This is a genomic window from Mesorhizobium sp. M2A.F.Ca.ET.046.03.2.1, from assembly GCF_003952425.1.
Lineage (GTDB): Bacteria > Pseudomonadota > Alphaproteobacteria > Rhizobiales > Rhizobiaceae > Mesorhizobium.
The window spans coordinates 6,597,315-6,708,251 of the sequence record NZ_CP034449.1 but is presented as its reverse complement, the minus strand read 5'-3'; the positions used below and the strand labels follow the sequence as shown (position 1 = coordinate 6,708,251).

The window sequence follows — 110,937 nt, the reverse complement described above, 5'->3', positions numbered from 1 at the left end:
TGCGGACGTTCTCCCACAGCCGCATCAGATACTCGTAGTCGCGCTTGATCTCGGCCTTGGTGCGGCTTTCGCCGGCGGTGCGCAGGATGACACCCATGCCCTGCGGCACGTCGAGGTCGGTCACGACCTCCTTCAGCCGCTTGCGGTCCTGGGCGTTGGTGATCTTGCGCGAGATGCCGCCGCCGCGCGCTGTGTTCGGCATCAGCACCGAATAGCGGCCGGCAAGCGAAAGATAGGTGGTGAGCGCGGCGCCCTTGTTGCCGCGCTCTTCCTTGACCACCTGCACCAGAAGGATCTGGCGGCGCTTGATGACTTCCTGAATCTTGTACTGGCGGCGGACCGGCTTGCGGCGGCTGCGGATTTCCTCGAGCGCGTCCTCGGCGCCGACCGATTCGACCTCGTGCTCGTCCGAATGCGAGGCCGAGACGTCCTCCAGCATGCCGCGATCATTGTCGCTGGCGGCTTCGCCGCTCTGCTCGGGCTGATCCGCCTGTGGCACCGCCTCGGAAATCACGTCGGCTTCGACGCTCGCTGCAATCGAGGTGGGGCCACCTTCGGACGGCTTGCCGTCCTCGTTGTCCGCTGCTTCGCCGCCGCCGGTCTCGGCGGCGGACTCTTCAGCCGTTTCCTGGTCGGTTTCGACTTCGACGGCTTCGGCGACGATGGATGCATCCGATACGTCCGATGCGTCTTCTGGCGAGGCATCGGCGGTCACGCCGCCGGCTTCCTCGCTCCCGGCAGCCTCTGCCGCGGGCTCTTCGAGGGCTGCGGGCTCAGCCGGGCTTTCCTCGTTTTCCGAGGAAGCGTGTCTGTGCTCGCCGCGGTCACGGTTCTTGCCGCCGCGCCTGCGGTTGCGCCGGCCGCCGCGATCGCGCGCCTGCTGCTCTTCGCCGTTCTCCGCTTCCTCGTCGTCTTCGTCCTCGGCCTCCTGCGCTTCGGCGCGCAGCAGAGCCTGACGGTCGGCGACCGGGATCTGATAATAGTCGGGATGGATTTCACTGAAGGCGAGAAAACCGTGACGGTTGCCGCCATACTCGACAAAGGCTGCCTGGAGGGAAGGTTCGACGCGGGTTACGCGGGCGAGGTAGATGTTTCCTTTGAGCTGCTTCTTGTCCTGGGATTCAAAGTCGAATTCTTCGATGCGGTTACCGCGAACGACGACAACGCGTGTTTCCTCCGGGTGGGAGGCGTCTATCAGCATCTTGTTGGGCATTATCTTGTTTCCTGCCGGCAGCCGACGGCCGCAGCTGGCGTGGCAATGCCCGCCGCTGTGCGCCTGTATCTGTGTGCATGCCGGATAATTGAATGTCCGCTAGCCGCCGCTTGAGCGCGATGGCGGTGCCGCCCGCAGCCAAGATGGCGCGGTTTGATGCGGACCTTTCCATGATTGCGCTTGAAGCCATCGGCACCCAGCAGAACCTTTTGAACCAAAGCCCGGGCTGAGCCGGACCAGCTTGTTTGCTCACGAAGAGCCGGCGCGGGGCGAACCCGGCCGTTTTCCTCACGCAAGCGATTCCCCCGCCACGGGAGCACGCCTGCGAAAATCGTCGCGACCACATGAGCCTGGAAGGATAAAGGAGCCGCCTTTGCATCCGACCTTTGGCAGGAAACTGCTGAGGCGAGCGGTTCCAGGATTGCAGTGATCCAATGTCGCTTTTATGATTTGGCGGGATGGAAGGCAACCCCGATTTCGGATGCCGGCAAAAAGCGCTTCCGTTGGGGAAGGTGCCATTTGTCCCACCTCATGAAAGGCTTGGTTAACCTTCTCTGAATACCAATCGTTAATCGAATTGGCGGCCTGACGGGCACTCGGCGAGAAGACCGGGCGCAATGCGTCAAACCGGGAGCGACGGACAAGAGATGGGATTGGCGGGCAGCGCGGACAAGAGGGGCAGGGCCGCGGCGCATGCCACGCGCGTGGCCTGGGCCGCTTTGCTGCTGGCGCTGCTGCTTTGTTTCGCGGCCGCCGCGCGCGCCGACGGCCTGCTTGGCGCGACCGGCTACAAGATGGCCGGCGACGCCACCAAGATGCGCATCGTCGTGAATTTCGACAGCGAGCCGAACGTCAAGTGGTTCTTGTTGCGCGGCCCCGATCGCCTGGTCGTCGACCTGCCGCGCACGCGATTCGCCCTTGAGACCAAGGATGTGAAGCCGCGTGGCCTTGTGCGGGCCGTCCGTTACGGCGATCAGGGACATGGCTCGCGACTGATCCTCACCGGCAAGGGTCCTTTCGCCGTCGACAAGCTCGACGTGCTCAAGAATGACGACGGCACCGGCTATCGCATCGCCATCGACATGTCGGCCGCCTCCGAACGGGAGTTCGACGAGGCGCTGGCCAACCAGTCGCTGACCACCGGTTCGACGGTCTCCACCGAGAAAGGCGAGAGGGTCGGCACCGGGCCGGTCTCGGCGCCCGGTCATCGCTTCACCGTGGTGATCGATCCTGGCCATGGCGGCGTCGATGGCGGCGCCGAAAGCTCAGCCGGCACGGTCGAGAAGGACGTCACACTCGCTTTTGCTAAGGAATTGCGCGACAAGCTGGCCGCGGTCGGCAAATACGATGTCTTCATGACCCGCGATGACGACGTCTACCTGGCGCTTGACGAGCGCGTGCGCATCGCGCGCCAGCACGAGGCCGATCTCCTGATCTCGATCCATGCCGATACGATCGCGGTCAAAGGTCTTCGCGGCGCCACGGTCTACACACTTTCGGACAAGGCCTCCGACCCGGAAGCCCAGGCGCTCGCCGATCGCGAGAACCTGTCCGACCAGTTTGCGGGAATGAAGATCGAGGACGACAACAAGGAAGTCACCGACATCCTCATCGACCTGATCCGCCGGGAAACGCATGGCTTCTCGATGAGCTTCGCCCACACGCTGGTCGGCCAATTGTCGACCAGCGTCGGCCTCATCAACAATCCGCAACGCTCGGCCGGCTTCAAGGTGCTCAAGGCTCCGGACGTGCCGTCCGTTCTGGTCGAGCTTGGCTACCTCTCCAACAGCAAGGACGAGGCGCAATTGCTCAGCGCCGACTGGCGCGGCAAGGCCGCGCAAAGCATAACCAACGCGGTCGCCCTGTTTGCCGCTGCCAAGGCCGGAACGGCGACGGGCGGTTGATCCGCCCACGCCCCCACAACCGCTTGGGGTCTGCAACCATAAGCGGCGTTGCATGACGACAACACCCGGCGTTATTATTCGGCGACCGAGTCCTCAAATCTCGCGCTGCCGTATTTTGTCCACATGGTCGCGACATGGGTCTTTTGATTGCGGATTGGGACCGCCCCGGGAAGCTTGCGCGACTGCCGGCTTCGTTTAGGAAATTCCCGAACCTCGGACTGGAGCGGGCATGATTCGTCTCATCGGCTATTTCTTTGGCATCGGCACGACGCTGGCGTTGCTGGTGGCGGCCGGCCTTGCCATCTATATCAGCCATGTCGCGAAGGACCTGCCCGACTACGAGGTTCTGGCCAAATACGAACCGCCGGTGACGACGCGCATTCATGCCTCCGACGGCTCGCTGATGGCGGAATATGCGCGCGAGCGGCGCCTCTATCTGCCGATCCAGGCCATCCCGGACCGCGTCAAGGCCGCTTTCATGTCGGCCGAGGACAAGAACTTCTACAACCACCCCGGCATTGACGTAACCGGCCTCGGCCGCGCCATCATCGTCAACCTGCAGAATCTCGGCTCGGGCCGGCGCCAGGTCGGCGCTTCGACCATCACCCAGCAGGTGGCGAAGAACTTCCTGCTCACCTCGGACCAGACCTACGAGCGCAAGATCAAGGAGATGATCCTGGCCTTCCGCATCGAGCAGGCCTATTCCAAGGACCGCATCCTCGAACTCTACCTCAACGAAATCTTCTTCGGCTTCGGCGCTTATGGCGTCGCGGGTGCCGCGCTCACCTATTTCGACAAGTCGGTCAACGAGCTGACGGTCGCGGAAGCCGCCTATCTCGCCTCGCTGCCCAAGGGCCCGAACAATTATCACCCCTTCAAGCATGCTGACCGCGCGATCGAGCGCCGCAACTGGGTCATCGACCAGATGGTCGAGAATGGCTACGTCACCCGCGAGGAGGGCGCCAAGGCCAAGGGCGAGCCGCTTGGCGTGACGCCGCGCCGCAATGGCTCCTATCTGTTTGCCGGCGAGTATTTCACCGAGGAAGTCCGCCGCCAGATCATCGCCCGCTACGGCGAGAACGCGCTCTATGAGGGCGGCCTGTCGGTGCGCACCACGCTCGATCCGAACATCCAGCTTATCGCCCGCAAGTCGCTGCAGAACGGCCTGCTCAAATACGACATGCTGCGCGGTTACCGCGGTCCGGTCACGCATATCGACATTTCCGGCGACTGGGGCGTGCCGCTCGGTAACGCGAAGGGCCTAGAGGACGTGCCGGAATGGAAGCTTGCCGTTGTGCTCGATAGTTCGGCGGACGGCCTGACCATCGGCATCCAGCCGACGCGCCAGGTCTCCGGCGAGCTGGTCAAGGACCGCGTCCAGGGCACCGTCAGCAAGGACGACATGGGCTTTGCCATGCGCCATTTCGTCAACGGCAAGTCCGTCAGGGCGAAGTCTCCGGCGGAAGTGCTGGAGCCCGGCGACGTCGTCTTCGTGCAGAAGAACGAAGGTTCCGACAACACCTATATGCTGCGCCAGGTGCCCGAGGTTGAGGGCGGTCTCGTCGCCATGGATCCGCATACCGGCCGCGTGCTCGCCATGGTCGGCGGATTCTCCTACGCGCAGTCCGAGTTCAACCGCGCGACCCAGGCGATGCGCCAGCCCGGCTCCTCGTTCAAGCCGATTGTCTATTCGGCCGCGCTCGACAATGGCTATACGCCGGCCTCGGTGATCATGGACGGCCCGATCACCATCCAGAGCGGCAACACCACCTGGACCCCGAAGAACTATGACGGCACGGTCGCTGGCCCGGCCACGTTGCGCTCCGGCATCGAGAAGTCGCGCAACCTGATGACGGTGCGGCTCGCCAACGACATGGGCATGAAGCTGGTCGTGGAATATGCCGAGCGCTTCGGTGTCTACGATCATCTGGCGCCCTATCTGCCGATGGCGCTGGGCTCCGGCGAGACGACCGTCATGCGCATGGTCTCGGCCTATTCGATCATGGCCAACGGCGGCAAATCGATCAAACCCTCGCTGATCGACCGCATCCAGGACCGCTACGGCAAGACGGTGTTCAAGCAGGATGAGCGCGGCTGCGAAGGCTGCAACGCCGCCGAATGGAAGAACCAACCCGAGCCGGAGCTGGTCGACAATTCCGAGCAGGTGCTCGACCCGATGACGGCCTACCAGATCACCTCGATGATGGAAGGCGTGGTCCAGCGCGGCACCGGCGCCACCATCGGCGAGCTCGGCCGCCACATCGCCGGCAAGACCGGCACCACCAATGACGAGAAGGACGCCTGGTTCATCGGCTTCACGCCGAACCTCGTCGTCGGTCTCTACATGGGCTACGACACGCCGCGCGGCCTCGGCAAGGGCGCCACGGGCGGCGGTCTCGCCGCGCCGATCTTCAAGGATTTCATGCGTGTGGCGCTGGACGGCAAGCCGAACACCGACTTCCAGGTTCCGGACGGCATGAAGCTCATTGCCATCAACCGCAAGACCGGCATGCGCGCCGCCGAAGGCGATCCCAACACCATCGTCGAGGCGTTCAAGCCCGGCACCGGTCCGGCCGACAGCTACTGGGTGATCGGCATGGGCGCGGATGGCTCCAACGGCTCGGGCGGCGCGCTGTCGCCGCAGGCCAACCAGGCCATCCAGGACGGCGGCGGCGGGCTCTACTGATCTCCTGCAATCCGGAATGGGCCGGCGCGAAACCGTCGGCCCATTTCGCTTTACAGGCGGCGATGCCGTGCCTATGTATCGCGCCTATTCCGAAAAGACCGAAAAGACAGGACCGAACGAAGAGCCATGCGCGCGGAAACGCTCAACATTGTCGACGAAATCAGGCAGGCGATAACCCTGCTGAGGAGGCATCTTTGACTGGGATCAGGCTGTAAAGCGGCTTGAGTACCTGAATTCGCGCGCCGAGGATTCCAGCCTCTGGAATGATCCGATCGAAGCGCAGAAGCTGATGCGGGAGCGCCAGGAGCTCGAGGACGGTATCGCCGCCGTCAAGGGGCTGACCCAGGCGCTGGAAGACAATATCGGCCTGATCGAGCTCGGCGAGGAAGAGGGCGACGACGGCATCATCGCGGAAGCGGAGGCTGCGCTGCGCTCGATGCAGGGCGAGGCGAAGGCTCGGCAGGTCGAGACGCTGCTCTCCGGCGAAGCCGACGCCAACGACACCTATCTCGAAATCCATGCCGGCGCGGGCGGCACCGAAAGCCAGGACTGGGCCTCGATGCTTCTGCGCATGTACACGCGCTGGGCCGAGCGCCGCCGCTTCAAGGTCGAGGTGCTGGAAGTCCATGACGGCGAGGAGGCGGGCATCAAGTCCGCCACCGTGCTGATCAAGGGCCACAACGCCTATGGCTGGCTGAAAACGGAATCCGGCGTCCACCGCCTGGTGCGCATCTCGCCGTACGACAGCAATGCGCGGCGCCACACCTCCTTCGCCAGCGTCTGGGTTTATCCGGTCATCGACGACTCGATCGAGATCAATGTTTCCGAATCCGACGTGCGCATCGACACCTATCGTTCCTCGGGCTCGGGCGGCCAGCACGTCAACACCACCGACTCGGCGGTCCGCATCACCCATCTCGCGACCGGCATAGCGGTCGCCTGCCAGGCCGAGCGCTCGCAGCACAAGAACCGCGCCAAGGCCTGGGAAATGCTGCGCTCGCGCCTCTACGAGGAAGAGCTGAAGAAGCGCGAGGCGGTCGCCAACGCCACGGAGGCGTCGAAGAGCGACATCGGCTGGGGCCACCAGATCCGCTCTTACGTGCTGCAGCCCTATCAGCTCGTGAAGGATCTGCGCACCGGCGTCGAAAGCACCTCGCCGTCGAGCGTGCTCGACGGCGACCTCGACGAGTTCATGGAAGCTTCGCTCTCGCATCGCATCGAGGGTGGTGCAGGCGAAGCGGTGGCGGACCTGGATTAGGATATGCCCATATTCAGGTGAGGCCGGCCTGCGAACGGCGATTTCCTGCGCTTCCGGTGCTCACGTACCTTATGTACGCTCCGCTCCGGTTCTTGAAAACCGCTATTCTCGGCTCAGCCTAACCTGAATCTGGGCATATGCTGCCGTTGCGCAAAGGAAGAAAAGCCGGTGACGCGCAAACTTACCGGAAAATGCTTCTGCGGCACCGTCCACTATGAAGTGGCGGACGAATTCGTCTATGCCGCGAACTGTCACTGCTCCAACTGCCGGCGCACGACGGGGGCGGCGTTCAAGCCCTTCGCCGGCATCGAGCGCGGCAAGTTCCGTCTCACCGCGGGCGACGACAGGCTGCTGATTTTCGGCGACGAGAGCGGCCATGACGCGCATTGCGGCCGCTGCGGCTCGCTCGTCTATTCATTGGTCCGCGAAGGCGCCTATGTCCATGTCGCCATGGGGACGCTGATGGACGATCCAGGCATTCGCCCGAGCGCACATATCTTCGTCGGTTCAAAGGCGCCGTGGTTCACGGTTACAGACGATCTGCCGCAATATCGTGAACACGCCGACGGCTGAAGGTCGGAACTTCCTTTGGAGGAACTTCGTTCTTAGGCACCCTGGGCGCAGGCCGTTGTCTGGAGTTGCCACCCAGGTCTGCGCATCCTTTCCGTCGCCGAAGCTTGAAACCGGCGCGTCGCCATGGCGCGCCCACTTCTTGCGCTGGCTATGGAATCAGCTCAGCATCCGAGCTGTGGGATAGAAGCATTTATGGCCGGACGCGGCATAAACTGCGACCGACGATCCGGCCACTGGGAAGACACGTTCCGGGAACGGGCAAGCTGAAACGCTTGATGCTCGAAAGGAACGTTTCGATGTCTGCTGCCACATCAAGATCGGCCCAAGCCGCTCGACCGGCTGGCCGACTGTTGTTCTCCCTCTTCGCTGTTGGAGCTGTCTCGGTGCTGACGCCGCCGGCCATCGCGCACGACGCCCAGCCTACGGCGGCCGTGCCACAAGGCTGGAAATACCCCTTTGCCTGCTGTGCCAACTTCGATTGCAAGGAAGTGCCGCAGTCATCGATCAGCGAGCGGCCCGAAGGCTATGTCATAAAAGGCACGGGCGAGGTGGTGGCCTACAGCGACAAGCGGATCAAGAATTCGCCCGACGGCGAATATCACTGGTGCGCGCATCAGGCTGGGCTCGACGCCGGCAAGACCATCTGCCTGTTCGTCCCGCCGCCCTCTTACTAGCCTTCGAGCACGCCAACATCTCTGCTGAAGCTGCTGCCAGACAGTTGTCAGGACGGCTTCTTTATGTTGCCTTGCCACGAAGCAATTCCCAGGAAAAGTGCGAAGCGGTTTTCCGTTCGGAATTGCGTGCAATGCGGGCGGCGGACAACGGAGAGGTGAGTTCATGACCATCAAAGGCAGCTGCCATTGCAAGGCGACAACCTTCGAGGTTGCCGAGGCGCCGCAGACGGTGACGCAATGCACATGCTCGTTCTGCTCGAAGCGCGGGTCGCTGTGGGCCTACTATGTCCCGTCGCAATTCAAGCTCACGAGCCCGCCGGAGAACGTCTCCTTCTATCGCTGGGGCTCGAAGACCGTGAAGCATGGTTTCTGCGCCATTTGCGGTTGCGGCACCTTCACTGAGACGCCTGACTGGTCGACCGGGAAGCCGGATTTCGACAACCCGAAGATCAGCGTCAATTCGCGCCTGTTCGACGATTTCGACCTGGACAAGGTCGAGGTGGTGGTCATCGACGGCAAGAATCTGTGGTAGAGGCGAAGCGGGAACGGCTAGCGGGTTTTGCGGCCGCATTCCCGTTCCGTTTTTCGCCGCATTTCATGCTACAAGGCTGCGGAAGGGCTGATTTGGCGCGGTCGCAAGGGCCGCGAACTGGAGAGGGACCAATCTCATGAAGAAGACCGTGCTCGTCGTCGTGGCGACGGCTGTGCTGGTGAGCGCCTGCACCACCACCGATCCGTATACCGGCGACCAGAAGATTTCCAACACGGCGGCCGGCGCCGGCCTTGGCGCGCTGGCAGGCGCCAGCCTTGGTCTGCTCGCGGGCGGCAATGACCGCCGCAATGCGTTGATCGGCGCCGGCATCGGCGCGCTCGCCGGCGGCGCGATCGGCGCGACCATGGACCAGAACGAGGCCGAGCTTCGCCGTCAGTTGCAGGGCACCGGCGTCAGCGTCACCCGCAGCGGCGACCAGATCATCCTCAACATGCCGTCCGACATCACCTTCAACGTCGACCAGGACGCGGTGAAGCCGGGCTTCTATCCGGTGCTGAATTCGGTCGCGCTGGTGCTGAAGAAGTTCCGCCAGACCACGGTGGACGTGTTCGGCCACACCGATTCGACCGGCGGCGACGAACACAATTTCGACCTGTCGCAGCGCCGCGCGCTCGCCGTCGCCAATTATCTCGCCGGCCAGGGCGTCGATCAGCGCCGCTTCGCCGTCACCGGCTTCGGCAAGACGCGCCCGATCGCATCCAATGCCACGGCCGCCGGCCGCGAGCAGAACCGGCGCGTCGAAATCCAGCTGTCGCCGCTCACCTGAAAGAGCCGCGCCCAACTGCGCACCGCCATCGAAGCAAAACGGTCCCGTAAGGGGCCGTTTTTTGTTGGCGTGTCCAAGGATGGGTCAAAGGTCGTAGGACATTAGCTTGTTCTAATTGATACTTTCCAAATCCAGGGAAAGGACTACCATCCAACTGTTCCAGAGGGGATGGGGCGGTCAAACCGGCCGCGCAATCGCATCTGCCGCCCCGGTCTTGCACGGCCAGATCAAGGATCTGGGAGGAATGCATGACAAGAACAGCTCGCCTCGGGCGCTGCGGCGTCCTCGTTTTGACTGGCCTTTTGGGCGCATGGCTCGGAGCCGCCACAGCCCGGGCAGAGGATGCCAGCAAGGCCGATATCGAAGCCCTGAAGAAATCGCTGGCCAAATATGAAGATTACACCGCCGCCATCCGCGACCTCTATCTGTCGACCGAAGGCTGCGTCTACTATGGCGGCGAGAAGATTGACGGCGCGATGTACTATCCTAAGGGCGCCATGGGTGTCCATTTCGTCAATGTCCCGAGCATCGGCAAGCCGCTCGACCCGATGAAGCCCAACGTCCTGATCTACGAGCCGACGAAGAAGGGTTTGAAGTTGGTCGCCGTGGAATGGCTGGTTCCATTGACGCCGGACGTGAAGGCGGTTCCGACGCTGTTCGGCCAGAAGTTCATGGGACCGATGGAAGGGCACTACCCGCTCATCCCGCGGGAGTTCGTCCACTACGACCTGCATGCCTGGCTGTTCAGGGACAATCCGAACGGCATGTTCACCCCGACGAACCCGAACGTGAAATGCACCAAGGCCGAGTTCCCGATGCTGGAAAAGCCGACCAAGATGATGCCTGGACCGATGTAGGGCAGGGCGTGCCAGCCAGCGCAAAAAAGGAAACGGCCCAAACCGGGCCGTTTTCATGTCTGCTTCTACAGGTGGAGCTTCAGACTTTCGCGACAATTCGCATGAAGGCCGGCACGTCGTCGCCGAAACCGACGGTCGCGTCGTCTTCCTCGCGATGGCGGCCGGGGCGGTCGCGCTGTGGGCGGGCGTCGCCGCGGTGCTCGTGACGGTTGCCCGAACCCTTGCGCTCGTTCTCGGAACGGATCGCGTCCTTGCGGGCGCGGCGTTCGGCGATATCGGCCACTTCAGCGACGGGCTGCTCTTCGCGCACGGGCTCGGGCGTCTCGTCCCGCTTGGCGTGGCGGTCCTTCCGGCGCTCGCCGCGATCCTTGCGGTCCTCGTCCTTGCGGCCGGCGCGACGCGGCGCGCCGCGGCCGCGGCGCGGCTGCTCCTCGCCTTCGCTTTCGGTCACGGTCGACAAGTCGCCGTCATGCCATTCGATCTTGGTGCCGATCAGCCTCTCGATCGCGTCGACATATTTGGTGTCGGAGCGGGTGGCGATGGTGAAGGACTTGCCGGCGCGCCCGGCGCGTCCAGTGCGGCCGATGCGGTGGACATAGTCCTCGGCATGGATCGGCACGTCGTAGTTGAAGACGTGGCTGACATCGGGAATGTCGAGGCCGCGCGCGGCGACGTCAGAGGCGACGAGATAGCGCAGCTTGCCGTCGCGGAAATTGTTGAGCATCTGCATGCGCGCCCGCTGGTCCATGTCGCCATGTAGCGCGCCGGCATCGAAATCATGCTTCAACAGCGACCGGAACAGTTCCGACACCTCGACCTTGCGGTTGCAGAAGATGATGGCGTTCTTCAGGTCGGCGTCTTCGGCCTTGATCAGATTGCGCAGCGTCTCGCGCTTCTCCCAAGGCTTGTTGCCGGACTTCACCAGCCGCTGCGTGATGCTGGTCGCGGTGGAGGCGGCCTTGGAAACCTCGACGCGCACCGGCGCGTGCAGGAACTTCTCGGTGAGCTTGGTGATTTCCGGCGGCATCGTCGCCGAGAAGAACAGCGTTTGGCGCGTGAACGGGATCATCTCGCAGATGCGCTCGATGTCGGGAATGAAGCCCATGTCGAGCATGCGGTCGGCCTCGTCGATGACGAGGATCTCGACGCCGTTGAGCAGGAGCTTGCCGCGCTCGCGATGGTCGAGCAGACGGCCAGGTGTCGCGATCAGCACGTCGGCGCCGCGCTCGAGCTTCTTGTCCTGCTCGTCGAAGGAGACGCCGCCGATCAGAAGCGCGATGTTGAGCTTGTGGTTCTTGCCGTATTTGATGAAGTTTTCCTCGACCTGCGCGGCGAGCTCACGGGTCGGTTCGAGGATCAGCGTGCGTGGCATGCGCGCGCGAGCGCGACCCTTTTCCAATCGCGTCAGCATAGGCAGCACGAAGGAAGCGGTCTTGCCGGTGCCGGTCTGGGCGATGCCCAACACATCCTTGCCGAGCAGCGCATGCGGGATGGCGCCGGCCTGGATCGGAGTCGGCTTGGTGTAGCCGGCATCTGAGACTGCGGAGAGGACCTTGGGCGAAAGGCCAAGGTCCGAAAAGGTCAACGCTTCTTGAACGGTCTGGGTGTCTGAGGACAAGTGTTTGTTGTCTTTGGCTGGTTCGGGAAATCGCAACGCGTGTTGCGGCAGGCGCCGCGCGCCTGCAAGATCGCGGTTGCAGTTAGGCGCAAGTCCGCGATTTGTCAACACAAACAGCCGGAAATCCCGGTGATTGTGAAGACGTAACCTTAATCGCGATGCTTAATCGAACAGGTATCGTTGCGCCGGCTCAGTAGCGGAACTGCTCGGCAAGGATGCGTTCGTTCCAGGAATGGTTCGGATCGAACAGCAAAGTTGCCGTCGCCGTCGGCGATTCCCGCACGGTGACGGAAGCCACCGCCTTGACCTCGGTATGGTCCGCGGCGGCATTCACCGGGCGCTTTTCGGCTTCCAATATGTCGAAACGCACCGTCGCCTTGTTGGACAGCAGCGCCCCGCGCCAGCGGCGCGGCCGGAAAGGGCTGACCGGCGTCAATGCCAGGAGCGGCGCATCGAGCGGCAGGATCGGCCCGTGCGCCGACAGATTGTAGGCCGTCGAGCCGGCGGGAGTGGCGATCATGACGCCGTCGCAGTTCAACTCCTCCAACCGCACTTGGCCGTCGACAGTGATGCGGATCTTCGCGGTCTGGTAGGACTGGCGCCACAGCGCCACCTCGTTGATGGCCGGCGCGGATACGGATTCGCCGTCATGCGTCACGGCGACCATTTCCAGCGGCCGGATCGTCTCGGCAACGGCGTTGGCGATGCGCTCCTCGAGACCGCCTGCGCGATATTCATTCATCAGGAAGCCGATGGTGCCACGGTTCATGCCGTAGACCTTCTTGCCCGTGCTCATCGTCTCGCGCAGCGTCTGCAGTAGAAAACCGTCGCCGCCGAGCGCGATGATGATCTCCGCGTCAGCGACAGGCACCTGCCCATAGCGCGCCGACAGGCTTTCCCGCGCGGCGAGGGCGTCGTCGGTGTCGGAAGAGACGAAGGCGAAACGGCTGGCGGCTTTGCTCATGGCTCCCGGAGGGCGACCGTCTGCGGGGCCGCGCCGGCGACGGCGTAGCATGCGCCGCCCATATCTGTGAAGGGCGGCGTGCCGGCTGGCGGGTCACCAGTCGCGCTTCGTGACAGGCGCGACATGAATGTGATGGCCGCAATGGTTAAGAGGAGGCTTAAACACTCGTAAAGGCGGATCGATCATGTTAGCCGACAGTGGATGGGTTGGCGGGGGCTGGCCAGTCGAGAGACCTGTCTATTGCCGGTAACGCGTCTGATCATAGTCTTCCTGATGATGGGAAGTTTCGCGCTTATGTTCGCCGAACTCGTGCGTCATTCGGAAGAGACGAGCCAGCGGCCGCAGCCGACAGCTTCCCGTTGCGGCGATGCCACGGGTACACCTTGCCCGCAACGGGCGCTGTAGGCTTCGCTTCCCTTATCGCTCGCTCAGCCGCCCTGCAGGTGGCAGCCCGCCTTGCGCTTGCCGGCGACATACTCGTCGATGAGTTGCCGGTAGCGCACCTTGCCGAAGCTTGGGAAATGGCCGCCATGCACGACCGAGACATCGAGCCCGCGCATGGCAAGCAGCGTCCCGACATAGTCCTCGACATTTGAGTGGTAGACGTCGTCGATCAGCGGCCCGTCATAGACGATGTCGCCGGACAAAAGGATGCCGGTCTTCTTCTCGTAAAGCGCGATGCCGCCCGGCGAGTGACCCGGCGTGTGGATGACCTCGAAGGCGCGATCGCCGAGATCGACGATGTCGCCGTGTTCAAGCAACCGGCCGGCCGGCGCGGGCAGGATGCGATAGCGCGCCGTATCCCAGCCTTCCGGTGCGCCGTCGAACATCTCCTCATTGGCGTAGCGATCGGCGACCGTCCATTCGTTGCGCGGATCGGCAAGGATTGCCGCTTCGGCCGAATGCACGCAGCGGTCCGGGAACTCGTGGTGGCAGCCGATATGGTCGAAATGCGTGTGGCTGGCCACGCAGGTGAGCTTGCGCTCGCTGACAAGCGGCACGTGGCTTCTCAGGCTGAAATGGCCAAGCCCGGTGTCGAACAACAGGTCTCGGTCTCGCCCGCGCACATGCCAGATGTTGCAGCGGAAGAACGGCTTGATCCATGGCTCATGGATGAGCGTGATGTCGTCGCCCGTGCGGATGGTTTCGTACCAGTCCGGAGCCTCGATGACCGGAAGCGTGCTCATGGATCAGTCCGCCAGCAGGATGATATCTTGAGCGTTGCACGAAATCGCTATCGTGTCGCGCGCCTGAACGGTGGCGGAAGCGGAAGCCTTGGCGATGAACTGCAGTGCCGGATCCAGCGTCGACGTGGCCAGCACGCGCTTGAAGCTGCCCTGGAAGACGATATCGCCGACCTTGCCGGCGCCGAGCGCGACATTGCCTTTCGCGTCGCCGAGAACCAGGTGCTCCGGCCGGATGGCGAGCGCGACCGTGGTGCCGGCAGTCGATGCGCCGGGCAGCGAGACCGGCCCGGCCGCCGTCGAGACGGTGACGATCCCGTTCTCCGCTTCGGTCACGGTGCCGGCAAGAATGGTGCTTTCGCCCATGAAGGTCGCCGAGAAGCGTGTCTTCGGCCGCGCATAGACGCGCTCGGGCGGGCCTTCGTCCTCGATGCGCCCGTCATTCATCACCACGCAGTGGTCTGCCAGCGCCATCGCTTCTTCCTGATCGTGCGTGACATGGACGAAGGCGGTGCCGACGCGCTTCTGGATCGCCTTCAGCTCATCCTGCATCTGCCGCCGCAGCTTGAGATCGAGCGCGCCGAGCGGCTCGTCTAGCAAAAGCACCGCCGGTTCGATGACCAGCGCACGGGCCAGCGCGACGCGCTGGCGCTGGCCACCGGAGAGCTGGTGCGGCTTCTTGTCGAAGGCGGCCGCCAGCCCGACAAGGGCAAGCGCATCGCGCGCCTTCGCCGCCCGGGTCGCGCCGTCGACGCCCTGCATGCGCAAGCCGAAACCGACATTGCCGCCGACGCTCATATGCGGAAACAGCGCATAATCCTGGAACACGGTGGTCGTCGGGCGCTTGGCCGGCGGCACGGCGGTGCAGTCCGCGCCGCGGATGAACACCTTGCCTTCGCTGGGCGTGACGAAGCCGCCAAGGATCGACAGCAGCGTCGTCTTGCCGGAACCCGACGGCCCAAGCAGGATCGTGTAGCTGCCGGGGTCGATCGCCAGCGAGACGTTCTTCAGCACCGGCAACTGGCCGAAGCGGTGCGAGACGTTGCGGATGTCGACAAGGGGCGCGCTCATGCCGGCTTTCTCCGCAACAGCGTCAGTTCGAAAAACACCACCAGCACGATGGAGACGGCAAAGACCAGCGAGCCGACGGCATTGGTCTTGGGATTGAGGCCGGAACGCAGCAGGTTCCAGATTTCCACCGGCAGCGTCGTCTCGAAGCGGGTGAGCAGGAAGGAGATGACGAACTCGTCCCAGGAAAATGTCATCGACAGGAAGAAGCCGGCGAAGATCGCCGGCGCCATCACCGGCACGGTGATCAGGAGCAGCACCTTCCATTCGGCGGCGCCGAGGTCGCGCGCGGCGCGCTCGATGTTGATCTGGTGGTCGCCCATCTGGCTGTAGATGATGGCGAAGCAGAGCGGCAGGTTGATCACCACATGGCCGATGCCGGCCGCAAGCAGCGATTTCGGCACACCGGCCCAGTTGAACAGCACCAGCAGGCCCATGCCGATGATGAGATAGCTGACGGTGAGCGGCAGCGTGATCAGCCCGCGCAGCAAGGCCGAGCCCGGCAGGACGAAGCGCGCGAAACCCCAGGCGGACAGAAATCCGAGCGTGACCGATGCGAGCGAGGACAGCACCGCCACCAGCAGTGAATTGACCAGCGCTGAGGTGAGCCTCGCGTCTGAAAGCACCGCCTGGTACCAGCGCAGCGACGGGCCGGTGAAAGGCGGTATAGGGAAGGAGGTGGCCTGCAGCGAGAACAGCACCAGCACCACCACCGGCAGGAAGATGAAGCCATAGACGGCGACGGCGTAGAGCCAGGCGGCGAAGCGGACGGCGGCGCGCATCGTCAGGCCCGCTCGATCTTCAGCCAGCGCGCGCAGGCGAGATAGGCGATGGTGACGACAGCCATCAGGATGATCGACAGCGCGGAGGCCAGCGGGAAATCGCCGCGCCGGCCGATCTGCATCATGACCAGCTGCGGCATGACCAGCTCGTTGTTGCCGCCAAGAATCTGCGGCGTGATGTAGTCGCCGATGCAGAGCACGAAGGTAAGGAAGGCGCCGACCATGATGCCGGGCAGGGTCAGCGGCAGCACGACATGCAGGAAGGTCCGCACCGGCCCGGCGCCGAGATCGGCGGCCGCCCTGCGGTAGCTCGGGCTGAGCTGCTTCAGATTGGCGAAGATCGTCAGCGTCAACAGCATGACGAAGAAATGCACGAAGCCGGTGACGGTGGCGAAACGCGTGTTGGCGAGCTGCAGCGGCTCGGCGATGAGGCCCATGCCGGTCAGCGCCCGGTTGATGACGCCGTTCTGCGCCAGCACCAGCAGCCAGGAATAGGAGCGCACGACATAGGAGGTCCAGAACGGCAGCACGGCAAGCATCAGCGCCAGCCGTTGCCAGCGTTGCGGGACCATTTCGGCGAGGATCCAGGCGAAGGGATAGGCGAGCAGGATCGAGATCACGGTGACGATAGCCGTGACCTCCAGTGAGTTCACCATCGACCGCCAATAGGACGGATCGGTGAAGAACTGGCTGTAATTGGCCAAGGTGAAGCCGCCGCCTTCATGCGCGGTGAGGCTGGAAAACCCCATGGCGATGAAGGGCAGCACGAAGAACAGCAGCGTCCACGCCAGCGCCGGCGTGACCAGCGCCCAGGGCAGGGCACGCGAGTTGCTTCCAGAAACACTCATCGGCCGATTTACTGCGCCTGCAGCATCTCGGTCCACATGTCCTGCATCTTCTTGTCGAGGTCGGCGTTCGGCGCCGGATAGGCCTGGGCGCGGGCGAGGAAGCCAGGTTGCTCGTCGAAGCGCAGGATCTTCTTCTGCTCGTCGGTCAGCGCCGCCTTGGTGTTCGCCGGCATGCCCCAGTAGCAGGACGAGGTGGCAAGCCGCGCCTGGCCCTCAGGGCTCATGATGTACTGGATGAATTTCAGCGCCATGTCCTTGTTCTTGGAATCCTTGAACATGGCGAGCGACTGCGACCAGAGCACAGCACCTTCCTTCGGGATCGAGAAGTCGAGCGCCGGATTTTCCTTGGCAAGGCCGGCCGTGACCCACTCGCCGCCGCCGACAAGAACGTCCACCTCGCCGGTGGCCAATGCGGTCTGGCTGGCGGTGACCTCGCCGACCAGCTTGGCATTGGCCTTCATCTTGAGGAGCTCGGCCTTCAGCGCTGGCAGGTCGGCCTCGGTGAGATCGGCGGTCTTCTTGCCGATCGCCAAAGCCGCCATGCCGATCACCGGCAGGTAGTAATCGTAGATCGCGACCTTGCCCTTGTATTTGTCGCTGGTGAGCGAGGCCAGCGACTGCATGTCGGCCGGGTCGACCTTGGTCTTGTTGAAGCCGATCGTGTTGTAGCCGAACTTTTCGGTGATGCCGTAGCGCTTGCCGTCGACGATGGTCGACTTGTCCATCTTCACTTCCGGGAAGAGGTCGGCGAAGGGCAATTTATCCTCGGGCAGCGGCTCGAACAGGCCTTTTTCGACGCCGCGCGGCACGTCGATGGAATCGATCACCATCACGTCCCAGTCGCCGGGTTGCGACTGGTCGACGATGGCCAGCCCCGCTCCGGTGCCTTCGAACTCCTTTACGTTGACCTTGACGTCGTTTGCCTTCTCGAAGGGCTCGAGCAGCGCCGGATCGGAATGGTCGCACCAGATCAGCGCATTGAGATCGGCGGCCTCAGCGCCACCGGCTGCAAGAAGCAGCGCGGCGACCGCGCAAGCGGCTGCGAGATGGGACTTGAGGGTGGAAAGCGGATTGCGGGCGTTGACGGTCATCGAGTGTTCTCCCTGCCTTGCTGGCTTGTTGGAAGAAAAGTTGAACCAATTCTAAAATTGAGTCAATTATGATTTTGTGGCAAAGAGGCCGATATGAGCGGATTGCGCGAACGGCAGAAGGCGGACAGGCACCGCCGCATCATCGATGCGGCCACCGCGCTGTTTCGCGAGGCCGGCTATGAAGGCGCCAAGATCGAGGCGATCGCCGCACAAGCCGAGGTCTCGATCGGCACGATCTATAATTACTACCAGAACAAGGGGGACATCCTCGGCGCCATCGTTTCCATGGAGGTCAACGAGGTGCTGAATGCCGGGCGAGGCGTGGTCGCCAGCCCGCCCGCCAATGTCGGCGACGCGCTCGACACGCTGATCGGCATCTATATCGAGCACTCGCTGAATTACCTCAGCAAGGAGATGTGGCGCCAGGCGATGGCGATTTCGACGCAACTGCCCGACAGCCTCTTCGGCCAGACCTACACCGCGCTCGACCGCGAGCTGACCCGGCAGATCAGCGCGCTGATCGCCCGCCTGCAGCAGATCGGCCTTGTGCGCGCCGACATCGACGGCTCGGCGGTGGGCGAGCTGATCTTCAACAACATGAACATGATGTTCATCGAGTTCGTGAAGCGCGACGAGGCGAGGATACCGGAGCTGAGGGCGGCGATACGAAGGCAGAACCGGGTGCTGGTGGCGGCGATTGGGGTGTGAGCTCGCCGTACGACTATGCTGCGAAGGGCCTGGAGATCCCCATTCGAATGGAAATTTTGGCTTAGCTGTGATGCCGTCAATGTCATTCTTTTATCTTACCCCACATTCCACCTGTGAAGCTATCGGTGTCCGCGATCTGTGAAGCTATCGGTGTCCGCGATCCTCAAAATCTGAACGGGGTCTTTGTTATACCGCAACCCGAACCATCCTTCGTATTCCAACCGGACAGAAAATTCTGCCATCGGTCTCCAGAAGCGCGCCAAAAATATCTCAATTGGATTGGCTAATCTCCGGGTACGTGTCCACTTCCAGAGGCTTACTGGCGGTAAATGCAAGCTAGCAATGCTGCTTAAACGCGCTATGAACGTGGCATGAGTGCGGGCGGAGACGGGGTGATAGATGTTACGCCGCTGGTCGAGGTCGCTCGACCAGCGGGTGAGAACCTGCCATTTATACCCCGCCGTTTCCAGGCTGGCGGTCGGCTTGAGATTGCTGACAGCGCAGGCATCCAAAACACATTTATTACGACTTGTGTCCTTTGCGGTGGGGTGATCGCGGGGGAAGAAGCGTCGCTGGAGCATCCACTTCCGCAATGGCTGCACAAATATGCTGGCGATGTGGGCGAAAGGAAAGCTTCAGCTTTCCGAGTGTCTGAGACCATTCAACCGACTTGGCGTCAGCTTAGCTTAAATTCCCACAAAGAATGCAACAGGTTGTTTGCGCGGAAGATAGAGGACCCATCGATCACGGCTGTGAAAGCCATGGTTGATGGCGGGAGATTGACGTGGACCCAACTTGACGCGGCCTTCGATTGGCTGGACAAGATAAAATCCGCTTCTGCACATATGGCGACCGCGTTGCGTGGTCACAATATTCGACTTGGCTATGGCGATATATCGTTTCCCAACAAACGTGTGGGAGCATTTGATCGACTAGCAATAATTTACAGGATATCAGATGGTAGGCCTCCACTTGACCTGTGGGATTGTCTCAACGATGGTTTTCTGACAACGCCGTCAGCAATCACGCTCCGTGTGAAAGACCTAGTTATCGTGTATTCCAGCAGTACCTTTTTGTTATCAACAGCTTTCGGACTCGGGAAAAGCATGAATCAGAACGGTTCGGCCACGTACATTCCCGGTGCGGGAATTTTCGCCCCGGGCTTTGGAACCCGTTTTTGTCGCATTCCTTCTGCCAAGATTCTAGCCCAACCGATGCGTCGGCAATATCAGAAAGAGGGTTGATTAGATCATAGTCCTGCTCTTCAGAAAAATGGCGATGGCAGGGTTTACGAGCTAATTGGAAGCAGGTGGATTAGGGTAAGAAGTTGCGACTTCTCAGTTCTGCCAAAACTTAACAGTCGGCTGGGATACGCGTTGGCCGCCCTCGAAACTGTCGAATGGATCATCCTTTCTAAAGAGCAAGACGAAGCGCGGTATGGGACGCCTGAAAGTTTCTTCCTAAAGAGCCTTCCTGCGCTGCATGACGAAAAACGACAGCTGATAAAGTATGTAACCGACCTGCGAGGCGGCTTGCCTATATCTGAAAGCGACCGCACAACGGGTCCGTAAAGTGGGTCCGGCCTTCATCATCGGGAGAGATGCGAGAGATCGGCCCCGTTAAGCACGTGCGCGTCAGGGGGCGAGGTATCAAGAAGTCAGGCTGAGTTGTGAAACTTCTGGTGCCCCCGGCAGGGATCGAACCCGCGACCTTCGGTTTACAAAACCGCTGCTCTACCAGCTGAGCTACAAGGGCACGGCGCTCCGGTAGCACATTTCGTGCGCCAGTAAAGACAAAACTCAGTTTTGGCTTGCTGGTGGAGGCTGTGGCTTTGCCGACCTGCTGAAAAGTGGCGCACCGCTTCCTACATCCTGTTCAGGCGCAATCGCATCGAACGGGGTGCCGCATGATCAGATTCGTCATCATCCTGCCGCTCATAGTCGTGACCTGGCTTCTCCTGGTGAAGGTCGTCAGCGATCTGAAGAAGGCCAATATCGACTGGACCGGCGTCGCCACTTTCGTCGGCTTCATCGTGCTCGCCTTCTGGCTGAGGCATGTCACGGGGATGGGATGAGGTGAGCGAATAGCGAATAGCGAATAGAGGACCTCAGTTCTGGTCGCTATTCGCTATTGCCTACGCGCTATTCGCTACTCCCTTGGAAAAAATCTCAAAAAATCTTCGAACCTTTCTCGATGCCACGGCGACAGACGATCAAGAGGCGGATGGTTCGCCTCTCCAACGAAACCAGGAGATCGTCATGTTCAAGCGCACCATCGTTTCCGGCCTCATCGCCACCACCGTCGCCGCCGGCTCGCTCGTCGGCACCGTCCAGCCTTCGGCCGCCCACGGCCATCATCACCGCCGCGAGCTCGGCATCGGCATCGCCGCCGGCGTCGGCGGCTTCGTGCTCGGCAGCCTGCTCGCCCAGCAGCAGCCCCGCACCGTCTATGTCGAGGAAGGCGGCTATGAAGGTTCCTGGCATGTTCGCCGCTGCATGGCCCGCTACGGCAGCTATGACCCGGATACGAACACCTATATCGGCTACGACGGTTACCCGCACTATTGCCATCTGTAAGAGAAGGCGGGCCAGGAAAGAGGGGCTGCACGCGGCCCCTTTTCTTGCGTTCGAGCGTTAGACACCAGTTCCCAGCACAGGGATTTTGACTGGTCGGCTATGTTTATGTTGCGCATGCCTTGGAGATTGGCCGAAACGCCACTCAGTCGTCATCCACGGGCGGAGCAAGGAGCGAAGCGACGCGCGCAGACCCGAGGATCCATTCCGTGATGCATGAGCGCTGCCGCGGTGCAGAATTCTGCTCCGCTGCACTCTTAACCACGGTCACGGAATGGATTCCAGGGTCTCCGCGACGCCGCTTCGCGGCTGCTCCGCCCAGGGATGACGAGGTTGGAAGGCTTCGGCCAATCCTTGGCGTTTGCGCTGATTTCCCGGAAAGGAACGGTGAAAATCGTGCCCGTCGACAAACGGCAGCTTTCAAAATCCCTGTGCAGTGCCACCAGCCTAACTGGCTTGGTTAAGCGAACAGCTTTCCCGCCCCGACCGATTTAGGAATTGGGCTTCAGCTCCGGCATCGCCAGTCCGGCCGCCTTGCAGGCGCCGCTGACTGAGGCGTCATTTATCGCGACGAGTTCGAAACTGTTTCCGGCATCGGGATAGATCTTGCCGATGAAAGGCTCGTTGCCGCCCGAAGAACCCTTGTCGTCGACATAGCCGCACACCACGATTTCGTGGCGGCCGTTCAAACTGCGTTCTCCGGCGAGCATCGTTCGGAACTTGGCGGCGAGCGGGTTCTTCAGGTGCTGGCGGACGCCGGCGGTGACGATCTCCTCCATCGCCAGCGAGATCGGAACAGGATCGACCAGCGGGTTGCCGCTGGGATTGCCGATGGGTTCGACCGGCGCCGGTGCCGCCGCCACGCATCCGCAAAGCGAAGCGGCGGATAGAAGGACGACTGTTTTCCGCATGCGTGCCCTTTCGCACGCATCCCGACGCCCCGGCAAGATGGTCAAGCCGGTGGTCCGGCCTATGCCCGGTCGGATCCTGCCAGGCATCCAGCGATGTACAGCGATTTTGCAAGCGTTTAGTCTGGCTTTGGCGCCAATCGAGGGGAGGGTGGCATGGACCAGCAGGATCCCAAGGAAGAACGGGTCGAACCAGTTTTCCGCAACGGCACCATCACCATCGTCGGCATCCTGCTTGCGTTCTCGCTAGGCTTCATCACGCATTGGGCGGCCAACCCGATCCCATGGCAGACCTACCACCTGGTCGCCGTCCTGCCGATCCTGGTCGGCATTGCGCTGCAGATCCGGGCGCTCGCCATCCTGCTCGACATCAAATCCCTGCAGCGAAGCGTTCATGACCGCGCCAGTCGGATATTTATCGCCGGCCTTATCCTGGCGGCCTGCGGCGTCGGGTTGGCCATCCTGCTCGATTTCTTCGACATATCGGCCAAGAGCGCCTTGCCGGGCGTGTCCTAATACGCTTTCACGCCCCCGATCATCTTCGTCACCTCGACCGCGGCGTCGTGCACCAGCGGGCCGATTTCGGCCAGCCGCTCGGGCGTGACCCGCACCGTCGGGCCGGACACCGAAATGCCGCCGATCGGCTCGCCATATTCGTTGAAGATGGCCGCGGCCACGCAGCGCATGCCCGGGTGGCGTTCCTCGTCGTCCACGGACCAGCCGCGATGCTTGATGGTGGCGAGATCGTGGGCGAGGGCCGAGATGTCGGAAAGCGTCTTGTCGGTGTAGCGCTGCAGGCCTGCCTTGCGCAGGATCGCGGCTACCCGTTCCGGCTCGAGATGCGCCAGCACTGCCTTCCCGATGCCGGAAGCATGGAAGGGGCTGCGTGTGCCCGGCCGGAAGAAGGCGCGGATCGCCTGATGCGTCTCGACCTGGCTGACGAAGACGACGCAATCATCCTCGGCGACCCCCAGATTGGCGGTCTCGCCGGTCTTCTCCATCAGCTCCTGCATGACGATGCGGGCGCGGTCGACCAGCTTGCGCCGCCGCAGGAAGGCGGCCCCCATGCGATAGGTCTCGACGCCGACCGACCAGAGCTGGTCGGTCGTATCGAACTCGACCATGCCGTGGTTTTCCAGGGTCGTCAGCATACGATAGGCGGTGGAGGCGGCAATGCCGCTTTGCGCGGCGATTTCGCTGAGCGACAGGCCGCTGGCCTCGGCGACGATAGCGAGGATGCGCAGCGCCCGGTCGAGCGACTGCACCGACGCCGCTTCGGATGGACCATTGAAGGCGCGCGGCCGGCCGCGCTGGCGTTTTTCCGTCGTTTCCATAGGCGGCATTCTCGCTGAATTCGCGCGAGGTGCAATGAAAAAGTTTTTCATCGTTCTGGCAGGGTGAATTTCTGGAAAACCGAAAATGACGTGAATTCAACGGGTAAACGCCGTTTGCTAGAAATGAAAAAATATTCTGAAAAAATTGAAAAATCGAACGCGCGCTGTCACTATCAAGCCAACCAACGAAATGGAGGCTTGCAATGGCCAGGATGCGCGCTGTCGACGCGGCGGTTCTCGTTCTCGAAAAGGAAGGCATCACCAATGCCTTCGGCGTGCCGGGCGCGGCGATCAACCCGCTCTATTTGGCGCTGAAGGCGCGCGGCACCATCCGCCATGTGCTTGCCCGCCATGTCGAGGGCGCCTCGCATATGGCCGAAGGCTATACGCGCGCTAAGCCCGGCAATATCGGCCTCTGCATCGGCACGTCCGGTCCGGCCGGCACCGACATGATCACCGGCCTCTACTCGGCCTCGGCGGACTCCATCCCGATCCTCTGCATCACTGGGCAGGCGCCGCGCGCCCGGCTGAACAAGGAGGATTTCCAGGCCGTCGACATTGCTTCGATCGCCGCGCCCGTCGCCAAATGGGCGGTCACCGTCATGGAACCTTACCTGGTGCCGATGGCGCTGCAGAAGGCGTTCCACCTGATGCGCTCCTCGCGCCCCGGGCCGGTGCTGGTCGACCTGCCGCTCGACGTCCAGCTTGCCGAGATCGAGTTCGACATCGACGCCCATGAGCCGCTCGCGCCCTTCAAGCCGGCGATGACACGCGCCCAGGCCGAGAAGGCGCTTTCGATGCTCAACGAAGCGGAAAAGCCGCTGATCGTCGCCGGCGGCGGCATCATCAATGCCGATGCATCCGACCTCTTGATCGAGTTCGCCGAAGTCACCGGCGTGCCGGTCATCCCGACGCTGATGGGCTGGGGCGCGATCCCCGACGACCATCGGCTGATGGCCGGCATGTGCGGCCTGCAGACGTCGCACCGCTACGGTAACGCGACGATGCTGGCGTCAGACTTCGTCTTCGGCATCGGCAACCGCTGGGCCAACCGTCACACCGGCTCGGTCGACGTCTACACCAAGGGCAAGAAATTCATCCATGTCGACATCGAGCCGACGCAGATCGGCCGCGTCTTCGCGCCGGATCTCGGCCTCGTCGCGGATGCAGGTGCCGCGCTGAAGATCCTGCTCGACGTCGCCACCGAATGGCGCACGGCCGGCAGGCTGCGGGACTGGTCGGGCTGGGCCAAGGAATGCCAGCAGCGCAAGAAGACGATGAAGCGCAAGACGCATTTCGAGCAGGTGCCGCTGAAGCCGCAGCGCGTCTATGAGGAGATGAACAAGGCCTTTGGCCGCGACACGACCTATGTCACCACCATCGGCCTGTCGCAGATCGCCGGCGCGCAGTTCCTGCATGTCTACAAGCCGCGCAACTGGATCAATTGCGGCCAGGCCGGACCGCTCGGCTGGACGCTGCCGGCAGCCCTCGGCGTGCGCGCCGCCGATCCGGATCGCGCCATCGTCGCGCTCTCGGGCGACTACGACTTCCAGTTCATGATCGAGGAACTGGCGGTCGGCGCCCAGCACAAGCTGCCTTACATCCATGTCGTCGTGAACAACGCCTATCTCGGCCTGATCCGCCAGGCGCAGCGCGGCTTTTCGATGGATTACGAGGTGAGCCTCGCCTTCGAGAACGTCAACCGCGCAGGCGATCCGGAGGCGGGCTACGGCGTCGATCATGTCGCCGTCGCCGAGGCGATGGGCTGCAAGGCGGTCCGCGTGAAGAAGCCCGAGGAATTCGCCGGCGCCTTCAAGGAAGCGCAGCGGCTGATGAAGGAGCATCAGGTTCCGGTGGTGCTGGAATTCATCCTCGAGCGCGTCACCAACATTTCGATGGGCACCGAAATCGACAAGATCACGGAATTTGAGGAACTTGCCGAGAGCCATGAGGATGCGCCGACGGCCATCGTCATGTTGGATTGAGTTCAGGCGGAACGAAGGAGAAAAGAATGCCGCGTTTTTCAGCCAACCTGTCCATGCTCTTCGGCGAGCATGAATTCCTCGATCGCTTTGATGCCGCCGCCCGCGCGGGCTTCAAGGGCGTCGAATATATCGGCCCCTATGATCACGCGCCGGACGTCGTCGCGGCGCGCCTGAAGAAGAACGGCCTGAGCCAGGTTCTTTTCAACCTGCCGGCCGGCGACTGGGGCAAGGGCGAGCGCGGCATTGCCGTGCTGCCGGACCGGGTGCCGGAATTCCGCCAGGGCGTCGCCAAGGCGATTACCTATGCGCATGCGCTGGGCTGCGAGCAAGTCAACTGCCTCGCCGGCATCGCGCCCCAGGGCGTCGATCGCGCTGTGCTGGAAAACGTCTTTGCCGAAAACCTGGCCTTCGCGGCCGAGAAGCTGGAACAAGCCGGCATCAGGCTGCTGATCGAGCCGATCAACACCCGCGACATTCCGGGCTTCTTCCTGAATTACTCCGACCAGGCCTTGGCGCTGATCGACCGCATCGGCTCGAAGAACCTCTATTTGCAATACGACATCTATCACATGCAGATCATGGAGGGGGATCTCGGCCGTACCATCGAGGCGAACCTTAGCCGCATCGCGCATATCCAGCTTGCGGACAATCCCGGCCGTCACGAGCCGGGGACGGGCGAGATCAACTATCCCTTCCTTTACGACCACATCGACCGCATCGGCTATTCCGGCTGGATCGGCGCCGAATACAAGCCGAAGGCGGGCACAGAGGCCGGACTCGGCTGGTTCAGCGAATTCGCCGGGCAGGGGAGCGCGGCGGCTTAGAGCCGACGCCGAAACTGCCAATCTCCCCCAAGTGGGGGAGATGTCCGGCAGGACAGAGGGGGCGCCGTAGAACGCGGCTTGCCAAAAGACGGAGACACAAATGGAAACCATCGGCTTCATCGGCCTCGGCATCATGGGCGCGCCGATAGCGGGGCATCTCCTCGACGCCGGCCATACGGTCGTTGCCAGCGACCACCGCTCCAAGCCGCCGGCTGATCTCGTCGCCAAGGGGCTGAAGTCAGTCACCGGCCACAATGCGGTGGCCAAGGTCGCCGACATCATCATCACCATGGTGCCAGACACCCCGCAGGTCGCAGATGTTCTCTTCGGCGAGAGCGGCGTCGCCGCTGGCTTGTCTAAGGGCAAGCTCGTCATCGACATGAGCTCGATCTCGCCCATCGCCACCAAGGAATTCGCCAGGAAGATCAACGATCTCGGCTGCGATTATCTCGACGCGCCGGTGTCGGGCGGCGAGGTCGGCGCCAAGGCCGCCTCGCTCACCATCATGGTCGGCGGCGGGGAAAAGGCCTTCGAACGCGCCAGGCCGGTCTTCGAGAAGATGGGCAAGAACATCACCCTCGTCGGCCCGAACGGCGTTGGCCAGACCACCAAGGTGGCCAACCAGATCGTGGTGGCGCTCACCATCGAAGCCGTCGGCGAAGCCCTCGTCTTTGCCTCGAAGGCCGGCGCCGACCCTGCAAAAGTCAGGCAGGCGCTGATGGGCGGGCTCGCCGCCTCGCGCATCCTCGAAGTGCATGGCGAGCGCATGATCAAGCGCACCTTCGCGCCTGGCTTCCGCATCGAGTTGCACCAGAAGGACCTCAACCTCGCGCTGGAAGGCGCGAAAGCGCTTGGCGTCTCGCTACCTAACACCTCGACCACGCAGCAGCTCTTCAATTCCTGCGCCGCCAATGGCGGCGCCAAGGAGGACCACTCGGCGCTGGTGAGAGCGCTGGAGCGGATGGCGGCCCACGAAGTGGGCTAGCCAGTAGCGAATAGGGAGTAGCAAGTAGGGATTGCAGGCCGGCACCTCGCGGTGTTCCGCCTATTCGCTATTCGCTATTCGCTATTCGCTATTCGCTAGGAATTTCCTTGCCGCATAAAGGCTCACCGCCGCCGCATTCGACACGTTGAGCGAATGGATGGCGCCCGGCATGTCGAGGCGGGCGAGCGCGGCCACCGTCTCGCGGGTTTTTTGCCGCAGGCCCTTGCCTTCCGCGCCCAGCACCAACGCGATCTTTTGGCCGTCGAATGTCTTTTCGAGCTCGGCCGGTCCTTCGGAATCAAGTCCGATCGTCTGGAAACCGGCCTCGTGCAGCTGCCCCAGCGCATCGGCGAGGTTCTTCACCTCGATCTGGTCGATATGCTCCAGGGCCCCGGACGCGGATTTCGCCAGAACGCCGGATTCCTGCGGGCTGTGGCGTGCAGTCGTGATCAGCGCGCCGGCGCCGAAAGCGACGGCGGAGCGCAGGATCGCGCCGACATTGTGCGGGTCCGTCACCTGGTCGAGCACAAGCACCAGCCTTGTGTCGCCGAGCGCGTCGAGGCGCTTGGGCTTCAGCGGCTCGGCCTCGATCAGCACGCCCTGATGCACGGCGTCCGACCCGGTGATCCTGTCGATCTCCTTCGGCTCGACCAACTCGGCCTTGAAGGGTAGGGCGGCAAGCTCGCCGATCGAAAGCCGCTCCGCCGCGTTGCGGGTCACCAGCATCTTTTTGATCTTGCGGCGCGGATTGTCGAGGGCGGCCCGCACCGTGTGCAGGCCGTAAAGCCGCACCAGCCCGTCGCCAGGCCCTTCCCCGGCGGCACCGGCTGGCGCGGCCGGAATGCCGGCGCACCGCCCGCCTTCTGGTCTCGATGCGCGCGCCTCAGCTTGGCGTAGTGGGTGTCCTTGCGCGTGCCGGGCTTGGTGCTTTTATCGTCGTTCATGCGGGCTTCTATAGCCGTCCCGCCCGGCTAAGGATATGGGCTCAAGAAATGAATGCCGGACATCCTCGAAAAACCCTGGCCGCGCCGGTTGACACCCACCGGCCTTGCCGCCATAAGGCGCATCGCTGATTTCGGAGAAGATCTTACTCGGGCTCCGGATCGGCGCGAATGCCTCGTTGCATGGCTCCGGCGGCAGACTGGAGAGGTGCCCGAGTGGTTAAAGGGGACGGACTGTAAATCCGTTGGCTTAGCCTACGTTGGTTCGAATCCAACCCTCTCCACCACTGCCGGCCCGGAAGCCCTGAAACGAAAAGTCTCGGACCGAAAAGTGCATGGCGCTTTTCGGGTGAATCCGGTACCTCAGTGCAAGGCGCGGGTATAGCTCAGTGGTAGAGCAGCAGCCTTCCAAGCTGAATATGCGGGTTCGATTCCCGCTACCCGCTCCAGATTGCTTCTCTGCTGTCTGACAAAGAAACGCCGCCCACCATGGCGCGCGGCGCGTTCTCATCTGTTCAGCTCTCAGCTGTTGAAGGCCGAGGCGACCTGATGGTTCTGCGGGATCTGGCCGTTCGGCGTCAGCTTGTCGACGATGCCGGGCAGCGCCGTGGAGAGCTGCTGCAGCAGTTCCTGCTCGTTCATGCCTGTGCGCTGGGCGATCTCGCGGATCACCGCCGGCCCGAGCGCCGAGCCTAGATCGCCCGGATTGATCGGCTGGTTCTGGCCGGTCCCGACCCAGGAGTCGGCGACATTGCCGTGGCCGGCATCCTTGAGCTTGTCGAGCAGGCCACCTAGCCCGCCGAGCAAGCCGCCATCGGCGGACGCGCCGGTTCCGGCAGGCGCGGGCGCCGGCGCTTGCGGCGCGGCCGGTTCCTCGCTTCTGCCGCTCAGCATCCTGCCGACCAAAAGCGCGCCGAGCGCGATCATCAGAGGTTTGGTGATATTCCCGCCGGGAACGGCATTGTCGAACAGGCCCATCGTGGATCTCCTTGTCCAGCCAAGTCCGCCCGTCCCCAGAATGGCGCAAACAGGCGGAATTTCAAGCTGTCTTGAGCTTTTGACAATCATATGACCATGATGGGGGGCGGGGGTATTTGGAGGGAATTATGGGCATCATCAGCTGGATCATTCTGGGCCTTATCGCCGGCTTCATCGGCAGCAAGATCGTCAACAAGACCGGCCAGGGCATGATCATGGACATTGTGCTCGGCATCGTCGGCGCCATCGTCGGCGGGCTGATCTTCAGCGCTTTCGGCTCGGCCGGTGTCACCGGCCTAAACATCTGGAGCCTGATCGTGGCCGTCATCGGCTCGATCGTCGTGCTCTGGGCCTATCACCAGATTTCGGGCAAGCGCACGCTGTAGGCCAAGAAAGTCGCAGCCGGCCGGGCTGCTGGGAGTCGATCCTGTCGGATCGGCCCAGATTGATGCGCGTCGTCAGGCGACCATGGCCAATCGGCGCTTCCTCTCGTCGAGAGAGACGATCACAAGGCCGCTGACCATGACCAGCAGGATGCCGCAGACGGCGAGCGCGTTGGGAAACTGCCCGAACACCAGCAGCCCCGAAATGACTGCCCAGACGGTGAAGCAGTAATAGAAGGGCGCCACCGCGCTTGTCGGCCCGACGCGGTAGGCCATGAAGATGAAGAAATGGCCGAAGATCAGGAACAGGCCGGCACCCGCGATCAGCAGCAGATGGCGTCCTTCGGGCATCATCCATTGCTCGGAGACCAGATGCGCCGCGCCTGAGCCGACCAGCACCACCAGGACGGCGGAGATGGCGACGATCATGCCGGGCACCTCGGCGCTCACCTTGCGGCCGGCTATGTCGCGCACCGCCGCAAAGGCGGCGTTGCCGAGCGCCAGCAGCGCATAGACCGAAATGCCCTGCATGGTCGGCTGCGCCACCATGAGCGCTCCGACAAAGCCAAGGCCGATCAGCGCCATGCGCGTTGCGCCGATCCTTTCGCCGAACAGCATTGAGGAGCCGACCAGCACGAGGAGCGGCGTGATCTGGCCGAGCGCGGTGGAATCCGCGATCTGCATGTTCGCCAGGGCGACGACGTAGCAGAGGATCGCCAGGAGCTCGAACAGGTTGCGGCGCAGCACCTTGCGTTCGAAGAGCAGCGGGATCTGCCTGGCATAACCCAGCATCAGAAGCAGCGGTACACCCCACGCTGTGGCCGCCGCGCCGCGCAGCAGCAGCACCTCATAGGGCGGCAGCCCGGCGGTCGCGAGCTTCATCATCGTGTCGTTGACGAGGTAGGACCCCGTCGAGACGACCATGAACAGCGGGCCGCGGATATTGGATGGAATGACCTGCATGCCGCCGACAAGATCAGAGCGGCGCGGCGGCGGCAATGGGCCAGCCTGGAGCCTTTGATTTTACGCGCGGCAGCCCTATATCCGCCCACATCCCCTGAAATCGACCGTCGGTTCGGGTCGAGCGGGAATCCGCTCAGCCACAAGGTACTTGTGTTTTTCGGCCGTTGTCGCTAATCGCCCCGCATTCGACTGAACTGAAGGTCAAGGCCGTCCAAGGAAAGAGACTATGGCAAAAGGTAAATTCGAGCGCACCAAGCCGCATGTGAACATTGGCACGATCGGTCACGTCGATCATGGCAAGACGTCGCTGACGGCGGCGATCACGAAGTATTTTGGCGAATACAAGCGCTATGACCAGATCGACGCAGCACCCGAAGAGAAGGCGCGCGGCATCACGATTTCGACGGCTCACGTCGAGTATGAGACGGCCAACCGTCACTATGCCCACGTCGACTGCCCCGGCCACGCCGACTATGTGAAGAACATGATCACCGGTGCCGCCCAGATGGACGGCGCGATCCTGGTCGTGTCGGCCGCTGACGGCCCGATGCCGCAGACCCGCGAGCACATCCTGCTTGCCCGTCAGGTCGGTGTGCCTTCGATCGTGGTGTTCCTCAACAAGGTCGATCAGGTCGACGACGCCGAGCTGCTCGAGCTGGTCGAGCTCGAGGTTCGCGAGCTTCTGTCGAAGAATGAGTTCCCCGGCGACGACATTCCGATCGTCAAGGGCTCGGCGCTGGCCGCTCTCGAGGATTCGAACAAGACCATCGGCGAGGACGCCATCCGCGAGCTGATGGCTCAGGTCGACGCCTACATCCCGACGCCGGTGCGTCCGCTGGACAAGCCGTTCCTGATGCCGATCGAGGACGTGTTCTCGATCTCGGGCCGCGGCACGGTCGTCACCGGCCGCGTCGAGCGCGGCGTGGTCAAGGTCGGCGAGGAACTGGAGATCGTCGGCATCCGTCCGACCACCAAGACGACCTGCACGGGCGTGGAGATGTTCCGCAAGCTGCTCGACCAGGGCCAGGCCGGCGACAACATCGGCGCGCTGCTGCGCGGCATCGACCGCGAGGGCGTCGAGCGCGGCCAGGTTCTGGCCAAGCCGGGCTCGGTGAAGCCGCACAAGAAGTTCGTGGCCGAAGCCTACATCCTGACCAAGGACGAAGGCGGCCGTCACACGCCGTTCTTCACCAACTACCGTCCGCAGTTCTACTTCCGCACGACGGACGTGACGGGCATCGTGACGCTGCCGGCCGGCACCGAGATGGTGATGCCCGGCGACAACATCACCGTCGACGTCGAGCTGATCGTGCCGATCGCGATGGAAGAGAAGCTGCGCTTCGCCATCCGTGAAGGCGGCCGCACCGTCGGTGCAGGCATCGTCGTCACCATCAAGGAGTAATCGATCCGGCCGTTGCCGGTTCGACAAGGGAAAGGGCGGTCTTCGGGCCGCCCTTTTCGTTTGGAAGCAGTATCGGGCCGGCAAGCTCAATTCTGTTGCAAGCATCGCCTTTGGCGCCGCCGCAAAGGAGGATCCGCCCGATCTCGGTCCGACGATGCGCTTCGTGGTGGTGAGGAGCAGCGCGACGGGCTGCGAGCCGAATTGCCCGGAATGGATTTCCGCCGAAGGCACGATCGAGGCCGGCACGCCGGCGCTGTTCAGGCGCTTGCTGAAGACGCTCGATGGGAGGCAACTGCCGATCGTCGTCAATTCTCCCGGCGGCAATGTCGATGCCGCGCTCCAGCTTGGCCGCATGATCCGCAAGAACAAGCTCGATATCGCGGTCGGCATCACGGAGTTTTCCGGCTGCTCGCCGGGGATGAAGAACTGCCGGGGCGACGACGCCAGGCAGCAGCCCTATTCCGGCGTCGCTTACGACAGCGGCGCGATGTGCAATTCGGCCTGTCCGCTGATGTTTGCCGGCGGCATCCGCCGCGTCGTTGGCGAATGGGCCTATCTCGGTGTCCACCAGATCACCACGACCTTCCGGCGTGAAAAACTGCTCTACCGCACCACCTATCGGATCGTGAACGGCAAGAAGAAGATCATCGGCACCAGGGTCGTCAGCCGCAAGAATGCCGGCAGCTACAAGACCTATGAGACGTTTCGTTCAAAAATCATTTTGCGGCGGCTTATCCGGCTCGGGCTGGCTATCGCCATGGGATTGGCCGTCGCTGGAACTAGTATGAGTTGTACCCGAGGGGCTAGCCAGGCGTGGTTTCGGCAGCAAGGCGGTCGAGAAACGCCTGTCGGCCTATCTGAAGGAGATGGGCGTCGAGCAGGGCGTGCTGGATGTGATGAAGACGACGCCCGCCAGCGACATCCGGCAGATCGAGCCCGACGATATGCTGGAGATGAAGCTCGTCACCAGCCTCGATTCGCTCGATCTGTTGACCGAAAAGAGCATGTGCCTGCGCAATCCCGTGCCGGCGAATTGCCGCGAGATGCCGTCGAACGCCAAGCCGGCCGAGGTCGCGAAGGTCGAAGCCGCGCCTTTGCTCGCTGCTCCGGGCACGGCGCCCCGGCCGCGGGTCCAGGAACAGGACATGCGCTTCGTTGTCGTTCGCGGCAGCAACCCGCTCTGCAATCCCGATTGTCCGGAATGGATTTCGGCGGAAGGCACGATCGCCGCAGGCACGGCCGGCAAGCTTCGCCAGCTGCTGGATACGCTCGGCGGGCGCAGATTGCCGGTGGTCGTCAACTCGCCAGGTGGCGATGTGCAGGCAGCGCTTGCCGCGGGTCGCCTGATCCGTGAGCGCGGGTTGGATGTCGCGGTCGCCCGAACCGCCTTTCTCGATTGCGATCCGGGCGAGGCGGGGTGCGAACCAGCCGAAGGCCTCTACAGCGGTCTCACCATCGATGCAGGCGCCCAATGCGACGCCGCCTGCGCGATGATGATCGCCGGCGGCATCAGGCGCCTCGTCGGCGCCGATGCGCATTTCCTGGTGCATTCCATGGGCATGGAAGAGAAGGTCAGGGCGTATCTCGACGAGATGGCGATCGGCGCGGGCTTTTTTGCCGCCATGCAGTCGGCGCGGTTTGCCAAGCACAGGGAACTCAGCCAGGGCGAACTTCGCGAATTCGGGCTCACGACCGGATCGCAATCGGTGGATGCGCTGACTGGGGCAACCATCTGCAACTCATCGCCGAAACGGGACAATTGCCGAGTGCTGCCGGCCGCCAATGCCGAGGCCGAGGCGCCAGCGAAACTTTAGAGCAATTCCAGGAAAGTGTTCACGGTTCTCCGTCCGGAATTGCATAGACAAGGAGAGAGCCCGGCACTGGCCATCGAGGCAGGTTGAGGCGGGCAGGGCGGCGCCGCTATCCTCCTCGCGCGATTTGCGGAACGGAGGATCGGCGATGAGCGCGGAAATCCCGACTTTGTACGAATGGGCCGGCGGCAGCGAGGCGCTCAACAGGCTGACACGCGCCTTCTACGACAAGGTGGCATTTGATCCGATCGTCGGCCCCGTGTTCAAGACCATGTCGTCGGACCACCCGGCGCATGTCGCCGCCTTCATCGGCGAGGTCTTCGGCGGGCCGAAGACTTATAGCGAAGAGTTTGGCGGCCATCGCGAGATGGTGATGCATCATCTCGGCAAGCACCTGACCGAGGAGCAGCGGCGGCGCTGGATCAATCTTCTGGCCGACGCGGCCGACGAAGTCGGCCTGCCGGACGACCCCGAGTTCCGCTCCGCCTTCATGGGCTATGTCGAATGGGGATCGCGGCTGGCGAAGATGAACTCGAATCTGGGCGAGACCTGCGATCCCGCGACCGAGCCGATGCCGGCCTGGGGCTGGGGTGTGCCAGGCGGGCCATACAAGCCGCCGGCCGGAAAATCGTAGGCCCAGGCGCGTTTTCCGGGAACGCAATCCGTCGCCGACGGAAATGCGATGGAGAAATCCGGCAAAGCTTCGAAAACGGCAGGTTAGTGCTCTTTACAGAGGGCCCGGAAGCTTTTAGGAAGCGCCTGCGCCGAACAAGCGCATGCACGGGCATAGCTCAGTTGGTAGAGCGGCGGTCTCCAAAACCGCAGGTCGTAGGTTCGAGCCCTGCTGCCCGTGCCATTTCCTCAAAAGGAATCGTCTCGCTTTCGTTTAGGTTCCGGACGGAACCGCCTCATACTTTTGCTTGAGTTGTATCGGCGGCCAGCTTGTCGAGGGTGATAGGCAGGTCGCGTACGCGAATACCGGTGGCGTTGAACACGGCGTTGGCAACGGCCGCGGCCACTCCGGTCGTACCGATCTCGCCGATGCCACGCGCCCCCATGGGCGTGCGCGGGTCGGGGACATCCGTCCACAGCACATCGATCTCCGGCACGTCCAGATGCACCGGCACATGATAATCGGCCAGCGACGTGCTCATGATCCGGCCGCTCCGCTCGTCCAGCAGCGTTTCTTCCGTCAGCGCCATTCCCAGTCCCATGATCATGCCGCCCTTGAACTGGCTGGTGGCGGTTTTCGCGTTGAGGATGCGCCCGCAATCGAAGGCGCCGACCAGGCGATCGATCCGGATTTCCCCGGTAACCTCGCTCACGCGCAGCTGACAGAAGATGGCCGACGTGCTGTGCATCGAGAATTTGAGCATCTCCAGCGGCGCGCCGCTTTCGCCCGTGACGCTGATCTCGTCGCGCCCGGAGCGGCGAAAGATCGAAGCGAAGCTCTCGTACCGCGAAGGGTCGTCGACGCTGCGCAGCCCGCTGTCGGCGAATTCGACCTCGCCCACCCTGAGCCCCGCCAGCGGTGTGTCGTTGCCCGCGTGGCGCAACAGCTCGGCTGCAAGCTTGCCGCTCGCTGCACTGATAGCCGCGCCGAGCGAGGCTGTCTGGGACGATCCGCCGGCGAAGCTGGCGAAGGGCAGGCTGGAGTCGCCGATAGTCACCGACACACTGTCGAGCGGCAGCCCGAGCCGGTCCGCGGCGTGCTGGCGCTGCACGGTCGCGGTCCCCATTCCCATCTCTTGCGCGGCACTTGCGACATGCGCGCGACCGCCAGCGTCGAGGGTGATGCGCGCGGACGTGCCGGGCATGCGGGCGAAAGGGAAGGTTCCGCCCGCGCAGCCCATGCCGATCAGCCATTCCCCTTGGCGCCGTGCACGAGGCGCGGAGGCGCGCACCACCCAACCAATACGCTCGGCACCCATGTCGTACGCGGTCATCACGGCGCTCTGCGAATGGGGAGCGCCGCTGATCGGATCACAGGAAGCGACGTTGCGACGCCGCAACTCGATCGGGTCCATCCCGAGCTCATGAGCGAGTTCGTCCATCGCGCATTCGATCGCGAAAGTTCCCGGAGCCTCTCCGGGAGCACGCATGAAAGAGTTGGCCACGAGGTCGAGATCGACATGGTGCTGAACGATGTCGAAGCTTCCGGACGCATAGAGCGATCGCCCGGTGAGGCTGAAGCCTTCGTCGCATATGCTGTGCTTCGGCTTGGTGGCATAGCCATGGTGCAACAGGGCGGTGAGTTTTCCATCGGCACCGGCCCCCAGCGCGACGCGCTGCTCGGTCTGGGTGCGGCCGCCGACAAGACGGTGCATGCTCGCCCGCGAAAGCCTGACTCGCACCGGTCGCCCGGCGAGCTTCGCCGCGGCGGCGCCGAGGATCTGATGATCCCACATTCCCTTTGCGCCGAAGCCACCTCCGACGAAGGGTGAACTGACGAAGACATCCGCCTCTTTCAGCCCGAACACCTTCGCCAGGGACCCCGCCGTTGCGTGGATCATCTGCGTCGTGTCGTGAACGATCAGCCTTCCGTCCTGCCAGGCGATCGTAGCGGCGTGCGGTTCGATCGGATTGTGGCTCTGCCACGGCGTCCTGTAGACCGCATCGACCTTGTACGCCGCTTCGGCCAGCTTCTTTGAAGCGTTTCCCTTGTCGACCCGGTTGCGTTCGATCAGGATCGAGTCCGGCGTGCTTGCAACTTTCTTGCCGTCCTCGAACCGCGTGCGTGACGGCTGGGCTTCGTAACGAATCCGGACCAGCGTGGCGGCATGTTCGGCCTGTTCCCGGGTTTCGGCCAGAATGACGGCCACCGCCTGTCCGTTCCACCGGATTTCGGCGTCCTGCATCACCGGAAGCGTGTGGTTGCCTGCCGCCTTCAGATTGGTGATGCCGATCGCGGGAGGCACCGACATTTTCGGCGCATTGCGGTAGGTCATCACCAGCTCGACCCCCGGCGCGGCTTCAGCGACGGAAACATCGAGCTCGATGATCTTGCCGCGCGCTATGGTGGAATGGACAAAGGCGGCATGGAGCAGGTTCTCCATCGGCACCTCGGCTGCGAAGCGCGCCGCGCCGCGCACCTTGTCGGGACCGTCGACGCGTGGCTGCTGGGTTCCCAGCGTCGCGCGCTTCTCAATGATCGGATCCGGCGTGCCGCCGGGCAGCCAGCTTGCGGGAACGCGGCCCAGCACCGTGCGGACTCCGCCGACGAGGGCATTCTGCAGCTTGCTCATGCGGGATCTCCTGCCAGCGATTCAAGGACGGCTGCGATCGTGCGCTGCGCCAGCCCGATCTTGAAAGCATTGCCTTCGAGCGGCCGCGCCTCGGCCAATTCCTCCTCCGCGGCGGAAAGGAAATTCGCGCGGGTCGCCGGCAATCCGCGAAGCGCCGCCTCCGCATGCGTGGCGCGCCATGGCTTTGCGGCCACGCCGCCAAGCGCGATCCGAACCTCGGCGACCTTGCCCTCGACGACGTCCAGGCCAGCCGCCACGGAAACCAGTGCGAATGCATAGCTCGAACGGTCGCGCAGCTTGCGATACTCGGAATTCACCATTGCGGGGGTCGCGGGCGGAAGCTCTACCGCGGTGATCATCTCCCCGGGCTGCAGGACACTCTCGATTTGTGGACTGGCGCCTGGCAAGGCGTGGAACTCGGCGAGCGGCACCGTTCTCTCACCTGCGGGGCCGGCGAGATGCACCACCGCCGAGAGCGCGGCAAGCGCGACGCACATGTCCGAGGGATGGGTTGCCACGCAGTTATTCGACGCACCCAATATTGCGTGATAGCGGTTGAAGCCGCCGATGGCGTCACAGCCGCCGCCAGGCTGCCGCTTGTTACATCGCGCCCCGTCCACATCGTAGAAATAGGCGCAGCGTGTCCGCTGCATAATGTTGCCGCCGACCGTCGCCATGTTGCGGATCTGCGCCGAGGCCCCGGCCAGCAAGGCGCGCGACAGCATCGGATAGCGTTCGCGGATCAGCGGTTGCGCGGCTAGAGCGCTGTTCTTCATCGATGCGCCGATGAGCAGCGCGCCGCCATCAGCTTCCTGGATGTCGGAGGTGAGGCGGCTGACATCGACCAGTTGCGAAGCGGAGTCGACATTCTGCCTGAGCAGATCGACAAGGTTCGTGCCCCCGCCGACGAACCGTGCGCCGTCGGCAGCAAGCGCCAGGGCTTCCGCACGGTCATTCGCGATGTGAAATGCAAAGGGCGTCATGCCGGCTCTCCAGCAAGCATTTCCTCGATCGCTTCGACAATGCCGTTATGCGCACCGCAGCGGCACAGATTGCCGCTCATGCGTTCGCGGATTTCCTCGCGGGTCGGCCGGACCGGGCCTGCGAGATCGGCAGTGACGTGACTTGGATCGCCGCGCCGCAACTCCCGCGCCATGGCGATCGCCGAGCAGATCTGGCCCGGGGTGCAGTAGCCACACTGGAGGCCATCATGTTCGATGAAAGCCTCTTGCAGGGGGTGGAGGCCGCCGTCTGGCCCTTGCAGTCCTTCGATCGTGCGAACATCGCGCCCCTTTGCCTGTGCCGCCAGCGTGAGGCAGGACAGCACCCGCTCGTCGTCCAGCAACACTGTGCAGGCGCCGCAGGCACCCTGGTTGCAACCGAGCTTCGTGCCGGTTAGCCCAAGGCGTTCGCGCAACATGTCGAGCAGCGACACGCGCGCATCGTCTGGAACGGGATAGTCGGATCCGTTGATCATGATGGTCACAGGCGTCTCCATTCAGGGACCGGCAGCGGAACGCCGCCGAGCCACCATCATGATAGTACGAAAATCGTATTATTCAACTTTCGTATCTGCGATTTTCTCGGTAAGGCGGATCAACTCCTGTCGTTCGCTGGCGTTTAGCGACCTGAGCATTGCCATGCAGGCGTTGCGATAGCCGGCTTTTTGATCGCCGACCACCTGCACGCCCTTTGCCGTGGCGGTAAGGGCTACCGTCCGGCGGTTCTCTTCCGGCCTGCGGCGCTCGACCAGTCCCTTGCGCACAAGCCTGTCGATGGCCGAGGACATGGTCGTCGGCGCGACATCGAGATAGCGGGCGACGTCCGCCGCCCCGCATCCGGCATTGTCGCAGATGAAGACCAGCGTCTGAGCGTCGAGCGCGTTAAGTGCGTTCTCCGCCGCCGCAACGGCTTCGGCTACCTTGAACCGGCGCGTGAAGCGTTCGAAGGCAATGGTAAGCTGCTCAACCTGTTCTTGCGTCGGCTCAGTCATCGCTCCAAGAAAGCATGCCACAGGCATGGATGCCAAGCGATGCGCGGCGATACCGCCTGGCCGCGTCCACATAACGCAAAACCCAGCCCGGTATTTGAAAATGGCCGGGTAGCTTGCCATATAGGGAAAATTCGGGCATAAGCCCCGCATAGCCGGGACGGGACGACTGGATGGTTCCGAGGCGGCGCTAGGACATAAAGCGGACCCTTGCCACTTGCGTGGATTAAGAATCGGTTTTATGTAGACAAGACAGACACGCGACGCGTGGAGCTGGGAAGCCGGCTTTACGCGTCTGATTTGCGTGGGTGAAATAGCGGCGCTGATTCGCACCGCATGGAGCCCAGGCGGCACGTCCCGGCCAGCGGGATCATCCAGGAGGCCCGGCCAACGGGTCTTGAAAAACAGGCGGCACATGGCTTCGAAAACCACTAATCCCTTCACCTTTCTCCAGCAGGTTCGCGCGGAGACGGCCAAGGTGACATGGCCTTCGCGGCGCGAAACCATGATCTCGACCGTGATGGTCCTGGTGTTCGCGGTGATCGCGATGCTCTTCTTCTTCGCAGCCGACATTCTGATGGGCTATGCGATCGAGTGGATCCTGGGTCTCGGGCATTAATTCGGCGGTTTACGGAGAGGTCGGGAAATGACTGCGCGCTGGTATATCGTCCACGCCTATTCGAACTTCGAGAAGAAGGTCGCCGAGGACATTGAGAACAAGGCCAAGCAGAAGGGCCTGGCCGGCGAGATCGAGCAGATCGTGGTGCCGACCGAGAAGGTCGTCGAGATCCGCCGTGGCCGCAAGGTCGATGCAGAGCGCAAGTTCTTCCCGGGCTATGTGCTCCTGAAGGCCAACCTGACGGACGCCGTGTTCTCGCTGGTCAAGAACACGCCGAAGGTCACCGGCTTCCTGGGCGATTCCAAGCCGGTGCCGATCACCGAGACCGAGGCGCAGCGCATCCTGAACCAGGTCCAGGAAGGCGTCGAGCGGCCGAAGCCCTCGGTCACCTTCGAGATCGGCGAGGCGATCCGCGTCTCGGATGGTCCATTCGCGTCGTTCAACGGCGTCGTCCAGGAAGTGGACGAGGAGCGGGCCCGCCTCAAGGTGGAAGTTTCGATCTTCGGGCGCGCCGTGCCCGTCGATCTGGAATTCGGACAGGTCGAAAAGGGCTGATCCGGTTAGCCGCGCCGCAAGGCGTCGGCACAACCCGCGCCGCAAGGCGTCGGGATCCGCGCCGTAAGGCGTCGGGGCGGTCGCTTAAGGCGCCGCATGAACGGGTGGGAGGCGAAGACGGCATAGCCGGCCGTCGGAACCGCACCACCAGACTGCAACCGCCGGTGTCCCGCTAATGGGCCGGCATGAGAAAAGGCAGGAATAGAGATGGCTAAGAAAGTTGCAGGCCAGCTCAAGCTCCAGGTTGCCGCGGGCTCGGCCACGCCGTCGCCCCCGATCGGCCCGGCGCTTGGTCAGCGCGGCATCAACATCATGGAATTCTGCAAGGCGTTCAACGCGCAGACGCAGGAGCTCGAGAAGGGGTCGCCGATCCCGGTCGTCATCACCTACTACCAGGACAAGTCGTTCACCTTCGTCATGAAGACGCCGCCGGTGAGCTACTTCCTGAAGAAGGCCGCCAACCTGAAGTCGGGCTCCAAGGAGCCGGGCAAGACCAAGGTCGGCACGATCAGCCGCGACAAGGTGCGCGCGATCGCCGAGCAGAAGATGAAGGACCTGAACGCAAACGACGTCGAGGCGGCCATGCGCATGGTCGAGGGCTCCGCCCGCTCGATGGGCCTGGAAGTGGTGGGCTAAGATCATGGCAAAGATTGCAAAGCGTGTTGCTGCGAGTCGCGAAGGCATCGATCCGAACAAGGCTTATGCGCTCTCCGAGGCGCTGCAGCTGCTCAAGGACCGGTCCAAGGTGAAGTTCGACGAGACCGTCGAGGTCTCGATGAATCTCGGTGTCGATCCGCGCCATGCCGACCAGATGGTCCGCGGCGTGGTCAACCTGCCGAACGGCACCGGCCGTTCCGTGCGTGTCGCCGTGTTCGCCCGTGGCGACAAGGCTGAGGAAGCAAAGGCCGCCGGTGCTGATATCGTTGGCGCCGAGGATCTGGTCGACATCGTCCAGAAGGGCACGATCGATTTCGATCGCTGCATCGCCACGCCGGACATGATGCCGCTGGTCGGCCGTCTGGGTAAGGTGCTCGGCCCGCGTGGCATGATGCCGAACCCGAAGGTCGGCACCGTGACCACCGACGTGGCTGCGGCCGTCAAGGCTTCGAAGGGCGGCGCCGTCGAGTTCCGCGTCGAGAAGGCCGGCATCGTCCAGGCCGGCGTCGGCAAGGTTTCGTTCGACGTCAAGGCGCTGGAAGAGAATGTCCGCGCCTTCGCCGATGCGGTGAACAGGGCCAAGCCGGCCGGCGCCAAGGGCAACTACGTCAAGAAGGTGTCGGTCACCTCGACGATGGGCCCGGGCCTGAAGCTCGACATCGCGACGCTCGCCGCGTCGTAAGTGTCGTCGGGTCGGCCCTGAGTCGACCCATGGAGAATTCCGGACCGCCGATCCGTCGGCGGCCCGGTAACCCGGGAGCCGAAAGGTTTCCGGATATCCTGTCCGAGATTGCAGGCGGCCCAACAGCCTTAATTCATGTGGGCCTGCATGAGACGGGTGAAGACCCGACAAAGGAGCGAAAGCTCCAATGAAAGGTTCGAACCGTGTTTGCCTTTTGTCAGCGCATCGCCGGCTTGCCGTCGGTGTGGCGAAAGGGGGCAGGATCCTCGAGCGTCGTTCGGGAGATCCGTTTTTGGATGGCCCGGCCGGCAAAAGGCAACCCGACTTCTGACCTCGAAAATGAGGCAGTGGTCAACTGGAGATAGGCAGTGGACAGAGCGGAAAAGCGCGAACTCGTCACGGGCCTGAATGATGCGTTCTCGAACGCGGGTTCAGTCGTCGTGGCCCACTACGCCGGTATCACCGTGGCGCAAATGAACGACCTTCGGTCGAAGATGCGCGCCGCCGGCGGCACCGTCAAAGTCGCGAAGAACCGTCTCGCCAAGATCGCTCTTCAGGGCACGGACTCCGCATCGATCATCGATCTGTTCAAGGGACAGACGCTGGTCGCTTATTCGGAGGATCCGATTGCGGCGCCGAAGGTCGCGTCCGAATTCGCCAAAGGGAATGACAAGCTGATCATTCTCGGCGGCGCGATGGGCTCGACCTCGCTCAACGCCGATGGTGTCAAGGCACTCGCCACGATGCCGTCGCTCGACGAGCTGCGCGCCAAGCTGGTTGGCATGATCGCTACGCCGGCAACCCGGATCGCCCAGATCGTCAATGCGCCCGCGGCTTCGGTCGCGCGTGTCATCGGCGCTTACGCCCGGAAGGACGAGGCGGCATGAGGCCGTTCCTCGCTGTCAACAACACACGTTCGAACCAATTGAAGGAATATCAAAATGGCTGATCTCGCGAAGATCGTAGACGACCTTTCGAGCCTGACCGTCCTCGAGGCGGCTGAGCTTTCGAAGCTCCTGGAAGAGAAGTGGGGCGTTTCGGCCGCCGCTCCGGTGGCTGTTGCCGCCGCTGCTGGTGGTGCTGCCGCTGCCGCTGCTCCGGCTGAAGAGAAGACGGAATTCGACGTCGTTCTCGCCGACGCCGGCGCCCAGAAGATCAACGTCATCAAGGAAGTCCGCGCCATCACCGGCCTTGGCCTCAAGGAAGCCAAGGACCTGGTCGAAGCGGCTCCGAAGCCGGTCAAGGAAGGCGTTTCCAAGGCCGACGCCGACAAGTTCAAGGCTCAGCTGGAAGCAGCTGGCGCCAAGGTCGAGCTGAAGTAATTAGGCGTGGGCGGACGGTCTCGCGCCGTCCGCCCCTCCCTTGGACTGAGGGAGACTTTGTTGCGCGAGGCGTTTGAAAACCTCTTTCCTGAGGGCCGAAAAGCGGCCTTCCGGAAACGGGTTTTCTCCCGTTTTAGCCGGTACCCGCCAAGCTGTTGGCAGTGCAGGCCGGAAAACAGATAGGGGCAGCCGTCGAGGCGGCCCGTTGGTGCAAGGCGAGCCGCGGCGAGGTTCGTCCCGAGTTTAGAGCTAAGGAGCGACGATGGCCCAGACCCAGACTTTCAATGGCCGCAGACGCGTACGCAAGTTCTTCGGAAAGATCCCGGAAGTTGCGGAGATGCCGAACCTGATCGAGGTTCAGAAGGCATCCTATGACCAGTTCCTGATGGTGGACGAGCCCAAGGGCGGCCGTCCGGACGAGGGACTGCAGGCCGTTTTCAAGTCGGTCTTCCCGATCTCCGACTTTTCCGGCTCCTCCATGCTGGAGTTCGTGAAGTATGAGTTCGAGGCACCGAAATTCGACGTTGACGAGTGCCGTCAGCGCGACCTGACCTATGCTGCGCCGCTCAAGGTGACGCTGCGCCTCATCGTGTTCGATATCGACGAGGATACCGGCGCGAAGTCGATCAAGGACATCAAGGAGCAGGACGTCTACATGGGCGACATGCCGCTCATGACGTCGAACGGCACCTTCATCGTCAACGGCACCGAGCGCGTCATCGTCTCGCAGATGCACCGCTCGCCGGGCGTCTTCTTCGACCATGACAAGGGCAAGTCGCACTCGTCGGGCAAGCTTCTGTTTGCTGCGCGCGTCATTCCCTATCGCGGCTCGTGGCTCGACATCGAGTTCGATAGCAAGGACGTCGTGCACGCCCGCATCGACCGCCGCCGCAAGATCCCGGTGACGTCGCTGCTGATGGCGCTCGGCATGGACGGCGAAGAGATCCTGTCGACCTTCTACAACAAGATCACCTACAAGCGCGCCGGCGACCATTGGCGCATTCCGTTCAACGTCGAGCGCTTCCGCGGCCTCAAGGCCGTCGGCGATCTGGTTGATGCCGACACCGGTGAAATCGTCGTCGAGCAAGGCAAGAAGATCACCGCCCGCCAGGCCCGCCAGCTTGGCGAGAAGGGTCTCAAGGCCATCAAGGCGACCGACGAGGATCTGCTCGGGAACTACCTCGCCGAGGACATCGTCAACTACGCCACCGGCGAGATCTTCCTCGAGGCCGGCGACGAGATCGACGACAAGACGCTGAAGGTGCTGCTCGGCACCGGCGAGGAAGAGATCCAGATTCTGGACATCGACCACGTCAATGTCGGCGCCTATATCCGCAACACGCTCAACGTCGACAAGAACGAGAGCCGCCAGGACGCGCTGTTCGACATCTACCGCGTCATGCGCCCGGGCGAGCCGCCGACCCTCGAGACCGCCGAAGCCATGTTCAACTCGCTGTTCTTCGATAGCGAGCGCTATGACCTGTCGGCCGTCGGCCGCGTCAAGATGAACATGCGCCTCGAGCTCAAGGCCGAGGACACCGTGCGCGTGCTGCGCAAGGAAGACATCCTGGCCGTGGTCAAGACGCTGGTCGAGCTGCGCGACGGCAAGGGCGAGATCGACGACATCGACAATCTCGGCAACCGCCGCGTGCGTTCGGTCGGCGAGCTCATGGAGAACCAGTACCGCGTCGGCCTGCTGCGCATGGAGCGCGCGATCAAGGAACGCATGTCCTCGATCGAGATCGACACGGTCATGCCGCAGGATCTGATCAACGCCAAGCCGGCGGCCGCCGCCGTGCGCGAGTTCTTCGGCTCCTCGCAGCTGTCGCAGTTCATGGACCAGACCAACCCGCTGTCGGAGATCACCCACAAGCGTCGCCTCTCGGCGCTTGGACCGGGCGGTCTGACCCGCGAGCGCGCCGGCTTCGAGGTGCGCGACGTGCACCCGACGCATTACGGCCGCATCTGCCCGATCGAGACGCCGGAAGGCCCGAATATCGGTCTTATCAACTCGCTGGCCACCTTCGCGCGCGTCAACAAGTACGGCTTCATCGAAAGCCCGTACCGCAAGATCGTGGGCGGCAAGTTGACCAACGAAGTTGTCTACCTGTCGGCGATGGAAGAGGCCAAGCACTATGTCGCGCAGGCCAACGCCGAGCTCGACAAGAACGGCAGCTTCGTCGACGAGTTCGTCATTTGCCGTAACGCCGGCGAAGTGATGATGGCGCCGCGCGAGAACGTCGACCTGATGGACGTCTCGCCGAAGCAGATGGTGTCGGTCGCGGCGGCGCTCATCCCGTTCCTCGAGAACGACGACGCCAACCGCGCGCTGATGGGCTCGAACATGCAGCGTCAGGCCGTGCCGCTGGTGCGCGCCGAGGCGCCGTTCGTCGGCACCGGCATGGAGCCGGTCGTCGCCCGTGACTCGGGCGCGGCCATCGGCGCTCGCCGCGGCGGCGTGGTCGATCAGGTGGACGCCACCCGTATCGTTATCCGCGCCACGGAAGACCTCGATCCCGGCAAGTCGGGCGTCGACATCTACCGGCTGATGAAGTTCCAGCGTTCGAACCAGAACACCTGCATCAACCAGCGGCCGCTGGTGCGCATGGGCGACCGCGTCAACAAGGGCGACATCATCGCCGACGGTCCGTCGACCGAGCTCGGCGATCTGGCGCTCGGCCGTAACGTGCTGGTCGCGTTCATGCCGTGGAACGGCTACAACTACGAGGACTCGATCCTGCTCTCCGAGCGCATCGTGGCCGATGACGTCTTCACCTCGATCCACATCGAGGAGTTCGAGGTCATGGCGCGCGACACCAAGCTCGGGCCGGAGGAAATCACGCGCGACATTCCGAACGTTTCGGAGGAGGCGCTGAAGAACCTCGACGAGGCCGGCATCGTCTATATCGGCGCCGAGGTGCAGCCGGGTGACATCCTGGTCGGCAAGATCACCCCGAAGGGCGAAAGCCCGATGACGCCGGAAGAAAAGCTTCTGCGCGCCATCTTTGGCGAAAAGGCCTCGGACGTCCGCGACACTTCCATGCGCATGCCTCCGGGCACCTTCGGCACGGTCGTCGAAGTGCGCGTCTTCAACCGCCACGGCGTGGAGAAGGACGAGCGCGCGATGGCGATCGAGCGCGAGGAGATCGAGCGTCTGGCCAAGGACCGCGACGACGAACAGGCGATCCTCGACCGCAACGTCTACGCGCGTCTTTCCGACATGCTGGTCGGCAAGGAAGCGATTGCCGGGCCGAAGGGCTTCAAGAAGGGCTCGAAGCTATCGAAGGACACGCTCGACGAGTATCCGCGTTCGCAGTGGTGGCAGTTCGCCGTGGAGAACGAGAAGCTCCAGAGCGAGCTCGAGGCTCTGCGTGGCCAGTACGACGAGTCCAAGAAGGCGCTCGAGCAGCGCTTCATGGACAAGGTCGAGAAGGTGCAGCGCGGCGACGAAATGCCTCCGGGCGTCATGAAGATGGTCAAGGTCTTCGTGGCGGTGAAGCGCAAGATGCAGCCGGGCGACAAGATGGCCGGCCGTCACGGCAACAAGGGTGTCGTGTCGCGCATCGTTCCGGTCGAGGACATGCCTTTCCTCGAGGACGGCACGCATGCCGATATCGTGCTCAACCCGCTGGGTGTGCCGAGCCGCATGAATGTCGGCCAGATCCTGGAAACGCATCTTGGCTGGGCTTGCGCCGGCATGGGCAGGAAGATCGGCGAGCTGATCGACGCGTATAAGGGTGGTGGCGACATCAAGCCGCTGCGCAAGACGCTGGAAAGCTTCATGCCGGCCAACGACCGCAACGAGCCGATCCGCGAATATGACGACGAGAGCATCGTTCGCCTGAGCGAGCAGATGCGCCGCGGCGTCTCCATCGCGACACCGGTGTTCGACGGCGCGCATGAGGTCGACATCAACACCATGCTGGAGCAGGCAGGCCTGCACACCAGCGGTCAGTCGCAGCTCTATGACGGTCGCACCGGCGAGCCGTTCGATCGCAAGGTGACGATGGGCTATATCTATATGCTCAAGCTGCACCACCTGGTGGACGACAAGATCCACGCGCGTTCGATCGGTCCGTACTCGCTCGTCACCCAGCAGCCGCTGGGCGGCAAGGCGCAGTTCGGCGGCCAGCGCTTCGGCGAAATGGAGGTCTGGGCGCTCGAAGCCTACGGCGCCGCCTACACGCTGCAGGAAATGCTGACGGTGAAGTCGGACGACGTGGCCGGCCGCACCAAGGTCTACGAGGCGATCGTGCGCGGCGACGACACGTTCGAGGCGGGCATTCCGGAGAGCTTCAACGTTCTCGTCAAGGAAATGCGCTCGCTCGGCCTCAATGTGGAGCTGGAAAACACCCAGGTCGAAGAGGCTCCGACGCGTCTGCCCGACGCAGCCGAATGAAGCTTATGGCGCGCCGCTCCAGGAAGCGGCGCGCCCCGAGCATGACCCCGAAAAGTGGCCACCGGTTTTCGGACAAGGTCATGCTCAACCAAGAAGTCTTCGGCCGGTTTGACCGGCCAGTCTGCGGACATTTCGTCCGCGATCGATTGAAGGGGTTATCGAGGACCCCGAAAAGGAGAACGGCATGAACCAAGAGGTCATGAATCTCTTCAACCCGCAGGCGCCTGCGCAGGTGTTCGATTCCATCCGGATCTCGCTTGCCAGCCCAGAGAAGATTCTGTCCTGGTCGTTCGGCGAGATCAAGAAGCCGGAGACCATCAACTACCGCACCTTCAAGCCGGAGCGTGACGGCCTGTTCTGCGCGCGCATTTTTGGTCCGATCAAGGACTATGAGTGCCTTTGCGGCAAGTACAAGCGCATGAAGTACAAGGGCGTCATCTGCGAAAAATGCGGCGTCGAAGTCACGCTGTCGCGCGTTCGCCGCGAGCGCATGGGCCATATCGAGCTCGCCGCGCCCGTCGCCCATATCTGGTTCCTGAAGTCGCTGCCTTCGCGCATCGGCACGTTGCTCGACATGACCCTCAAGGACATCGAGCGTGTGCTCTACTTCGAGAACTACATCGTCACCGAGCCGGGCCTCACCGCGCTGAAGGAGAACCAGCTCCTCAGCGAGGAGGAGTACATGCTCGCCGTCGACGAGTACGGCGAGGATTCTTTCACCGCCATGATCGGCGCCGAGGCCATCCATGACCTGCTTGCCGGCATGGACCTGGAGAAGATCGCCGGCGACCTGCGTTCGGAGCTGGCTTCGACCACCTCCGAGCTGAAGCAGAAGAAGTATCTGAAGCGGCTCAAGGTCGTCGAGAACTTCATGGAATCCGGCAACCGTCCGGAATGGATGATCATGAAGGTGGTTCCGGTGATCCCGCCGGATCTGCGCCCGCTGGTTCCGCTGGACGGCGGCCGCTTTGCGACGTCGGATCTGAATGACCTCTATCGCCGCGTCATCAACCGCAACAACCGCCTGAAGCGGCTGATCGAGTTGCGCGCGCCCGGCATCATCGTGCGTAACGAGAAGCGCATGCTGCAGGAAGCCGTCGACGCGCTGTTCGACAACGGCCGTCGCGGCCGCGTCATCACCGGCGCCAACAAGCGTCCGCTGAAGTCGCTGTCCGACATGCTCAAGGGCAAGCAGGGCCGGTTCCGTCAGAACCTGCTCGGCAAGCGCGTCGACTATTCCGGTCGCTCGGTCATCGTGACCGGTCCGGAGCTGAAGCTGCATCAGTGTGGCCTGCCGAAGAAGATGGCGCTCGAGCTGTTCAAGCCCTTCATCTACGCCCGCCTCGACGCCAAGGGTTTCTCCTCGACCGTCAAGCAGGCGAAGAAGCTGGTCGAGAAGGAGCGTCCGGAGGTTTGGGATATCCTCGACGAGGTTATCCGCGAGCATCCGGTGCTGCTCAACCGCGCGCCGACGCTGCACCGCCTCGGCATCCAGGCGTTCGAGCCGACCCTGATCGAAGGCAAGGCGATCCAGCTGCATCCGCTGGTCTGCACCGCCTTCAACGCCGACTTCGACGGTGACCAGATGGCGGTCCACGTGCCGCTGTCGCTGGAAGCGCAGCTCGAAGCCCGCGTGCTGATGATGTCGACCAACAACATCCTGCACCCGGCCTCCGGCGCGCCGATCATCGTGCCGTCGCAGGACATGGTTCTCGGTCTCTACTATCTCTCGATCGTCAACCAGAACGAGCCGGGCGAAGGCATGGTGTTTGCCGACATGGGCGAGCTCCAGCATGCGCTGGAGACCAAGGCCGTGACGCTGCACGCCAAGATCAAGGGCCGCTTCCGCACGGTCGACGCCGAAGGCAATGTCGTGTCGAAGATCTACGACACCACGCCCGGCCGCATGATCATCGGCGAGCTTCTGCCGAAGAACGTCAACGTGCCGTATGAGACCGCCAACCAGGAGATGACCAAGAAGAACATCTCCAAGATGATCGACACCGTCTACCGCCACTGCGGTCAGAAAGAGACGGTCATCTTCTGCGACCGCATCATGGCGCTCGGCTTCGCCCATGCCTGCCGTGCCGGCATTTCGTTCGGCAAGGACGACATGCTGATCCCGGATACCAAGCTGAAGCTGGTCTCCGAGACCGAGGCTTTGGCCAAGGAGTACGAACAGCAGTACAATGACGGCCTGATCACGCAGGGCGAGAAGTACAACAAGGTCGTCGACGCCTGGGCCAAGTGCTCGGAAAAGGTCGCCGACGAGATGATGGCCCGCATCAAGGCGGTGGAGTTCGAGGACAACGGCCGCCAGAAGCCGATGAACTCGATCTACATGATGTCGCATTCGGGTGCGCGCGGTTCGCCCACCCAGATGCGTCAGCTCGCCGGCATGCGTGGCCTGATGGCCAAGCCGTCGGGTGAAATCATCGAGACGCCGATCATCTCGAACTTCAAGGAAGGCCTCACCGTGCTCGAGTACTTCAACTCGACCCACGGCGCCCGCAAGGGTCTGGCCGACACCGCCTTGAAGACGGCGAACTCGGGCTACCTCACCCGCCGTCTCGTCGACGTGGCGCAGGACTGCATCGTCAACTCCGTGGATTGCGGCACCGACAAGGGCCTCACCATGCAGCCGATCGTCGATGCCGGCCAGATTGTTGCTTCGGTCGGCCAGCGCGTGCTGGGCCGCACCGCGCTCGACGACATCAACCACCCGGTCACCGGCGATCTGCTGGTCAAGGCCGGCAAGCTGATGGACGAGCGCGATGTGGAGCAGATCGAAAAGGCCGGCGTGCAGTCGGTCCGCATCCGCTCGGCGCTGACCTGCGAGGTCAGGACCGGCGTGTGCGCCGTCTGCTACGGTCGCGACCTGGCCCGCGGTACCCCCGTCAACCAGGGCGAGGCCGTCGGCGTCATCGCGGCGCAGTCGATCGGCGAGCCGGGCACCCAGCTCACCATGCGTACCTTCCACATGGGCGGCACGGCGCAGGTGGTGGACTCTTCGTTCCTTGAAGCCTCCTATGAGGGCAAGGTGCAGATCCGCAACCGCAACGTGGTGCGCAACTCGGAAGGCCAGCAGATGGTCATGGGCCGCAACATGGCGGTGCTCATCCTCGATGAGACCGGCAAGGAGCGCGCCACGCACCGCGTCGCCTATGGTTCGCGCATCTTCGTGGACGATGGCGACAAGGTGAAGCGCGGCCAGCGTATCGCCGAGTGGGATCCCTATACCCGCCCGATCCTCACCGAAATCGAGGGTCGCGTGGCGTTCGAGGACCTGGTCGACGGCATCTCCGTTCAGGAAACGGCCGACGAGTCGACCGGCATCACCAAGCGTGAGGTCATCGACTGGCGTTCGACGCCGCGCGGCAGCGACCTGAAGCCGGCGATCGTCATCCAGGACGCCAAGGGCAAGGTCGGTAAGCTGTCGAAGGGCGGCGATGCGCGCTTCCTGCTCTCGGTCGAGGCCATCCTCTCGGTCGAGCCGGGCGCCCATGTGAAGCCTGGCGACGTGCTGGCGCGTATCCCGATGGAAAGCGCCAAGACCAAGGACATCACCGGTGGTCTGCCGCGCGTGGCCGAACTGTTCGAGGCTCGCCGTCCGAAGGATCACGCCATCATCGCCGAGATCGATGGCACGATCCGCTTCGGCCGCGACTACAAGAACAAGCGCCGCATCATCATCGAGCCGCATGACTCGACGCTCGAGCCGGTGGAGTACCTGATCCCGAAGGGCAAGCCGTTCCATCTCCAGGACGGCGACGTCATCGAGAAGGGCGACTACATCCTCGACGGCAACCCGGCGCCGCACGACATCCTGGCGATCAAGGGCGTGGAGGCGCTTGCCTCCTACCTCGTGAACGAAATCCAGGAGGTCTACCGCCTGCAGGGCGTGTCGATCAACGACAAGCACATTGAGGTGATCGTTCGCCAGATGCTGCAGAAGGTCGAGATCACCACGCAGGGCGACTCGACCTACATCCCGGGCGACCACGTCGACGTGATCGAGCTGGAAGAGGTCAACGAGCGCCTGATCGAGGACGGCAAGAAGCCGGCCGAAGGTCAGCCGGTGCTGCTCGGCATCACCAAGGCCTCGCTGCAGACGCCGTCCTTCATCTCAGCCGCCTCCTTCCAGGAGACGACCAGGGTGCTCACCGAGGCTGCGGTTGCCGGCAAGACCGACATGCTGCAGGGCCTGAAGGAAAACGTCATCGTCGGCCGTCTGATCCCGGCCGGCACTGGCGGCACGATGAGCCAGATCAGGCGCATCGCCACCTCGCGCGACGAGCTCATCATCGACGAGCGCCGCAAGGCCTCCGGTGTCGAGGTCGCCGACCCGATGCTGACCGACATGGTCAACGCCGCGCAGTAAGCGGCATGATATGAGAAACGACGAGAAGGGGCCTACGCGGGCCCCTTTTTGCATTCAGAGCATGATCCCGAAAAGTGGGTACCGGTTTTCGAGAAAGATCATGCTCCAACAAAGAAGCCGGATCGGGATGATGGCTCTTAGCCGTGATCCTGATCTGGCTTCATGCAACGAGGAAGAGCTATGAGCAGCAAGACCTGGACGGCAGTCGACGACTATATCGTTTCCTCGCTTTTCGAAGCGGACCGCGTGCTGGACGCCGTGCTTGCGGCCAACCGCGACCAGGGCCTTCCGGCCATCGATGTCTCGGCCGCGCAAGGCAAATTGCTGTCGCTGCTGGTGCGCATCCGCGGCGCGAAGACCGTGCTGGAGGTCGGCACGCTCGGCGGCTACTCGACCATCTGGATGGCGAGGGGACTGCCGGCGGACGGCAAGGTGGTGACGCTGGAACTCGATCCCCACCACGCCAGGGTCGCGCGCTCGAATTTCGAGCGGGCAGGGGTTTCCGGCAAGGTCGACCTGCGGGTCGGCCCGGCGCTCCAGTCGCTCGCCGCGCTGGTCGACCAAAGTGCCGGGCCATTCGACCTGATCTTCATCGACGCCGACAAGCCCAACAACCCGAATTATCTTGACTGGGCGATGAAGCTGTCGCGCCCTGGCACGGTCATCGTCTGCGACAACGTCATCCGCGACGGTGCGGTGCTCAATAAAGATGGCCTCGACGTCAATGTCGAAGGCGCCCGTGCGGCGTTCTCGTTCATCGGCGGCGACAAGCGGCTGGACGGCACCGCCATCCAGACGGTTGGCGCCAAAGGCTATGACGGCTTTGCGATTGCGATCGTCGAGTGATGCAGTCTCGCCGACTCAGTCGAAGAACGCCTCGACCAGATTGCGCTTGCCGAGCATGAACGCGTCGGCCACGTGCTGAAGTGGCGCGAGGTCGACATCGGAAGCGCCCGCTCGAATGATCTCGGCGAAGCGCTCGTAGAGCATCGGATATTCGGCTTCCGGCTCATCGTGGATGACTTTGCCGTCGACGGCGAGCTTCGCGCCGCCGCCCGACAGCGCCATCTTGCCCTTGTCGGTCTCGGCCAGGATGTCCCAGCTCTGCGGGCCGGTCTGTAGCCAGTCGAGCTCCATCGCCACCGGCAGGCCATTCGACGTGCGGAAGGCGACATGCGCCGCGACCGGCGCCGCGCGGTTTTCGGGAAAGTCGAGCACGGCCGAGGTGATGAACATCGGCGGCAGGATATGCGTGGCGATCGACAGGGCGTTAATGCCCGGATCGAACACGCCAAAACCGCCTGGTTCCCAGATCCATTCCTGGTTCGGATGCCAGCGCCGCACGTCTTCCTTCCAGTTGATGGCGGCCGAGGTCAGCTTGACCGAGGCGAGGAAGGCGCGCGCGGCCTCTACCGCCGGCGCGTAGCGCGAATGCCAGCTGGCAAAGAGTGAGACGCCGTTCTTTTCGGCCAGCGCCTTGAGGTGCTCGACCTCGCTCACCGTCGCGCCCGGCGGCTTTTCGAGAAACACATGCTTCTTCGCTTCCAGCGCGGTGCGCGCGGCGTCGTAGCGGAACTGCGGCGGCATGCAGAGCGAGACCGCCTCGAGATCGGGCTCGGCGGCAATCATCGCTTCAATTGTCGGGTAGTTCGGAATGCCGTCGACCTTGCCATGGCGGCTCGCCGCGGCGACGAGCCGGTAGTCGCCGTCCTTGGCGACCGCCGGCAAATGCTGGTCGCGCACGATCTTCCCCACGCCGACGATGCCGAGCTTGATGGGATTGCTGGTCATGGGAACTCCGGAAAAGAAGAATGGCTGGCTAGGTTGTTGGAGAGGATCGGGAGGACGTTGTGCCGCCGGCTATATCAGAACGGTTCGTCAAAGGTGACGATCGAGACCTCGCCTTCCAGCGCGCCCTGGTAGGCCGACAGATGCGGCTCCTCGTCGGGCTCGCCTTCCATGTCGCCGATCTGATCGAGCTCGGCCTCCGCGAATCCCTCGGCGGCGAGCGATTCGAGCGCGCGGCGCACGGCAGAATCATCGTCAGGCGCCACCAGCATCACATGCACGCCCTCGGGCTTGCCGCCCTTCTTGCGCCAGACTCGTCCGGTGATGATGGTGACCGGCCGTTCTTCATTGTCGTTCACGGGCTGATTCCTCGTTTTCCGGCCCAAAGTCCGGCTCAGCCGCCTTTTGGCACGAAGCCGGTGCGGAAGACAGCCGCAAGCCGGTCACTTTCTTCCTCGCTCTTGAAAAAAGGCGCAATAAAATTACATGCCTTTTGCGCATGGCTGCCAAGCCTCGAATTGACCGCAATATTTGCCGTTGCGGGGTTGACGGGCAATGGCCTTACGAGTAGAAGCCGCGACGTCAGAACCGATGTGAGACCGGCCTTTCCGAGGCGACACGCTTTGGAGTTTGTCTCAAACAGGGTTCGTTTTACGAGCGAAAAGACATTTCCGGCGCGCATGAAGCGGCTTCCGCTTCCTCTGCAATTTGTTCGGGCAGGACCGCGAGACGCGGTGTGTTGCCCGAATTCGCGTATGGAAATGACGCTTTGAGCGGCCCTGACAGGGCAGACACGGAATTGAGAGACAAGAGGGTTTAATGCCTACCGTCAACCAGCTGATCCGCAAGCCGCGCCTGGCGCCGGTGAAGCGAAACAAGGTCCCGGCCATGCAGCAGAACCCGCAGAAGCGGGGCGTCTGCACGCGCGTCTACACCACGACGCCGAAGAAGCCGAACTCGGCGCTGCGTAAGGTGGCCAAGATTCGCCTGACCAACGGTTTTGAAGTGATCGGCTACATCCCCGGCGAAGGCCACAACCTTCAGGAACACTCGGTGGTCATGATCCGCGGCGGTCGCGTCAAGGATCTGCCGGGCGTCCGCTACCACATCATCCGCGGCGTGCTCGACACGCAGGGTGTGAAGAACCGCAAGCAGCGTCGTTCGAAATACGGCGCCAAGCGTCCGAAGTAAGGGTTTCCCATGTCCCGTCGTCACAGTGCAGAAAAGCGTGAGATCAACCCGGATCCCAAGTTCGGCGATCTGATCGTCACCAAGTTCATGAACGCCGTCATGTATGACGGCAAGAAGTCGGTTGCCGAGACCATCGTCTATGGCGCTCTGGACCAGGTCCAGGCCAAGACCAAGCAGGAGCCGGTCACCGTCTTCCACCAGGCGCTCGACAATGTCGCGCCGCATGTGGAAGTGCGCTCGCGTCGCGTTGGCGGCGCCACCTACCAGGTTCCGGTCGACGTGCGCCCCGAGCGCCGCCAGGCGCTGGCCATTCGCTGGCTGATCGCCGCGGCCCGCAACCGCAACGAGACCACCATGGTCGACCGCCTCTCGGGCGAGCTGATGGACGCGGCCAACAACCGCGGCACCGCCGTCAAGAAGCGTGAAGACACCCACAAGATGGCGGAAGCCAACCGCGCCTTCGCGCATTACCGCTGGTAACGCGAAAGAGACTGAGAGGCACCTCCCATGGCCCGCGAATACAAGATCGAAGACTACCGCAATTTCGGTATCATGGCGCATATCGACGCCGGCAAGACGACGACGACCGAGCGCGTCCTGTACTACACGGGCAAGTCGCACAAGATCGGCGAAGTCCATGACGGCGCTGCCACCATGGACTGGATGGAGCAGGAGCAGGAACGCGGCATCACCATCACGTCCGCCGCGACCACGACCTTCTGGAAGGGTCGTGACGGCAAGATGCGCCGCTTCAACATCATCGACACCCCCGGACACGTCGACTTCACCATTGAGGTCGAGCGTTCGCTGCGCGTGCTCGACGGCGCCATCGCGCTGCTCGATGCCAACGCCGGCGTGGAGCCGCAGACCGAGACCGTGTGGCGTCAGGCCGACAAGTACCACGTGCCGCGCATGATCTTCTGCAACAAGATGGACAAGATCGGCGCCGACTTCTATCGCTCTGAAGAGATGATCGGTTCGCGCCTCGGCGCGCAGGCTGTCGTCATGCAGCTGCCGATCGGCGCCGAGACCGAGTTCAAGGGCGTCGTCGACCTCGTCGAGATGAACGCGCTCGTCTGGCGCGACGAGACGCTGGGCGCTGCTTGGGACGTCGTCGAGATCCCGGCCGACCTCAAAGCCAAGGCCGAGCAGTACCGCGAGAAGATGATCGAAGCCGCCGTCGAGATGGACGAGACCGCGCTCGAGAACTATCTCGAAGGCAAGATGCCGTCGAATGACGAGATCCGCGCGCTGATCCGCAAGGGCACCATCGCGGTCAAGTTCTTCCCGATGTTCTGCGGCTCGGCCTTTAAGAACAAGGGCGTGCAGCCGCTGCTCGACGCTGTCGTCGAATACCTGCCGTCGCCGATCGACGTGCCGGCCATCAAGGGCGTCGACGCCAAGACCGACGCCGAGATCGAACGTCACGCCGACGACAACGAGCCGCTGTCGATGCTGGCGTTCAAGATCATGAACGACCCGTTCGTCGGTTCGCTGACCTTTGCCCGCATCTATTCGGGCAAGCTCACCAAGGGCACCTCGCTCGACAACACGGTGAAGGGCAAGAAGGAGCGCATCGGCCGCATGCTGCAGATGCATGCGAACTCGCGCGCCGACATCGAGGAAGCCTATGCCGGCGACATCGTTGCGCTGGCCGGCCTCAAGGACACGACCACGGGCGACACGCTCTGCGATCCGCTGCACCCGGTCATCCTCGAGCGCATGGAATTCCCCGATCCGGTCATCCAGATCGCCATCGAGCCGAAGACCAAGAACGACCAGGAAAAGATGGGCCTCGCGCTGCATCGCCTGGCGGCCGAGGATCCGTCCTTCCGCGTCAAGACCGACGAGGAATCGGGCCAGACCATCATCGCCGGCATGGGCGAGCTGCATCTCGACATCATCGTCGACCGCATGCGCCGCGAGTTCAAGGTCGAGGCCAATGTCGGCGCGCCGCAGGTGGCTTATCGCGAGACGATCACCCGCACGCACGAGCAGGATTACACGCACAAGAAGCAGACCGGCGGTACCGGCCAGTTCGCTCGCGTCAAGATCATCTTCGAGCCGAACACCGAGAGCGAAGAGTTCGTGTTCGAGTCCAAGATCGTCGGCGGTGCGGTTCCGAAGGAATACATCCCGGGCGTCGAGAAGGGCATCAACAGCGTCATGGGTTCCGGCCCGTTCGCCGGCTTCCCGATGATCGGCGTCAAGGCGACCCTCGTGGATGGCGCCTTCCACGACGTCGACTCCTCGGTGCTGGCGTTCGAAATCGCCTCCCGCGCCTGCTTCAAGGAAGCCGCTCCGCGCCTCGGCGTGCAGCTGCTTGAGCCGATCATGAAGGTCGAGGTCGTGACGCCGGAAGATTATGTCGGCGGCGTCATCGGCGACCTCAACGGCCGTCGTGGCCAGATCCAGGGTCAGGAAGCGCGTGGCGTTGCCGTCGTCATCAACGCGATGGTGCCGCTGGCGAACATGTTCAAGTACGTCGACAATCTGCGTTCGATGTCGCAGGGCCGCGCCCAGTACACGATGCAGTTCGACCACTACGAGCCGGTTCCGACCGCGGTCGCCCAGGAAGTTCAGAAGAAATACGCGTAACTCGAGCGGGTTGCACGAGACCTTAATTCAAGGCCCGCACGGGCAAGCAGGATTGGAGAGATCACATGGCAAAAGGTAAATTCGAGCGCACCAAGCCGCATGTGAACATTGGCACGATCGGTCACGTCGATCATGGCAAGACGTCGCTGACGGCGGCGATCACGAAGTATTTTGGCGAATACAAGCGCTATGACCAGATCGACGCGGCACCCGAAGAGAAGGCGCGCGGCATCACGATTTCGACGGCTCACGTCGAGTATGAGACGGCCAACCGTCACTATGCTCACGTCGACTGCCCCGGCCACGCCGACTATGTGAAGAACATGATCACCGGTGCCGCCCAGATGGACGGCGCGATCCTGGTCGTGTCGGCCGCCGACGGCCCGATGCCGCAGACCCGCGAGCACATCCTGCTTGCCCGTCAGGTCGGTGTGCCTTCGATCGTGGTGTTCCTCAACAAGGTCGATCAGGTCGACGACGCCGAGCTGCTCGAGCTGGTCGAGCTCGAGGTTCGCGAGCTTCTGTCGAAGAACGAGTTCCCCGGCGACGACATTCCGATCGTCAAGGGCTCGGCGCTGGCCGCTCTCGAGGATTCGAACAAGACCATCGGCGAGGACGCCATCCGCGAGCTGATGGCTCAGGTCGACGCCTACATCCCGACCCCGGTTCGTCCGCTGGACAAGCCGTTCCTGATGCCGATCGAGGACGTGTTCTCGATCTCGGGCCGCGGCACGGTCGTGACCGGCCGCGTCGAGCGCGGCGTGGTCAAGGTCGGCGAGGAACTGGAGATCGTCGGCATCCGTCCGACCGCCAAGACGACCTGCACGGGCGTTGAAATGTTCCGCAAGCTGCTCGACCAGGGCCAGGCCGGCGACAACATCGGCGCGCTGCTGCGCGGCATCGACCGCGAGGGCGTCGAGCGTGGCCAGGTTCTGGCCAAGCCGGGCTCGGTGAAGCCGCACAAGAAGTTCGTGGCCGAAGCCTACATCCTGACCAAGGACGAGGGCGGCCGTCACACGCCGTTCTTCACCAACTACCGTCCGCAGTTCTACTTCCGCACGACGGACGTGACGGGCATCGTGACGCTGCCGGCCGGCACCGAGATGGTGATGCCCGGCGACAACATCACCGTCGACGTCGAGCTGATCGTGCCGATCGCGATGGAAGAGAAGCTGCGCTTCGCCATCCGTGAAGGCGGCCGCACCGTCGGTGCAGGCATCGTCGTCACCATCAAAGAGTAATTGGACTGAAACCGATCTGTCGCGGGCGCGGGAGCTGCCCGCGCCGCGCCAGAACAAGGAATTGACGCATGAACGGACAGAATATCCGCATCCGCCTTAAAGCGTTTGACCACCGGGTGCTCGACGCCTCGACGCGCGAAATCGTGTCGACCGCCAAGCGCACCGGCGCCAACGTCCGCGGCCCCATCCCGCTGCCGACGCGGATCGAAAAATTCACGGTCAACCGGTCGCCCCACGTCGACAAGAAGAGCCGTGAGCAGTTCGAGATGCGTACGCACAAGCGTCTGCTCGACATCGTCGATCCGACTCCGCAGACGGTCGATGCTTTGATGAAGCTCGATCTGGCCGCCGGTGTCGACGTCGAGATCAAGCTCTAAAGGAATGAGAACGCGGTAAGGGGCGGTGCCCCTGGCCCGGAACTCTAAAGGAATTGAACCGATGCGTTCAGGTGTGATTGCAAAGAAGGTGGGAATGACCCGCATCTATAACGATGCGGGGGAACACGTTCCCGTCACCGTTCTCCAGATGGAGAACTGCCAGGTCGTGGCTCAGCGCACGCAGGAGAAGAACGGCTACACCGCCGTCCAGCTCGGCGTTGGCCTTGCCAAGGTGAAGAACACGTCGAAGGCGATGCGCGGCCATTTCGCCGCCGCGTCCGTCGAGCCCAAGGCCAAGGTCGCGGAGTTCCGCGTCTCCGCCGACAACATGATTGACGTCGGCGCCGAGCTGACCGTCGAGCATTTCGTCGCCGGCCAGAAGGTCGACGTCACCGGCACCTCGACCGGCAAGGGTTTCCAGGGCGTGATCAAGCGGCACAACATGGGTGGTGGCCGCGCGACCCACGGTAACTCGGTCTCGCACCGCACGCACGGCTCGACCGGTCAGCGCCAGGACCCGGGCAAGGTGTTCAAGGGCAAGAAGATGGCCGGCCACATGGGTGACACCCGCGTGACCACGCAGAATGTCGAGGTCGTCTCGACGGACGTGGATCGCGGCCTGATCCTAATCCGCGGCGCGGTTCCCGGCGTCAAGGGCGCCTGGATCCTGGTTCGCGACGCCGCCAAGGTTGCGCTGCCGGCCAACGCGCCGAAGCCCGCCGCGATCCGTGCCGCTGCCGCCGCCAAGAACGAAGCCCCGGCCACTGAGGGAGCGGAATAATGGACCTCAAGATTAAAACGCTGGGCGGCAAGGACGCCGGCGAGCTGAAGCTCTCCGAAGAGATTTTCGGCCTCGACCCGCGCGAGGACATCCTGCAGCGCGTCGTGCGCTGGCAGCTCGCCAAGAAGCAGCAGGGCACGCACAAGGCCAAGGGCCGCGCCGAGATCGCGCGCACCGGCGCCAAGATGTACAAGCAGAAGGGTACGGGCCGCGCCCGTCACCACTCGGCTCGCGCTCCGCAGTTCCGCGGCGGCGGCAAGGCGCACGGCCCGGTCGTGCGCAGCCATGAGCACGAGCTGCCGAAGAAGGTGCGCGCGCTGGGCCTGAAGCATGCTCTCTCGGCCAAGGCCAAGAGCGCTTCGCTCATCATCGTCGACGAGCTGAAGCTTGCCGAAGCCAAGACCAAGGCCCTGGTGGCGAACCTCGAGACGCTGGGGCTGACCAACGCCCTCGTGATCGGCGGCGCCGAGCTTGACCAGAACTTCAAGCTGGCCGCGACCAACATTCCGAACATCGACGTGCTGCCCATCCAGGGCATCAACGTCTACGACATTCTGCGCCGCGGCACGCTGGTCCTTTCGAAGGCCGCCGTCGAGGCTCTCGAGGAGCGCTTTAAATGACCGACCTCCGTCACTACGACGTGATCGTCTCGCCGGCGATCACCGAAAAGTCGACCATGGCTTCCGAGCAGAACCAGGTCGTCTTCAACGTCGCCAAGAAGGCGTCGAAGCCGGAAATCAAGGCTGCCGTGGAAGCTCTCTTCGGCGTCAAGGTGACGGCTGTGAACACGCTCGTCCGCAAGGGCAAGATCAAGCGCTTCCGCGGCACGGTTGGCCGCCAGGGCGACGTCAAGAAGGCGGTTGTGACGCTGGCCGACGGCCAGTCGATCGACGTCGCGACGGGTCTCTGAGCAAGGCCGCGAGGACAGGACAATGGCACTTAAGAAATTCAACCCGATAACGCCGAGCACCCGCCAGCTGGTCATCGTCGACCGCTCGGGCCTCTACAAGGGCAAGCCCGTCAAGGGCCTGACCGAAGGCCTGACCAAGTCGGGCGGCCGCAACAATTACGGCCGCATCACGGCCCGCTTCATCGGCGGCGGTCACAAGCGTTCGTACCGCATCATCGACTTCAAGCGTAAGAAGTACGACGTCGTCGGCACGGTCGAGCGTATCGAATACGATCCGAACCGCACCGCCTTCATCGCGCTGATCAAGTATGACGATGGCGAGCTCTCCTACATCCTGGCTCCGCAGCGTCTTGCCGCCGGCGACAAGATCGTGGCCGGCGAAGCGGTCGACGTGAAGCCGGGCAACGCTATGCCGCTGGCCTCGATGCCGGTCGGCACGATCGTCCACAACATCGAGCTGAAGCCGGGCAAGGGCGGCCAGGTCGCCCGTTCGGCTGGCGGTTACGCGCAGCTCGTCGGCCGCGACCAGGGCATGGCGATTCTGCGCCTCAACTCGGGCGAGCAGCGCGTCGTGCACGGTTCCTGCATGGCCACCGTCGGCGCCGTGTCGAACCCCGATCACGGCAACATCAACGACGGCAAGGCCGGTCGCACCGTGTGGCGCGGCAAGCGTCCGCACAATCGCGGCGTGACCATGAACCCGGTCGACCATCCGCACGGCGGCGGCGAAGGCCGCACCTCAGGCGGCCGTCATCCGGTTTCGCCCTGGGGCAAGCCGACCAAGGGCAAGAAGACGCGGTCCAACAAGGCGACCGACAAGTTCATCCTGCGCTCGCGTCATCAGCGCAAGAGCTAATAAGAGGTAACGCCAAGTGACTCGTTCGATTTGGAAAGGCCCCTTCATCGACGGCTACCTTCTCAAGAAGGTGGACAAGGTTCGTGAAGGTGGTCGCAATGAGGTGATCAAGATGTGGAGCCGTCGCTCCACCATCCTGCCGCAGTTCGTCGGCTTCACCTTCGGTGTCTATAACGGCCAGAAGCACGTCCCGGTCTCGGTGAACGAGGACATGGTCGGCCACAAGTTCGGTGAATTCGCTCCGACCCGGACCTATTACGGTCACGGCGCGGATAAGAAGGCGAAGAGGAAATAATCATGGGCAAGGCCAAAGCTCCGCGCAGGCTTGCTGATAACGAGGCGCGTGCCGTTCTGCGCACGATCCGTATCAGCCCGCAGAAGCTGAACCTGGTTGCCGCGCTGATCCGCGGCAAGAAGGTCGCGACAGCGCTTTCCGACCTCGAATTCTCGGCCAAGCGGATTTCCGGCACGGTCAAGAAGACGCTGGAATCGGCGATCGCCAACGCGGAAAACAATCACGACCTCGACGTCGACGCGCTGGTCGTGGCGGAAGCCTATGTCGGCAAGTCGATCGTCATGAAGCGTTTCCACGCTCGTGGCCGCGGTCGCGCCAGCCGTATCGAAAAGCCGTTCTCACACCTCACGATCGTCGTTCGTGAAGTCGAGGAAAAAGGGGAGGCCGCATAATGGGCCAGAAAGTCAATCCGATCGGGCTGCGTCTCGGCATCAACCGTACCTGGGATTCGCGCTGGTTCGCGAACACCGGCGAGTACGGCCAGCTGCTGCACGAGGACCTCAAGATCCGCAAGTATCTTGAGAAGGAACTCAAGCAGGCCGCGATCTCCAAGGTCGTGATCGAGCGTCCGCACAAGAAGTGCCGCGTCACCATCCATGCGGCGCGCCCGGGCCTGATCATCGGCAAGAAGGGCGCCGACATCGAGAAGCTGCGCAAGAAGCTGACCGAGATGACGAAGTCCGAAACGCACCTCAACATCGTTGAAGTGCGCAAGCCGGAAATCGACGCCACGCTGATCGCCCAGTCGATCGCGCAGCAGCTCGAGCGCCGCATCGCGTTCCGCCGCGCCATGAAGCGCGCCGTTCAGTCGGCCATGCGTCTCGGCGCCGAAGGCATCCGCATCAACTGCTCCGGCCGTCTCGGCGGCGCCGAAATCGCGCGCATGGAGTGGTACCGTGAAGGCCGCGTGCCGCTGCACACCCTGCGTGCCGATGTCGATTACGGCACGGCCGAGGCAAACACGGCTTACGGCATCTGCGGCGTCAAGGTGTGGGTGTTCAAGGGCGAGATCCTCGAGCACGACCCGATGGCTTCCGAGCGCCGTGCAACCGAAGGCGATGCCGCGCATGGCGGCGGCGGTGCTGGTGGCGAGCGCGAACGCGGCCGTCGTCGCGAGAACGCCTGAGACATTTGAGAATTTGGAGTTAGAACGATGCTGCAGCCAAAGCGCACAAAGTTCCGCAAGCAGTTCAAGGGCCGTATCCACGGTACCGCCAAGGGCGGCACCAATCTGGATTTCGGCGGTTTCGGGCTGAAGGCGCTTGAGCCGAACCGCGTCACCGCGCGCGAGATCGAGGCGGCCCGCCGCGCGATCACCCGCGAGATGAAGCGAGCCGGCCGCGTCTGGATCCGGGTGTTCCCGGACCTGCCGGTCACCTCGAAGCCGACCGAAGTCCGCATGGGTAAGGGCAAGGGCGCAGTCGACTATTGGGCGGCGCGCGTGAAGCCCGGCCGCATCATGTTCGAGATCGACGGCGTCAGCGAGGAGACCGCGCGTGAGGCGCTGCGTCTCGGCGCCGCCAAGCTCTCGGTCAAGACGCGCTTCGTGCAGCGCATCGCAGAATAAGGACAGGCGATCATGAAAGCCGAAGACATCCGGACCAAGACCCAGGATCAGCTGACCGACGACCTGGCCGCGCTGAAGAAGGAGCAGTTCAACCTGCGCTTCCAGAAGGCCACCGGCCAGCTCGAGAAGACCGCGCGCGTGAAGCAGGTCCGCAAGGACATCGCGCGCATCAAGACCATCGCTGCGGAAAAAGCCGCGGCCAAGAAGGGTTAAGACCATGCCGAAGCGTATCCTGCAGGGCACCGTCGTCAGCGACAAGAACGAGAAGACGGTTGTCGTCAAGGTCGAGCGTCGCTTCACGCATCCGGTGATGAAGAAGACCGTGCGCATGACCAAGAAGTACAAGGCGCACGACGAGAACAACGCCCACAAGGTTGGCGACCAGGTATTCATCCAGGAATCGAAGCCGATTTCGAAGGACAAACGCTGGGTTGTCGTCTCTTCGGATCAGGCTTGATCCGGGCGAACGAATCGAATTTTGGACAGACCGGGGAGGGGTGAAAGCACCCGTCCCGTTAGAAAAGAAGAAGGCGGCCAGTCATGATTCAGATGCAAACAAACCTCGACGTCGCGGACAATTCCGGCGCCCGTCGTGTCATGTGCATCAAGGTGCTGGGCGGCTCGAAGCGGAAGTACGCCTCCGTCGGCGACATCATCGTGGTGTCGATCAAGGAAGCCATTCCGCGTGGCCGCGTTAAGAAGGGCGATGTGATGAAGGCGGTCGTGGTTCGCACGGCCAAGGACATCCGCCGTCCGGACGGCAGCGTGATCCGTTTCGACAAGAACGCGGCCGTTCTCGTCGACAATAAGAAAGAGCCGATCGGCACCCGTATCTTCGGACCGGTTCCGCGCGAGCTGCGCGCCAAGAACCACATGAAGATCATCTCGCTCGCGCCTGAAGTGCTGTAAGGAGCCGGACCAATGCAAAAGATCAGAAAAGGCGACAAGGTCGTCGTGCTTGCCGGCAAGGACAAGGGCCGTTCGGGCGAAGTCCTGTCGGTGCAGCCGACGGAAGACACCGCGGTCGTCCGCGGCGTGAACCTCATTCGCCGTCACCAGAAGCAGACCCAGTCCCAAGAGGGCGGGATCATCACCAAGGAAGCGCCGATCCACCTGTCGAACATCGCGCTGGCCGACCCCAAGGACGGCAAGCCGACCCGCGTCGGCTTCACCATCCAGAAGGACGGCAAGAAGGTGCGCGTCGCCAAGCGTTCGGGAGAAGTCATCAATGGCTAAGGCTGAAACCAAGCAGGCAACTGCCAAGAACGAGCCGCGCCTCAAGAAGGTCTATCAGGAGACCATCCGCAAGGCGCTGCAGGAGCAGTTCGGCTACGACAACGAGATGCAGGTTCCGCGCATCGACAAGATCGTGCTGAACATGGGCGTCGGCGAAGCAACCGCCGATTCCAAGAAGCCCTCGGTCGCGGCCGAGGATCTCGCGCTGATCGCCGGCCAGAAGGCCGTCGTCACCCGCGCCCGCAACTCGATTGCCGGCTTCAAGGTGCGCGAGAACATGCCGATCGGCGCCAAGGTCACGCTGCGCAAGGAACGCATGTACGAGTTCCTCGACCGCCTCGTGAACATCGCGCTGCCGCGCGTTCGCGACTTCCGCGGACTGAACCCGAAGAGCTTTGACGGCCGTGGCAACTACGCCATGGGCATCAAAGAACACATCGTGTTCCCGGAGATCAACTACGACAAGGTTGATCAGGTCTGGGGCATGGACGTCATCGTTTGTACGACGGCGAAGACGGATGACGAGGCCAGGGCTCTGCTCAAGGCCTTCAACTTCCCCTTCCGCCAGTAACGGCAGCGAAAAAGGAAAAATCTGAAATGGCAAAGACCAGCTCAGTCGAGAAGAACAACCGGCGCCGCAAGCTCGCCGACCAGTACGCCGCCAAGCGCACGGCGCTCAAGGCCATCATCATGGATCAGTCCAAGCCGATGGAAGAGCGTTTCCGCGCCCAGTTGAAGCTGTCGGCGCTGCCGCGCAACTCGGCCAAGATCCGCATCCGCAACCGTTGCGAAGTCACGGGGCGTCCGCGTGCCTACTATCGCAAGCTGAAGCTTTCGCGTATCGCGCTTCGCGATCTGGGCAACACCGGCCAGATCCCGGGCCTGGTCAAGTCGAGCTGGTAAGGAGACACTGAGATGTCATTGAGCGATCCTCTCGGCGATATGCTGACCCGCATCCGCAACGCCTATGGCCGCAAGAAGTCGAGCGTCTCGACCCCGGCCTCGCGTCTGCGCGCCCGCGTCCTCGAAGTGTTGAAGTCGGAAGGCTATATCCGCGACTACAGCCAGACCGATTTCGAAAACGGCAAGTCCGAAATCGAGATCGAGCTGAAGTATTTCGACGGCGCTCCGGTCGTGCGCGAAATCGAGCGCGTCTCGAAGCCCGGCCGCCGCGTCTATGTCTCGGCTAAGTCGATCCCGCAGGTCGCAAACGGCCTCGGCATCGCCATCCTTTCGACGCCGAAGGGCGTCATGGCCGACCATGAGGCGCGCGAGCAGAATGTCGGCGGCGAGATCCTCTGCCAGATCTTCTGATCGGCCAAGAGATTGATGAATGGGCTTCGGTTCTCGGGATCGCGCCCGGGAACTGGAACCTGAAACCAAAGAAGTGACGAGGACAACAAAATGTCTCGTATCGGAAAGAAACCCGTTTCGCTGCCGCAGGGCGTGACCGCCTCCGTCAACGGCCAGACCGTGACGGCGAAGGGCCCGAAGGGCGAGCTGAAGTTCGTGGTGAACGACGAAGTGCTGGTCAAGATGGAGAACAACGAGATCTCCGTCGAGCCGCGCGACCAGACCAAGAACGCCCGCTCCAAGTGGGGCATGTCGCGCACGCAGATCGTCAACATCCTGCAGGGCGTGAAGGACGGCTTCGAGAAGAAGCTCGAGATCACCGGCGTCGGCTATCGTGCGGCGTTGCAGGGCAAGAACCTGCAACTCGCGCTTGGCTTCAGCCACGACGTCGTCTACGAGACGCCGCAGGGCATCACCATCACGGTGCCGAAGCCGACCGAGATCACGGTCTCGGGCATCGACAAGCAGCAGGTCGGCCAGGTCGCCGCCGAGATCCGCGAGTATCGCGGTCCGGAGCCGTACAAGGGCAAGGGCGTGCGCTATGCCGACGAGCGCATCGTGCGCAAGGAAGGCAAGAAGAAGTAATAGGCTTGGCCCGAACCGAAGGTCAGCGCAGCAAAAAGTCGCGGACTTTTCGGACGGGGCCAGGCTTGAGAAGTGTAACGCCGCGGGGAGCGGTCGCGGGAGGCCTGGCCTACCGCACAGGGTTGCCCCCGTCTACTGAAGGCAAGGAACTGAAAATATGCCCAGCCCCAAGGAAACCATTCAGCGCCGCGCGCAGCGTGTCCGCCGCCAACTGAAGAGGGTCGCCGGCGCACGTCCGCGTCTGTCGGTGCACCGCACCTCGAAGAACATCTACGTCCAGGTCATCGACGACGCCAACGGCCACACGCTGGCCGCCGCCTCGACGCTCGAGAAGGACCTCAAGGGTTCGCTCAAGACCGGCGCCGACACCGCCGCCGCCGCGGCCGTCGGCAAGCTGATCGCCGAGCGCGCTTCGAAGGCCGGCGTCAAGGAAGTCGTCTTCGATCGTGGCCCGTACATCTATCATGGCCGCGTCAAGGCGCTGGCCGAAGCTGCCCGCGAAGGCGGCCTCAGCTTCTAATTTCGCCGCTGATGACCCAAAGGCGGCATCGGCAAACAGCAACCCGTGCTTCCGGAAAAGAACAAGGACTAGGATATGGCACAGGAACGTAGAGAAGGCGGCCGCGGCCGCGAGCGTGAACGCGAAGAGCGTGACGACGGCATGGTGGACAAGCTCGTCCACATCAACCGCGTCGCCAAGGTGGTGAAGGGCGGCCGTCGTTTCGGCTTTGCCGCTCTCGTCGTCGTCGGCGACCAGAAGGGCCGCGTCGGCTTCGGCCACGGCAAGGCGCGCGAAGTGCCGGAAGCCATCCGCAAGGCGACCGAGTCGGCTAAGCGCGACATGATCTTCGTGCCGCTGCGTTCGGGCCGCACGCTGCATCACGACGTCGAGGGCCGCTGGGGCGCCGGACGCGTTCTGTTGCGCGCCGCCAAGCAGGGTACCGGCATCATCGCCGGCGGTCCGATGCGCGCCGTCTTCGAGACGCTCGGCATGCATGACGTGGTCGCCAAGTCGATGGGTTCGTCGAACCCCTACAACATGGTTCGCGCCACCTTCGACGCGCTGAAGAGCCAGATGCATCCGAAGGATGTGGCTGCCGCGCGCGGCATCAAGTACTCGACCCTTCAGGCCCGCCGCGGCACCGCCGTTGCGGCTGAAGAATAGTCGACGCTGACCAGGGATTTCGACCATGGCCAAGAAAGCTACCAAGACCATCACCGTCGAGCAGATCGGCTCCCCGATCCGCCGGCCGAAGGAGCAGCGTGCCACGCTGGTCGGCCTCGGCCTGAACAAGATGCACAAGCGGCGCACGCTGGAAGATACCCCTTCCGTGCGCGGCATGATCGCCGCCGTCCAGCACCTCGTCCGCGTCGTGGACGAGGCCTGAACGGAAGCGCAGGAGAAGAATGATGAAACTCAACGATCTGCGTGACAAGGACGGCGCCACGCATTCCAGGAAGCGCCTCGGTCGCGGCATCGGCTCCGGCTCGGGCAAGACCGCCGGTCGCGGCGTCAAGGGTCAGAAGGCCCGTTCGGGCGTTGCCATTAACGGCTTCGAGGGTGGCCAGATGCCGCTCTATCGTCGCCTGCCGAAGCGCGGCTTCAACAACCTGTTCGGCAAGAGCTTCGCGGTGGTGTCGCTGGCCAAGATCCAAGCGGCGATCGACGCCAAGAAGCTCGACGCCAAGGCGGCTGTGACGGCCGAGGCCCTGGTCGCCGCCGGCGTCATCCGCCGCGCCAAGGACGGCGTGCGCGTGCTGTCCGACGGCGAGCTCAAGGCCAAGCTCTCCTTCGACGTCGCTGGCGCCTCCAAGGCCGCGATCGAGAAGATCGAGAAGGCCGGCGGTTCGGTGAAGCTGCCGGAAGCGGCCGCCGCCGAGTAACGGCGATTTGAAGCACGGCCGACCGGGATGACTTCGCATTTTCCCTCGAACCGCGCTTTGACCAGATGAATTGGGCGGCCGCGTCAACGCGGCCGCTTGCATGTTTAAGGTCCGGAGCTTATCTCGTGAGCTTCGGTGACACGCGCCGCCTGAGCTGGGGGCGTCGAGCGTGACACGGAAATCAATGAAGTAGAGCAGGATGTTGTCCGAAAACCGCTCCACACTTTTCGGCATCATGCTCTAGCGGAGAATCAGGCATGGCTTCGGCTGCTGAACAACTAGCCTCCAATCTGAATTTCGCGGCCTTCGCCAAGGCCGAGGATCTCAAGAAGCGCATCTGGTTCACCATCGGCGCGCTGCTCGTCTACCGCCTCGGCACCTACATCCCGCTTCCCGGCATCAACCCCGACGCTTTCGCCCAGGCCTTCTCCTCGCAGAGCAAGGGCGTGCTCGGCATGTTCAACATGTTCGCCGGCGGCGCCGTGCAGCGCATGGCGATCTTCGCGCTGGGCATCATGCCCTACATCTCCGCCTCCATCATCATGCAGCTGATGACCTCAGTCATCCCCTCGCTGGAAGCGCTGAAGAAGGAAGGCGAGCAGGGCCGCAAGATCATCAACCAGTACACGCGCTACGGCACCGTGCTCCTGGCGCTGATCCAGGCCTACGGCATTTCGATCGGTCTCGAGGGCGGCAACGGCATCGTCAACGATCCCGGCATGTTCTTCCGCATCTCGACCGTCGTCACGCTGGTCGGCGGCACGATGTTCCTGATGTGGCTCGGCGAGCAGATCACCGCGCGCGGCATCGGCAACGGCATTTCGCTGATCATCTTCTCCGGCATCGTCGCCGGCCTGCCGCGGGCGATCTCCGGCACGCTGGAGCTCGGCCGCACTGGCGCGCTGTCGACCGGCCTCATCCTCGCGATCATCGTGCTGGCCATCATCGTCATCGCGCTCATCGTCTTCTTCGAGCGCGCGCAGCGCCGCCTGCTCATCCAGTATCCGAAGCGCCAGGTCGGCAACCGCATGTTCCAGGGCGACACCTCGCATCTGCCGCTGAAGCTCAACACCTCGGGCGTCATCCCGCCGATCTTCGCGTCCTCGCTGCTGCTTTTGCCGGCAACCGTCGCGGGCTTCTCGCAGGCGACCAACCTGCCGGCCTGGGCAAGCACGATCCTCGCCTCGCTCGGCCACGGCCAGCCGCTCTACATGATCTTCTATGCGGGCATGATCGTCTTCTTCGCCTTCTTCTACACGGCGATCGTTTTCAATCCGAAGGACACGGCCGACCAGCTCAAGAAGCATTCCGGCTTCATCCCGGGTTATCGTCCAGGCGAACGCACCGCCGAATATATCGACTATGTTCTGACGCGTATCACCGTTATCGGCGCCATCTACCTGGTGCTGGTCTGTCTGCTGCCGGAATTCCTGATTTCGGCGACTGGCGTACCTTTCTACCTCGGTGGCACATCGCTTCTGATCGTGGTCAGTGTCACGCTCGACACGGTGGCGCAGATTCAGGGTCACCTGATCGCGCACCAGTATGAGGGCCTGATCAAGAAGTCGAAGTTGCGCGGGGGGAAGAGGAGCAGATGAGGCTGATATTGCTTGGGCCGCCGGGGCGGGCAAGGGGACGCAAGCACAAAGACTGGTAGAACAACACGGCATCCCACAGCTCTCGACGGGGGACATGCTGCGTGCTGCCGTTCAGGCCGGAACCGAGGTCGGCAAGCGTGCCAAGGCGGTGATGGATGCCGGCGAGCTGGTCTCCGACGCGATCGTCAACGCCATCGTCGCCGAGCGCATCGATCAGCCGGACTGCGCCAGGGGTTTCATTCTCGACGGCTATCCGCGCACGCTGGTCCAGGCGGATGCGGTCGACGCCATGCTTGCCGAACGCGGCATCGCGCTCGACACCGTCATCGAGCTTGTCGTCGACGACAAGGCGCTGGTCGGACGAATCGTCAAGCGCGCCGAGGATGCCAAGGTCGCCGGCCAGCCTGTTCGTAAGGACGACAACCCGGCGGTGTTCGAGGAACGCCTGCGCGAATATTACAAGAAGACGGCGCCGCTGACCGGCTACTACTACGCCAAAGGCAAGCTCAAGACCGTCGATGGCATGGCCAGTATCGATGCCGTGACCGACGAGATCGGCAAGGTGCTCGCGGCCGCGGCGAAGTGAGCCGGACCGGCAATTGAAGATTGCGCTTGGCGACAATTGAAGATTGCGCTTGACTGAAGTGGGTCGTTGGGGTATGGCGGCCCGTCTTCCTATCAGGCATGGACTTTGCTTGCCCTTGCGGGCAAGGCGTCCGCTTTGAACCAGGAAACTCCCGCAAGGGCCGGCCTCCACCGGACGCGGGGTAACTTGAACGCCGGCTCGTCCGGCCTACATGGAGAAAGAGAAGAAAATGGCTCGTATAGCCGGCGTCAACATTCCGACCAACAAGCGCGTCGTCATTGCGCTTCAGTACATTCACGGCATCGGCAAGAAGTTTGCCCAGGAGATCGTCGACAAGGTCGGCATCCCGGCGGACCGCCGCGTCAACCAGCTGACCGACGCGGAAGTGCTGCAGATTCGCGAGACGATCGACCGCGACTACCAGGTCGAAGGCGACCTGCGCCGCGAAGTCTCGATGAACATCAAGCGGCTCATGGACCTCGGCTGCTACCGCGGCCTGCGTCACCGCCGCTCGCTGCCGGTCCGCGGCCAGCGCACGCACACCAATGCGCGCACCCGCAAGGGCCCGGCCAAGGCGATCGCCGGCAAGAAGAAGTAATTGGGCGAATAGCGAGTAGTCATTAGCGAGTAGGACTCTATTCGCTACTCACTATTCCCTACTCGCTTCTCAAGGTGGAGCCGCTGGCATTACGGCGGTGTAGAGATCAACTGAAAGGACTACCATGGCCAAGGAAGCCGCTCGTGTTCGCCGTCGCGAACGCAAGAACATCTCGTCGGGCGTTGCCCACGTCAATTCGACCTTCAACAACACCATGATCACCATCACCGACGCGCAGGGCAATTCGATTGCCTGGTCGTCAGCCGGTGCGCAAGGGTTCAAGGGTTCGCGCAAGTCGACCCCGTTCGCCGCCCAGATGGCTGCCGAGGACGTCGCCAAGAAAGCGCAGGAACACGGCATGCGCATGCTCGAGGTCGAGGTCTGCGGACCCGGCTCCGGTCGTGAATCGGCCCTTCGCGCGCTGCAGGCGGCCGGCTTCACCATTACCTCGATCCGCGACGTGACGCCGATCCCGCACAATGGCTGCCGTCCGCGCAAGAAGCGCCGCGTCTGATTTTAAGCGCCGCGCGAACGCCACGGCGTTCCTCCGCGGTTTTCCGTGTCGCCCGCCACGATTGGATGGTGGCGGGGCAAAGGAAGGAAGACATTTATGATCCAGAAAAACTGGCAGGAACTGATCAAGCCGAACAAGATCGAGTTCTCGTCGAAGAAGAAGACGCTGACCACGCTGGTGGCCGAGCCGCTCGAACGCGGCTTTGGCCTGACGCTGGGCAACGCGCTGCGGCGCGTGCTTCTGTCTTCGCTGCGCGGCGCGGCTGTCACCGCCGTGCAGATCGACGGCGTACTGCATGAATTCTCGTCCATCGCCGGCGTGCGCGAGGACGTGACCGACATCGTGCTCAACATCAAGGAAATCGCCATCCGCATGGAAGGCGATGGTCCCAAGCGCATGGTCGTGCGCAAGCAGGGCCCGGGCGCCGTGCTCGCCGGCGACATCCAGACCGTCGGCGACGTCGAGATCCTCAACCCCGACCACGTCATCTGCACGCTGGACGAGGGCGCCGAGATCCGCATGGAGTTCACCGTCGACACCGGCAAGGGCTATGTGCCCGCCGAGCGCAACCGCGCCGAGGACGCGCCGATCGGCCTGATCCCGGTCGACTCGCTCTACTCGCCGGTCAAGAAGGTCTCCTACAAGGTCGAGAACACCCGCGAGGGCCAGGTGCTCGACTATGACAAGCTGACCATGACCATCGAGACCAACGGCTCGATCTCGGGCGAGGACGCGGTCGCCTTCGCCGCCCGCATCCTGCAGGACCAGCTCGCGCTGTTCGTCAACTTCGACGAGCCGCAGAAGGAAGTCGCGACCGAAGCCGTCACCGAGCTCGCCTTCAACCCGGCGCTGCTCAAGAAGGTCGACGAACTCGAACTTTCGGTGCGTTCGGCCAACTGCCTGAAGAACGACAACATCGTCTATATCGGCGACCTGATCCAGAAGACCGAAGCCGAGATGCTGCGCACCCCGAACTTCGGCCGCAAGTCGCTGAACGAGATCAAGGAAGTGCTGGCGGCCATGGGCCTCCATCTCGGCATGGAAGTGCCGGACTGGCCGCCGGAAAACATCGAAGACCTCGCAAAGCGTTACGAAGACCAGTATTGAGCATGAATTCCAAGGATCGGCGGCGCGAGCCGCTCGATCCGACGGTCATGCGGAAAACCATCAGAGGCCGTGGCCTCTTGAACAACTGAAGAAGGAAAAGAGCCATGCGCCACGGTTTCAAAGGCCGTCGTTTCGCCCGCAGCATCAGCCATCGTAAGTCGATGTTCGCCAACCTCGCCGTGTCTCTGATCGAGCACGAGCAGATCGTCACCACCCTGCCGAAGGCGAAGGACCTGCGTCCGATCGTCGAGAAGCTCGTCACGCTCGGCAAGCGCGGCGACCTGCACGCCCGCCGCCAGGTGATCGCGCAGATCGGCAATGAAGGCGTCGTCAAGCGCCTGTTCGAGACCCTCGCCCCGCGCTACGCCACCCGCAATGGCGGCTACCTGCGCATCATGAAGGCAGGCTTCCGCAAGGGCGACAACGCTGCCATGGCGGTCATCGAATTCGTCGACCGCGACACCTCGGCCAAGGGCGCCGCCGACCGCGCCCGCCTCGAGGCCGAGGGCGCTAATGAGGAAGCCGCGGCCGCCTGAGGCACGGATACTCCGAGAAAGCGTTCAAGGGGCCTTCGGGCCCCTTTGTACTTTTGCCTGCAACCTATCGAACCAGGTTCAGGTAGTCCTGGCCAGCCAGGCACTGCCAATTGAACACCCCGGGCAGCTCTTTGGGGGCCTTCCGCGGATAGGAGTAGATGCTGTCAACCTTGGTTCGGGAGTCGATATTCCGGACAAGTTGCAGCACGGTCGAACTGTTCAAATATTCAATCACGTCGCGATTGCCGATGAAAGACGTGTCGACCTGGAAATGAATCTGGATGCCGCCGGCACAAACGTTCAGCAGGATGTCGTCGCTTAGCGCCGCGTAGTAGACGGAAGCCTGCGTGGGATCCCACAGGCCTGCTGCAAGGAATTCGGACGGCCTCGTTGCGCCGCTGAATCCATCTAGCGACACCTTCAGCTGTTTGGTCAAAGGTTCAAATTCACCCTCGAGTTGCGATGCCCCTTCGATCTGAAACCAATTCATCGAGTGGGGTGCGATGCTGTCGAAGGAAATCTCCAGGTTGCCGAAGAACCAGTAGACCGGAATCGGGTCACCTTCGCTGATATTCCATCCGTCGGGTGACCCGAGCCTGTGCTATCTCGATAAGCCTCATGTCGGGCGACACCGGTCCCAAGACACCGGTCGCCAGGAAATCGGGGAAGGAAGCGAGCTGCTTTTTCATGAAACGGACAACAGTACCAGATTGCGGATACAGCTATAGCCGGTTACTGGCTGAAAATAATTCGATTTCATCGCCTTAGCCTTTCATTCTGCACAATCGTCGGGACAATGGCGCCCGATCTGGAGGATTCGGAATGCACCTCAAACGACTGTTTCTTGTTGCTGCGCTGGCTCTATTCGCCGCGGCACCGGCCGCAAGACAGGCTTTTGCCGAGGATGCCGCTAAGCCGGCCGATCCAGGCCTCTCCGACGTGCTGACCGATCTGTTGCATGGCGTTGAAGGAGAGAACGGCACGTCCGGCCCCGACAAGCGCGTGCCGTTCGGCCGCGAGGAGGTGCAGCTTTCCTTCGCGCCGCTGGTCAAGCAGACCGCACCCGCCGTCGTCAACGTCTATGCCTCGCAGACCGCCAAGATGACGTCGCCTTTCGAGGGCGATCCCTTCTTCGAGGAATTCTTCGGCCGCGCCCAGCCGCGCGCGCAGTCTTCGCTGGGCTCGGGCGTGCTGGTCGATCCGAGCGGCGTCATCGTCACCAATTTCCATGTCATCAAGGACGCCGATGAGGTGAAGGTCGCGACAGCCGACGGGCGCGAGTTCACCTCCAAGGTTATGCTCAGGGACGAGACGCTCGATCTCGCCGTGCTCAAGATTTCGGCCGACAAGCCGTTCCCAGTGATCGCCATCGGCGATTCCGACGCGCTGGAGGTCGGCGACCTGGTACTCGCCATCGGCAACCCGTTCGGCGTCGGCCAGACCACCACCAGCGGCATTGTCTCGGCGCTTGCCCGCAGCCATATCGGCGTTTCGGATTCGGGTTATTTCATCCAGACCGATGCGGCCATCAATCCCGGCAATTCCGGCGGCGCGCTGATCAACATGGGCGGCCAGCTGGTCGGCATCAACACGGCCATCTACAGCCGCAGCGGCGGCTCGATCGGCATCGGCTTCGCCATTCCCTCGAATATGGTGCGCGCCTTTGCCGACGCCGCCAAGGCCGGGCTCGACTTCTTCGAGCGGCCCTATATCGGCGCTGAATTCGAACTGGTGACGCCGCAGATCGCCGAATCGCTCGGCATGGAGAAGCCGACCGGCGCATTGGTTTCATCGGTCGAGGGCTCCGGCCCCGCCGGCAAGGCCGGCCTGAAGCCGGGCGACGTCATCCTGTCGCTCAACAACACGCCGGTCGAAAGCATCGAGGCGCTCGACTATCGCATGGCGACGCTGTCGATCGGCACCAAGGCGACCTTCGTCGTGCTGAGCAAGGGCCAGCAGGCGACGCTGGAAATCCCGCTGGAGCGCGCGCCGGAAGGCGCCAAGCCCAGCGAGGTCACCTTGCGCGGCCGCAGTCCCTTCGCCGGCGCCAAGGTCGCGGAGCTGTCGCCCAGGCTTGCCCAGCGGCTTGGCCTTCGCACCGATCTCAAGGGCGTCACCGTCATCGATATCAGCCGCGATTCGCCAGCCGCCGATTTCGGCTTCCAGCCGGGCGATATCGTGCGCGAGGTCAACGGCACCAGCATCGATACCGCGGCGACGCTGGCGCAAATTGCCCAGCAGGACACGCGCTGGTGGCGCTTTACCGTCGAGCGCGGCGGGCAGATACTGCGCCAGGTGTTGCGTTATTGAGGCGGTCTGCCCATTTAGAGCATGATCCCGAACTGACGGTCCGCTTGGCAGAAAGCGGGAACCGGTGTTCGGACAAGATTATGCTCTCAAAGGAGCGGGATCGCGTTTCAACCAAAAGACTTGCATGGCCGATCTGTTCAGTTCCGATGAACCGGAGAAAGCGCCGCCCGGGCGGCCGCTGGCCGACCGGTTGCGCCCCCAAAACCTCGGCGAGGTCGTCGGCCAGGAGCATCTGACCGGCCCCGACGGCGCGCTGACCAGGCTGATCGATTCCGGCTCGCTCGGCTCCATGATCTTCTGGGGTCCGCCCGGCACCGGCAAGACGACGGTGGCGCGGCTGCTGGCAGGCGAGACCGATCTCGCCTTCGAGCAGATCTCGGCGGTATTTTCCGGCGTCGCGGACCTCAAGAAGGTGTTCGAGGCGGCGAAACTCAGGCGCGCCAACGGCCGCCAGACGCTGCTCTTCGTCGACGAGATCCATCGTTTCAACCGCGCCCAGCAGGACGGCTTTCTTCCGGTGATGGAAGACGGCACCGTGGTGCTGGTCGGCGCCACCACGGAGAACCCGTCCTTCGAGCTGAATGCGGCGCTTCTGTCGCGAGCGCGCGTGCTTGTGTTCCGTTCGCTGGGCGAGGAAAGCATCGCCAAGCTTCTGGCGCGGGCGGAAGAAACCGAGGGCAGGGCGCTGCCGCTTGACGACGAGGCGCGCGCGATGCTGGTCCGCATGGCGGACGGCGACGGCCGCGCCTCGCTGACGCTGGCCGAGGAAGTCTGGCGCGCCGCCAAGAAAGGCGAAGTGTTCGGCCCGGAGGGCCTGCAGCGCGTCATCCAGCGCCGCGCGCCGATCTACGACAAGGGCCAGGACGGCCATTACAACCTGATCTCGGCGCTGCATAAATCGGTACGGGGCTCCGATCCGGATGCCGCCCTTTATTACCTCGCCCGCATGTTCGATGCCGGCGAGGATCCGCTCTATCTCGGCCGCCGGCTGGTGCGCATGGCGGTGGAGGATATCGGGCTCGCCGATCCGCAGGCGCTTGTCGTCGCCAACGCGGCCAAGGACGCCTATGACTATCTTGGCTCGCCCGAGGGCGAGCTCGCCTTCGCTCAAGCCACCGTCTATCTCGCCACCGCGCCGAAATCGAACGCTGTCTATACCGCCTTCAAGGCGGCGACCGCGGCGGCCAAGGAGTTCGGCTCGCTGCTGCCGCCCAAGCACATCCTCAATGCGCCGACCAAGCTGATGAAGCAGGAGGACTACGGCGCCGGCTATCGCTACGACCACGACGAGCCGGATGCGTTTTCAGGCCAGGACTATTTTCCGGAGAAGATGGGCCGGCACACTTTTTACGATCCGCCGGAACGCGGGTTCGAGCGCGACATCCGCAAGCGGCTGGAATACTGGGCGAAGCTGCGCGGCGAACGGAACGGCTGAGTTGCGCGGCCCGTCGGTCGGCGCGCTCGGAACCTGTCGGCTGAGCGTTGAGTGGAATTGTAATATTATGTTGACCGGCTGACGGGTCCGCGCGACGGCATTGTGCCGGGAAACAAAAAATCCTATCAAGACGCACGGCTGGCGGGGGTCGCCGTGATTTTGTCCCATGGAACAGGATCGCGCCTTCCCGCGCGAATGGCAATGAAAAAGCAAACCGTCAAGTCGCTCCGCAAGGCCGCCATCGCGGTCGTGGTTCTCGCGCTCGTCTTCTACTTCATCCCGATCCTGACCGCGATCTGGGTCGTCTGCGGCCTGATCGACGTCATGCGCAACGATCAGAAGAACCGAAACCTGTTCGAGCGCTACTTCCTCGGCAACGGCCTGTTCACCTGGCTGCTGTCGCCGTTCAACCTGATTGTCGACCTTCTCTGCTACCGCAACCCCGGCGTCTGGAAGCCCGAGCAGTTCCCTGAAGACTATCAGCGCGAGATCAACGAGGTCCTGGGTGTCTTCAAGGCCCGCAAGGACGAGATCATCGCCGACATCGACGCCAATTTCGGCGCCGGCCGGCGCGGCATGTACGTCTATCAGTGGTACGGCAAGCACAAGATCGACAACGTTCCCGAATTCAACAAGGACTACAAATACATCAAGACGATCGCCGTATCCGTTTTCAGCAAGCGCGAATCCACGTCCTGGCATTTCGGTCCGCTCCGCCTCAGCCTGCGCATCCTCTACAATCTGATCCCGGTGCAGGCGGAGATCTTCGTCCAGTGCGGCAGCAAGAAGAACTACTGGTACGACAACCCTCTGTTCATCTTCGACGACACGCTGTTCCACCGCTCGGTCAACGAATATGACGGCCGCCGCTACTGCGTCTTCGTCGACATCATCAGGCCGTCTCCGTTCCCAAAACTGATCGCGGGCCTTCTCGCCATCGTCTCGGTCAGCGTGGAGCGCATCAATTCGGTCTTCTACAAGAACTGGAAGATGATCGGCTCGTCTAAACCTAAGGCCACCGCCAACTGATCTGGCGCCTCTTCAATCTCCTGGCTCGGCCTGCTCGGCCGGGCCTCGATGCTCTTAAACCAACGTCCTATAGCGCCGATCCGCTGCAACCGTTACAACTCTTCCATCGGATATATCCACAAGGATATAACGACGGGCGGAAGGAGGTCCGCTCGCTGGGAGGATAGGTTTGAGCGGGCGGCAAGCAGCCGGTCATGCGGATTTCGTCCAGGCTTCGATCGCCAGAAGCGATGCGGCCCATTCGGCGTTGGTCGCCTCGTGGCGGCGTTCCCTTCAACTGCATCACCTCGATCCGGCCGAGCGCAAGGCGCCAAGGCGGCTGACCGAAGCCGAATTGCGGCAGGCCCGGCAGCGCATGGAGCGGATGATTCGCGCGGCCGAAGGAAGCCTCAACCGGCTCTATCAGGCGGTCGGCGGTGTCGGTTGCTGCGTGATGCTGGCCGACCGCGACGGCATCCCCGTCGAGCGCCGCGGCGCGGTCGCCGACGACGAGACCTTCGACGAATGGGGCCTGTGGACCGGCACGGTCTGGAGAGAAGACAGTGAGGGAACCAACGGCATCGGCACCTGTCTTGCCGATCAGCGGCCGCTCACCATCCATCGCGACCAGCATTTCTTTTCGCGCAACACGCTGATGAGCTGCACCACGGCTCCCGTCTTTGACCATGAAGGCAACCTGGCGGCCGCGCTCGACGTATCGTCCTGCCGCTCCGACCTCACGGAAGGCTTCGTCCAGCTTATCTCGGTCGCGGTGGGCGATGCCGCGCGCCGTATCGAGGCCGAGAATTTCCGTATGGTTTGTTCCAATGCCCGCATCCTGCTTGCGCCGGTTGCCGAGCGCAGCGCCGGCGCGCTGATCGCCGTCGACGCCGACGACCTTGTGATCGGCGCGACACGCTCGGCGCGGCTTGCTCTCGGCATAACGTCGGAAGGCCTGGCCAAGGGCCTGCTCGCCGCGGACATCCTCGGGGACCCGGCCAGGGCCCGGGAGGACCTCGACGATGCCGAGCGCAGCGTGCTGCAGCGCGCGATGGCGCGCACCGGCGGCAATGTCTCGGCAGCGGCGCAGAGCCTCGGCATCTCGCGCGCGACGCTGCATCGCAAGCTCGCCCGTTTCAGCATCCGCCGGCCGCATTGATTTACGCAACCTGACCTGTCGCAGTTCTGCGACACTCGGCGGCCGCGATCCGTTTGCCTGGGGATGACAGGCCGAAGAGCATCCGCAAGTGTCTCCAGCGACGCGCCACATTCCGTGACGCCGTTTTTGCTGGGAGGCAGACAATGAACAAGGTTGAGTTCTCACGCGCGGCCAAGGTCCCCTTCGCCAAGCGCTATGACAACTTCATCGGCGGCCGCTGGGTCGCCCCGCATGCTGGAAGATACTTCGACAACATCTCGCCGGTGACCGGCCGGCCGCTTTGCGAGATCGCAAGGTCCGACGCACAGGACGTCGAAGCCGCGCTCGACGCCGCGCACAAGGCGAAGGATGCCTGGGGCAAGACCAGTCCGGCGGCCCGCGCCTTGATCCTCAATCGCATTGCGGACCGCATGGAAGACAATCTCGACCTGCTGGCGCTCGCCGAAACGTGGGACAACGGCAAGCCGATCCGCGAGACGACGGCGGCGGACCTGCCTCTGGCCATCGACCACTTCCGCTATTTCGCAGGCGTCCTTCGCAGCCAGGAGGGCAGCCTTTCCGAGATCGACCATGACACGGTCGCCTATCATTTCCATGAGCCGCTGGGTGTCGTCGGCCAGATCATTCCTTGGAACTTCCCGTTGCTGATGGCCTGCTGGAAGCTGGCGCCCGCGCTCGCCGCCGGCAATTGCGTGGTGCTGAAGCCGGCCGAGCAGACGCCTGCCACCATCATGCTGTGGGCCGACCTTATCGGCGATCTTTTGCCTGAAGGCGTGCTCAACATCGTCAACGGCTTCGGCCTCGAGGCCGGCAAGCCGCTGGCATCGTCGAACCGCATCGCCAAGATCGCCTTCACCGGCGAGACGACGACCGGCCGCCTGATCATGCAGTATGCCTCGCAGAACCTCATCCCGGTGACGCTGGAACTCGGCGGCAAGTCGCCCAACATCTTCTTCCAGGACGTCGTTGCCGAGGATGACGATTTCTTCGACAAGGCGATCGAGGGCTTCGTCATGTTCGCGCTCAACCAGGGCGAGGTCTGCACGTGCCCGAGCCGCGCGCTGGTGCATGAGAAGATCTACGACAAGTTCATGGAGCGCGCGCTGAAGCGCGTCGAGGCGATTGTGCAGGGCGATCCGCTCGATCCGGCCACCATGATTGGCGCGCAGGCTTCGAGCGAGCAGCTGGCAAAGATCCTCTCCTACTTCGATATCGGTCGCCAGGAGGGAGCCCAGGTGCTGACCGGCGGCGAGCAGAACCACCTGCCGGGCGACCTGGCCGGCGGCTATTACGTGAAGCCGACGGTCTTCAAGGGTCACAACAAGATGCGCATCTTCCAGGAAGAAATCTTCGGGCCGGTGGTGTCGGTGACGACCTTCAAGGACGACGACGAGGCGCTGTCGATCGCCAACGACACGCTGTACGGCCTCGGCGCCGGCATCTGGAGCCGCGACGCGAACCGCTGCTACCGCTTCGGCCGCGCGATCCAGGCAGGCCGCGTCTGGACCAACTGCTATCACGCCTATCCGGCGCATGCCGCCTTCGGCGGCTACAAGCAGTCCGGCATCGGCCGCGAGACGCACAAGATGATGCTCGACCACTACCAGCAGACCAAGAACATGCTGGTCAGCTACAGCCCGAAGAAGCTCGGCTTCTTCTGATCCTCCCAGGGCGAAGGGGAAGGGAGGGCGCCGCGGACGGCGCCCTCCCTTCGACATAGGAGGATTGCCATGGACAGGGCTTCATTGGGCAAAGTCTCGGCCACGGCGACGGCCAAGGCGCTGCTGGCCGAAATCATCGCCGACCACGGGCCGGTGCTCTTTCACCAGTCCGGCGGCTGCTGCGACGGATCCTCGCCGATGTGCTATGCGCGCGGCGAGTTCATGATCGGCGACAATGACGTCAAGCTCGGCGAGATCGGCGACACGCCGGTCTATATCAGCGCCTCGCAATATGAAGTTTGGAAGCACACCGACCTGATCATCGACGTGGTGAAGGGCAGGGGCGGCATGTTCTCGCTCGACAATGGCCGCGAGAAGCGCTTCCTGACGCGCTCGACGGTCTGCGCGGTATCGCCGTCATCTTCCGCCGACTGAGCGAGCAGACCAGCCCGCCATCGGCCGCGATTGGGGTAATCGTCGCGCTTTGTTGGGTCTTTGGCTCGCAACCTGTTCGCCTTAGTGCTATGGCGCCGCTTTCAAACGGAAAAGCGTATCCATGGCAGGTGTAGAACAGATCACGGTGGAGGCCGGCGAGGCGGGCATGCGGCTCGACCGCTGGTTCAAGGTCCATTATCCGGGCCTAGGCTTTGGCCACCTGCAGAAGCTGTTGCGCTCGGGCCAGATCCGCATCGACGGCGGCAGGGCGAAGGCGGACACGCGCGTAGAGCCTGGCCAGACGGTGCGTATACCGCCGCTCGACATCGACAAGAAAGGCGATGCGCCGCTTACCGGCCACTCGATCCGCAACCAGGGCGATGCCGACGTGCTCGCCAAGATGCTTCTGCACGAGGATCCGAAGGTCTTCGTCTTCAACAAGCCGGCCGGCCTAGCGGTGCAGGGCGGCTCGGGCGTCACCCGCAATGTCGACGACATGCTGGAGGCCTGGCGCAACCAGAAGGGCGAGAAGCCGCGCCTCGTCCACCGCCTCGACCGCGACACCTCCGGCGTGCTGGTGGTTGCCCGCACGCGTCTTGCCGCGATGAAGCTCTCGGAGGCGTTCCGGGCGCGAGAGACCAAGAAGACCTACTGGGCGCTGGTCAAGGGCGTGCCGCCCAAGCGCGAGGATAAGATCTCGACCTGGCTGGTCAAGGAGGCGACACCGGATGGTGACCGCGTGCGCATCGCCAAGCATGGCGAGAAGGGCGCCGACCATGCCGTTTCCTACTATCGCGTCGTCGAGCAGGCGGCGCAGTCGCTGTCCTGGCTGGAGATGGAGCCCTATACCGGCCGCACGCACCAGCTGCGCGTCCACGCCGCCCATATCGGCTGCCCGATCATCGGCGACCCGAAATATTTCGAGGCCGATACCAACTGGGAATTCCCGGGGGCATCCAGAACCGCCTGCATCTGCACGCCCGCCGCATCGTCATCCCGCATCCGGACCAGGGCGTCATCGATGTGACGGCGCCGATGCCGCCCCATATGCGCCAGAGCTGGAACCTGCTCGGCTTCGACGAACAGAGCGCGGAGGACTAGATTGACCGTTGCGCCCGCACTGGATCGCCGCGACGCGGTCGACATGGCGGCAGCGGCCATCATGGTCGGGCTGACCTTCTCGTGGGGACTGAACTACGTCGCGGCCAAGATCTCCTACGCAGGCTACGACCCTGTCTTCGTCTCGATCGCACGTTCGCTCATCGGGGGAGCCTGCGTGCTTGGCTGGTGCCGGCTGCGCGGCATCAACCTGTTCGAAGCGGATGGGACGCTGGCCGCCGGCGTCGTCGTCGGCGTGTTTTTCGGCATCGAGTTCCTGTGCCTCTATATCGGCCTCGAATACACGACCGTCGCCCGCAACACGCTGCTGGTCAACACCATGCCGTTCTGGGTGCTGATCGGCGGTCATTTCCTGCTCGGCGAGCGCATCAACGCGCGCAAGCTCGGTGGGCTTGTCCTGGCCTTCTGCGGCCTGGTGGCCGTGTTCTCGGACGGCATTGTCGCGGGCAGCGACACGACCCTTCTGGGGGATCTGCTCAGCCTTGGTTCCGGCGTCCTGTGGGCGGCGACCAGCATCGTCATCAAGCGCTCGAAACTGGTGGCGACCAGCGCCGAGAAACTGCTGCTCTACCAACTGGCCGGCGCGGCGATAGTCGGTGTCCTGGTGATGCCCTTGGCCGGCCCGCCCATTCGCGCGGTTGCAACCTTGCCGACGTTGGCGCTGCTCTTCCAGTCTTTCTATATCGTCGCCTTCACCTATGTATTGTGGTTCTGGCTGCTTCGGCGCTACCCCGCGTCCGGTCTGTCGAGCTTCGCCTTCCTGTCGCCGGTGTTCGGCGTCTTGTGCGGCGCGGTGGTCCTTGGTGAAGCGCCGACGACCAGGATATTCCTGGCTCTGGCCCTGATCGCCGCCGGTCTCATCATCGTCAACCGGCCGGCGCGCAGGCAGCCAACAGTTTAGGGAGTTCGACATGCGCGACATCCTCGAAGACCTCGAAGCCGGAAAACTGCTTTCCGATCCCGATCCCGTGCGCCGCGCCCAGATCCAGATGAAGACGCCGCTGCCGAAGCGTTTCTACAAGGCGGTTTCGGTTGTCCCGGTGGAAAACGGCTTTACCGTTCATCTCGACGGCCGTCCGGTGCGCACGCCGGGCAAGGCCGTGATGGTGCTGCCAACCGAAAGGGCTGCGGCACTCGTGGCCGACGAATTCAGCGCCCAGGGCGAGGTCATCGATCCCGTGACCATGCCGGTCATGCGCCTTGTCAACACCGCCATAGACGGTGTCGTCTCCGATCCGCAGGCGGTGCTGGAGGATGTGCTGCGCTTCGCTTCGTCAGATCTGCTTTGCTACCGTGCCGACGGTCCGCAAGGCCTGGTCGATCGTCAGAACAAGCTGTGGGATCCGGTGCTGGACTGGGCACGCGGCAGCCTCGGCGCGCGCTTCAATCTTGCCGAAGGCGTCATCCATGTCGAGCAGCCGCGCGAAGCCATCGCCATCCTTGGCGCGCATCTTGGCCAACGCTCGGAGCCGATGCGGCTGGCCGCCATCCATGTTATGACGGCGCTGACCGGCTCGGCGCTGCTGGCGCTGGCCGTGGATTTCGGCGAGTTGGACGCCGAGGAAGCTTGGGCAGCGGCCCATGTCGACGAGGACTGGCAGATCGAGCACTGGGGCCAGGACGCGGAGGCAGTCGCGCGCCGCTCGGCCCGCAAACGCGACATGCTGGCGGCGGTCAGCCTGCTTGAGGCACTGAAGGCCTAGAAGCCAGAAATGGGCGCAGGGGTTTTTCGTGCGGAATGCTGCTCTGCCACCAATGGCTGAACCAGCAATCGATCCCATGCTATTGTTCCCCACTCAACCAGTGGGGGCGGTCATGTCGGACTTTCAGAAAGCAGTTATCTCCACGCCGGGCAGCGAGCGCCTCGCCAAAGCGCCACATGGTGCGAAGGTAGTCGTCCATGCCACTGCCGCCGAGACCAACGGCGCATTCGGAATGTGGGAAACTTTCACTCTCCCTGGGAAAGGCCCGACCCCCTCACACTCACACGCGCGAGACAGAGGTTTTTTAGGGTGGTTTGCGGGACTTATCGTTTTCCAGTGCGGTGACGAAGAATTCGATGCCCCTCCAGGCACTGTCGTCGTTCTGCCCCCTTACGTGCGTCACAGCTGGCGCAACATTGGCGACGAGCCCGGGCAGATGTTCGCAATAGTAACGCCGGGCGGCTTCGAGCAACTCTTCATGGAGATAGAGGCGTCTGGTGCCGCCTCGCCCGACGAGATAGCAATGATTGAAGCCCGTCTTGGGATAATCAACGACGAGACGTTGGCGCTCGATCGTTAAGGCTACGGCGTACGCTTCACGTGGATACTGAGAAAAACGCTCCTTTCAAAGAGGATGTGCGTCGGATTGGTTGCCTAACGCTGGAAATGAACCGCTCCCGGCACTGCGCCGCTCCCGCACCGCACCTAATACCAAAGTCATAATCCCATCGTCGCGGTGCCTTTCGGCCGTCATTTCTGTCATTTTTTGCTTTGTTGGCTGCGTTTTTGAGTCTGCGTTCGGAGGAGTGCGGCGCGCAGCCATCGAGGACAGACGGGATCTCACGGGAGGATATTCAAATGGCAATGGCATCGGCCGCCGGCGGAACCAGCCGCGGTATGACGCGGGAGGAGAAGAAAGTCATCTTCGCCTCATCGCTCGGCACCGTTTTCGAATGGTACGATTTCTATCTCTACGGTTCGCTGGCCGCCTTCATCGGCTCGACCTTCTTCAGCCCGGCGATCCCGGAGGCGACGCGCAACATCTTCGCGCTGCTGGCCTTTGCCGCCGGCTTCCTGGTGCGCCCGTTCGGCGCGCTCGTGTTCGGCCGCATCGGTGATCTCGTCGGCCGCAAATACACCTTCCTCGTCACCATGACGATCATGGGCCTGTCGACCTTCCTGGTCGGCCTGCTGCCCGGTTATGCGAGCTGGGGCATCGCGGCTCCGGTGATCCTGATCGGACTGCGCATGCTGCAGGGCCTCGCGCTCGGGGGCGAATATGGCGGCGCCGCGACCTATGTCGCCGAGCATGCGCCCGACGATCGCCGTGGTTACTACACCTCATGGATCCAGACCACGGCGACGCTCGGTCTGTTCCTGTCGCTCATCGTCATCCTGATCGTGCAGGCCTCGCTCAGCAAGGAAACCTATGCAAGCTGGGGCTGGCGCATTCCCTTCATCGTTTCCTTCCTGCTGCTCGCCGTTTCGGTCTGGATTCGGCTGTCGCTGTCGGAGTCGCCGACCTTCCAGCGTATGAAGGACGAGGGTAAGGGCTCCAAGGCGCCGCTGACGGAGGCGTTCGGCCAGTGGAAGAACGCCAAGATCGCCCTTCTGGCGCTGCTTGGCCTCACCGCCGGCCAGGCCGTGATCTGGTACAACGGCCAGTTCTACGCTCTCTTCTTCCTCACCAACGTGCTGAAGGTCGACGCCCAGTCGGTCAACATCATGATCGCCATCGCGCTTGCCATCGGCTCGATCTTCTTCGTCGTGTTCGGCTGGCTGTCCGACAAGATCGGCCGCAAGCCGATCATCATGGCCGGACTGGCCTTGGGCATCGTCTGCACCTTCCCGCTGTTCAAGGCGTTGACCTCGGCCGCCAACCCGGCTCTGGCCACCGCCCAGCAGAACACCCGCGCGACGGTGACGGCGGCTCCCGGCGACTGCAGGTTCCAGTTCAACCCGGTCGGCACCGCGAAGTTCACGACATCCTGCGATATCGCGACCTCGTTCTTGACCAAGAACTCGGTGCCATACGACGTCGTCACGACGGCCGCGCCTGGAACTGCGGCTACGGTCAAGATCGGCAACGAGACGGTGGAGTCTTATGATGCCGTTGCCGCCGGCGATCAGGCCAAGGCCAAGGAGGGGGTCTTCCAGAAGGCGGTGAACATGGCGCTGAAGGACGGCGGCTATCCGCTGAAGCGCGCCGCGGCCAAGGTGGCGGACCAGAAGCTCGACGCCTTCATCGCGGCCAATCCGGAACTGAAGCTCGATGCAGCCACGATCCGCGGCGGCGAGAAGGCCACCGTTCCGGCCGAGCAGGCGATCGCCGACAAGGTCCTGACCAAGGACGAGGCGGCCGGTGCGACGGAAGTCACGGTCTACACCATACCGGGCGGCGGCGCGTTCGCCATGTTCGCCGATCCGGCGGCCATCAACTGGCCGATGACGATCGGCATCCTGTTCATCCTGGTGCTGTTCGTGACCATGGTCTATGGGCCGATCGCCGCGATCCTGGTCGAGATGTTCCCGACCCGCATCCGCTACACCGGCATGTCGTTGCCTTACCATATCGGCAACGGCTGGTTCGGCGGCCTGCTGCCCGCGACCGTGTTCGCGCTCAGCGCCTACAAGGGCGATATCTACTACGGTCTCTGGTACCCGGTGATCATCGCGGCGATGTCGCTGATCATCGGCATGATCTTCGTCAGGGATACGCTCGGCACCGACTTGCACGCCAAGGACTGACCTCGGTCATCTGCTCCAAAAGAAAGCCCGGCGCGAGCGATCGCGCCGGGCTTTTTCGTCCATAAAACCTAAGGGGCGATCAGCTCTTGCGCTGATTTTCTTCCTCGACGGCTGCTTCGTGATACCAGCCGTCAAAGTCGGCGTGCTCGCCGCGAAGCGTCGCAAGCTCTGCCGCGAATTTCGCCTTGGCGCCTAAATTTGAGGCAGACTTGCGCCCTGCCAGCGGGAACATCAGGATTTTTGCCGACGGACGCGGTTGCATGACCTGCATTGGCGACCTCCTTGCTTGTCTTGAGGCTTGCCGATTAAACTTAGCAAGCAAGATAGGTTCTGCGATTCGTTTAGGCAATATGCCTACAAAAAGATCAATATTTGCCAATTATTTATGCAGAAATCTCGATTGAGCGATCAGAGCGCATTATTGAGGCGGCTGAGCAAAATCCACGTGTTGGCGCGACCATTTTGCCGCACCCGCCGACGGCGGAGTGGCATACGAATTGCTTTTTAACCATCGGCAGGCCGGCAAGCCCGGCCATGCGTTGACGTCGCTTGCGGCGTCCTAGCAACGAGAGGCACTGGAATGACCAAATACAAGCTCGAGTATATCTGGCTCGACGGATATGTCCCGACCCCCAGCCTGCGCGGCAAGACCCAGATCAAGGAGTTTGCCGAGTTCCCGACGCTCGAGCAGCTGCCGCTGTGGGGTTTCGACGGCTCGTCCACCAACCAGGCCGAGGGCCACAGCTCCGACTGCGTGCTGAAGCCGGTCGACGTTTATCCGGATCCGGCCCGCACCAATGGCGTGCTGGTCATGTGCGAAGTCATGATGCCCGATGGCGTGACCCCGCATGTCTCCAACAAGCGCGCCACCATCCTCGACGACGAGGGCGCCTGGTTCGGCTTCGAGCAGGAGTATTTCTTCTATAAGGACGGCCGTCCGCTCGGCTTCCCCGAGAGCGGCTATCCGGCGCCGCAGGGCCCGTACTACACCGGCGTCGGCTACAAGAATGTCGGTGATGTCGCCCGCACGATCGTCGAGGAGCATCTCGACCTCTGCCTCGCCGCCGGCATCAACCATGAAGGCATCAACGCCGAAGTGGCGAAGGGCCAGTGGGAATTCCAGATCTTCGGCAAGGGCTCCAAGAAGGCCGCCGACCAGATGTGGATGGCTCGCTACCTGCTCCTGCGTCTGACCGAGAAATACGGCATCGACATCGAGTTCCACTGCAAGCCGCTGGGTGATACCGACTGGAACGGCTCGGGCATGCATGCCAACTTCTCGACCGCCTATATGCGCGAAGTCGGCGGCAAGGCCTATTTCGAGGCGCTGATGGCGCAGTTCGACAAGAACCTGATGGATCACATCGCTGTCTACGGTCCGGACAACGACAAGCGCCTGACCGGCAAGCACGAGACCGCGCCGTGGAACAAATTCTCCTACGGCGTCGCCGACCGCGGCGCCTCGATCCGCGTTCCGCACTCCTTCGTCAAGAACGACTACAAGGGCTATCTGGAAGATCGCCGCCCGAACTCGCAGGGCGACCCCTACCAGATCGCTTCGCAGATCCTGAAGACGATCTCGCAGGTTTCGACCGACGCCGTTTCGGCCGCCGCCTGATCATCCAGGCGCGGGCCTCGCCTGCGCCGCGTAAGTTTCAATTGTCGAAAGCCCTGGCGTTCTTCGCCGGGGCTTTTTGCATGCAAACAACCGGCGGGAATGTTTCGCCTGCCGCCGCCGTCAACGGCAGCAACGCCAGGCGATTGAGCGCCGCGACCACTTTGGCGTGACTGCTGCTTCTGCAGTGGCGGACCGGCCGGATGCTGCATGGCTACGCTGGGTTTGCGGAAAGCCCTCCAATGGACTGCCCATGCGAAAACCCCGGCGAAACGCCGGGGTCCGTCTTTGTCGCCGATGCCGAGAAGTTCGGTCGTCAGACAGAATAGTACATGTCGTACTCGACCGGATGCGGGGTCATTTCGAAGCGCATCACCTCGGCCATCTTGAGCTCGATATACGCATCGATCTGATCGTCGTCGAAGACGCCGCCGGCCTTCAGGAATCCGCGATCCTTGTCGAGGTTCTGCAACGCCTCGCGCAGCGAGCCGCAGACGGTCGGGATCTTCTTCAGCTCCTTCGGCGGCAGGTCGTAGAGGTCCTTGTCCATCGGCTGTCCGGGATGGATCTTGTTCTTGATGCCGTCGAGGCCGGCCATCAGCATGGCGGCGAAACCGAGATAGGGGTTCGCGCCCGGATCGGGGAAGCGGACCTCGACGCGCTTCGACTTCGGCGAGGAGCCGAACGGAATGCGGCAGGAAGCCGAGCGGTTGCGCGCCGAATAGGCGAGCAGCACCGGCGCTTCATAGCCCGGCACCAGACGCTTGTAGGAGTTGGTGAGCGGGTTGGTGAAGGCGTTGATCGCCTTGGCGTGCTTGATGATGCCGCCGATGTAATAGAGGCAGGTTTCCGACAGGCCCGCATATTCGTTGCCGGCGAAGGTCGGCTTGCCGCCCTTCCAGATCGACTGGTGCACATGCATGCCCGAGCCGTTGTCGCCGAACACCGGCTTCGGCATGAAGGTGGCCGTCTTGCCGTAGGCATTGGCGACCTGGTGCACGACATACTTGTAGATCAGCATCTTGTCGGCGTTGCGCACCAGCGTGTCGAACTTGATGCCGAGCTCATGCTGGGCGGCGGCGACTTCGTGGTGGTGCTTCTCGACGCGCACGCCCATCTCGGCCAGCACGGTCAGCATTTCGGAACGCATGTCCTGGGCGGAATCGATCGGCGGCACGGGGAAGTAGCCGCCCTTGATGCGCGGGCGGTGGCCGAGATTGCCGGTCTCGTAGTCGGTGTCGTCATTGGACGGCAGTTCGGTGGAGTCCAGACGGAATCCGGTGTTGTAGGGGTCTGCCTTGTACTTCACGTCGTCGAACACGAAGAACTCGGCTTCGGGGCCGACATAGATGGTGTCGCCGATGCCTTCCGACTTCATGTAGGCTTCGGCCTTCTTGGCGGTACCGCGCGGATCGCGATTGTAGGCCTCGCCCGAGATCGGATCGAGGATGTCGCACAGGATGACCATGGTCGACTGCGCGAAGAACGGATCCATGTGGACGGTATCCGTGTCGGGCATCAGCACCATGTCGGACTCGTTGATAGCCTTCCAGCCAGCGATCGAGGAGCCGTCGAACATGACGCCATCGGCGAACATGTCTTCCTCGACCTCGACGACATCCATCGTCACATGCTGCAGCTTGCCGCGTGGATCGGTGAAGCGCAGGTCGACGAATTTCACATCATTGTCCTTGATCTGCTTCATGATGTCTTTGGCTGTCGTCATGTCATGTATCCCTGTGTGATGACGTGTTTTTGATGATGACGTTGCAGAAAGATGGAGGGCGTCAGATGGCGTCGATACCGGTCTCGCCGGTACGGATGCGCACGACTTCCTCTATGTTGGAAACGAAGATTTTTCCATCGCCGATACGGCCCGTTTGCGCCGCTTTCCGGATGGCCTCGATGGCGCCTTCAACGGCTTCGTCGCCGAGCACCACTTCGATCTTCACCTTGGGCAGGAAGTCGACGACATATTCGGCGCCGCGATAAAGCTCGGTATGCCCCTTCTGACGGCCGAAACCCTTGGCCTCGGTGACGGTGATGCCTTGCAGCCCGGCCTCTTGAAGCGCTTCCTTCACTTCGTCCAGCTTGAATGGCTTGATGATCGCTTCGATCTTTTTCATGTAAAAAATGGCCTCCACTGCCAAGAAGACGGGTTGTGTACCCCGCTTGCGCCTCCATCTAGCACGAACCGTGCCAATCCAGGGGGAAGAATAGGTACAGGGCGTTTTCGATTCCGCATCGGGCCCGGATGCAAATTCGCGTCATCCGCTGCGCCGGATGCGGCATGGACGCCCAAACCCTATACATCGCCCCTCCTCAATCCTGCATAAAAAATGGGCAGGAAGCGCAAATAGCAATCGGACCCCTGTCGGATGCGGCCGCATCTGCAAACGATGCGCGGCCGCGGCGGTTTGCTTCGAACCGAAAACTGGACAATGCTTGATCGCACGGAGATCGGCAATCCCATGCGCAATGAACTTCTATCGACGGCCGAAATGGCCGAGGCGGACAGACTAGCGATCGCGGCCGGGCCGCTCGACGGCTACGGTTTGATGCAACGCGCCGGCGAAGCAGTCGCGACCCTGGTGCTGGCGCGCCACCCGGGCGCGAAGAGGGCGCATGTGCTGTGCGGCCCCGGCAACAATGGCGGCGACGGTTATGTCGTGGCGCGGCTGTTGGCCGAGGCTGGCGTCGATGTGGCTCTGTGGGCGTTGGGCGAACCGCGGCCAGGCAGTGACGCCGCGCTCGCGGCTGCCGCCTGCACCCTGGAGCGGCGACCGCTGTCGGCCCTCACGCCCGAAGACGGTTCGCTGGTCGTCGACGCGCTCTTTGGCGCAGGCCTGTCGAAACCGCTATCCGGCGACGCCAAGGCCGCGGTCGACATCGTGACAGGGATGAACCTGCCGGTTGTCGCGATCGACCTGCCTTCGGGCGTTTCCGCCGATAGCGGCGAAGTTCTCGGCTCGGCATTTCTCGCGGTCCTCACGGTGACCTTCGCGCGAAAGAAGCCCGGGCACCTGCTGCTGCCGGGCCGCGAGCGATGCGGCGAGATCGTGTTGGCCGATATCGGCATTCGCGACGAGATCATCGACGAGATCGCGCCAAGGACCCTCGAGAACCGGCCCGGGCTTTGGATCGCGAACTTTCCTACGCCGGCGGTCGACGCGCACAAATACAAGCGCGGCCATACGAGCGTCTTTTCGGGCGGCCCATTGGCTACCGGCGCGGCGCGGCTGTCGGCGTTGGCGGCCGCAAGAAGCGGGGCAGGGGCCGTCACCGTGCTCTCGCCGGCAAACGCCATGCAGGTCAACGCGGCGCATCTGACCTCCATCATGCTGCGCAAGGTCGACGCGATCGAGGACGTGCATGACCTGATCGGCGATCGCCGGCCGTCCAGCTTTGTCCTCGGCCCCGGCTTCGGCATCGGCGACAAGGCGCGCGATTTCACGCTCGCCGTGCTGGCCAGGAAGCGACAGGACGGCGGCGTCGAGGGCCTCGTGCTCGACGCCGACGGCATCACCTCCTTCCGCAATGGAGCCTCGACGCTGTTCGAGGCAGCCGGCAGACCGGATGCGCCAGCGTTGATCATGACGCCGCATGAGGGTGAGTTCGGCAGGCTGTTCGCGGACATTGCGGGCAACAAGGCGTTGTCGAAGCTCGCCAAGGCGCGCGAAGCCGCGCAGCGTGCCAACGCGGTGATCGTCTACAAGGGCGCCGACAGCGTGATCGCTGCGCCGGACGGCCGCGCCGCGATCAACGGCAATGGCGCGCCCTGGCTTGCCACCGCCGGTTCGGGCGACGTGCTGGCAGGCATCATCGCCGGCCTCCTTGCCCAAGGCATGCCGGCCTTCGAAGCGGCTTGCGCCGGGGTCTGGATCCATGCAGAGGCGGGCAGCCGCTTTGGGCCGGGCTTGATAGCCGAAGACCTGCCCCTGGCCATGCTGCCGGTTCTTCGCGAATTGATGCAGAACACTATCCGATGACACGGCTGGGGCTCGTGATCGCGGCCTTTCTTTTGGGGGCTTTCGCTGCGCCATTTGCGCATGCCGCCGGTCATCCGGTCACCATCGTCGACGACCCGCGCGTCCTCGCCGAGCTCGACACCAAGGGGTACGGTTTCGCCGGTCTCTTCGGTGTTGACGGAAAGGATGACCTGAAGACCCTCTACGACTCCGCACCGGCCTACCACGCCCTCGTTGAGACAGTCGCGGCAGATGTTGCTGCGTTGCGCGCCGAGATCAAGGCCGGCGGCCGCACCCTCTACGAAGTGACCGACGGGAATGTCGGCCGCATCATCGACATGCGCTGGCTGAAGACGAACGCGGCGCGCTTCCGCGTTGTCGGTGTCGTCAACCGGCTCGACCGGCGCGATTTCGCGGCGCTTGGCAACGAGACGAGCTGCGGCGAGGTGCGGTTCATCTATCGCCTTGCGTACTCGTTTAAGAAGAACGGCAAGCAACTGGCCTCGCGTCTGCCATTCAACTTCAGCGCCATATACCGCGTCGCTCCGGACGCTGACGGCGGCTGCGCGGGCGCTGCCGGCCGCTGGACGCCGCAGCTCGATGACCGGTCGATGCCGGCTGGCTGAGCGGCGGGCCGCTCGAGAAGGCCTCGCTGTCCTTCAAGCAGCTTGAGCTCAACGCGCAGGTCGTGCGCTTTCCTTCCGGCCAGGAAACCGAGTTCGGCGGGCAGGCGGCTTATCTGATGCGCATATTCAGCATCGACGGCTCGACAGTGGGGGAGAAGCCTCTGGAAAATACGCCGGACGCGGCACGGCTCGCCGACGATGCTGCCCTGAAAGCGCGGCTTGCCGACTATGTCCGCGCCAATGCCGCTGCGGTCGATCTCGGCGTCTATCAAATCCCGGACGAATTCCTGGCAAGAAAAGTCATCTCCTGGTCGACCTTCGGCAGCGCCAGGCAAGCCAATCATCCGTTCACCCCCATATTCGAGCCGAAGGACTTAGCCGCGCTCGACTATTCGAAATTTTCGTTGGCTCGCGCGCCGGAAGCCCTGGTCGAGCTGCTCGACAATGGCGCCTGCCAGGGCTGCCATCAGGCAGGTTCTACCGCCGGCTTCCATTTCATCGGCCTCGACGACGCGACGACCTCGCCGCTCAACCGGCTCGAGGTCGGCATCTCGCCGCATCTCCATGCCGAGATTGCGCGCCGCGAGGCCTGGCTGCAAGCGACGGCCGAGGGCAGGGATCCCAATCGCTTTCGCCCGCTCTCCTTCGCCCCGCCCGCCACCTGGAAGGACGGAGGCGAGGTCGCCTACGCGCCGGCCGAAACAGCGATGCCATGCCTGATGCCGGAAGATGCCGCCCGCTTCGGCAGCAGCTGGCAGTGCGGCGGCGGCACGATCTGCACGCCGATCGCCACCGCTTCAGGCGTAAGAACTAAATTGGCGGAATGCCTGCTGCCGAAAGACAGCCCCGCTATGTTTTCCGGCCATCCTTGCCTCACCGGCTCGATCGCCAGCAATGCGGCAGAGCCCTTCAACGATCGCTACAGGATCACTGGCCAGTTCGCCGCCTTCGCTCCTGCGATCTCCCGCACGGCCTTTACCTGCCGTCCACCGAAGATCGGCGTCCCAGGAGGCTTCGCCTACCGGGCCTGCGACAAAGGATCGCGCCTTCTCCGCCTTCAAAGCCGGCAAGTCGATGCCCAGCGAGATCTGCGGCCTGGTCGGCGGCAAGAAGTTCGACATCTGCGTGGCGACCAACAATTTCGACCAGTGTCTTGGCGGCGCGGTCAATCGTGGCAACCGCCCGGCCTGCTCGGCCGATCATTTCTGCCGCGAGGACTATATGTGCCAGTCGCTGCCGGCGGACACGCCGGGCGCGGCCAAGGTCAAGGGCATCGGCTTCTGCTCGCCGACCTATTTCATCTTCCAGATGCGCATCGACAACCACGCCACGCCGTGGGCGACCACGGCACGCGCCAGCATGGGCTCAGGCTTCGGCGCGGCAGCCGAGGAATAAGGTCAGGCGAATTTCGGCCCGTGTTTTCGGATCGCTGTCGCCAAAGCCGCGAGAACCCGCTCCTCGCTGACACCGCGTGTATCAAGCACCCAGCTCGGCGTCGAAATCGGCGGCTCGAGATAACGCACCTGATCGTTTACAGGCCCTGTCTCATAAGACCGATTTGATCCGAAGATGAGCACGCATGGTCCGCCCAAAGCTGCAGCCGCATGGCAGAGGCCCCCATCAACGCCGAGGAAGACGGTCGAGGCGGCGATCTGGCACATGGCGTCGGTCAGTTGCGGTGTCGACGTGAAATCCACCGCCTCCGGAAGCGCTGCCCGTATCTGCGCGGCGGCCTCGCGCTCTCGTGGGCCGCCGATGAGCCAAACCGACCAGCCGCGCCGGGCGTGATCCTTCGCTACCGAGATGAAACGCTCCGCCGGCCATGAGCGGAAGTTGGTGAAAGCGGACGTGTAAAGCGCCAGCGCGGGTCGCGCAGGATCGATCCCGTGTCGGGCGCGCCAATCGGAAAGCTCTTCGGCCGAAATAGCCATTTGCGGCGCAGGCAACCGCATGCGGTCGGCTGGCTTTTCACCCAGCATCGCGATGGCGCAGACCTGTTCGTACAATCTGGTCTTGCGCGGACCGAACGCCACGAAGCTCTTCAGCCAGCCGGCAGGCAGGCGGTTGATGATGCCGAACTGGAATTCCCGTGGATAGCCGATGCGTTCCGGTATGCCGGCCAGCCATGGCACGAGCGCGGCCTTGGTGCTGCTGGTGAGCATATAGGCCGCCTGGTAGTTCTCCTTGCGGATTTCGCGCGCCAGACCTGCCCGTTGTTTCAGCCCGGGCTTCCAGTGCTTCTCGACAATCCATGTCTTGCGGATATGCGGCATCAGCCGCGCCAGCGGCGCGGCAAGCGGCGAGGTGGCGACGTCGATCGGATGCCCGGGAAACTTCTCGGCCAGAATCTGGATTGCCGAATGGCAACGGATGAAGTCTCCGATCGCCGGCAAGCAGAAGACGAGGATGGGACGCAACGGGCGGTACCTTCAGATCCGGAACAATCGCCACCAATGGCTGATGTGACGGTGATTTGTCACGGAAGCGCTTCGCCATCAAGGATGCGCGCATAGAGTTCCAGATAGGCCTTCGCCGTCTTCTCGATAGGGAATCTGTCAGCGGCCGACTGGCGGCATCGTTGCGCCGACAGGCCTCCGATCGCAGCAAGACCGCGTCCGAACTCCTCGTCGGTCTGGAAGAAGCGCCCGGTATCGGCATCTACGGTTTCCACGAGCGCGCCGCGCGGTGTGGTGAGCACGGGTGTGCCGCACAGCATGGCCTCGACCTGCGCCATACCGAACGGTTCTTCCCAGGAGATCGGGTTGAGGAATGCCTTCGATTCACCCAGCAGGCGCAGCTTGTCCTGGCCGTCGACCATGCCGTGAAAACGGTAGCGGGCGGAAAGGCTCTTGAAGAACACGCCCTCGCGGCGCGTCTTGCTGCGGCCGAGCAGCTTCCAGCGCGAGCCGCCGGCGATATCGAGGATGAAGTCGAATTTCTTGGCAAGATCCACCGCGCGGTTCAGCCCCTTTCCGGCCCGTGCGATCGCTGCCATGAAGAAGAGATGATCGTTCTTCGTTGGCGTCAGCCGGTAAGCGTCCACCGGAAACCCGTTGTAGACGAAGCTCTTGCGGCCATGCAGCTCGGCATGACGGGCGCTGAGGAAGTTCCAGTTGAGCTGCGGCCGCGGATAGTCCGGTAGGTGGCCGTGCTCGGTGTTAAGGGTCGGGAAGGGGACCTCGACTTTCCAGGCGTGGAGATTGACGATCTGCGTGTCGCGGGGGATCGCCGCCCTGCACTCGGCATCGCTGACCGCATGCCTAACCTCGCAAATCGGATGCGACGATCCCGGCGCGGCGATCAGGACGACATGGTGGCCGAGCCTGACCAGTTCAGTGACCAGCCATTCGACCTGGCGCTGCGTGCCGCCATACCCCTTGGCCGGAATAAGGCTCTGAGCTGCAAGGGTTATGCGCATTTGTTGTCGGCGCGGCTTCTCACAACGGGATGTTGTCGTGCTTCTTCCAGGGGTTCTGCATGTCCTTGTTGCGCAGCATGCGCAGCGCGCGCGCCACGCGACGCCGCGTCGAATGCGGCATGATCACCTCATCGACATAGCCGCGTTCGGCGGCGACGAAAGGCGACAGGAAGCGATCCTCGTAAGTCTTTGTATGGGCGGCAATTTTCTCCGGATCGCCGATGTCCTTGCGGTAGATGATCTCGACCGCGCCCCTGGCGCCCATCACGGCGATCTGCGCCGTCGGCCAGGCATAGTTCATGTCGCCGCGCAGATGCTTCGACGCCATAACGTCATAAGCCCCGCCATAGGCCTTGCGGGTGATGACGGTGATCTTCGGCACGGTTGCTTCGGCATAGGCGAAGAGCAGCTTGGCGCCATGCTTGATCAGCCCGCCATATTCCTGCGCGGTGCCAGGCAGGAAACCCGGCACATCGACGAAGGTGACGATGGGAATCGAGAAACAGTCGCAGAAGCGCACGAAGCGCGCCGCCTTCCGGCTGGCGTCGGAATCGAGCACGCCGGCCAGCACCATCGGCTGGTTGGCGACGAAGCCCACCGTGCGCCCCTCGACGCGACCGAAGCCGGTGACGATGTTTCTCGCAAAACTCTGTTGGATTTCGAAGAAATCGCCTTCGTCGGCGACCTTCAGGATCAGCTCCTTGATGTCATAGGGCTTGTTGGCGTTGTCGGGGATCAGCCGGTCGAGCGACAGGTCGTGGTCCGTCACCGACTGGTAGCACTCGATCTCGGGGATCTCCGCCGTGTTAGATGCCGGCAGCAGATCGACCAGCCGGCGCATCTGCAGCAGCGCCTCGACATCGTTGTCATAGGCGCCGTCGGCGATCGAGGATTTGGTCGTGTGGACGGAAGCCCCGCCGAGGCTTTCGGCGGTCACCGTCTCGTTGGTCACCGTCTTCACCACATCCGGTCCAGTGACGAACATGTAGGAAGTGTCGCGCACCATGAAGATGAAATCGGTCATGGCGGGCGAATAGACATCGCCGCCGGCGCAGGGGCCCATGATCAGCGATATCTGCGGGATCACGCCTGAGGCGAGCACATTGCGCTGAAAAATCTCGGCATAGCCGCCGAGCGCGGCCACGCCTTCCTGGATGCGCGCGCCGCCTGCGTCATAGAGCCCGATAATCGGCGCGCGGTTGCGCAGCGCCATCTCCTGGACCTTGATGACCTTTTCGGCATGCGCCTCCGACAGCGAACCGCCGAACACGGTGAAATCCTTGGCGAAGATATAGACCGGGCGGCCGTTGACGGTGCCCCAGCCGGTGACGACGCCGTCGCCGGCGATTTTGGTTTTCTCCATGCCGAAATCGGTCGAGCGATGCTCGACATACATGTCGAACTCCTCGAACGAGCCCTCGTCGAGGAAGACCTCGATACGCTCGCGGGCGGTGAGCTTGCCCTTCTTGTGCTGCGCCTCGATACGGTCCTTGCCGCCGCCCATGCGGGCAATATCGCGGCGGCGTTCGAGTTCCTTCAGCACGTCTTTCATCGCTGGTCCCCAAAACGGATAAGTGGTTTGTGGTAATGGCGAGGGCAGGAGAGCGCAAGCACCCTCGTTTTGCTGCATTGCAACATGACGCCCCTTGCATTTCGGGCCGGACTCGGCCATATGCAGCCCATAGGCGCTTGGGCCGGCCTGTCCGGCTTTCTCCACGAATGAGACTGGTTGCGTCTGTTTTCCCTCTTTCAAATCGGCCTCGGTCGATCGGCAAGACGGCGAAAAAGCCCCGGGGCATGACGTCCGCGGGCACGACAGCGCAGCCGCGCGGACGTTTCCCGTCCGCCGCCTTGTCGTTTCCTTATATTTGTTTCGACGGCAGGTTGCGCCCTGCCGCCATCGACGTTTGCGGCGATTGCGCCGCTTGAAAGAAGATGAATTTGACCAACGAAAACACTCTCCCCAACAACGACGCTGGGGAACTCTCCGGTTTCGCGGCCCTTGGCATCGGCGGCGCGCTGCTGAAGGCCACGCTTGCCGCGGGCTTTAAAGAGCCGAAGCCGATCCAGGTGCAGGCCATCCCGCCGCAGCTCGAAGGCCGCGACATATTCGGCATCGCCCAGACCGGTTCGGGCAAGACGGCTGCCTTCGCGCTGCCGATCCTGTCGAAGATCATCGGCCTCGGCACCAAGCGCCGGCCAATGACGGCGCGCGCGCTAATCCTGGCGCCGACGCGCGAGCTCGCCGTGCAGATCGAGGACACCATCAAGCTGCTCGCCAAGGGCGCGCATATCTCGACCGCGCTGGTGCTCGGCGGCGTCTCGCGCTTCAGCCAGGTGAAGAAGATCGCGCCCGGCGTCGACATCCTGATCGCCACGCCTGGGCGGTTGACCGACCTCGTGCGGGAAGGCGACCTTATCCTTGCCGACACCAAATGGCTCGTCCTCGACGAGGGCGACCGCATGCTCGACATGGGTTTCATCAACGACGTCAAGCGCATCGCGAAGGCGACCGCGCCGGACCGCCAGACGGCGCTGTTCTCGGCAACCATGCCCGACGAGATCGCCGAGCTTGCCAAGGGCCTCCTGAAGAATCCGGTCCGCGTCGAAGTCTCGCCGCAGAGCACGACCGCCGCCGAGATCGTGCAGAGCGTGGTGCTTGCCCGCACAAGGCAGAAGCGCCAGGTGCTGTCCAAGATGCTGGTCGACGAGGCGATGCGCACGGTGATCGTGTTCTCGCGCACCAAGCATGGCGCCGATCGTGTCACCAAGGATCTTGTGCGCGACGGTTTTGAAGCCGCCGTCATCCACGGCAACAAGTCGCAGAACGCCCGTCAGAAGGCGCTCAACGATTTCCGCGACGGCTCGGTTCGCATCCTGGTGGCGACCGATATCGCGGCGCGCGGCATCGACGTGCCCGGCATCAGCCATGTCGTGAATTTCGACCTGCCGGACGAGGCTGAAAGCTACGTCCATCGCATCGGCCGCACCGGCCGCAACGGCAGGGACGGCATCGCGATCACGCTCTGCGACCCCTCCGAGAATGCCAAGCTGCGGCAGGTCGAGCGTATCATCCGCATGAAGCTGCCGGTCGTTGCCGACCACCTCGGCAGCCCGGATCCGCAGCGCGACCCCAGGGAAAAGACCGAGCGCCATTTCGAGCCGGCCAATGACCGCGAGCATCATGGCGGCCGCCGCGACGGCCGCCGACCGGGCAATGGCGGTGGCAAGAAGCACTTCACCGGCAAGCCCAACGGAGAGCGCGGACCGAAGCCGCAGGGCGAACGCCCGGCGGCCGCGCAGCCGAACGGCGAGCGCAAACCCGGCGGTTTCAAGCGCTTCAAGGGCAACAACAAGCGCCGCTTCGGCGGCAAGCGTCCGGCGAACCGCGCTGCTTGAGCTCATCAAATCTGATCGAGGAACGGCCGGAGCGAATGCTCCGGCCGTTTTTCGTTTCACTGGCCAGATTGCTGCTGCATCAACGCCTTCACCCAGACCACGATACGCTCCGTTAGAAAGCGTGTGGTCTGCGGCGACAGCACATCGCCGGCGATGACGTGATTGTCCGGATCGCCGGTATCGTCGACCGGCACCAGCTCGTGCGGACCGCCCCAGCGCCCGGCGATCTCGCGTGTGCGATCCGGCCGCACCACCTTGTCGGAATCCGAGAAGATGAACAGGGCAGGGATCTTTGCCTTCTCGACCGGCGCGGTATAGGCAAGCTCGGTGAGCGCGGCCATCGGCAGCACCGCTTTCATCGGGTATTTGGTCGTCCAGAATTTTTCGTGCAGCGCGTTGCGTGCCGGGAAACTGCGCTCCTTGCCGCCGACAAGTTCGGCGATCTGCCTGCCCCAGGGCATGGTCAGCAACTCCGCGCCGGAGGCCTTGACGCCGAAATTCGGCGATATGAACGCGATGGCCGCGACACCGTCGGATGCGCCGGGCTGCGTTGCGGCCCACGCCGCCAGCGAGCCGCCGGTCGAGGTTCCGATGACGATCACCTTGTCGCCGATTTCGCGCCCAATGGCCAAAGCCTCCTCATAGTCGTTGATCCACGCATTGACGCTGCCTTGCGCCATAGCCACGCCGTCCTGGCCGTGACCGGTCAGCCGCGTGTAGAAAAGGTTGGCCTCCAGTTCATCCGCAATGTCGTCCGGCAAGGGGCGGACCTCGCCTTTAGAGGCGGAAAAGCCGTGGATGTAGACGATGGCCAAAGGCGTCTTGGCGTGGACCATCGGGTTCGCCCAGATGATCTCCTTGTCGAGCCCGTCGCGTATGTTGGGCACGGCAGCCTCTTCACGCGCCAGATAGGCCTGCGGATCGTCGCCGATCACCCATGGATTGAAGCGGATTGTGGTGTCTACCGGCACGCGCGGGCCGAGAAAGAAGCCGGCGACCAGGATGACTGCAAAGCCAAGCACCGCCAGCACGATCCGCCGCCCCATTCCAGTCTCCAAGCAATGATTCTCAACCTATGGCCGTCCCCGCCGGCAGGCAATCGTCGTTTCGCCGGCTTATGTCGCCTTGTCGCGGGACGGGTCTTTTTTGCCCGCCGGCCTGCGATCGAAATGCAGCGGCCGACCCCGCCAGTGGGTGGTGAGCCCGATGACGAAGCGGCCGATCGGCCGCGGCAGCAGGCCGAGCAGCTTCACCGGCCAGCTTATGTGATACGGGAAGGTGACTTCGAAGCCGCCCTTCCTGATGCCGCGCGCCATGCGGCGCGAGGCGCGATGCACAGGCATGAGGCCCGGCATCGGCAGCTTGTTCTTTTCGGTCAAAGGCGTGTCGATGAACCCCGGATTGATGACCTGGATGCGGATGTTCATCTTGTCGAAGTCGTATTTCAGCGACTCCGCCAGGATGTTGATCGCGGCCTTGGTGCCGCCATAGGCCGCCGTTGTCGGCCAGCCGGAATAGGCGGTGACCGATCCGACAAGAACGACATGGCCGCGTCCGCGCACGCGCATATGCTCGACGACAGGCACCACGCCGTTGACGATGCCGAAATAGTTCACGGCGAAGGAACGATGGAAATCGCGCACCACCAGATTCTCTCCGGGGGTGGCGATGTAGTTGCCGGCGTTGAAGACGGCAAGCACGATCGGTCCCATCTGCTCCTCGATCGCGGCGGCCGTGCGGGCCATGCCCTGCTCGTCGGTGACGTCGCAGGGAAAGGACCTCACATGCCCGGACATTTGCGCCGTTTCGACGATCAGCGTGTCGGCTGGATCTTCCGGTAGCGACGTCACCGCCACGGCATAGCCTTGATTGGCGAGATCCTTGGCCAGCGCGCGACCAAGCCCGCTGCTGCCGCCCGTGATCCAGGCGACACCCTCTTTCGGATTGGCCCGGTAGAGTGTCATAGGGTGTCCTGCGGATGTTCCGGTTTGCTCTAGCGGCGGAGAATTCGGTTGAAAAGAGCGGTTTTGCACTTGGCACCGAAATGGTCGCGAGCGTTGCACCATCCGCAATGCGACTGGACCAGGCAAAATCTTGCCTTGAAACCGCGGCGTCCGGTTTTTAGGGTCTCGCCGCACACATGAAGGAATCCCACATGCCCCGTTCAGTGATCGAAGCGATCGGCAACACGCCCCTAATCCGGCTCAACAAGGCTTCGGAAGCGACCGGCTGCGAGATCCTCGGCAAGGCCGAGTTCATGAATCCGGGGCAATCGGTGAAGGATCGGGCCGGCCTGTTTATCATCCGCGACGCCGAACAGCGCGGGCTGCTCAAGCCCGGCGGGCTCATCGTCGAAGGCACTGCCGGCAACACCGGCATCGGCTTGACGCTGGTCGCCAAGGCGCTCGGCTACCGCACCGTGATCGTCATCCCCGACACGCAGAGCCAGGAAAAGAAGGACACGATCAAGATCTTGGGCGCGGAGCTCATCGAAGTACCGGCCGTGCCCTACAAGAACATCAACAACTACATAAAACTGTCGGGCCGGCTTGCCGAGCAACTGGCGCGCTCGGAGCCGAACGGCGCGATCTGGGCCAACCAGTTCGACAATGTCGCCAACCGCGACGGTCATGTCCGCACGACGGCCGAGGAAATCTGGGCCCAGACCGGCGGCAAGGTCGATGGCTTCGTTTCGGCCGTAGGCTCCGGCGGCACGCTCGCTGGTGTCGCGCTGGGCCTCAAGGACAAGAGCAAGGACGTCAAGATCGCGCTCGCCGATCCGCTGGGCGCGGCGCTCTACAGTTTCTACACCAGCGGCGAGTTGAAATCCGACGGCAGCTCGATCACCGAAGGCATCGGGCAGGGCCGCATCACCGCCAATCTGGAAGGCTTCAGGCCGGACTTCTCCTTCCAGATCCCGGACGAGGAAGCGTTGCCGATCATCTTCGACCTGATCCAGGAAGAGGGCCTCTGTGTCGGCGGCTCGACCGGCATCAACATCGCCGGCGCCATCCGGCTGGCGCGCGAGCTCGGACCGGGCCACACCATCGTGACGATCCTTGCCGACTACGGCACGCGCTACCAGTCCAAGCTCTTCAATCCGGAGTTCCTGCGCGGCAAGAACCTTCCGGTGCCGGGCTGGATGGAAGAAAGGGCCGACATTTCCGTGCCGTTCGAAAAGGTAGCATGATGGCGCACAAGACAGCGGCGCTTTTTCGCGACGACGCCTATCAGATGACGGCCGAGGCCGAGGTTGTCGCCGTCAACGATCGGGGTGGCATCCTTCTCGACCGCACCATCTTCTACGCCACGTCGGGTGGACAGCCGGGCGATGCCGGCATGCTCGAACGAGCGGACGGCGGCCGCATCGCGATCGCCGCCACCATCACCGGCGAGACCAAGGATGAGATCATCCACGTGCCGGCGCCGGAGCAGCTGCTCCCCGCTGTCGGCGAAAGGCTGAAGCTCTCGATCGACTGGGAGCGGCGGCACCTTCTGATGCGCATGCATACCGCCTGCCACCTGCTGACGGTCGTTTGCCCGTTTCCGATCACCGGGGCCGCGGTCGCCGAGGACGACAGCCGTGTCGACTTCGATACCCCCGACACCGGCTTCACCAAGGAAGATGTTACGGCCCGGCTGATGGAGCTGGTGCGCGCCGACCATCCGATCTTCACCCGGTTGATCACCGACCAAGAGCTCGCCGCCAATCCCGGCCTGGTCAAATCGAAGAACGTCCGCCCGCCGGTCGGCACAGGTAAAATCCGCCTGGTCTGCATCGGCGACAACGGCTCGGTCGACAGCCAGCCCTGCGGCGGCACGCATGTGAAGTCGACCGGCGAGGTCGGCGAGATTCATATCGGCAAGATCGAGAAGAAAGGCCGCGAGAACCGCCGCTTCCGCATCCGCTTCGGACCAATGCCGGCGAACTGAGGCGGGCCAGGGAGAACAAAAAATGGCGCAGGACAGTCCTTTCATCGTCGACGCCGACTGGCTGGAGAAGCAGCTTGGCGAGCCCGGCCTCACCATCATCGACGCCTCCTGGTATCTGCCGGCGCAAAAGCGAGACGCCCGCGCCGAATACGATGCCGCGCACATTCCCGGTGCGCGCTTCCTCGACCAGGATGCGGTTTCCGATCCGGATTCCAAATTGCCGCACACTTTGGCTTCGCCGCAGCACTTTGCCCAATATGTCGGCGCCATGGGCGTTACGGCCGATGACACCATCGTCATCTATGACGGGCCTGGCCTGTTCTCGGCGCCGCGCGCCTGGTGGATGCTCCGCGTCATGGGCGTTTTCCAGGTCTATATTCTGAACGGTGGCTTCGACCGCTGGAAGGCCGAGGGGCGGCCCGTGACGTCCGAGCCGACCAAGATGGCGCCGAGCGTCTTCCATGCCGATTTCGATGCGGGCCGGGTTGTCAGCCTCGACGAGATGCGCAGGATCGTCGAGGGCCGCCAGAGCCAGATCGCCGACGCACGCTCGCCCGGCCGTTTTGTCGGAATCGATCCGGAGCCGCGCCCGGGCGTCCGTTCGGGCCATATGCCGGGCGCGCATAATGTCCCGATCACGGCGCTTGCCGAGAATGGCGAGCTGCTGCCCAAGGATCGACTGCGTAAGGTGATCGAGGATGCCGGCATCGACCTGTCGAAGCCGGTCGTCACGTCCTGTGGCTCGGGCATCACGGCGGCGGCGATCACGCTCGCGTTGGAGACGCTCGGCCATACCGACAACCGCCTTTACGACGGTTCGTGGACGGAATGGGGCGGTCTCAGCGACACGCCGGTGGTGACGGGGAAAGAATGATGGAAAACGGCGCGCCGCAAGCTATCGATGTCACGGTCACGTTCCTGGAGATGCACGCCGCGCCGGCGGTTTCGTCGCCGATCCCCTACAACCGGCAGATCGCGCTGCTGAAGACCAAGGACATCCCGCTCCATTTCTACCGCTATTTGATAGATCGCGTCGGGCGCAAATGGCACTGGGTCAATGTGCTGAGGATGAGCGACGAGGAGCTTGCCGCCGGCCTGCACCGCGAGGACCGCGACGTCAGGGTGCTCTATCTCGATGGCGCTCCAGCCGGCTTCTTCGACCTAAAGCCGCATCTTCCGGACGAAGTGGAGCTCGCCTATTTCGGCATGATGGAACATGCGCATGGCCAGGGCATCGGCCGCTGGTTCCTCGGCGCGGCGATCTCGGCGGCCTGGGCATATGGGCCAAAGTTCGTGTCCGTGCAGACCTGCACGCTCGACCATCCGGCGGCACTGCCGCTGTACCAGAAACTCGGCTTCACGCCTGTGGCGCAGAAGAAGGAAGTCGTGCACCCGCTGACCTTCGCCGAGCGTTCGGCCAGCGTCATGCGAGGCTAGACCCGTTTCACGCCGCAGCCGAGCCCAACCGGCGAACGCTTTTCCCGGAATTGCCGTGGGCCTGAACATCCCGTTCATCGCCGCTTCAGACTGTCTTTGCCATTGTCCGGCCGCATTACGAGGCCGAGCTTGTAGGAGAAAAGACATGTTGACCCGACGTATGTTTGCCGTTGCCGCGATCGCGGCAATTGCCATGCCGAGCCTGGCATTCGCACAGGCGACCACGCCTTCGGCCGCGACCATCGAGCGGCAGCTCGAGGCCGCGCCCAGGAAGAAGCTGCGCCCCAATGAACGTGTCACTATTCGCGAGTTCAAGCGCCGGCCGGACCTGCGGCACATGGCGCGTTCGATCGACATCCAGTCGATCAATTTCGAGTTCGGCTCGCCCGCCATCGCCCCCTCGCAATATGGCAAGGTCGAGATCATCGCCGACGCGCTCCATCGCATCCTGCGACGCGACCGTGGCGCCCGCATCCTGATCGAGGGCCACACCGACGCTGTCGGCTCCTTCGAGTCGAACCAGGTCCTGTCCGAGCGCCGGGCCGCCTCCCTCAAGCGGACCCTGGTAGGCGAGTTCGGCGTGCCCGCATTCGCGCTGGAAACCGTTGGCTATGGCGAGGAATTCCTGCTCGTTCCGACCCAGCAGGAGAACTGGCGCAACCGCCGCGTGACGCTGCGCCGCTTCGACGACTTCGTGCGGTAACGCTCAGTCCGACAATGCCGATGTCTAGAGCCCGGTTGCGCAAAGCAGCCGGGCTCTTCCATATGCGTGCCGCTAGAGCAATTCCAGGAAAAGTGTGAGCGGTTTTCCGTCCGGAATTGCGTAAAAACCAAGAGTTAGAGCGGTTCGCCGTTTCCGTGAAACGGTGAACCGCTCTAGGCAGGAATCGGGTGGGAGGCACTGCCGCCAAAGCATAATTTCCGGACATCGCCACCGGAGATTTTGCCATGAGCATCCAGTTCAAAGCCTTGCCGACCGAAGCCGTGCGCGCCTTGCAGGGGGGAGGGCCCGACGCCTATGGCCTTGCCCCGGAACATCGGATTTCCGACGGCGACGGCGTGCCCTGCAGGCATTGCATGAAAAACGTCGCAGTCGGCGACGGCTATCTGATCATGGCCTACAGGCCATTCCCGGAACTGCAGCCCTATGCCGAGACCGGCCCGATCTTCCTACACGCCGAGGAATGCGAACGCGCCGCCGACGGGGAGGCGCTGCCGGAAATGCTCGCAAGCAGCGACTATATCGTCAGGGGCTATGGCAAGGACGATCGCATCGTCTATGGCAGCGGCGCGGTCACGCCGACGGGCGATATCGCAGCCCGCGCCACGACACTGCTTGAGCGCGACGACATCGCCTACATCCACGTCCGCTCGGCGCGGAACAATTGCTATCAATGCCGCATCGAGCGGGCCTGATCCCAAACCGACAAGCCCCAAAAAAGAAGCCCGCCGATGGTCAGGCGGGCCGTTGGAGGGTCTGACAGAAGCTGTCGGCAAGTGCTGTCAGGGCGGGATTGTCCGAACCCGGCAAGCAGCACAGACCGCCAGTAGCATCGCGTGTCTAGGCATCTTTCCCGCCGCGCGAATGTGAAGCACTTCACACAGGGACGCATAACGGCCGAAAGACAGGATCGAAGTCCGTCAAGACTGTCGTATTCTCGTCGTACTCCTTTGCTAAGAAGCAATGGTTGATGATCAGTCGACCGCGGATGGACCGGCGGCAGGTCGCAACATCGAGGAAGCGGGGCTTTTGCTCCGCTTTTTTGTTGTCCGGACTTCTTCACGGAAACCTACTTCCGCGCAAGAAAAAAGCCCGCCGGAGTTAACCGGCGGGCGTGACAGGAGGAATTCTTGCCGGATATCAGGCGGCGAGCACCGCTTTCGGCTCGACCATTTCGTAGCCGAGCGCTTCGGCGACGGCGCGGTTGGTGATCTTGCCCTTGTGGACGTTGAGGCCGTTGCGCAGGTGGTGGTCGTCGACCAGCGCCTTGAGCCCCTTGTCGGCGAGCTGCAGGCCATAGTGCAGCGTCGCGTTGTTGAGCGCGTGCGCCGAGGTGACCGGCACGGCGCCCGGCATGTTGGCGACGCAATAGTGGATCACACCGTCGACCTCGTAGGTCGGATCGGCATGCGTCGTGGCATGCGAGGTCTCGAAGCAGCCGCCCTGGTCGATCGCGACGTCGACCAGCACCGAGCCCTTCTTCATGCCGGAAAGCATCTCGCGGGTGACGAGCTTGGGCGCCGCGGCGCCCGGGATCAGCACGGCGCCGATAACGACGTCGGCCGAGAAGCATTCCTCTTCCAACGCCTCGACGGTCGAGTAACGCGTGTGGACGCGGCCGCCAAAAATGTCGTCGAGCTGGCGCAGACGCGGGATCGAGCGGTCGATGATGGTGACGTCGGCGCCGAGGCCGGCCGCCATCTTGGCCGCATGCAGGCCGACGACGCCGCCGCCGAGCACGGTGACCTTGCCGGGCAGCACGCCCGGCACGCCGCCAAGCAGCACACCGCGGCCGCCATTGGCCTTCTGCAGCGCTGTCGCGCCAGCCTGGATCGACAGGCGGCCGGCGACTTCCGACATCGGCGCGAGCAGCGGCAGGCCGCCGCGGTCGTCGGTCACGGTCTCATAGGCAATCGCGGTGACGCCCGAAGCGAGAAGACCCTTGGTCTGCTCCGGATCCGGAGCCAGGTGCAGATAGGTATAGAGGATCTGGCCGTCGCGCAGCTGCACCCATTCATTGGGCTGCGGTTCCTTGACCTTGACGATCATGTCCGACTTGGCGAACACGTCGGCCGCCGTCTTGGCGATGGTGGCGCCAGCGGCGCGATAGGCGTTGTCGTCGGCGCCGATGCCGGCGCCGGCGCCGGTCTCGACCAGCACGTCGTGGCCGTGCGCGACATATTCGCGGACCGAGCCGGGCGTCAGGCCGACGCGATATTCATGGTTCTTGATTTCCTTGGGGCAGCCGACACGCATCTTTCTTCTCCTGTCCACGCCCTTTCAGGGGCGCTCTCCCTGTCATTGGTGCATGCCATCAGCTCCGGAACGCCGCGCGATTTGGAGGCGACACGCAATAATCGCAGTCAACCACGAATCGTTCCGTATGTGTTTGCGAATGCACTTGCGGCAAGGATCGGTCTTCGATAATCGTTGCGCAAAATAGCCGGAAATTCGCAGGAACCACGAAAAATGCCGCTCGACAGGATTGATATCGCCATTCTGGAGACTTTGCAGAAGGATGGCCGGATACCCAATGCGGCGCTTGCCGAGAAGGTCGGCCTTTCGCAATCGGCCTGCTCGCGCAGGCTCGACAACCTGGAGAAGTCCGGAACCATCCGCGGCTATCACGCGCGGCTTTCCAACAGCGCGCTCGGCCACCAGATGACGGCGATCGTGCACATATCGCTGTCGGGGCAATTCGAAAAGACGCTGTCGGATTTCGAGGCGGCGATCAAGCGTTGCCCGAACGTGCTCTCCTGCCATCTGATGTCGGGCGAATACGACTACATCCTGCGCATCGCGGCGAAGGATCTCGTCGACTATGAGCGCATCCACAAGGAGTGGCTGTCGGCGATGCCGCATGTGACCAAGATCAACTCGTCCTTCGCGCTGCGCGAGATCGTCGATCGCACGGCGGTCGGCTTGAGGCCGGAGATGGCCTAGGATCTGGATTGATAACCAGTAGGAGGCAGCAGCTGCGATATGACAGAAAGAACTACGCTCGCCGAGTCATTGCCGACAACCTCCCTCATCCGCATCTCGCGCGCCAGCTTCGACCCGGCTCGGTTTGCCGAGGTTGATGCCGCCAGCAAGAAAACCGCGCAGTACATCATCCAAGCCGTCAGACGGCTGCCGGGGCTGCTCCACTTTTATTCGGGCGTCTCGCCGAAAGGCGAGATGGTCCAAGTTAGCGTCTGGGATACCGACGAGCATGCGGCGCAACTCAACACCCTGAAGGAGATGGTCGTCGACGGCCGCAGGGACATGGAGGCGGTCGGCGTCACTTTCACGCTGATTTTCCACTATCCGATCGATGGACCTGGCCCGTTTAGGCGGGATTCGCCTCCGTCACCACAGTCGTCATCGCAATGTCGTGCGGCTGCGGGTAGATGGTGGGGATGCGCTGCAATTCATAGCCGACGCCGATCACCAGCGGCCTGAACGGCATGGCGGCCAGCGTGCGGTCGTAAAAGCCGCCGCCATAGCCCAGCCGATACTTGCCTGGATCGATGCCGACGATCGGCGAAATCACGATGTCGGGCAGGACGGGGTCGCCTTCGGCCGGGATCGGAATGTTCCAGACACCCTTTTCCAGCCGGTCGCCCGGTCTGTAGGCGCGAAACACCAGCGGCTGACCCTTCTCGATGACGACAGGCAGCGCGGTGCGGCCGCCGCGCTCGTTGATAGAGGCCATCCAGCCGCGCAGATCCGGCTCGCCGCGAAACGGCCAATAGAGGCTGACCATCCGGCCCTCTATGTCGCCGATCAGCGCGTCGAGGCCGACCGCGATACGTGCCGACATGGCGGCGCGCGCATCGGCTGAGACGGCAAGGCGGGCATTGATGAGCCGCTCGCGCTCGGCCTTGCGCCAACGCCTGATATCCGTCCAATCGGACAGCGGCTCCCGGTATTCCGGCTCGAGTTCATGCATGAAGCAGGGCGGTGATGCGTATTGGGCCGGCCCTTCGTCGTCGCGATTGTCAGCCATGATAGGCTCCTGTCATGGGGTCTCACGCTATACCTGCGGCAGCACGCGCTACATATGCATTCACGACGCCGCGCGACGACTCTGGGGCATGTTTCCAGCCGGCAAGACTGTTGTTGCAGCGCACAAAATACCTACATTCTATGTGGTAGTTTTACACCGCGAGGTGGATGAAATGAGCGAAGCCAGGCATCATGTCGTGGTCGTCGGCGCCGGATTCGGCGGGCTCGAACTCACCCGCGCGCTGGCTGGTGCGCCGGTGCGCATCACCATGATCGACAAGCGCAATCACCACCTGTTCCAGCCGCTGCTCTACCAGGTGGCGACGACGTCGCTGGCGACCTCGGAGGTGGCCTGGCCGATCCGTCATCTCTTACGCAGGCGCAAGGACGTGACGACGCTTCTCGGCACTGTCACCGGTGTCGACCGCGCCGGCAAGCGCGTGCTGCTCGACGACGGCAGTTCGGTCCCTTACGACACGCTGGTCCTCGCCACCGGCGCGCGTCACGCCTATTTCGGCCATGACGAGTGGGAGCCGTTCGCGCCGGGGCTGAAGACGCTCGAGGATGCCACGACGATCCGGCGCCGCATCCTGCTCGCCTTCGAGCAGGCCGAACGCGAAACCGATCCCACCAGGCGCCAGGCGTTGCTGACGTTTGTCATCGTCGGCGGCGGCCCGACGGGCGCAGAGCTCGCCGGCACCATTGTCGAACTCGCGCACGACACGCTACGCGGCGAGTTCCGCAACATCGACACACGCCAGGCGCGCGTCGTGCTGATCGAGGCCGGCGACCGCATCCTGGCAAATTTCGCGCCGCAACTTTCCGACTACGCCCGCAAGGCGCTGGAGCGGCTCGGCGTCACCGTCGAGCTCGGCCGCCCCGTCACCCGACTCGACGCCGAGGGCGTCGTCTTTGGCGACAAGCAGCTACCGGCAAGGACGATCATCTGGGCCGCTGGCGTTGCCGCCTC

General features: G+C 63.2%; 114 protein-coding genes, 4 tRNA genes and 5 pseudogenes (2 of these 123 running past the window's edge). 89 read left to right on the top strand and 34 right to left on the bottom strand.

Annotation, left to right across the window (positions count from 1 at the left end; all coding sequences use genetic code 11):
• Positions 1–1,213 carry the 5' portion of a ribonuclease E/G gene (locus EJ072_RS32060; protein ID WP_126082836.1) on the bottom strand. Its footprint begins 1,745 nt before the window's first position, so only the first 1,213 of its 2,958 coding nucleotides appear in the window; it begins with the start codon at positions 1,211–1,213; its stop codon lies beyond the left edge, outside the window.
• 92 nt (positions 1,214–1,305) lie between these two features.
• Between EJ072_RS32060 and EJ072_RS36215 the strand changes: the two genes are divergently transcribed.
• The 9 genes from EJ072_RS36215 (at position 1,306) to EJ072_RS32020 (ending at position 10,484) form a co-directional block, all read left to right on the top strand.
• A complete protein-coding gene (locus EJ072_RS36215) occupies positions 1,306–1,443 on the top strand; it encodes a hypothetical protein (RefSeq protein ID WP_189343141.1) in 138 nt (45 codons plus the stop codon).
• 417 nt (positions 1,444–1,860) lie between these two features.
• Positions 1,861–3,117 carry an N-acetylmuramoyl-L-alanine amidase gene (locus EJ072_RS32055; protein WP_126083817.1) on the top strand — a complete coding sequence of 419 codons (1,257 nt, stop codon included), beginning with the start codon at positions 1,861–1,863 and terminating at the stop codon, positions 3,115–3,117.
• Between the two features lie 229 nt (positions 3,118–3,346).
• Positions 3,347–5,803, top strand: coding sequence for a penicillin-binding protein 1A (locus EJ072_RS32050; protein ID WP_126082835.1), 2,457 nt, complete (start codon positions 3,347–3,349; stop codon positions 5,801–5,803).
• Positions 5,804–5,929: 126 nt separating this feature from the next.
• Positions 5,930–7,061 (top strand): peptide chain release factor 2 gene (gene prfB / locus EJ072_RS32045; RefSeq protein WP_108702967.1). Its coding sequence is split into 2 segments (ribosomal slippage): positions 5,930–5,995 and positions 5,997–7,061, totalling 1,131 coding nucleotides; the frame shifts between segments, so codons are not numbered across the junction.
• Between the two features lie 168 nt (positions 7,062–7,229).
• A complete protein-coding gene (locus tag EJ072_RS32040; protein ID WP_126082834.1) occupies positions 7,230–7,634 on the top strand; it encodes a GFA family protein in 405 nt (134 codons plus the stop codon).
• 296 nt (positions 7,635–7,930) lie between these two features.
• Positions 7,931–8,308 (top strand): hypothetical protein, encoded by a 378-nt coding sequence (locus tag EJ072_RS32035; RefSeq protein ID WP_126064673.1) that lies wholly within the window; start codon positions 7,931–7,933, stop codon positions 8,306–8,308.
• Between the two features lie 163 nt (positions 8,309–8,471).
• Positions 8,472–8,840, top strand: coding sequence for a GFA family protein (locus EJ072_RS32030; RefSeq protein WP_071036034.1), 369 nt, complete (start codon positions 8,472–8,474; stop codon positions 8,838–8,840).
• Between the two features lie 136 nt (positions 8,841–8,976).
• Positions 8,977–9,627: an OmpA family protein gene (locus EJ072_RS32025; protein ID WP_126082833.1), complete on the top strand. Its 651-nt coding sequence runs from the start codon at positions 8,977–8,979 to the stop codon at positions 9,625–9,627.
• A gap of 248 nt (positions 9,628–9,875) precedes the next feature.
• Complete coding sequence (locus EJ072_RS32020) at positions 9,876–10,484, top strand: hypothetical protein (protein ID WP_126082832.1); 609 nt, start codon at positions 9,876–9,878, stop codon at positions 10,482–10,484.
• 79 nt (positions 10,485–10,563) lie between these two features.
• Here the strand turns inward: EJ072_RS32020 and EJ072_RS32015 are convergent, their stop codons facing one another.
• The 7 genes from EJ072_RS32015 to EJ072_RS31980 form a co-directional block, all read right to left on the bottom strand.
• The gene (locus tag EJ072_RS32015) at positions 10,564–12,102 is read right to left on the bottom strand and encodes a DEAD/DEAH box helicase (protein ID WP_189343140.1); all 1,539 of its coding nucleotides are present in this window, start codon (positions 12,100–12,102) and stop codon (positions 10,564–10,566) included.
• A 190-nt stretch (positions 12,103–12,292) separates the two neighbouring features.
• Positions 12,293–13,066 carry an NAD kinase gene (locus EJ072_RS32010; RefSeq protein WP_126082831.1) on the bottom strand — a complete coding sequence of 258 codons (774 nt, stop codon included), beginning with the start codon at positions 13,064–13,066 and terminating at the stop codon, positions 12,293–12,295.
• Between the two features lie 428 nt (positions 13,067–13,494).
• On the bottom strand, positions 13,495–14,253 hold the full coding sequence (locus tag EJ072_RS32000; RefSeq protein WP_126082830.1) for an MBL fold metallo-hydrolase: 759 nt from the start codon (positions 14,251–14,253) through the stop codon (positions 13,495–13,497).
• A gap of 3 nt (positions 14,254–14,256) precedes the next feature.
• Positions 14,257–15,321 (bottom strand): ABC transporter ATP-binding protein, encoded by a 1,065-nt coding sequence (locus tag EJ072_RS31995; RefSeq protein WP_126082829.1) that lies wholly within the window; start codon positions 15,319–15,321, stop codon positions 14,257–14,259.
• A complete protein-coding gene (locus tag EJ072_RS31990; RefSeq protein WP_126082828.1) occupies positions 15,318–16,100 on the bottom strand; it encodes an ABC transporter permease in 783 nt (260 codons plus the stop codon). The genes EJ072_RS31995 and EJ072_RS31990 overlap by 4 nt, the downstream gene beginning before the upstream one ends.
• A gap of 2 nt (positions 16,101–16,102) precedes the next feature.
• Positions 16,103–16,948 carry an ABC transporter permease gene (locus tag EJ072_RS31985; RefSeq protein WP_126082827.1) on the bottom strand — a complete coding sequence of 282 codons (846 nt, stop codon included), beginning with the start codon at positions 16,946–16,948 and terminating at the stop codon, positions 16,103–16,105.
• Positions 16,949–16,956: 8 nt separating this feature from the next.
• Complete coding sequence (locus tag EJ072_RS31980; RefSeq protein ID WP_126082826.1) at positions 16,957–18,039, bottom strand: spermidine/putrescine ABC transporter substrate-binding protein; 1,083 nt, start codon at positions 18,037–18,039, stop codon at positions 16,957–16,959.
• A 93-nt stretch (positions 18,040–18,132) separates the two neighbouring features.
• Between EJ072_RS31980 and EJ072_RS31975 the strand changes: the two genes are divergently transcribed.
• Entirely contained in the window at positions 18,133–18,747 is a 615-nt protein-coding gene (locus EJ072_RS31975) for a TetR/AcrR family transcriptional regulator (protein ID WP_126082825.1), read from the top strand.
• A 371-nt stretch (positions 18,748–19,118) separates the two neighbouring features.
• Positions 19,119–19,991, top strand: coding sequence for a hypothetical protein (locus tag EJ072_RS31970; protein ID WP_126082824.1), 873 nt, complete (start codon positions 19,119–19,121; stop codon positions 19,989–19,991).
• A gap of 435 nt (positions 19,992–20,426) precedes the next feature.
• Here EJ072_RS31970 and EJ072_RS31965 read toward each other — a convergent pair.
• Positions 20,427–20,502: transfer RNA gene (locus EJ072_RS31965), tRNA-Thr, on the bottom strand.
• A gap of 151 nt (positions 20,503–20,653) precedes the next feature.
• On the opposite strand from EJ072_RS31965, the gene EJ072_RS31960 reads away from it, so the two are divergent.
• The gene (locus EJ072_RS31960; RefSeq protein ID WP_095767587.1) at positions 20,654–20,821 is read left to right on the top strand and encodes a hypothetical protein; all 168 of its coding nucleotides are present in this window, start codon (positions 20,654–20,656) and stop codon (positions 20,819–20,821) included.
• A gap of 184 nt (positions 20,822–21,005) precedes the next feature.
• The gene (locus tag EJ072_RS31955; protein WP_126082823.1) at positions 21,006–21,323 is read left to right on the top strand and encodes a BA14K family protein; all 318 of its coding nucleotides are present in this window, start codon (positions 21,006–21,008) and stop codon (positions 21,321–21,323) included.
• 488 nt (positions 21,324–21,811) lie between these two features.
• On the opposite strand, the gene EJ072_RS31950 is transcribed toward EJ072_RS31955, so the two are convergent.
• Entirely contained in the window at positions 21,812–22,231 is a 420-nt protein-coding gene (locus EJ072_RS31950; RefSeq protein ID WP_126082822.1) for a hypothetical protein, read from the bottom strand.
• Between the two features lie 153 nt (positions 22,232–22,384).
• Here EJ072_RS31950 and EJ072_RS31945 point away from each other — a divergent pair, with 153 nt between their 5' ends.
• The gene (locus EJ072_RS31945; protein ID WP_126082821.1) at positions 22,385–22,744 is read left to right on the top strand and encodes a hypothetical protein; all 360 of its coding nucleotides are present in this window, start codon (positions 22,385–22,387) and stop codon (positions 22,742–22,744) included.
• On the opposite strand, the gene bhcR is transcribed toward EJ072_RS31945, so the two are convergent.
• The gene (gene bhcR / locus EJ072_RS31940) at positions 22,741–23,562 is read right to left on the bottom strand and encodes an HTH-type transcriptional regulator BhcR (protein ID WP_126082820.1); all 822 of its coding nucleotides are present in this window, start codon (positions 23,560–23,562) and stop codon (positions 22,741–22,743) included. The genes EJ072_RS31945 and bhcR overlap by 4 nt on opposite strands.
• A 203-nt stretch (positions 23,563–23,765) precedes the next feature.
• Here bhcR and gcl point away from each other — a divergent pair, with 203 nt between their 5' ends.
• From gcl to EJ072_RS31925, 3 genes and pseudogenes are all read left to right on the top strand, one after another.
• Positions 23,766–25,547, top strand: a complete 1,782-nt coding sequence (gene gcl, locus EJ072_RS31935) for a glyoxylate carboligase (RefSeq protein ID WP_126082819.1) — start codon at positions 23,766–23,768, stop codon at positions 25,545–25,547.
• Positions 25,548–25,573: 26 nt separating this feature from the next.
• Positions 25,574–26,371 (top strand): hydroxypyruvate isomerase, encoded by a 798-nt coding sequence (hyi, locus tag EJ072_RS31930; RefSeq protein ID WP_126082818.1) that lies wholly within the window; start codon positions 25,574–25,576, stop codon positions 26,369–26,371.
• Positions 26,372–26,462: 91 nt separating this feature from the next.
• Positions 26,463–27,356 (top strand): annotated as a pseudogene (locus EJ072_RS31925) (2-hydroxy-3-oxopropionate reductase); the annotation flags it as partial.
• A gap of 81 nt (positions 27,357–27,437) precedes the next feature.
• Here the strand turns inward: EJ072_RS31925 and EJ072_RS31920 are convergent.
• A pseudogene (locus EJ072_RS31920) lies at positions 27,438–28,300 on the bottom strand (RNA methyltransferase).
• Positions 28,301–28,499: 199 nt separating this feature from the next.
• Between EJ072_RS31920 and EJ072_RS31915 the strand changes: the two are divergent.
• Together EJ072_RS31915 and EJ072_RS31910 are read left to right on the top strand one after the other, a co-directional pair.
• A tRNA-Tyr gene (locus EJ072_RS31915) sits at positions 28,500–28,584 on the top strand.
• An 88-nt stretch (positions 28,585–28,672) separates the two neighbouring features.
• A tRNA-Gly gene (locus EJ072_RS31910) sits at positions 28,673–28,746 on the top strand.
• Between the two features lie 73 nt (positions 28,747–28,819).
• Here EJ072_RS31910 and EJ072_RS31905 read toward each other — a convergent pair.
• Entirely contained in the window at positions 28,820–29,275 is a 456-nt protein-coding gene (locus EJ072_RS31905) for a YidB family protein (RefSeq protein WP_126082816.1), read from the bottom strand.
• 128 nt (positions 29,276–29,403) lie between these two features.
• Between EJ072_RS31905 and EJ072_RS31900 the strand changes: the two genes are divergently transcribed.
• The gene (locus EJ072_RS31900) at positions 29,404–29,661 is read left to right on the top strand and encodes a GlsB/YeaQ/YmgE family stress response membrane protein (RefSeq protein ID WP_126061040.1); all 258 of its coding nucleotides are present in this window, start codon (positions 29,404–29,406) and stop codon (positions 29,659–29,661) included.
• A 72-nt stretch (positions 29,662–29,733) separates the two neighbouring features.
• Here EJ072_RS31900 and EJ072_RS31895 read toward each other — a convergent pair whose 3' ends face one another.
• Positions 29,734–30,621: a DMT family transporter gene (locus EJ072_RS31895; RefSeq protein WP_126083815.1), complete on the bottom strand. Its 888-nt coding sequence runs from the start codon at positions 30,619–30,621 to the stop codon at positions 29,734–29,736.
• A gap of 226 nt (positions 30,622–30,847) precedes the next feature.
• On the opposite strand from EJ072_RS31895, the gene tuf (EJ072_RS31890) reads away from it, so the two are divergent.
• From tuf (EJ072_RS31890) to EJ072_RS31870, 5 genes and pseudogenes are all read left to right on the top strand, one after another.
• Positions 30,848–32,023 carry an elongation factor Tu gene (gene tuf, locus EJ072_RS31890; RefSeq protein ID WP_126082815.1) on the top strand — a complete coding sequence of 392 codons (1,176 nt, stop codon included), beginning with the start codon at positions 30,848–30,850 and terminating at the stop codon, positions 32,021–32,023.
• Between the two features lie 154 nt (positions 32,024–32,177).
• A pseudogene (locus EJ072_RS37130) lies at positions 32,178–32,756 on the top strand (hypothetical protein); the annotation flags it as partial.
• Positions 32,757–32,889: 133 nt separating this feature from the next.
• Complete coding sequence (locus tag EJ072_RS31880; RefSeq protein WP_189343138.1) at positions 32,890–33,837, top strand: hypothetical protein; 948 nt, start codon at positions 32,890–32,892, stop codon at positions 33,835–33,837.
• Positions 33,838–33,982: 145 nt separating this feature from the next.
• Positions 33,983–34,468: a group II truncated hemoglobin gene (locus tag EJ072_RS31875; RefSeq protein ID WP_126082813.1), complete on the top strand. Its 486-nt coding sequence runs from the start codon at positions 33,983–33,985 to the stop codon at positions 34,466–34,468.
• Between the two features lie 146 nt (positions 34,469–34,614).
• Positions 34,615–34,690 (top strand) — tRNA-Trp (locus tag EJ072_RS31870).
• 52 nt (positions 34,691–34,742) lie between these two features.
• Here EJ072_RS31870 and EJ072_RS31865 read toward each other — a convergent pair.
• The 4 genes from EJ072_RS31865 to EJ072_RS31850 form a co-directional block, all read right to left on the bottom strand.
• Positions 34,743–37,079, bottom strand: a complete 2,337-nt coding sequence (locus EJ072_RS31865; protein ID WP_126082812.1) for a xanthine dehydrogenase family protein molybdopterin-binding subunit — start codon at positions 37,077–37,079, stop codon at positions 34,743–34,745.
• On the bottom strand, positions 37,076–38,062 hold the full coding sequence (locus tag EJ072_RS31860; RefSeq protein ID WP_126082811.1) for a xanthine dehydrogenase family protein subunit M: 987 nt from the start codon (positions 38,060–38,062) through the stop codon (positions 37,076–37,078). Before EJ072_RS31860 ends, EJ072_RS31865 begins: the two co-directional genes overlap by 4 nt.
• Complete coding sequence (locus EJ072_RS31855) at positions 38,059–38,565, bottom strand: 2Fe-2S iron-sulfur cluster-binding protein (RefSeq protein ID WP_126082810.1); 507 nt, start codon at positions 38,563–38,565, stop codon at positions 38,059–38,061. The genes EJ072_RS31860 and EJ072_RS31855 overlap by 4 nt, the downstream gene beginning before the upstream one ends.
• Before the next feature lie 69 nt (positions 38,566–38,634).
• Positions 38,635–39,192 carry a MarR family winged helix-turn-helix transcriptional regulator gene (locus tag EJ072_RS31850; RefSeq protein ID WP_245463297.1) on the bottom strand — a complete coding sequence of 186 codons (558 nt, stop codon included), beginning with the start codon at positions 39,190–39,192 and terminating at the stop codon, positions 38,635–38,637.
• Between the two features lie 292 nt (positions 39,193–39,484).
• On the opposite strand from EJ072_RS31850, the gene secE reads away from it, so the two are divergent.
• The 9 genes from secE (at position 39,485) to EJ072_RS31805 (ending at position 52,530) form a co-directional block, all read left to right on the top strand.
• The gene (gene secE / locus EJ072_RS31845) at positions 39,485–39,688 is read left to right on the top strand and encodes a preprotein translocase subunit SecE (protein ID WP_027170383.1); all 204 of its coding nucleotides are present in this window, start codon (positions 39,485–39,487) and stop codon (positions 39,686–39,688) included.
• Positions 39,689–39,715: 27 nt separating this feature from the next.
• Positions 39,716–40,243 (top strand): transcription termination/antitermination protein NusG, encoded by a 528-nt coding sequence (gene nusG / locus EJ072_RS31840; protein WP_095818149.1) that lies wholly within the window; start codon positions 39,716–39,718, stop codon positions 40,241–40,243.
• Positions 40,244–40,450: 207 nt separating this feature from the next.
• The gene (rplK, locus tag EJ072_RS31835) at positions 40,451–40,879 is read left to right on the top strand and encodes a 50S ribosomal protein L11 (protein WP_042642146.1); all 429 of its coding nucleotides are present in this window, start codon (positions 40,451–40,453) and stop codon (positions 40,877–40,879) included.
• 4 nt (positions 40,880–40,883) lie between these two features.
• Positions 40,884–41,582 carry a 50S ribosomal protein L1 gene (rplA, locus tag EJ072_RS31830; RefSeq protein ID WP_126082809.1) on the top strand — a complete coding sequence of 233 codons (699 nt, stop codon included), beginning with the start codon at positions 40,884–40,886 and terminating at the stop codon, positions 41,580–41,582.
• Between the two features lie 368 nt (positions 41,583–41,950).
• On the top strand, positions 41,951–42,469 hold the full coding sequence (gene rplJ / locus EJ072_RS31825; RefSeq protein WP_126061036.1) for a 50S ribosomal protein L10: 519 nt from the start codon (positions 41,951–41,953) through the stop codon (positions 42,467–42,469).
• A gap of 54 nt (positions 42,470–42,523) precedes the next feature.
• Positions 42,524–42,904 (top strand): 50S ribosomal protein L7/L12, encoded by a 381-nt coding sequence (gene rplL, locus EJ072_RS31820; protein WP_042642152.1) that lies wholly within the window; start codon positions 42,524–42,526, stop codon positions 42,902–42,904.
• Between the two features lie 262 nt (positions 42,905–43,166).
• Entirely contained in the window at positions 43,167–47,303 is a 4,137-nt protein-coding gene (rpoB, locus tag EJ072_RS31815) for a DNA-directed RNA polymerase subunit beta (protein WP_126082808.1), read from the top strand.
• A 184-nt stretch (positions 47,304–47,487) separates the two neighbouring features.
• Positions 47,488–51,684, top strand: coding sequence for a DNA-directed RNA polymerase subunit beta' (rpoC, locus tag EJ072_RS31810; protein ID WP_042642156.1), 4,197 nt, complete (start codon positions 47,488–47,490; stop codon positions 51,682–51,684).
• A gap of 180 nt (positions 51,685–51,864) precedes the next feature.
• A complete protein-coding gene (locus tag EJ072_RS31805) occupies positions 51,865–52,530 on the top strand; it encodes an O-methyltransferase (RefSeq protein WP_126082807.1) in 666 nt (221 codons plus the stop codon).
• 15 nt (positions 52,531–52,545) lie between these two features.
• On the opposite strand, the gene EJ072_RS31800 is transcribed toward EJ072_RS31805, so the two are convergent.
• The 3 genes from EJ072_RS31800 to EJ072_RS36205 form a co-directional block, all read right to left on the bottom strand.
• Positions 52,546–53,475 (bottom strand): Gfo/Idh/MocA family oxidoreductase, encoded by a 930-nt coding sequence (locus EJ072_RS31800; RefSeq protein ID WP_126082806.1) that lies wholly within the window; start codon positions 53,473–53,475, stop codon positions 52,546–52,548.
• 74 nt (positions 53,476–53,549) lie between these two features.
• On the bottom strand, positions 53,550–53,831 hold the full coding sequence (locus tag EJ072_RS31795; protein WP_040983044.1) for a hypothetical protein: 282 nt from the start codon (positions 53,829–53,831) through the stop codon (positions 53,550–53,552).
• Between the two features lie 35 nt (positions 53,832–53,866).
• The gene (locus EJ072_RS36205; protein ID WP_189343137.1) at positions 53,867–54,154 is read right to left on the bottom strand and encodes a hypothetical protein; all 288 of its coding nucleotides are present in this window, start codon (positions 54,152–54,154) and stop codon (positions 53,867–53,869) included.
• Between the two features lie 137 nt (positions 54,155–54,291).
• On the opposite strand from EJ072_RS36205, the gene rpsL reads away from it, so the two are divergent.
• The 31 genes and pseudogenes from rpsL (at position 54,292) to rplQ (ending at position 73,285) form a co-directional block, all read left to right on the top strand.
• Positions 54,292–54,663, top strand: coding sequence for a 30S ribosomal protein S12 (gene rpsL, locus EJ072_RS31785; protein ID WP_006202128.1), 372 nt, complete (start codon positions 54,292–54,294; stop codon positions 54,661–54,663).
• Positions 54,664–54,672: 9 nt separating this feature from the next.
• Positions 54,673–55,143 carry a 30S ribosomal protein S7 gene (gene rpsG / locus EJ072_RS31780; RefSeq protein ID WP_027170372.1) on the top strand — a complete coding sequence of 157 codons (471 nt, stop codon included), beginning with the start codon at positions 54,673–54,675 and terminating at the stop codon, positions 55,141–55,143.
• A 27-nt stretch (positions 55,144–55,170) separates the two neighbouring features.
• Entirely contained in the window at positions 55,171–57,261 is a 2,091-nt protein-coding gene (fusA, locus tag EJ072_RS31775) for an elongation factor G (protein WP_095818141.1), read from the top strand.
• A gap of 65 nt (positions 57,262–57,326) precedes the next feature.
• Entirely contained in the window at positions 57,327–58,502 is a 1,176-nt protein-coding gene (tuf, locus tag EJ072_RS31770; protein WP_040983039.1) for an elongation factor Tu, read from the top strand.
• Between the two features lie 68 nt (positions 58,503–58,570).
• The gene (gene rpsJ / locus EJ072_RS31765; protein WP_006205468.1) at positions 58,571–58,879 is read left to right on the top strand and encodes a 30S ribosomal protein S10; all 309 of its coding nucleotides are present in this window, start codon (positions 58,571–58,573) and stop codon (positions 58,877–58,879) included.
• Positions 58,880–58,940: 61 nt separating this feature from the next.
• Entirely contained in the window at positions 58,941–59,660 is a 720-nt protein-coding gene (rplC, locus tag EJ072_RS31760) for a 50S ribosomal protein L3 (RefSeq protein ID WP_126082804.1), read from the top strand.
• Positions 59,660–60,280 (top strand): 50S ribosomal protein L4, encoded by a 621-nt coding sequence (gene rplD, locus EJ072_RS31755; RefSeq protein ID WP_042642179.1) that lies wholly within the window; start codon positions 59,660–59,662, stop codon positions 60,278–60,280. The genes rplC and rplD overlap by 1 nt, the downstream gene beginning before the upstream one ends.
• Positions 60,277–60,570: a 50S ribosomal protein L23 gene (locus EJ072_RS31750; RefSeq protein ID WP_040983033.1), complete on the top strand. Its 294-nt coding sequence runs from the start codon at positions 60,277–60,279 to the stop codon at positions 60,568–60,570. Before rplD ends, EJ072_RS31750 begins: the two co-directional genes overlap by 4 nt.
• A 22-nt stretch (positions 60,571–60,592) precedes the next feature.
• Positions 60,593–61,426: a 50S ribosomal protein L2 gene (rplB, locus tag EJ072_RS31745; RefSeq protein ID WP_126082803.1), complete on the top strand. Its 834-nt coding sequence runs from the start codon at positions 60,593–60,595 to the stop codon at positions 61,424–61,426.
• A 16-nt stretch (positions 61,427–61,442) separates the two neighbouring features.
• A complete protein-coding gene (gene rpsS / locus EJ072_RS31740) occupies positions 61,443–61,721 on the top strand; it encodes a 30S ribosomal protein S19 (RefSeq protein ID WP_006205463.1) in 279 nt (92 codons plus the stop codon).
• Between the two features lie 2 nt (positions 61,722–61,723).
• A complete protein-coding gene (gene rplV, locus EJ072_RS31735) occupies positions 61,724–62,113 on the top strand; it encodes a 50S ribosomal protein L22 (protein ID WP_010909277.1) in 390 nt (129 codons plus the stop codon).
• Complete coding sequence (gene rpsC / locus EJ072_RS31730; RefSeq protein WP_112129139.1) at positions 62,113–62,847, top strand: 30S ribosomal protein S3; 735 nt, start codon at positions 62,113–62,115, stop codon at positions 62,845–62,847. Before rplV ends, rpsC begins: the two co-directional genes overlap by 1 nt.
• Positions 62,848–62,874: 27 nt before the next feature.
• Positions 62,875–63,288 carry a 50S ribosomal protein L16 gene (gene rplP, locus EJ072_RS31725; RefSeq protein ID WP_027170364.1) on the top strand — a complete coding sequence of 138 codons (414 nt, stop codon included), beginning with the start codon at positions 62,875–62,877 and terminating at the stop codon, positions 63,286–63,288.
• 12 nt (positions 63,289–63,300) lie between these two features.
• Positions 63,301–63,501 (top strand): 50S ribosomal protein L29, encoded by a 201-nt coding sequence (gene rpmC, locus EJ072_RS31720; protein WP_042642190.1) that lies wholly within the window; start codon positions 63,301–63,303, stop codon positions 63,499–63,501.
• A 4-nt stretch (positions 63,502–63,505) separates the two neighbouring features.
• Positions 63,506–63,745 carry a 30S ribosomal protein S17 gene (gene rpsQ / locus EJ072_RS31715; protein ID WP_023675136.1) on the top strand — a complete coding sequence of 80 codons (240 nt, stop codon included), beginning with the start codon at positions 63,506–63,508 and terminating at the stop codon, positions 63,743–63,745.
• Between the two features lie 83 nt (positions 63,746–63,828).
• Positions 63,829–64,197, top strand: coding sequence for a 50S ribosomal protein L14 (gene rplN / locus EJ072_RS31710; RefSeq protein ID WP_006205457.1), 369 nt, complete (start codon positions 63,829–63,831; stop codon positions 64,195–64,197).
• Positions 64,198–64,209: 12 nt separating this feature from the next.
• On the top strand, positions 64,210–64,524 hold the full coding sequence (gene rplX, locus EJ072_RS31705; protein ID WP_126082802.1) for a 50S ribosomal protein L24: 315 nt from the start codon (positions 64,210–64,212) through the stop codon (positions 64,522–64,524).
• Entirely contained in the window at positions 64,517–65,095 is a 579-nt protein-coding gene (gene rplE / locus EJ072_RS31700) for a 50S ribosomal protein L5 (protein ID WP_126082801.1), read from the top strand. The genes rplX and rplE overlap by 8 nt, the downstream gene beginning before the upstream one ends.
• Before the next feature lie 26 nt (positions 65,096–65,121).
• The gene (rpsN, locus tag EJ072_RS31695; RefSeq protein WP_042642199.1) at positions 65,122–65,427 is read left to right on the top strand and encodes a 30S ribosomal protein S14; all 306 of its coding nucleotides are present in this window, start codon (positions 65,122–65,124) and stop codon (positions 65,425–65,427) included.
• A gap of 12 nt (positions 65,428–65,439) precedes the next feature.
• A complete protein-coding gene (gene rpsH, locus EJ072_RS31690; RefSeq protein ID WP_042642201.1) occupies positions 65,440–65,838 on the top strand; it encodes a 30S ribosomal protein S8 in 399 nt (132 codons plus the stop codon).
• A gap of 90 nt (positions 65,839–65,928) precedes the next feature.
• Positions 65,929–66,462 (top strand): 50S ribosomal protein L6, encoded by a 534-nt coding sequence (rplF, locus tag EJ072_RS31685; RefSeq protein WP_095818135.1) that lies wholly within the window; start codon positions 65,929–65,931, stop codon positions 66,460–66,462.
• Positions 66,463–66,619: 157 nt separating this feature from the next.
• Positions 66,620–66,982, top strand: coding sequence for a 50S ribosomal protein L18 (rplR, locus tag EJ072_RS31680; RefSeq protein WP_126082800.1), 363 nt, complete (start codon positions 66,620–66,622; stop codon positions 66,980–66,982).
• Positions 66,983–67,057: 75 nt separating this feature from the next.
• Positions 67,058–67,627, top strand: coding sequence for a 30S ribosomal protein S5 (gene rpsE, locus EJ072_RS31675; RefSeq protein WP_027046810.1), 570 nt, complete (start codon positions 67,058–67,060; stop codon positions 67,625–67,627).
• A 25-nt stretch (positions 67,628–67,652) separates the two neighbouring features.
• Entirely contained in the window at positions 67,653–67,850 is a 198-nt protein-coding gene (gene rpmD, locus EJ072_RS31670) for a 50S ribosomal protein L30 (protein WP_027170355.1), read from the top strand.
• 22 nt (positions 67,851–67,872) lie between these two features.
• On the top strand, positions 67,873–68,346 hold the full coding sequence (rplO, locus tag EJ072_RS31665; protein ID WP_126083813.1) for a 50S ribosomal protein L15: 474 nt from the start codon (positions 67,873–67,875) through the stop codon (positions 68,344–68,346).
• Positions 68,347–68,603: 257 nt separating this feature from the next.
• Entirely contained in the window at positions 68,604–69,944 is a 1,341-nt protein-coding gene (gene secY, locus EJ072_RS31660; protein WP_126061028.1) for a preprotein translocase subunit SecY, read from the top strand.
• Positions 69,941–70,530, top strand: a pseudogene (locus EJ072_RS31655) (adenylate kinase). The gene secY and the pseudogene EJ072_RS31655 overlap by 4 nt, the downstream one beginning before the upstream one ends.
• A 229-nt stretch (positions 70,531–70,759) precedes the next feature.
• Positions 70,760–71,128, top strand: a complete 369-nt coding sequence (gene rpsM / locus EJ072_RS31650) for a 30S ribosomal protein S13 (protein WP_027170351.1) — start codon at positions 70,760–70,762, stop codon at positions 71,126–71,128.
• A 124-nt stretch (positions 71,129–71,252) separates the two neighbouring features.
• On the top strand, positions 71,253–71,642 hold the full coding sequence (gene rpsK, locus EJ072_RS31645; protein WP_006205444.1) for a 30S ribosomal protein S11: 390 nt from the start codon (positions 71,253–71,255) through the stop codon (positions 71,640–71,642).
• Between the two features lie 96 nt (positions 71,643–71,738).
• A complete protein-coding gene (locus tag EJ072_RS31640) occupies positions 71,739–72,749 on the top strand; it encodes a DNA-directed RNA polymerase subunit alpha (protein ID WP_040994640.1) in 1,011 nt (336 codons plus the stop codon).
• Between the two features lie 104 nt (positions 72,750–72,853).
• Positions 72,854–73,285, top strand: coding sequence for a 50S ribosomal protein L17 (gene rplQ / locus EJ072_RS31635; protein WP_126082799.1), 432 nt, complete (start codon positions 72,854–72,856; stop codon positions 73,283–73,285).
• Between the two features lie 64 nt (positions 73,286–73,349).
• On the opposite strand, the gene EJ072_RS31630 is transcribed toward rplQ, so the two are convergent.
• Positions 73,350–73,775, bottom strand: coding sequence for a hypothetical protein (locus EJ072_RS31630; protein WP_126082798.1), 426 nt, complete (start codon positions 73,773–73,775; stop codon positions 73,350–73,352).
• A 332-nt stretch (positions 73,776–74,107) separates the two neighbouring features.
• Here EJ072_RS31630 and EJ072_RS31625 point away from each other — a divergent pair, with 332 nt between their 5' ends.
• From EJ072_RS31625 to EJ072_RS31575, 11 genes and pseudogenes are all read left to right on the top strand, one after another.
• Positions 74,108–75,595, top strand: a complete 1,488-nt coding sequence (locus EJ072_RS31625; RefSeq protein WP_126082797.1) for a DegQ family serine endoprotease — start codon at positions 74,108–74,110, stop codon at positions 75,593–75,595.
• A gap of 124 nt (positions 75,596–75,719) precedes the next feature.
• The gene (locus tag EJ072_RS31620; RefSeq protein WP_126082796.1) at positions 75,720–77,030 is read left to right on the top strand and encodes a replication-associated recombination protein A; all 1,311 of its coding nucleotides are present in this window, start codon (positions 75,720–75,722) and stop codon (positions 77,028–77,030) included.
• A 201-nt stretch (positions 77,031–77,231) separates the two neighbouring features.
• On the top strand, positions 77,232–78,059 hold the full coding sequence (locus EJ072_RS31615) for an aspartyl/asparaginyl beta-hydroxylase domain-containing protein (protein ID WP_189343136.1): 828 nt from the start codon (positions 77,232–77,234) through the stop codon (positions 78,057–78,059).
• Positions 78,060–78,228: 169 nt separating this feature from the next.
• Positions 78,229–79,197 carry a helix-turn-helix domain-containing protein gene (locus EJ072_RS31610; protein ID WP_126082794.1) on the top strand — a complete coding sequence of 323 codons (969 nt, stop codon included), beginning with the start codon at positions 78,229–78,231 and terminating at the stop codon, positions 79,195–79,197.
• A 143-nt stretch (positions 79,198–79,340) separates the two neighbouring features.
• Positions 79,341–80,858 carry an aldehyde dehydrogenase gene (gene adh, locus EJ072_RS31605; RefSeq protein WP_126082793.1) on the top strand — a complete coding sequence of 506 codons (1,518 nt, stop codon included), beginning with the start codon at positions 79,341–79,343 and terminating at the stop codon, positions 80,856–80,858.
• Between the two features lie 69 nt (positions 80,859–80,927).
• A complete protein-coding gene (locus EJ072_RS31600; protein WP_126082792.1) occupies positions 80,928–81,293 on the top strand; it encodes a DUF779 domain-containing protein in 366 nt (121 codons plus the stop codon).
• 121 nt (positions 81,294–81,414) lie between these two features.
• A pseudogene (locus EJ072_RS31595) lies at positions 81,415–82,394 on the top strand (RluA family pseudouridine synthase).
• A 43-nt stretch (positions 82,395–82,437) separates the two neighbouring features.
• The gene (locus EJ072_RS31590; protein ID WP_126083812.1) at positions 82,438–83,313 is read left to right on the top strand and encodes a DMT family transporter; all 876 of its coding nucleotides are present in this window, start codon (positions 82,438–82,440) and stop codon (positions 83,311–83,313) included.
• A gap of 10 nt (positions 83,314–83,323) precedes the next feature.
• The gene (locus tag EJ072_RS31585; RefSeq protein ID WP_126082791.1) at positions 83,324–84,115 is read left to right on the top strand and encodes an ATP12 family chaperone protein; all 792 of its coding nucleotides are present in this window, start codon (positions 83,324–83,326) and stop codon (positions 84,113–84,115) included.
• A 112-nt stretch (positions 84,116–84,227) separates the two neighbouring features.
• Positions 84,228–84,695, top strand: coding sequence for a cupin domain-containing protein (locus EJ072_RS31580; RefSeq protein ID WP_126082790.1), 468 nt, complete (start codon positions 84,228–84,230; stop codon positions 84,693–84,695).
• A 278-nt stretch (positions 84,696–84,973) separates the two neighbouring features.
• Positions 84,974–86,863, top strand: coding sequence for an MFS transporter (locus EJ072_RS31575; protein WP_126082789.1), 1,890 nt, complete (start codon positions 84,974–84,976; stop codon positions 86,861–86,863).
• Positions 86,864–86,942: 79 nt separating this feature from the next.
• On the opposite strand, the gene EJ072_RS31570 is transcribed toward EJ072_RS31575, so the two are convergent.
• Positions 86,943–87,134, bottom strand: a complete 192-nt coding sequence (locus EJ072_RS31570; protein WP_126082788.1) for a DUF2735 domain-containing protein — start codon at positions 87,132–87,134, stop codon at positions 86,943–86,945.
• A gap of 309 nt (positions 87,135–87,443) precedes the next feature.
• Between EJ072_RS31570 and EJ072_RS31565 the strand changes: the two genes are divergently transcribed.
• Positions 87,444–88,481, top strand: a complete 1,038-nt coding sequence (locus EJ072_RS31565; protein ID WP_126082787.1) for a glutamine synthetase beta-grasp domain-containing protein — start codon at positions 87,444–87,446, stop codon at positions 88,479–88,481.
• 313 nt (positions 88,482–88,794) lie between these two features.
• Here EJ072_RS31565 and glnA read toward each other — a convergent pair whose 3' ends face one another.
• Positions 88,795–90,204 (bottom strand): type I glutamate--ammonia ligase, encoded by a 1,410-nt coding sequence (glnA, locus tag EJ072_RS31560; protein WP_042642240.1) that lies wholly within the window; start codon positions 90,202–90,204, stop codon positions 88,795–88,797.
• A gap of 61 nt (positions 90,205–90,265) precedes the next feature.
• Positions 90,266–90,604 carry a P-II family nitrogen regulator gene (locus EJ072_RS31555; protein WP_018428041.1) on the bottom strand — a complete coding sequence of 113 codons (339 nt, stop codon included), beginning with the start codon at positions 90,602–90,604 and terminating at the stop codon, positions 90,266–90,268.
• A gap of 345 nt (positions 90,605–90,949) precedes the next feature.
• Here EJ072_RS31555 and EJ072_RS31550 point away from each other — a divergent pair, with 345 nt between their 5' ends.
• Positions 90,950–92,467, top strand: coding sequence for an NAD(P)H-hydrate dehydratase (locus tag EJ072_RS31550; protein WP_126083811.1), 1,518 nt, complete (start codon positions 90,950–90,952; stop codon positions 92,465–92,467).
• Positions 92,464–93,072 (top strand): hypothetical protein, encoded by a 609-nt coding sequence (locus EJ072_RS37125; protein WP_245467062.1) that lies wholly within the window; start codon positions 92,464–92,466, stop codon positions 93,070–93,072. The genes EJ072_RS31550 and EJ072_RS37125 overlap by 4 nt, the downstream gene beginning before the upstream one ends.
• Positions 93,073–93,446: 374 nt before the next feature.
• Here EJ072_RS37125 and EJ072_RS37120 read toward each other — a convergent pair whose 3' ends face one another.
• The gene (locus EJ072_RS37120) at positions 93,447–93,671 is read right to left on the bottom strand and encodes a hypothetical protein (RefSeq protein ID WP_245467060.1); all 225 of its coding nucleotides are present in this window, start codon (positions 93,669–93,671) and stop codon (positions 93,447–93,449) included.
• A gap of 86 nt (positions 93,672–93,757) precedes the next feature.
• A complete protein-coding gene (locus EJ072_RS37115; protein ID WP_245467058.1) occupies positions 93,758–93,985 on the bottom strand; it encodes a hypothetical protein in 228 nt (75 codons plus the stop codon).
• 161 nt (positions 93,986–94,146) lie between these two features.
• On the opposite strand from EJ072_RS37115, the gene EJ072_RS37110 reads away from it, so the two are divergent.
• Positions 94,147–94,467, top strand: coding sequence for a hypothetical protein (locus EJ072_RS37110; protein WP_245467054.1), 321 nt, complete (start codon positions 94,147–94,149; stop codon positions 94,465–94,467).
• A 2-nt stretch (positions 94,468–94,469) separates the two neighbouring features.
• Here EJ072_RS37110 and waaF read toward each other — a convergent pair whose 3' ends face one another.
• From waaF to EJ072_RS31530, 3 genes are read right to left on the bottom strand one after another with little or no spacing between them, the layout of a single operon-like run.
• Entirely contained in the window at positions 94,470–95,489 is a 1,020-nt protein-coding gene (waaF, locus tag EJ072_RS31540) for a lipopolysaccharide heptosyltransferase II (protein ID WP_126082786.1), read from the bottom strand.
• A 59-nt stretch (positions 95,490–95,548) separates the two neighbouring features.
• Positions 95,549–96,490: a glycosyltransferase gene (locus EJ072_RS31535; protein WP_126082785.1), complete on the bottom strand. Its 942-nt coding sequence runs from the start codon at positions 96,488–96,490 to the stop codon at positions 95,549–95,551.
• Between the two features lie 19 nt (positions 96,491–96,509).
• Positions 96,510–98,042, bottom strand: a complete 1,533-nt coding sequence (locus tag EJ072_RS31530; RefSeq protein ID WP_126082784.1) for an acyl-CoA carboxylase subunit beta — start codon at positions 98,040–98,042, stop codon at positions 96,510–96,512.
• Positions 98,043–98,431: 389 nt separating this feature from the next.
• On the opposite strand from EJ072_RS31530, the gene EJ072_RS31525 reads away from it, so the two are divergent.
• On the top strand, positions 98,432–99,889 hold the full coding sequence (locus EJ072_RS31525) for a DEAD/DEAH box helicase (protein WP_126082783.1): 1,458 nt from the start codon (positions 98,432–98,434) through the stop codon (positions 99,887–99,889).
• Between the two features lie 56 nt (positions 99,890–99,945).
• Here the strand turns inward: EJ072_RS31525 and EJ072_RS31520 are convergent, their stop codons facing one another.
• Positions 99,946–100,935 (bottom strand): alpha/beta fold hydrolase, encoded by a 990-nt coding sequence (locus EJ072_RS31520; RefSeq protein WP_126082782.1) that lies wholly within the window; start codon positions 100,933–100,935, stop codon positions 99,946–99,948.
• Positions 100,936–101,004: 69 nt separating this feature from the next.
• Positions 101,005–101,853: an SDR family NAD(P)-dependent oxidoreductase gene (locus tag EJ072_RS31515; protein WP_126082781.1), complete on the bottom strand. Its 849-nt coding sequence runs from the start codon at positions 101,851–101,853 to the stop codon at positions 101,005–101,007.
• Positions 101,854–102,044: 191 nt separating this feature from the next.
• On the opposite strand from EJ072_RS31515, the gene EJ072_RS31510 reads away from it, so the two are divergent.
• From EJ072_RS31510 to EJ072_RS31485, 6 genes are all read left to right on the top strand, one after another.
• On the top strand, positions 102,045–103,079 hold the full coding sequence (locus EJ072_RS31510) for a cysteine synthase A (protein WP_126082780.1): 1,035 nt from the start codon (positions 102,045–102,047) through the stop codon (positions 103,077–103,079).
• Positions 103,079–103,822 carry an alanyl-tRNA editing protein gene (locus EJ072_RS31505; protein ID WP_126083810.1) on the top strand — a complete coding sequence of 248 codons (744 nt, stop codon included), beginning with the start codon at positions 103,079–103,081 and terminating at the stop codon, positions 103,820–103,822. The genes EJ072_RS31510 and EJ072_RS31505 overlap by 1 nt, the downstream gene beginning before the upstream one ends.
• 22 nt (positions 103,823–103,844) lie before the next feature.
• Positions 103,845–104,696, top strand: coding sequence for a 3-mercaptopyruvate sulfurtransferase (sseA, locus tag EJ072_RS31500; RefSeq protein WP_126082779.1), 852 nt, complete (start codon positions 103,845–103,847; stop codon positions 104,694–104,696).
• On the top strand, positions 104,696–105,259 hold the full coding sequence (locus EJ072_RS31495) for a GNAT family N-acetyltransferase (RefSeq protein WP_126083809.1): 564 nt from the start codon (positions 104,696–104,698) through the stop codon (positions 105,257–105,259). Before sseA ends, EJ072_RS31495 begins: the two co-directional genes overlap by 1 nt.
• A 145-nt stretch (positions 105,260–105,404) precedes the next feature.
• The gene (locus EJ072_RS31490) at positions 105,405–105,962 is read left to right on the top strand and encodes an OmpA family protein (RefSeq protein WP_126082778.1); all 558 of its coding nucleotides are present in this window, start codon (positions 105,405–105,407) and stop codon (positions 105,960–105,962) included.
• A gap of 245 nt (positions 105,963–106,207) precedes the next feature.
• Positions 106,208–106,675 carry a DUF1203 domain-containing protein gene (locus EJ072_RS31485; protein ID WP_126082777.1) on the top strand — a complete coding sequence of 156 codons (468 nt, stop codon included), beginning with the start codon at positions 106,208–106,210 and terminating at the stop codon, positions 106,673–106,675.
• Between the two features lie 445 nt (positions 106,676–107,120).
• Here the strand turns inward: EJ072_RS31485 and ald are convergent, their stop codons facing one another.
• Positions 107,121–108,236 (bottom strand): alanine dehydrogenase, encoded by a 1,116-nt coding sequence (gene ald, locus EJ072_RS31480; RefSeq protein ID WP_126082776.1) that lies wholly within the window; start codon positions 108,234–108,236, stop codon positions 107,121–107,123.
• A 213-nt stretch (positions 108,237–108,449) separates the two neighbouring features.
• Here ald and EJ072_RS31475 point away from each other — a divergent pair, with 213 nt between their 5' ends.
• Positions 108,450–108,923 carry an Lrp/AsnC family transcriptional regulator gene (locus EJ072_RS31475; protein WP_040994689.1) on the top strand — a complete coding sequence of 158 codons (474 nt, stop codon included), beginning with the start codon at positions 108,450–108,452 and terminating at the stop codon, positions 108,921–108,923.
• 385 nt (positions 108,924–109,308) lie between these two features.
• Here EJ072_RS31475 and EJ072_RS31465 read toward each other — a convergent pair whose 3' ends face one another.
• A complete protein-coding gene (locus tag EJ072_RS31465) occupies positions 109,309–109,968 on the bottom strand; it encodes a 5-formyltetrahydrofolate cyclo-ligase (protein ID WP_126082775.1) in 660 nt (219 codons plus the stop codon).
• Between the two features lie 172 nt (positions 109,969–110,140).
• On the opposite strand from EJ072_RS31465, the gene EJ072_RS31460 reads away from it, so the two are divergent.
• Positions 110,141–110,937 carry the 5' portion of an NAD(P)/FAD-dependent oxidoreductase gene (locus EJ072_RS31460; protein ID WP_126082774.1) on the top strand. Its footprint extends 469 nt past the window's final position, so only the first 797 of its 1,266 coding nucleotides appear in the window; its start codon is at positions 110,141–110,143; its stop codon lies beyond the right edge, outside the window.

What these genes read in the sequence shown, in the direction of transcription:
- EJ072_RS36215 (WP_189343141.1), top strand. Translation starts at nt 1,306, where the DNA reads ATGTCCGCTAGCCGCCGCTTGAGCGCGATGGCGGTGCCGCCCGCAGCC.
- EJ072_RS32055 (WP_126083817.1), top strand. Translation starts at nt 1,861, where the DNA reads ATGGGATTGGCGGGCAGCGCGGACAAGAGGGGCAGGGCCGCGGCGCAT.
- EJ072_RS32050 (WP_126082835.1), top strand. Translation starts at nt 3,347, where the DNA reads ATGATTCGTCTCATCGGCTATTTCTTTGGCATCGGCACGACGCTGGCG.
- EJ072_RS32035 (WP_126064673.1), top strand. Translation starts at nt 7,931, where the DNA reads ATGTCTGCTGCCACATCAAGATCGGCCCAAGCCGCTCGACCGGCTGGC.
- EJ072_RS32030 (WP_071036034.1), top strand. Translation starts at nt 8,472, where the DNA reads ATGACCATCAAAGGCAGCTGCCATTGCAAGGCGACAACCTTCGAGGTT.
- EJ072_RS32025 (WP_126082833.1), top strand. Translation starts at nt 8,977, where the DNA reads ATGAAGAAGACCGTGCTCGTCGTCGTGGCGACGGCTGTGCTGGTGAGC.
- EJ072_RS32020 (WP_126082832.1), top strand. Translation starts at nt 9,876, where the DNA reads ATGACAAGAACAGCTCGCCTCGGGCGCTGCGGCGTCCTCGTTTTGACT.
- EJ072_RS32010 (WP_126082831.1), bottom strand. Translation starts at nt 13,066, where the DNA reads ATGAGCAAAGCCGCCAGCCGTTTCGCCTTCGTCTCTTCCGACACCGAC.
- EJ072_RS32000 (WP_126082830.1), bottom strand. Translation starts at nt 14,253, where the DNA reads ATGAGCACGCTTCCGGTCATCGAGGCTCCGGACTGGTACGAAACCATC.
- EJ072_RS31995 (WP_126082829.1), bottom strand. Translation starts at nt 15,321, where the DNA reads ATGAGCGCGCCCCTTGTCGACATCCGCAACGTCTCGCACCGCTTCGGC.
- EJ072_RS31990 (WP_126082828.1), bottom strand. Translation starts at nt 16,100, where the DNA reads ATGCGCGCCGCCGTCCGCTTCGCCGCCTGGCTCTACGCCGTCGCCGTC.
- EJ072_RS31985 (WP_126082827.1), bottom strand. Translation starts at nt 16,948, where the DNA reads ATGAGTGTTTCTGGAAGCAACTCGCGTGCCCTGCCCTGGGCGCTGGTC.
- EJ072_RS31980 (WP_126082826.1), bottom strand. Translation starts at nt 18,039, where the DNA reads ATGACCGTCAACGCCCGCAATCCGCTTTCCACCCTCAAGTCCCATCTC.
- EJ072_RS31975 (WP_126082825.1), top strand. Translation starts at nt 18,133, where the DNA reads ATGAGCGGATTGCGCGAACGGCAGAAGGCGGACAGGCACCGCCGCATC.
- EJ072_RS31970 (WP_126082824.1), top strand. Translation starts at nt 19,119, where the DNA reads ATGAGTGCGGGCGGAGACGGGGTGATAGATGTTACGCCGCTGGTCGAG.
- EJ072_RS31960 (WP_095767587.1), top strand. Translation starts at nt 20,654, where the DNA reads ATGATCAGATTCGTCATCATCCTGCCGCTCATAGTCGTGACCTGGCTT.
- EJ072_RS31955 (WP_126082823.1), top strand. Translation starts at nt 21,006, where the DNA reads ATGTTCAAGCGCACCATCGTTTCCGGCCTCATCGCCACCACCGTCGCC.
- EJ072_RS31950 (WP_126082822.1), bottom strand. Translation starts at nt 22,231, where the DNA reads ATGCGGAAAACAGTCGTCCTTCTATCCGCCGCTTCGCTTTGCGGATGC.
- EJ072_RS31945 (WP_126082821.1), top strand. Translation starts at nt 22,385, where the DNA reads ATGGACCAGCAGGATCCCAAGGAAGAACGGGTCGAACCAGTTTTCCGC.
- bhcR (WP_126082820.1), bottom strand. Translation starts at nt 23,562, where the DNA reads ATGGAAACGACGGAAAAACGCCAGCGCGGCCGGCCGCGCGCCTTCAAT.
- gcl (WP_126082819.1), top strand. Translation starts at nt 23,766, where the DNA reads ATGGCCAGGATGCGCGCTGTCGACGCGGCGGTTCTCGTTCTCGAAAAG.
- hyi (WP_126082818.1), top strand. Translation starts at nt 25,574, where the DNA reads ATGCCGCGTTTTTCAGCCAACCTGTCCATGCTCTTCGGCGAGCATGAA.
- EJ072_RS31905 (WP_126082816.1), bottom strand. Translation starts at nt 29,275, where the DNA reads ATGGGCCTGTTCGACAATGCCGTTCCCGGCGGGAATATCACCAAACCT.
- EJ072_RS31900 (WP_126061040.1), top strand. Translation starts at nt 29,404, where the DNA reads ATGGGCATCATCAGCTGGATCATTCTGGGCCTTATCGCCGGCTTCATC.
- EJ072_RS31895 (WP_126083815.1), bottom strand. Translation starts at nt 30,621, where the DNA reads ATGCAGGTCATTCCATCCAATATCCGCGGCCCGCTGTTCATGGTCGTC.
- tuf (WP_126082815.1), top strand. Translation starts at nt 30,848, where the DNA reads ATGGCAAAAGGTAAATTCGAGCGCACCAAGCCGCATGTGAACATTGGC.
- EJ072_RS31880 (WP_189343138.1), top strand. Translation starts at nt 32,890, where the DNA reads ATGGGCGTCGAGCAGGGCGTGCTGGATGTGATGAAGACGACGCCCGCC.
- EJ072_RS31875 (WP_126082813.1), top strand. Translation starts at nt 33,983, where the DNA reads ATGAGCGCGGAAATCCCGACTTTGTACGAATGGGCCGGCGGCAGCGAG.
- EJ072_RS31865 (WP_126082812.1), bottom strand. Translation starts at nt 37,079, where the DNA reads ATGAGCAAGCTGCAGAATGCCCTCGTCGGCGGAGTCCGCACGGTGCTG.
- EJ072_RS31860 (WP_126082811.1), bottom strand. Translation starts at nt 38,062, where the DNA reads ATGACGCCCTTTGCATTTCACATCGCGAATGACCGTGCGGAAGCCCTG.
- EJ072_RS31850 (WP_245463297.1), bottom strand. Translation starts at nt 39,192, where the DNA reads ATGGCAAGCTACCCGGCCATTTTCAAATACCGGGCTGGGTTTTGCGTT.
- secE (WP_027170383.1), top strand. Translation starts at nt 39,485, where the DNA reads ATGGCTTCGAAAACCACTAATCCCTTCACCTTTCTCCAGCAGGTTCGC.
- nusG (WP_095818149.1), top strand. Translation starts at nt 39,716, where the DNA reads ATGACTGCGCGCTGGTATATCGTCCACGCCTATTCGAACTTCGAGAAG.
- rplK (WP_042642146.1), top strand. Translation starts at nt 40,451, where the DNA reads ATGGCTAAGAAAGTTGCAGGCCAGCTCAAGCTCCAGGTTGCCGCGGGC.
- rplA (WP_126082809.1), top strand. Translation starts at nt 40,884, where the DNA reads ATGGCAAAGATTGCAAAGCGTGTTGCTGCGAGTCGCGAAGGCATCGAT.
- rplL (WP_042642152.1), top strand. Translation starts at nt 42,524, where the DNA reads ATGGCTGATCTCGCGAAGATCGTAGACGACCTTTCGAGCCTGACCGTC.
- rpoB (WP_126082808.1), top strand. Translation starts at nt 43,167, where the DNA reads ATGGCCCAGACCCAGACTTTCAATGGCCGCAGACGCGTACGCAAGTTC.
- rpoC (WP_042642156.1), top strand. Translation starts at nt 47,488, where the DNA reads ATGAACCAAGAGGTCATGAATCTCTTCAACCCGCAGGCGCCTGCGCAG.
- EJ072_RS31805 (WP_126082807.1), top strand. Translation starts at nt 51,865, where the DNA reads ATGAGCAGCAAGACCTGGACGGCAGTCGACGACTATATCGTTTCCTCG.
- EJ072_RS31800 (WP_126082806.1), bottom strand. Translation starts at nt 53,475, where the DNA reads ATGACCAGCAATCCCATCAAGCTCGGCATCGTCGGCGTGGGGAAGATC.
- EJ072_RS36205 (WP_189343137.1), bottom strand. Translation starts at nt 54,154, where the DNA reads ATGCGCGCCGGAAATGTCTTTTCGCTCGTAAAACGAACCCTGTTTGAG.
- rpsL (WP_006202128.1), top strand. Translation starts at nt 54,292, where the DNA reads ATGCCTACCGTCAACCAGCTGATCCGCAAGCCGCGCCTGGCGCCGGTG.
- rpsG (WP_027170372.1), top strand. Translation starts at nt 54,673, where the DNA reads ATGTCCCGTCGTCACAGTGCAGAAAAGCGTGAGATCAACCCGGATCCC.
- fusA (WP_095818141.1), top strand. Translation starts at nt 55,171, where the DNA reads ATGGCCCGCGAATACAAGATCGAAGACTACCGCAATTTCGGTATCATG.
- tuf (WP_040983039.1), top strand. Translation starts at nt 57,327, where the DNA reads ATGGCAAAAGGTAAATTCGAGCGCACCAAGCCGCATGTGAACATTGGC.
- rpsJ (WP_006205468.1), top strand. Translation starts at nt 58,571, where the DNA reads ATGAACGGACAGAATATCCGCATCCGCCTTAAAGCGTTTGACCACCGG.
- rplC (WP_126082804.1), top strand. Translation starts at nt 58,941, where the DNA reads ATGCGTTCAGGTGTGATTGCAAAGAAGGTGGGAATGACCCGCATCTAT.
- rplD (WP_042642179.1), top strand. Translation starts at nt 59,660, where the DNA reads ATGGACCTCAAGATTAAAACGCTGGGCGGCAAGGACGCCGGCGAGCTG.
- EJ072_RS31750 (WP_040983033.1), top strand. Translation starts at nt 60,277, where the DNA reads ATGACCGACCTCCGTCACTACGACGTGATCGTCTCGCCGGCGATCACC.
- rplB (WP_126082803.1), top strand. Translation starts at nt 60,593, where the DNA reads ATGGCACTTAAGAAATTCAACCCGATAACGCCGAGCACCCGCCAGCTG.
- rplV (WP_010909277.1), top strand. Translation starts at nt 61,724, where the DNA reads ATGGGCAAGGCCAAAGCTCCGCGCAGGCTTGCTGATAACGAGGCGCGT.
- rpsC (WP_112129139.1), top strand. Translation starts at nt 62,113, where the DNA reads ATGGGCCAGAAAGTCAATCCGATCGGGCTGCGTCTCGGCATCAACCGT.
- rplP (WP_027170364.1), top strand. Translation starts at nt 62,875, where the DNA reads ATGCTGCAGCCAAAGCGCACAAAGTTCCGCAAGCAGTTCAAGGGCCGT.
- rpmC (WP_042642190.1), top strand. Translation starts at nt 63,301, where the DNA reads ATGAAAGCCGAAGACATCCGGACCAAGACCCAGGATCAGCTGACCGAC.
- rpsQ (WP_023675136.1), top strand. Translation starts at nt 63,506, where the DNA reads ATGCCGAAGCGTATCCTGCAGGGCACCGTCGTCAGCGACAAGAACGAG.
- rplN (WP_006205457.1), top strand. Translation starts at nt 63,829, where the DNA reads ATGATTCAGATGCAAACAAACCTCGACGTCGCGGACAATTCCGGCGCC.
- rplX (WP_126082802.1), top strand. Translation starts at nt 64,210, where the DNA reads ATGCAAAAGATCAGAAAAGGCGACAAGGTCGTCGTGCTTGCCGGCAAG.
- rplE (WP_126082801.1), top strand. Translation starts at nt 64,517, where the DNA reads ATGGCTAAGGCTGAAACCAAGCAGGCAACTGCCAAGAACGAGCCGCGC.
- rpsN (WP_042642199.1), top strand. Translation starts at nt 65,122, where the DNA reads ATGGCAAAGACCAGCTCAGTCGAGAAGAACAACCGGCGCCGCAAGCTC.
- rpsH (WP_042642201.1), top strand. Translation starts at nt 65,440, where the DNA reads ATGTCATTGAGCGATCCTCTCGGCGATATGCTGACCCGCATCCGCAAC.
- rplF (WP_095818135.1), top strand. Translation starts at nt 65,929, where the DNA reads ATGTCTCGTATCGGAAAGAAACCCGTTTCGCTGCCGCAGGGCGTGACC.
- rplR (WP_126082800.1), top strand. Translation starts at nt 66,620, where the DNA reads ATGCCCAGCCCCAAGGAAACCATTCAGCGCCGCGCGCAGCGTGTCCGC.
- rpsE (WP_027046810.1), top strand. Translation starts at nt 67,058, where the DNA reads ATGGCACAGGAACGTAGAGAAGGCGGCCGCGGCCGCGAGCGTGAACGC.
- rpmD (WP_027170355.1), top strand. Translation starts at nt 67,653, where the DNA reads ATGGCCAAGAAAGCTACCAAGACCATCACCGTCGAGCAGATCGGCTCC.
- rplO (WP_126083813.1), top strand. Translation starts at nt 67,873, where the DNA reads ATGAAACTCAACGATCTGCGTGACAAGGACGGCGCCACGCATTCCAGG.
- secY (WP_126061028.1), top strand. Translation starts at nt 68,604, where the DNA reads ATGGCTTCGGCTGCTGAACAACTAGCCTCCAATCTGAATTTCGCGGCC.
- rpsM (WP_027170351.1), top strand. Translation starts at nt 70,760, where the DNA reads ATGGCTCGTATAGCCGGCGTCAACATTCCGACCAACAAGCGCGTCGTC.
- rpsK (WP_006205444.1), top strand. Translation starts at nt 71,253, where the DNA reads ATGGCCAAGGAAGCCGCTCGTGTTCGCCGTCGCGAACGCAAGAACATC.
- EJ072_RS31640 (WP_040994640.1), top strand. Translation starts at nt 71,739, where the DNA reads ATGATCCAGAAAAACTGGCAGGAACTGATCAAGCCGAACAAGATCGAG.
- rplQ (WP_126082799.1), top strand. Translation starts at nt 72,854, where the DNA reads ATGCGCCACGGTTTCAAAGGCCGTCGTTTCGCCCGCAGCATCAGCCAT.
- EJ072_RS31630 (WP_126082798.1), bottom strand. Translation starts at nt 73,775, where the DNA reads ATGAATTGGTTTCAGATCGAAGGGGCATCGCAACTCGAGGGTGAATTT.
- EJ072_RS31625 (WP_126082797.1), top strand. Translation starts at nt 74,108, where the DNA reads ATGCACCTCAAACGACTGTTTCTTGTTGCTGCGCTGGCTCTATTCGCC.
- EJ072_RS31620 (WP_126082796.1), top strand. Translation starts at nt 75,720, where the DNA reads ATGGCCGATCTGTTCAGTTCCGATGAACCGGAGAAAGCGCCGCCCGGG.
- EJ072_RS31615 (WP_189343136.1), top strand. Translation starts at nt 77,232, where the DNA reads ATGAAAAAGCAAACCGTCAAGTCGCTCCGCAAGGCCGCCATCGCGGTC.
- adh (WP_126082793.1), top strand. Translation starts at nt 79,341, where the DNA reads ATGAACAAGGTTGAGTTCTCACGCGCGGCCAAGGTCCCCTTCGCCAAG.
- EJ072_RS31600 (WP_126082792.1), top strand. Translation starts at nt 80,928, where the DNA reads ATGGACAGGGCTTCATTGGGCAAAGTCTCGGCCACGGCGACGGCCAAG.
- EJ072_RS31590 (WP_126083812.1), top strand. Translation starts at nt 82,438, where the DNA reads ATGGCGGCAGCGGCCATCATGGTCGGGCTGACCTTCTCGTGGGGACTG.
- EJ072_RS31585 (WP_126082791.1), top strand. Translation starts at nt 83,324, where the DNA reads ATGCGCGACATCCTCGAAGACCTCGAAGCCGGAAAACTGCTTTCCGAT.
- EJ072_RS31580 (WP_126082790.1), top strand. Translation starts at nt 84,228, where the DNA reads ATGTCGGACTTTCAGAAAGCAGTTATCTCCACGCCGGGCAGCGAGCGC.
- EJ072_RS31575 (WP_126082789.1), top strand. Translation starts at nt 84,974, where the DNA reads ATGGCAATGGCATCGGCCGCCGGCGGAACCAGCCGCGGTATGACGCGG.
- EJ072_RS31570 (WP_126082788.1), bottom strand. Translation starts at nt 87,134, where the DNA reads ATGCAGGTCATGCAACCGCGTCCGTCGGCAAAAATCCTGATGTTCCCG.
- EJ072_RS31565 (WP_126082787.1), top strand. Translation starts at nt 87,444, where the DNA reads ATGACCAAATACAAGCTCGAGTATATCTGGCTCGACGGATATGTCCCG.
- glnA (WP_042642240.1), bottom strand. Translation starts at nt 90,204, where the DNA reads ATGACGACAGCCAAAGACATCATGAAGCAGATCAAGGACAATGATGTG.
- EJ072_RS31555 (WP_018428041.1), bottom strand. Translation starts at nt 90,604, where the DNA reads ATGAAAAAGATCGAAGCGATCATCAAGCCATTCAAGCTGGACGAAGTG.
- EJ072_RS31550 (WP_126083811.1), top strand. Translation starts at nt 90,950, where the DNA reads ATGCGCAATGAACTTCTATCGACGGCCGAAATGGCCGAGGCGGACAGA.
- EJ072_RS37125 (WP_245467062.1), top strand. Translation starts at nt 92,464, where the DNA reads ATGACACGGCTGGGGCTCGTGATCGCGGCCTTTCTTTTGGGGGCTTTC.
- EJ072_RS37110 (WP_245467054.1), top strand. Translation starts at nt 94,147, where the DNA reads ATGCCCAGCGAGATCTGCGGCCTGGTCGGCGGCAAGAAGTTCGACATC.
- EJ072_RS31535 (WP_126082785.1), bottom strand. Translation starts at nt 96,490, where the DNA reads ATGCGCATAACCCTTGCAGCTCAGAGCCTTATTCCGGCCAAGGGGTAT.
- EJ072_RS31530 (WP_126082784.1), bottom strand. Translation starts at nt 98,042, where the DNA reads ATGAAAGACGTGCTGAAGGAACTCGAACGCCGCCGCGATATTGCCCGC.
- EJ072_RS31520 (WP_126082782.1), bottom strand. Translation starts at nt 100,935, where the DNA reads ATGGGGCGGCGGATCGTGCTGGCGGTGCTTGGCTTTGCAGTCATCCTG.
- EJ072_RS31515 (WP_126082781.1), bottom strand. Translation starts at nt 101,853, where the DNA reads ATGACACTCTACCGGGCCAATCCGAAAGAGGGTGTCGCCTGGATCACG.
- EJ072_RS31510 (WP_126082780.1), top strand. Translation starts at nt 102,045, where the DNA reads ATGCCCCGTTCAGTGATCGAAGCGATCGGCAACACGCCCCTAATCCGG.
- EJ072_RS31505 (WP_126083810.1), top strand. Translation starts at nt 103,079, where the DNA reads ATGGCGCACAAGACAGCGGCGCTTTTTCGCGACGACGCCTATCAGATG.
- sseA (WP_126082779.1), top strand. Translation starts at nt 103,845, where the DNA reads ATGGCGCAGGACAGTCCTTTCATCGTCGACGCCGACTGGCTGGAGAAG.
- EJ072_RS31495 (WP_126083809.1), top strand. Translation starts at nt 104,696, where the DNA reads ATGGAAAACGGCGCGCCGCAAGCTATCGATGTCACGGTCACGTTCCTG.
- EJ072_RS31490 (WP_126082778.1), top strand. Translation starts at nt 105,405, where the DNA reads ATGTTGACCCGACGTATGTTTGCCGTTGCCGCGATCGCGGCAATTGCC.
- EJ072_RS31485 (WP_126082777.1), top strand. Translation starts at nt 106,208, where the DNA reads ATGAGCATCCAGTTCAAAGCCTTGCCGACCGAAGCCGTGCGCGCCTTG.
- ald (WP_126082776.1), bottom strand. Translation starts at nt 108,236, where the DNA reads ATGCGTGTCGGCTGCCCCAAGGAAATCAAGAACCATGAATATCGCGTC.
- EJ072_RS31475 (WP_040994689.1), top strand. Translation starts at nt 108,450, where the DNA reads ATGCCGCTCGACAGGATTGATATCGCCATTCTGGAGACTTTGCAGAAG.
- EJ072_RS31465 (WP_126082775.1), bottom strand. Translation starts at nt 109,968, where the DNA reads ATGGCTGACAATCGCGACGACGAAGGGCCGGCCCAATACGCATCACCG.